124 protein-coding genes and 2 other annotated features (1 of these 126 only partly in view) are annotated in these 115,343 nt (G+C 35.3%); of the genes, 105 read left to right on the forward strand and 19 right to left on the reverse strand.

Annotated features, from left to right (window positions below):
* The first annotated feature begins 199 nt into the window (after positions 1–199).
* From AC3G7N_RS04275 to AC3G7N_RS04425, 31 genes are all read left to right on the forward strand, one after another.
* A complete protein-coding gene (locus AC3G7N_RS04275) occupies positions 200–1,288 on the forward strand; it encodes a hypothetical protein (protein WP_489420908.1) in 1,089 nt (362 codons plus the stop codon).
* A gap of 154 nt (positions 1,289–1,442) precedes the next feature.
* Positions 1,443–2,492: a hypothetical protein gene (locus AC3G7N_RS04280; protein WP_489420909.1), complete on the forward strand. Its 1,050-nt coding sequence runs from the start codon at positions 1,443–1,445 to the stop codon at positions 2,490–2,492.
* A 348-nt stretch (positions 2,493–2,840) separates the two neighbouring features.
* Positions 2,841–3,299 carry a hypothetical protein gene (locus AC3G7N_RS04285; protein ID WP_489420910.1) on the forward strand — a complete coding sequence of 153 codons (459 nt, stop codon included), beginning with the start codon at positions 2,841–2,843 and terminating at the stop codon, positions 3,297–3,299.
* Between the two features lie 4 nt (positions 3,300–3,303).
* Positions 3,304–4,548 (forward strand): hypothetical protein, encoded by a 1,245-nt coding sequence (locus AC3G7N_RS04290; protein WP_489420911.1) that lies wholly within the window; start codon positions 3,304–3,306, stop codon positions 4,546–4,548.
* Between the two features lie 87 nt (positions 4,549–4,635).
* Positions 4,636–5,913, forward strand: a complete 1,278-nt coding sequence (locus AC3G7N_RS04295; protein WP_489420912.1) for a hypothetical protein — start codon at positions 4,636–4,638, stop codon at positions 5,911–5,913.
* A 93-nt stretch (positions 5,914–6,006) separates the two neighbouring features.
* Positions 6,007–6,189, forward strand: coding sequence for a DUF5659 domain-containing protein (locus AC3G7N_RS04300; RefSeq protein WP_489420913.1), 183 nt, complete (start codon positions 6,007–6,009; stop codon positions 6,187–6,189).
* Between the two features lie 128 nt (positions 6,190–6,317).
* Complete coding sequence (locus AC3G7N_RS04305) at positions 6,318–7,127, forward strand: hypothetical protein (RefSeq protein ID WP_489420914.1); 810 nt, start codon at positions 6,318–6,320, stop codon at positions 7,125–7,127.
* An 83-nt stretch (positions 7,128–7,210) separates the two neighbouring features.
* On the forward strand, positions 7,211–7,504 hold the full coding sequence (locus AC3G7N_RS04310) for a hypothetical protein (RefSeq protein WP_489420915.1): 294 nt from the start codon (positions 7,211–7,213) through the stop codon (positions 7,502–7,504).
* Positions 7,505–7,581: 77 nt separating this feature from the next.
* Positions 7,582–7,992, forward strand: a complete 411-nt coding sequence (locus AC3G7N_RS04315; RefSeq protein ID WP_489420916.1) for a terminase small subunit — start codon at positions 7,582–7,584, stop codon at positions 7,990–7,992.
* Positions 7,993–8,227: 235 nt separating this feature from the next.
* A complete protein-coding gene (locus AC3G7N_RS04320) occupies positions 8,228–8,779 on the forward strand; it encodes a recombinase family protein (protein WP_489420917.1) in 552 nt (183 codons plus the stop codon).
* Between the two features lie 232 nt (positions 8,780–9,011).
* Positions 9,012–10,259, forward strand: coding sequence for a PBSX family phage terminase large subunit (locus AC3G7N_RS04325; protein WP_489420918.1), 1,248 nt, complete (start codon positions 9,012–9,014; stop codon positions 10,257–10,259).
* Positions 10,260–10,283: 24 nt separating this feature from the next.
* Positions 10,284–11,612 carry a phage portal protein gene (locus AC3G7N_RS04330; protein ID WP_489420919.1) on the forward strand — a complete coding sequence of 443 codons (1,329 nt, stop codon included), beginning with the start codon at positions 10,284–10,286 and terminating at the stop codon, positions 11,610–11,612.
* A 2-nt stretch (positions 11,613–11,614) separates the two neighbouring features.
* Positions 11,615–12,670, forward strand: coding sequence for a minor capsid protein (locus AC3G7N_RS04335; protein WP_489420920.1), 1,056 nt, complete (start codon positions 11,615–11,617; stop codon positions 12,668–12,670).
* 111 nt (positions 12,671–12,781) lie between these two features.
* Positions 12,782–13,408 carry a DUF4355 domain-containing protein gene (locus AC3G7N_RS04340; RefSeq protein ID WP_489420921.1) on the forward strand — a complete coding sequence of 209 codons (627 nt, stop codon included), beginning with the start codon at positions 12,782–12,784 and terminating at the stop codon, positions 13,406–13,408.
* Positions 13,409–13,497: 89 nt separating this feature from the next.
* Positions 13,498–14,259, forward strand: coding sequence for a phage major capsid protein (locus tag AC3G7N_RS04345; protein WP_489420922.1), 762 nt, complete (start codon positions 13,498–13,500; stop codon positions 14,257–14,259).
* 68 nt (positions 14,260–14,327) lie between these two features.
* On the forward strand, positions 14,328–14,495 hold the full coding sequence (locus AC3G7N_RS04350; protein ID WP_489420923.1) for a hypothetical protein: 168 nt from the start codon (positions 14,328–14,330) through the stop codon (positions 14,493–14,495).
* Positions 14,496–14,505: 10 nt separating this feature from the next.
* Complete coding sequence (locus tag AC3G7N_RS04355; protein ID WP_489420924.1) at positions 14,506–14,817, forward strand: phage head-tail connector protein; 312 nt, start codon at positions 14,506–14,508, stop codon at positions 14,815–14,817.
* A gap of 11 nt (positions 14,818–14,828) precedes the next feature.
* On the forward strand, positions 14,829–15,122 hold the full coding sequence (locus AC3G7N_RS04360) for a hypothetical protein (protein WP_489420925.1): 294 nt from the start codon (positions 14,829–14,831) through the stop codon (positions 15,120–15,122).
* Positions 15,123–15,476: an HK97-gp10 family putative phage morphogenesis protein gene (locus AC3G7N_RS04365; RefSeq protein WP_489420926.1), complete on the forward strand. Its 354-nt coding sequence runs from the start codon at positions 15,123–15,125 to the stop codon at positions 15,474–15,476.
* 1 nt (position 15,477) lies between these two features.
* Complete coding sequence (gene gp17, locus AC3G7N_RS04370) at positions 15,478–15,864, forward strand: tail completion protein gp17 (RefSeq protein WP_489420927.1); 387 nt, start codon at positions 15,478–15,480, stop codon at positions 15,862–15,864.
* A 20-nt stretch (positions 15,865–15,884) separates the two neighbouring features.
* Positions 15,885–16,298, forward strand: a complete 414-nt coding sequence (locus AC3G7N_RS04375) for a phage tail tube protein (protein WP_489420928.1) — start codon at positions 15,885–15,887, stop codon at positions 16,296–16,298.
* Between the two features lie 60 nt (positions 16,299–16,358).
* Positions 16,359–16,670 carry a hypothetical protein gene (locus AC3G7N_RS04380; protein ID WP_489420929.1) on the forward strand — a complete coding sequence of 104 codons (312 nt, stop codon included), beginning with the start codon at positions 16,359–16,361 and terminating at the stop codon, positions 16,668–16,670.
* A gap of 31 nt (positions 16,671–16,701) precedes the next feature.
* Entirely contained in the window at positions 16,702–16,983 is a 282-nt protein-coding gene (locus AC3G7N_RS04385; RefSeq protein WP_489420930.1) for a hypothetical protein, read from the forward strand.
* Positions 16,984–17,036: 53 nt separating this feature from the next.
* On the forward strand, positions 17,037–19,418 hold the full coding sequence (locus tag AC3G7N_RS04390) for a phage tail protein (RefSeq protein WP_489420931.1): 2,382 nt from the start codon (positions 17,037–17,039) through the stop codon (positions 19,416–19,418).
* Entirely contained in the window at positions 19,408–20,880 is a 1,473-nt protein-coding gene (locus tag AC3G7N_RS04395; RefSeq protein WP_489420932.1) for a distal tail protein Dit, read from the forward strand. The genes AC3G7N_RS04390 and AC3G7N_RS04395 overlap by 11 nt, the downstream gene beginning before the upstream one ends.
* Positions 20,846–22,405 carry a phage tail spike protein gene (locus AC3G7N_RS04400; protein ID WP_489420933.1) on the forward strand — a complete coding sequence of 520 codons (1,560 nt, stop codon included), beginning with the start codon at positions 20,846–20,848 and terminating at the stop codon, positions 22,403–22,405. The genes AC3G7N_RS04395 and AC3G7N_RS04400 overlap by 35 nt, the downstream gene beginning before the upstream one ends.
* A gap of 26 nt (positions 22,406–22,431) precedes the next feature.
* A complete protein-coding gene (locus AC3G7N_RS04405; RefSeq protein WP_489420934.1) occupies positions 22,432–22,932 on the forward strand; it encodes a phage holin family protein in 501 nt (166 codons plus the stop codon).
* Positions 22,933–23,083: 151 nt separating this feature from the next.
* Positions 23,084–23,407: a YolD-like family protein gene (locus tag AC3G7N_RS04410; RefSeq protein WP_489420935.1), complete on the forward strand. Its 324-nt coding sequence runs from the start codon at positions 23,084–23,086 to the stop codon at positions 23,405–23,407.
* A gap of 29 nt (positions 23,408–23,436) precedes the next feature.
* Positions 23,437–23,967: a hypothetical protein gene (locus AC3G7N_RS04415; RefSeq protein WP_489420936.1), complete on the forward strand. Its 531-nt coding sequence runs from the start codon at positions 23,437–23,439 to the stop codon at positions 23,965–23,967.
* Positions 23,968–24,070: 103 nt separating this feature from the next.
* Positions 24,071–24,547 carry a GIY-YIG nuclease family protein gene (locus AC3G7N_RS04420; RefSeq protein WP_489420937.1) on the forward strand — a complete coding sequence of 159 codons (477 nt, stop codon included), beginning with the start codon at positions 24,071–24,073 and terminating at the stop codon, positions 24,545–24,547.
* A 40-nt stretch (positions 24,548–24,587) separates the two neighbouring features.
* Positions 24,588–24,815: a hypothetical protein gene (locus AC3G7N_RS04425; RefSeq protein ID WP_489420938.1), complete on the forward strand. Its 228-nt coding sequence runs from the start codon at positions 24,588–24,590 to the stop codon at positions 24,813–24,815.
* 121 nt (positions 24,816–24,936) lie between these two features.
* Here the strand turns inward: AC3G7N_RS04425 and AC3G7N_RS04430 are convergent, their stop codons facing one another.
* Complete coding sequence (locus tag AC3G7N_RS04430; RefSeq protein WP_489421080.1) at positions 24,937–25,326, reverse strand: endonuclease domain-containing protein; 390 nt, start codon at positions 25,324–25,326, stop codon at positions 24,937–24,939.
* Between the two features lie 48 nt (positions 25,327–25,374).
* Positions 25,375–25,617 carry a helix-turn-helix transcriptional regulator gene (locus AC3G7N_RS04435; RefSeq protein WP_489420939.1) on the reverse strand — a complete coding sequence of 81 codons (243 nt, stop codon included), beginning with the start codon at positions 25,615–25,617 and terminating at the stop codon, positions 25,375–25,377.
* A gap of 296 nt (positions 25,618–25,913) precedes the next feature.
* Here AC3G7N_RS04435 and AC3G7N_RS04440 point away from each other — a divergent pair, with 296 nt between their 5' ends.
* The 5 genes from AC3G7N_RS04440 (at position 25,914) to AC3G7N_RS04460 (ending at position 29,177) form a co-directional block, all read left to right on the forward strand.
* Complete coding sequence (locus tag AC3G7N_RS04440) at positions 25,914–26,117, forward strand: hypothetical protein (protein WP_489420940.1); 204 nt, start codon at positions 25,914–25,916, stop codon at positions 26,115–26,117.
* Positions 26,118–26,129: 12 nt separating this feature from the next.
* The gene (locus AC3G7N_RS04445; RefSeq protein ID WP_489420941.1) at positions 26,130–27,275 is read left to right on the forward strand and encodes an FtsK/SpoIIIE domain-containing protein; all 1,146 of its coding nucleotides are present in this window, start codon (positions 26,130–26,132) and stop codon (positions 27,273–27,275) included.
* Positions 27,268–27,804 (forward strand): replication-relaxation family protein, encoded by a 537-nt coding sequence (locus tag AC3G7N_RS04450; RefSeq protein WP_489420942.1) that lies wholly within the window; start codon positions 27,268–27,270, stop codon positions 27,802–27,804. Before AC3G7N_RS04445 ends, AC3G7N_RS04450 begins: the two co-directional genes overlap by 8 nt.
* A gap of 242 nt (positions 27,805–28,046) precedes the next feature.
* Entirely contained in the window at positions 28,047–28,364 is a 318-nt protein-coding gene (locus AC3G7N_RS04455; protein ID WP_489420943.1) for a hypothetical protein, read from the forward strand.
* Between the two features lie 294 nt (positions 28,365–28,658).
* Positions 28,659–29,177 (forward strand): MogA/MoaB family molybdenum cofactor biosynthesis protein, encoded by a 519-nt coding sequence (locus AC3G7N_RS04460; protein WP_489420944.1) that lies wholly within the window; start codon positions 28,659–28,661, stop codon positions 29,175–29,177.
* 26 nt (positions 29,178–29,203) lie between these two features.
* Here AC3G7N_RS04460 and AC3G7N_RS04465 read toward each other — a convergent pair whose 3' ends face one another.
* On the reverse strand, positions 29,204–29,638 hold the full coding sequence (locus tag AC3G7N_RS04465; protein WP_489420945.1) for a universal stress protein: 435 nt from the start codon (positions 29,636–29,638) through the stop codon (positions 29,204–29,206).
* A 166-nt stretch (positions 29,639–29,804) separates the two neighbouring features.
* Between AC3G7N_RS04465 and AC3G7N_RS04470 the strand changes: the two genes are divergently transcribed.
* From AC3G7N_RS04470 to AC3G7N_RS04495, 6 genes are all read left to right on the forward strand, one after another.
* Complete coding sequence (locus AC3G7N_RS04470) at positions 29,805–29,957, forward strand: hypothetical protein (RefSeq protein ID WP_489421084.1); 153 nt, start codon at positions 29,805–29,807, stop codon at positions 29,955–29,957.
* 220 nt (positions 29,958–30,177) lie between these two features.
* On the forward strand, positions 30,178–31,296 hold the full coding sequence (gene ald, locus AC3G7N_RS04475; protein WP_489420946.1) for an alanine dehydrogenase: 1,119 nt from the start codon (positions 30,178–30,180) through the stop codon (positions 31,294–31,296).
* Between the two features lie 334 nt (positions 31,297–31,630).
* A complete protein-coding gene (locus AC3G7N_RS04480) occupies positions 31,631–32,059 on the forward strand; it encodes an RrF2 family transcriptional regulator (RefSeq protein WP_489420947.1) in 429 nt (142 codons plus the stop codon).
* A gap of 246 nt (positions 32,060–32,305) precedes the next feature.
* Positions 32,306–32,605 (forward strand): rhodanese-like domain-containing protein, encoded by a 300-nt coding sequence (locus AC3G7N_RS04485; RefSeq protein WP_489421081.1) that lies wholly within the window; start codon positions 32,306–32,308, stop codon positions 32,603–32,605.
* Positions 32,606–32,666: 61 nt separating this feature from the next.
* Positions 32,667–33,725: an LLM class flavin-dependent oxidoreductase gene (locus tag AC3G7N_RS04490; protein WP_489420948.1), complete on the forward strand. Its 1,059-nt coding sequence runs from the start codon at positions 32,667–32,669 to the stop codon at positions 33,723–33,725.
* Between the two features lie 12 nt (positions 33,726–33,737).
* Positions 33,738–34,304, forward strand: a complete 567-nt coding sequence (locus AC3G7N_RS04495; RefSeq protein ID WP_489420949.1) for an NADPH-dependent FMN reductase — start codon at positions 33,738–33,740, stop codon at positions 34,302–34,304.
* Positions 34,305–34,426: 122 nt separating this feature from the next.
* Here AC3G7N_RS04495 and AC3G7N_RS04500 read toward each other — a convergent pair whose 3' ends face one another.
* Positions 34,427–35,524: a M24 family metallopeptidase gene (locus tag AC3G7N_RS04500; RefSeq protein ID WP_489420950.1), complete on the reverse strand. Its 1,098-nt coding sequence runs from the start codon at positions 35,522–35,524 to the stop codon at positions 34,427–34,429.
* Between the two features lie 175 nt (positions 35,525–35,699).
* Between AC3G7N_RS04500 and AC3G7N_RS04505 the strand changes: the two genes are divergently transcribed.
* The 6 genes from AC3G7N_RS04505 (at position 35,700) to AC3G7N_RS04530 (ending at position 40,695) form a co-directional block, all read left to right on the forward strand.
* Positions 35,700–36,212, forward strand: a complete 513-nt coding sequence (locus tag AC3G7N_RS04505) for a DUF4178 domain-containing protein (protein ID WP_489420951.1) — start codon at positions 35,700–35,702, stop codon at positions 36,210–36,212.
* Positions 36,213–36,225: 13 nt separating this feature from the next.
* Positions 36,226–36,900 (forward strand): PspA/IM30 family protein, encoded by a 675-nt coding sequence (locus AC3G7N_RS04510; protein ID WP_489420952.1) that lies wholly within the window; start codon positions 36,226–36,228, stop codon positions 36,898–36,900.
* 90 nt (positions 36,901–36,990) lie between these two features.
* The gene (locus AC3G7N_RS04515) at positions 36,991–37,641 is read left to right on the forward strand and encodes a DUF4247 domain-containing protein (RefSeq protein ID WP_489420953.1); all 651 of its coding nucleotides are present in this window, start codon (positions 36,991–36,993) and stop codon (positions 37,639–37,641) included.
* 15 nt (positions 37,642–37,656) lie between these two features.
* Positions 37,657–38,052 carry a DUF350 domain-containing protein gene (locus AC3G7N_RS04520; RefSeq protein ID WP_489420954.1) on the forward strand — a complete coding sequence of 132 codons (396 nt, stop codon included), beginning with the start codon at positions 37,657–37,659 and terminating at the stop codon, positions 38,050–38,052.
* A gap of 69 nt (positions 38,053–38,121) precedes the next feature.
* Positions 38,122–39,672: a polyamine aminopropyltransferase gene (locus AC3G7N_RS04525; RefSeq protein ID WP_489420955.1), complete on the forward strand. Its 1,551-nt coding sequence runs from the start codon at positions 38,122–38,124 to the stop codon at positions 39,670–39,672.
* Between the two features lie 342 nt (positions 39,673–40,014).
* The gene (locus tag AC3G7N_RS04530; RefSeq protein ID WP_489420956.1) at positions 40,015–40,695 is read left to right on the forward strand and encodes a metal-dependent hydrolase; all 681 of its coding nucleotides are present in this window, start codon (positions 40,015–40,017) and stop codon (positions 40,693–40,695) included.
* A 31-nt stretch (positions 40,696–40,726) separates the two neighbouring features.
* Here AC3G7N_RS04530 and AC3G7N_RS04535 read toward each other — a convergent pair whose 3' ends face one another.
* Positions 40,727–41,512, reverse strand: coding sequence for a PulJ/GspJ family protein (locus AC3G7N_RS04535; protein WP_489420957.1), 786 nt, complete (start codon positions 41,510–41,512; stop codon positions 40,727–40,729).
* Between the two features lie 62 nt (positions 41,513–41,574).
* On the opposite strand from AC3G7N_RS04535, the gene AC3G7N_RS04540 reads away from it, so the two are divergent.
* From AC3G7N_RS04540 to AC3G7N_RS04585, 10 genes are all read left to right on the forward strand, one after another.
* A complete protein-coding gene (locus AC3G7N_RS04540; RefSeq protein ID WP_489420958.1) occupies positions 41,575–42,012 on the forward strand; it encodes a type II secretion system protein in 438 nt (145 codons plus the stop codon).
* On the forward strand, positions 42,005–42,403 hold the full coding sequence (locus tag AC3G7N_RS04545; protein ID WP_489420959.1) for a hypothetical protein: 399 nt from the start codon (positions 42,005–42,007) through the stop codon (positions 42,401–42,403). The genes AC3G7N_RS04540 and AC3G7N_RS04545 overlap by 8 nt, the downstream gene beginning before the upstream one ends.
* A 19-nt stretch (positions 42,404–42,422) precedes the next feature.
* Positions 42,423–44,051: a GspE/PulE family protein gene (locus AC3G7N_RS04550; RefSeq protein ID WP_489420960.1), complete on the forward strand. Its 1,629-nt coding sequence runs from the start codon at positions 42,423–42,425 to the stop codon at positions 44,049–44,051.
* Positions 44,052–44,063: 12 nt separating this feature from the next.
* Positions 44,064–45,104 (forward strand): type IV pilus twitching motility protein PilT, encoded by a 1,041-nt coding sequence (locus AC3G7N_RS04555; protein WP_489420961.1) that lies wholly within the window; start codon positions 44,064–44,066, stop codon positions 45,102–45,104.
* A 3-nt stretch (positions 45,105–45,107) separates the two neighbouring features.
* Positions 45,108–46,307 (forward strand): type II secretion system F family protein, encoded by a 1,200-nt coding sequence (locus AC3G7N_RS04560; protein WP_489420962.1) that lies wholly within the window; start codon positions 45,108–45,110, stop codon positions 46,305–46,307.
* A gap of 183 nt (positions 46,308–46,490) precedes the next feature.
* A complete protein-coding gene (locus AC3G7N_RS04565; RefSeq protein WP_489420963.1) occupies positions 46,491–46,835 on the forward strand; it encodes a competence type IV pilus major pilin ComGC in 345 nt (114 codons plus the stop codon).
* Between the two features lie 117 nt (positions 46,836–46,952).
* Complete coding sequence (locus tag AC3G7N_RS04570) at positions 46,953–47,708, forward strand: prepilin peptidase (protein ID WP_489420964.1); 756 nt, start codon at positions 46,953–46,955, stop codon at positions 47,706–47,708.
* Positions 47,709–47,720: 12 nt separating this feature from the next.
* Positions 47,721–48,641, forward strand: coding sequence for a type IV pilus biogenesis protein PilM (pilM, locus tag AC3G7N_RS04575; protein ID WP_489420965.1), 921 nt, complete (start codon positions 47,721–47,723; stop codon positions 48,639–48,641).
* 15 nt (positions 48,642–48,656) lie between these two features.
* Complete coding sequence (locus AC3G7N_RS04580) at positions 48,657–49,202, forward strand: hypothetical protein (protein ID WP_489420966.1); 546 nt, start codon at positions 48,657–48,659, stop codon at positions 49,200–49,202.
* Positions 49,195–49,734, forward strand: coding sequence for a hypothetical protein (locus tag AC3G7N_RS04585; RefSeq protein WP_489420967.1), 540 nt, complete (start codon positions 49,195–49,197; stop codon positions 49,732–49,734). The genes AC3G7N_RS04580 and AC3G7N_RS04585 overlap by 8 nt, the downstream gene beginning before the upstream one ends.
* A 63-nt stretch (positions 49,735–49,797) precedes the next feature.
* Here the strand turns inward: AC3G7N_RS04585 and AC3G7N_RS04590 are convergent, their stop codons facing one another.
* Positions 49,798–51,021, reverse strand: a complete 1,224-nt coding sequence (locus tag AC3G7N_RS04590) for an MFS transporter (RefSeq protein ID WP_489420968.1) — start codon at positions 51,019–51,021, stop codon at positions 49,798–49,800.
* 147 nt (positions 51,022–51,168) lie between these two features.
* Here AC3G7N_RS04590 and AC3G7N_RS04595 point away from each other — a divergent pair, with 147 nt between their 5' ends.
* A complete protein-coding gene (locus AC3G7N_RS04595; RefSeq protein WP_489420969.1) occupies positions 51,169–51,390 on the forward strand; it encodes a hypothetical protein in 222 nt (73 codons plus the stop codon).
* A 77-nt stretch (positions 51,391–51,467) separates the two neighbouring features.
* Positions 51,468–52,775: a DRTGG domain-containing protein gene (locus tag AC3G7N_RS04600; protein ID WP_489420970.1), complete on the forward strand. Its 1,308-nt coding sequence runs from the start codon at positions 51,468–51,470 to the stop codon at positions 52,773–52,775.
* Positions 52,776–52,975: 200 nt separating this feature from the next.
* Here the strand turns inward: AC3G7N_RS04600 and AC3G7N_RS04605 are convergent, their stop codons facing one another.
* Positions 52,976–53,269, reverse strand: coding sequence for a YtpI family protein (locus AC3G7N_RS04605; protein ID WP_489421082.1), 294 nt, complete (start codon positions 53,267–53,269; stop codon positions 52,976–52,978).
* Between the two features lie 116 nt (positions 53,270–53,385).
* Here AC3G7N_RS04605 and AC3G7N_RS04610 point away from each other — a divergent pair, with 116 nt between their 5' ends.
* On the forward strand, positions 53,386–54,330 hold the full coding sequence (locus tag AC3G7N_RS04610) for a DHH family phosphoesterase (RefSeq protein ID WP_489420971.1): 945 nt from the start codon (positions 53,386–53,388) through the stop codon (positions 54,328–54,330).
* 536 nt (positions 54,331–54,866) lie between these two features.
* Here AC3G7N_RS04610 and AC3G7N_RS04615 read toward each other — a convergent pair.
* The 3 genes from AC3G7N_RS04615 to ytrH form a co-directional block, all read right to left on the reverse strand.
* Positions 54,867–55,064 carry a YtzJ family protein gene (locus AC3G7N_RS04615; RefSeq protein WP_489420972.1) on the reverse strand — a complete coding sequence of 66 codons (198 nt, stop codon included), beginning with the start codon at positions 55,062–55,064 and terminating at the stop codon, positions 54,867–54,869.
* A 71-nt stretch (positions 55,065–55,135) separates the two neighbouring features.
* Positions 55,136–55,639, reverse strand: a complete 504-nt coding sequence (ytrI, locus tag AC3G7N_RS04620) for a sporulation membrane protein YtrI (RefSeq protein WP_489420973.1) — start codon at positions 55,637–55,639, stop codon at positions 55,136–55,138.
* On the reverse strand, positions 55,639–55,971 hold the full coding sequence (ytrH, locus tag AC3G7N_RS04625) for a sporulation membrane protein YtrH (protein WP_489420974.1): 333 nt from the start codon (positions 55,969–55,971) through the stop codon (positions 55,639–55,641). The genes ytrI and ytrH overlap by 1 nt, the downstream gene beginning before the upstream one ends.
* Before the next feature lie 122 nt (positions 55,972–56,093).
* Between ytrH and dnaE the strand changes: the two genes are divergently transcribed.
* From dnaE to AC3G7N_RS04665, 8 genes are all read left to right on the forward strand, one after another.
* On the forward strand, positions 56,094–59,447 hold the full coding sequence (gene dnaE / locus AC3G7N_RS04630) for a DNA polymerase III subunit alpha (RefSeq protein WP_489420975.1): 3,354 nt from the start codon (positions 56,094–56,096) through the stop codon (positions 59,445–59,447).
* A 118-nt stretch (positions 59,448–59,565) separates the two neighbouring features.
* Entirely contained in the window at positions 59,566–60,804 is a 1,239-nt protein-coding gene (gene ystJ, locus AC3G7N_RS04635) for an NADP-dependent malic enzyme (RefSeq protein ID WP_489420976.1), read from the forward strand.
* A gap of 23 nt (positions 60,805–60,827) precedes the next feature.
* Positions 60,828–61,427 (forward strand): FadR/GntR family transcriptional regulator, encoded by a 600-nt coding sequence (locus AC3G7N_RS04640; RefSeq protein ID WP_489420977.1) that lies wholly within the window; start codon positions 60,828–60,830, stop codon positions 61,425–61,427.
* Positions 61,428–61,506: 79 nt separating this feature from the next.
* Positions 61,507–62,367, forward strand: a complete 861-nt coding sequence (accD, locus tag AC3G7N_RS04645; protein WP_489420978.1) for an acetyl-CoA carboxylase, carboxyltransferase subunit beta — start codon at positions 61,507–61,509, stop codon at positions 62,365–62,367.
* A complete protein-coding gene (gene accA, locus AC3G7N_RS04650) occupies positions 62,364–63,326 on the forward strand; it encodes an acetyl-CoA carboxylase carboxyl transferase subunit alpha (RefSeq protein ID WP_489420979.1) in 963 nt (320 codons plus the stop codon). The genes accD and accA overlap by 4 nt, the downstream gene beginning before the upstream one ends.
* A 147-nt stretch (positions 63,327–63,473) precedes the next feature.
* The gene (pfkA, locus tag AC3G7N_RS04655) at positions 63,474–64,433 is read left to right on the forward strand and encodes a 6-phosphofructokinase (RefSeq protein WP_489420980.1); all 960 of its coding nucleotides are present in this window, start codon (positions 63,474–63,476) and stop codon (positions 64,431–64,433) included.
* Between the two features lie 35 nt (positions 64,434–64,468).
* Complete coding sequence (gene pyk, locus AC3G7N_RS04660; RefSeq protein WP_489420981.1) at positions 64,469–66,229, forward strand: pyruvate kinase; 1,761 nt, start codon at positions 64,469–64,471, stop codon at positions 66,227–66,229.
* A 79-nt stretch (positions 66,230–66,308) separates the two neighbouring features.
* The gene (locus AC3G7N_RS04665; protein ID WP_489420982.1) at positions 66,309–66,695 is read left to right on the forward strand and encodes an FxsA family protein; all 387 of its coding nucleotides are present in this window, start codon (positions 66,309–66,311) and stop codon (positions 66,693–66,695) included.
* 7 nt (positions 66,696–66,702) lie between these two features.
* Here AC3G7N_RS04665 and ytvI read toward each other — a convergent pair whose 3' ends face one another.
* The gene (ytvI, locus tag AC3G7N_RS04670) at positions 66,703–67,809 is read right to left on the reverse strand and encodes a sporulation integral membrane protein YtvI (RefSeq protein WP_489420983.1); all 1,107 of its coding nucleotides are present in this window, start codon (positions 67,807–67,809) and stop codon (positions 66,703–66,705) included.
* A gap of 270 nt (positions 67,810–68,079) precedes the next feature.
* On the opposite strand from ytvI, the gene citZ reads away from it, so the two are divergent.
* The 22 genes from citZ (at position 68,080) to AC3G7N_RS04780 (ending at position 91,057) form a co-directional block, all read left to right on the forward strand.
* Positions 68,080–69,195, forward strand: coding sequence for a citrate synthase (gene citZ, locus AC3G7N_RS04675; RefSeq protein ID WP_489420984.1), 1,116 nt, complete (start codon positions 68,080–68,082; stop codon positions 69,193–69,195).
* 151 nt (positions 69,196–69,346) lie between these two features.
* Positions 69,347–70,618, forward strand: coding sequence for an NADP-dependent isocitrate dehydrogenase (gene icd / locus AC3G7N_RS04680; protein WP_489420985.1), 1,272 nt, complete (start codon positions 69,347–69,349; stop codon positions 70,616–70,618).
* A gap of 20 nt (positions 70,619–70,638) precedes the next feature.
* The gene (gene mdh / locus AC3G7N_RS04685) at positions 70,639–71,577 is read left to right on the forward strand and encodes a malate dehydrogenase (RefSeq protein ID WP_489420986.1); all 939 of its coding nucleotides are present in this window, start codon (positions 70,639–70,641) and stop codon (positions 71,575–71,577) included.
* 184 nt (positions 71,578–71,761) lie between these two features.
* Positions 71,762–72,238, forward strand: coding sequence for a hotdog family protein (locus tag AC3G7N_RS04690; protein ID WP_489420987.1), 477 nt, complete (start codon positions 71,762–71,764; stop codon positions 72,236–72,238).
* Between the two features lie 178 nt (positions 72,239–72,416).
* Positions 72,417–73,109, forward strand: a complete 693-nt coding sequence (locus AC3G7N_RS04695) for a response regulator transcription factor (protein WP_489420988.1) — start codon at positions 72,417–72,419, stop codon at positions 73,107–73,109.
* Positions 73,109–74,482 (forward strand): two-component system histidine kinase PnpS, encoded by a 1,374-nt coding sequence (gene pnpS / locus AC3G7N_RS04700; protein WP_489420989.1) that lies wholly within the window; start codon positions 73,109–73,111, stop codon positions 74,480–74,482. Before AC3G7N_RS04695 ends, pnpS begins: the two co-directional genes overlap by 1 nt.
* Positions 74,483–74,728: 246 nt before the next feature.
* Positions 74,729–77,368 carry a DNA polymerase I gene (gene polA, locus AC3G7N_RS04705; protein WP_489420990.1) on the forward strand — a complete coding sequence of 880 codons (2,640 nt, stop codon included), beginning with the start codon at positions 74,729–74,731 and terminating at the stop codon, positions 77,366–77,368.
* Positions 77,369–77,383: 15 nt separating this feature from the next.
* A complete protein-coding gene (mutM, locus tag AC3G7N_RS04710; RefSeq protein ID WP_489420991.1) occupies positions 77,384–78,208 on the forward strand; it encodes a DNA-formamidopyrimidine glycosylase in 825 nt (274 codons plus the stop codon).
* A gap of 22 nt (positions 78,209–78,230) precedes the next feature.
* On the forward strand, positions 78,231–78,830 hold the full coding sequence (coaE, locus tag AC3G7N_RS04715; RefSeq protein WP_489420992.1) for a dephospho-CoA kinase: 600 nt from the start codon (positions 78,231–78,233) through the stop codon (positions 78,828–78,830).
* 479 nt (positions 78,831–79,309) lie between these two features.
* Positions 79,310–80,341 (forward strand): glyceraldehyde-3-phosphate dehydrogenase, encoded by a 1,032-nt coding sequence (locus AC3G7N_RS04720; RefSeq protein WP_489420993.1) that lies wholly within the window; start codon positions 79,310–79,312, stop codon positions 80,339–80,341.
* A gap of 839 nt (positions 80,342–81,180) precedes the next feature.
* Positions 81,181–81,558 (forward strand): adenosylmethionine decarboxylase, encoded by a 378-nt coding sequence (gene speD, locus AC3G7N_RS04725; protein ID WP_489420994.1) that lies wholly within the window; start codon positions 81,181–81,183, stop codon positions 81,556–81,558.
* A 163-nt stretch (positions 81,559–81,721) separates the two neighbouring features.
* Entirely contained in the window at positions 81,722–82,102 is a 381-nt protein-coding gene (locus AC3G7N_RS04730) for a cytosolic protein (RefSeq protein WP_489420995.1), read from the forward strand.
* A gap of 29 nt (positions 82,103–82,131) precedes the next feature.
* Positions 82,132–82,596, forward strand: a complete 465-nt coding sequence (gene nrdR, locus AC3G7N_RS04735) for a transcriptional regulator NrdR (protein WP_489420996.1) — start codon at positions 82,132–82,134, stop codon at positions 82,594–82,596.
* A gap of 25 nt (positions 82,597–82,621) precedes the next feature.
* Complete coding sequence (locus tag AC3G7N_RS04740; RefSeq protein ID WP_489420997.1) at positions 82,622–83,956, forward strand: replication initiation and membrane attachment family protein; 1,335 nt, start codon at positions 82,622–82,624, stop codon at positions 83,954–83,956.
* A 30-nt stretch (positions 83,957–83,986) separates the two neighbouring features.
* On the forward strand, positions 83,987–84,922 hold the full coding sequence (gene dnaI, locus AC3G7N_RS04745; protein ID WP_489420998.1) for a primosomal protein DnaI: 936 nt from the start codon (positions 83,987–83,989) through the stop codon (positions 84,920–84,922).
* A gap of 130 nt (positions 84,923–85,052) precedes the next feature.
* Entirely contained in the window at positions 85,053–85,904 is an 852-nt protein-coding gene (gene ytxC / locus AC3G7N_RS04750) for a sporulation protein YtxC (protein ID WP_489420999.1), read from the forward strand.
* A gap of 61 nt (positions 85,905–85,965) precedes the next feature.
* Positions 85,966–86,193 (forward strand) — a binding site (T-box leader).
* 52 nt (positions 86,194–86,245) lie between these two features.
* A complete protein-coding gene (gene thrS / locus AC3G7N_RS04755) occupies positions 86,246–88,192 on the forward strand; it encodes a threonine--tRNA ligase (RefSeq protein WP_489421000.1) in 1,947 nt (648 codons plus the stop codon).
* Between the two features lie 143 nt (positions 88,193–88,335).
* Positions 88,336–88,464, forward strand: a sequence feature (ribosomal protein L20 leader region).
* Between the two features lie 62 nt (positions 88,465–88,526).
* Positions 88,527–89,030 (forward strand): translation initiation factor IF-3, encoded by a 504-nt coding sequence (gene infC, locus AC3G7N_RS04760; protein ID WP_489421083.1) that lies wholly within the window; start codon positions 88,527–88,529, stop codon positions 89,028–89,030.
* A 30-nt stretch (positions 89,031–89,060) separates the two neighbouring features.
* Positions 89,061–89,255, forward strand: coding sequence for a 50S ribosomal protein L35 (rpmI, locus tag AC3G7N_RS04765; protein ID WP_404453472.1), 195 nt, complete (start codon positions 89,061–89,063; stop codon positions 89,253–89,255).
* Between the two features lie 78 nt (positions 89,256–89,333).
* Positions 89,334–89,690 (forward strand): 50S ribosomal protein L20, encoded by a 357-nt coding sequence (rplT, locus tag AC3G7N_RS04770; protein ID WP_089531889.1) that lies wholly within the window; start codon positions 89,334–89,336, stop codon positions 89,688–89,690.
* A 275-nt stretch (positions 89,691–89,965) separates the two neighbouring features.
* A complete protein-coding gene (locus AC3G7N_RS04775; RefSeq protein WP_489421001.1) occupies positions 89,966–90,232 on the forward strand; it encodes a DUF1294 domain-containing protein in 267 nt (88 codons plus the stop codon).
* A 252-nt stretch (positions 90,233–90,484) separates the two neighbouring features.
* Positions 90,485–91,057 (forward strand): TVP38/TMEM64 family protein, encoded by a 573-nt coding sequence (locus tag AC3G7N_RS04780; protein WP_489421002.1) that lies wholly within the window; start codon positions 90,485–90,487, stop codon positions 91,055–91,057.
* A gap of 139 nt (positions 91,058–91,196) precedes the next feature.
* Here the strand turns inward: AC3G7N_RS04780 and AC3G7N_RS04785 are convergent, their stop codons facing one another.
* Complete coding sequence (locus tag AC3G7N_RS04785) at positions 91,197–91,589, reverse strand: sigma-w pathway protein ysdB (protein ID WP_489421003.1); 393 nt, start codon at positions 91,587–91,589, stop codon at positions 91,197–91,199.
* Between the two features lie 119 nt (positions 91,590–91,708).
* Here AC3G7N_RS04785 and AC3G7N_RS04790 point away from each other — a divergent pair, with 119 nt between their 5' ends.
* Together AC3G7N_RS04790 and AC3G7N_RS04795 are read left to right on the forward strand one after the other, a co-directional pair.
* The gene (locus tag AC3G7N_RS04790) at positions 91,709–92,194 is read left to right on the forward strand and encodes a dUTP diphosphatase (protein ID WP_489421004.1); all 486 of its coding nucleotides are present in this window, start codon (positions 91,709–91,711) and stop codon (positions 92,192–92,194) included.
* 72 nt (positions 92,195–92,266) lie between these two features.
* A complete protein-coding gene (locus tag AC3G7N_RS04795; RefSeq protein ID WP_489421005.1) occupies positions 92,267–93,352 on the forward strand; it encodes a M42 family metallopeptidase in 1,086 nt (361 codons plus the stop codon).
* 293 nt (positions 93,353–93,645) lie between these two features.
* On the opposite strand, the gene AC3G7N_RS04800 is transcribed toward AC3G7N_RS04795, so the two are convergent.
* From AC3G7N_RS04800 to sspI, 6 genes are all read right to left on the reverse strand, one after another.
* The gene (locus tag AC3G7N_RS04800) at positions 93,646–94,263 is read right to left on the reverse strand and encodes a lytic transglycosylase domain-containing protein (protein ID WP_489421006.1); all 618 of its coding nucleotides are present in this window, start codon (positions 94,261–94,263) and stop codon (positions 93,646–93,648) included.
* Positions 94,264–94,369: 106 nt separating this feature from the next.
* Positions 94,370–95,041, reverse strand: coding sequence for an ABC transporter ATP-binding protein (locus tag AC3G7N_RS04805; protein WP_489421007.1), 672 nt, complete (start codon positions 95,039–95,041; stop codon positions 94,370–94,372).
* Positions 95,034–96,167: an ABC transporter permease gene (locus tag AC3G7N_RS04810; protein WP_489421008.1), complete on the reverse strand. Its 1,134-nt coding sequence runs from the start codon at positions 96,165–96,167 to the stop codon at positions 95,034–95,036. Before AC3G7N_RS04810 ends, AC3G7N_RS04805 begins: the two co-directional genes overlap by 8 nt.
* Positions 96,164–97,387 (reverse strand): ABC transporter permease, encoded by a 1,224-nt coding sequence (locus AC3G7N_RS04815; RefSeq protein ID WP_489421009.1) that lies wholly within the window; start codon positions 97,385–97,387, stop codon positions 96,164–96,166. Before AC3G7N_RS04815 ends, AC3G7N_RS04810 begins: the two co-directional genes overlap by 4 nt.
* Positions 97,388–97,404: 17 nt before the next feature.
* Entirely contained in the window at positions 97,405–99,003 is a 1,599-nt protein-coding gene (locus tag AC3G7N_RS04820) for a hypothetical protein (protein ID WP_489421010.1), read from the reverse strand.
* 341 nt (positions 99,004–99,344) lie between these two features.
* Positions 99,345–99,566 (reverse strand): small acid-soluble spore protein SspI, encoded by a 222-nt coding sequence (gene sspI, locus AC3G7N_RS04825; RefSeq protein ID WP_489421011.1) that lies wholly within the window; start codon positions 99,564–99,566, stop codon positions 99,345–99,347.
* 98 nt (positions 99,567–99,664) lie between these two features.
* Between sspI and AC3G7N_RS04830 the strand changes: the two genes are divergently transcribed.
* From AC3G7N_RS04830 to pheT, 3 genes are all read left to right on the forward strand, one after another.
* The gene (locus tag AC3G7N_RS04830) at positions 99,665–100,402 is read left to right on the forward strand and encodes a TrmH family RNA methyltransferase (protein ID WP_489421012.1); all 738 of its coding nucleotides are present in this window, start codon (positions 99,665–99,667) and stop codon (positions 100,400–100,402) included.
* A 471-nt stretch (positions 100,403–100,873) separates the two neighbouring features.
* Complete coding sequence (gene pheS / locus AC3G7N_RS04835; RefSeq protein ID WP_489421013.1) at positions 100,874–101,908, forward strand: phenylalanine--tRNA ligase subunit alpha; 1,035 nt, start codon at positions 100,874–100,876, stop codon at positions 101,906–101,908.
* 15 nt (positions 101,909–101,923) lie between these two features.
* Positions 101,924–104,350 (forward strand): phenylalanine--tRNA ligase subunit beta, encoded by a 2,427-nt coding sequence (gene pheT, locus AC3G7N_RS04840; protein WP_489421014.1) that lies wholly within the window; start codon positions 101,924–101,926, stop codon positions 104,348–104,350.
* A 128-nt stretch (positions 104,351–104,478) separates the two neighbouring features.
* Here the strand turns inward: pheT and rnhC are convergent, their stop codons facing one another.
* Positions 104,479–105,420: a ribonuclease HIII gene (rnhC, locus tag AC3G7N_RS04845; protein ID WP_489421015.1), complete on the reverse strand. Its 942-nt coding sequence runs from the start codon at positions 105,418–105,420 to the stop codon at positions 104,479–104,481.
* A gap of 138 nt (positions 105,421–105,558) precedes the next feature.
* Here rnhC and zapA point away from each other — a divergent pair, with 138 nt between their 5' ends.
* From zapA to AC3G7N_RS04890, 9 genes are all read left to right on the forward strand, one after another.
* Entirely contained in the window at positions 105,559–105,819 is a 261-nt protein-coding gene (gene zapA, locus AC3G7N_RS04850; RefSeq protein ID WP_489421016.1) for a cell division protein ZapA, read from the forward strand.
* Positions 105,820–105,825: 6 nt separating this feature from the next.
* Positions 105,826–106,377 carry a CvpA family protein gene (locus AC3G7N_RS04855; RefSeq protein WP_489421017.1) on the forward strand — a complete coding sequence of 184 codons (552 nt, stop codon included), beginning with the start codon at positions 105,826–105,828 and terminating at the stop codon, positions 106,375–106,377.
* A gap of 207 nt (positions 106,378–106,584) precedes the next feature.
* The gene (gene polX / locus AC3G7N_RS04860) at positions 106,585–108,303 is read left to right on the forward strand and encodes a DNA polymerase/3'-5' exonuclease PolX (RefSeq protein WP_489421018.1); all 1,719 of its coding nucleotides are present in this window, start codon (positions 106,585–106,587) and stop codon (positions 108,301–108,303) included.
* A gap of 24 nt (positions 108,304–108,327) precedes the next feature.
* Complete coding sequence (locus tag AC3G7N_RS04865; protein WP_489421019.1) at positions 108,328–110,670, forward strand: endonuclease MutS2; 2,343 nt, start codon at positions 108,328–108,330, stop codon at positions 110,668–110,670.
* Positions 110,671–110,696: 26 nt separating this feature from the next.
* Positions 110,697–111,104 carry a DUF350 domain-containing protein gene (locus tag AC3G7N_RS04870; RefSeq protein ID WP_489421020.1) on the forward strand — a complete coding sequence of 136 codons (408 nt, stop codon included), beginning with the start codon at positions 110,697–110,699 and terminating at the stop codon, positions 111,102–111,104.
* A gap of 217 nt (positions 111,105–111,321) precedes the next feature.
* On the forward strand, positions 111,322–113,016 hold the full coding sequence (locus tag AC3G7N_RS04875; RefSeq protein ID WP_489421021.1) for an AMP-binding protein: 1,695 nt from the start codon (positions 111,322–111,324) through the stop codon (positions 113,014–113,016).
* 140 nt (positions 113,017–113,156) lie between these two features.
* A complete protein-coding gene (gene fadR, locus AC3G7N_RS04880) occupies positions 113,157–113,744 on the forward strand; it encodes a fatty acid metabolism transcriptional regulator FadR (protein ID WP_489421022.1) in 588 nt (195 codons plus the stop codon).
* Positions 113,745–113,761: 17 nt separating this feature from the next.
* Positions 113,762–114,535 carry an enoyl-CoA hydratase gene (locus AC3G7N_RS04885; protein WP_489421023.1) on the forward strand — a complete coding sequence of 258 codons (774 nt, stop codon included), beginning with the start codon at positions 113,762–113,764 and terminating at the stop codon, positions 114,533–114,535.
* 115 nt (positions 114,536–114,650) lie between these two features.
* A protein-coding gene (locus tag AC3G7N_RS04890) for an electron transfer flavoprotein subunit beta/FixA family protein (RefSeq protein WP_489421024.1) crosses the window boundary here: on the forward strand, positions 114,651–115,343 show its 5' portion. The gene runs 81 nt beyond the window's last position; the window shows 693 of its 774 coding nt (coding positions 1–693); the start codon lies at positions 114,651–114,653; its stop codon lies beyond the right edge, outside the window.

A 115,343-nucleotide genomic window follows, 5' to 3' on the forward strand; every position in this document is an offset into this window, starting at 1 on the left:
AATAATACACAGTATACAGAATAGACATATACAGAATAAACATACATACAGAGGGGATGCGGTGCTAGCGCACCTAGTAAGTATTTTCGCTTGCGCTTATAAAAGAACAAAACCAAGATCAAAGTCAAAAGAAGCCTTTAACAAAATGAAATTGGTATTAAATTAAACAAACTAAATTAAACAGAGGATTGAAATTAAAATGGTGAAAAGAAATTTTAGTAATGAACAATTTATTAAGGCTTATAATAATTTCTGTAATATTGATAGCGACTTCTATTTAAATGAAGAAGAATTTTATCTTTACTGTACGGTTATAAATAACAAATTGATTGATAACTCAATTATAACAAGTGTGGATTTTATTAGTCAGCTATTGTTAGTGAAATTTAATAATGCTAAACAAAGGAATTTAAAAGCCGTGAAAGATGGTTTCAACTCATTAATAAATAAAAAAGTGTTCGTCTTAGAAGGTGAAACTAACATAAATGAAATTAAAAATGGTGATATTATTTCAATCTCAGTCAATGAAGAACTTGAAAAAGATGGCTTTATGAAAATGCACAATAGAAAGTTCATGGAGTTTAAAACAATGAGAGATACATTTATTTATTATTTAGTTGGGAAGTGGAATAAAGGAGCCAAATATTCATATTCTCAATGGGCAAAAATGTTAGGTATGACAGAAAAGTGGGCAAAAACAACCATTAAAGAAGCAATTGACAACAATATTATTTATGTGCAAGTTGGGAACTACATAGAAAATGAAGATGGAACACAAAAGAAACAAGAAACAAATACATATTACGTGAATGAGATTGATCATTCCAAAAAGACCGCCCAGACAAAGAAAAAAGAAATGATTGATGTAAATGATGAGAGTATTGAATTATTTGAACAACCAAAGTCAAAGAAACAGGAACGGGAATTTAATTTTGATATTGGTCAATGGAAAGACAGTAAAGTATTTTTAGATGACAATGATTGTGAAATTTACCACCATGCAAAAGTTAAAGCGGAAACAAATGATGAATATGCAGAATTTATTATGTTATGTGATGGAAGAATTAAGGCAATATCTAAATCTGAAAAAGGTAAAAAACAAATTGAAAAGTTAATGAAACAAGCTAAAGAAAATATTGATGATAAAGAGTCAAGAAGAAAAATGAATGAAGCAAAAATGAATGCACATTTTGAGTCAATGGATGATAGTTATTTTGAAACGGAATTTCAGCCATCATATAAGAAGAAAAAAGATAAAGATGACATTTCAGCTATCTTAATGGATTAACACTCACCCCACTATTATTTAAACCCAAACAAACACAAAAACATAACCAAAACGCAAAGAGTAGCCATTACACAAAAGGTTATTCTATTTTCATGCGGAATTTTAATAATCGAATTATTACCAATATTATAAAATAAGAGAATGGATGATAAAAATGAAGGATATGAAACAGCAAATTAAGGATTTTCAAACAGGGGAATCCAATGAAATAATAAGTCACGTTTTAGTTTTAGTAAATGAGGATTTAATGCAATATGCATATGAAAAAGAGGCACCAGAAAATGTTGACCCATTAGTCTATATAGCAATAAAAATCCGAGCAATTTTAATGAAGGACTGCTTCAAGGCACGAAACCAAAGAAATATATATGAAGCAAGTGATGAAGATAAAAGAGATTACAAAGATTTATTTCATGAAAAAGAAAACCATGATTTTTATGATGAAAATAGTTGGAATAATGACAATGAAAGTAGTTGGATTGATGATTTAAGTAAGAACCTTTGGCTAGGTGTAGATATAGATGAATTACGTGATTATAATTTTAGATCGATATGGAATAACAGAAAGAAGATAAAGAAATATTATGGTGCACGGGTATGTGAATTGTTTTATCTATGTAAGAAGTTTAGAGGACGTAGCCAGAATAGTTGGGAGTTTGAAGAGGATTTCGAAAGAACGAAAAATGAGTTGTTACCACTTTTAGTGAAGGCTCTGGAACATGGCTTATCAGAAGTTGATGCGTATAGAGAAGATAAGGAGATCGTTTCTTTTATTAACAAAGCAATTCAGTCAAAATATATTGAGTTACAGATGTTAGAAAATGGCACAAAGAGAATTGTAAAAGGTAAAAATAGTTTTTATATAAATCCTAAATTTGATGATGATGCAGAAAATCAAGCATGGATGATTATTTTGGGTAAAAGTTTAAAGAATGTAAATGATGGTTGGTTTGATGATGGATTAACCAAAGGCCAAAGAGAATTTTTGTTGAAGTTACATAGAATTGTTGTTGAAGAAATTGAGAACAAGAATGTGGATTCGTTTTGGTGGAATGTAGATAGTACACCAAGGTTAAATATAAAATACATGGCAGAGTTAATGGAAATGAAAGAAGATAATTTGAGAAAAACGTTGAAAAGAATAAGCGACAAGGTAAATTTGAATTGGCGTGACATATGGAAAGCTTATAAAAACATAGTATAAAAAGTGTCCGTTATTTGAATACATGTATTGTATTATGAAGGGCAAGAAAGCAAGCCTTTCCTTGACTGGAATAAAAGGACGAATACAAGGACTAGAATAAAAGGATAAATATTTTCATGACATTATCGCCCACAGGATGGGTGCCAAATAGCTTTCCAGTGTCAATAAAGAAATGGAATAGCTAAAAAGTTCTAATGACATTTCTTTGTGCATTATGAATTTTTTCTCCTAATAGTTACATGAATTGGGGCGGTGTTTTTACATCGTCCTATTTGTGTATGCAAAAAAATCATTAAATGAAAGTAAATATATAGTTTAAAAGTAATTCTAAATAAAGGAGCAATACAAATGGAAAAGAAAACAGTGCTAATTAGAATGATGGATGGACGACCTGTAGAATTTGAATGGAACGAATTAGAAATGGTTTCATTTTTTATTAACGTTGACAAAGGAAATCATATCAAAGGTGTATCAAGGGACGGTATAAAAATTACCATTGACCCAAATTATATTGAATCTGTAATGGTATTAGATGAAGCAGGAAACATTGAGTTTGATAGTGATGAAGAAGAAGAAATGGATAATGATGTAGATGAAAAAAATGATCCTATCAATAATGAATTTGACAAAAATGAATTTCTAAGTAATGCAGAAATGCTAAAAATTGACATTGATTTAATGAAAACATATGCACAAATGTTAAGTGGAAAATACCCATTCCTTATCATAAAACTGGAATTTGATAAGGATGACCATGAAGTCACAGAATTTGTTAATCAATTTAATAATGTCAAGGATGATGAATAAATCCATGGCAAAATTAAAAACTGAAGATGTGGTGGAGATCAAGCGAAGTTTATTGTTCGGGATTAGACAACAAGAAATTGCTAAAAAGTTTGGAGTTGCAAAAACAGTAATATCAAGAATTAATACAGGTGCAAGATGGGGGCATGTTTGTATTGATGAAAATGGCAACCACATTCAGAATGAAATTGAGATTTTACCAGAGAATTTTCCCGTACCAGTAGTTGAAAAAGAACCAGAACCAATTATAAAAGTGGATGAAGGTAGTACATTATATAAAGTGCGATTCATTGAAGAGTATTTCACAAAAAAAGGAAAAACTTATGATGCTACTACACAAAAATCAAGAAGTTTTATTGGGGCGTTATGGAGTAAAAAAGGTTTTCTTTTTAATAACGAATACGATGATTTTCTAAGTGAAATTTTTTTGTCAATTACTAAGACAGTTATGACATTTGAACCAAATGATAAGGACTTTTCTTGGTCAGAGGTTTCAAATATTAGATCGCATTCTAACTACATATTGCATGACAATATTAACAAAGCCATTAAAACAGACATTAAAAATTATGTTAATCAAATTAAAAATAGTTATGCTGTCAAAAAAAATGGTGAAATTAGATGGGTGAAACCGATAAAACAAAGTATTGATTTTATTCTAGATGGAGAAGACTTTTCATTAATCGAAAAGTTGAGCGATAAAGATAATTTGTTTTATATAAGTGATGGTTACGCTAACTCACACTTCTTGGATTTCTTTTCTAAGGAATATAAAAACATCTTAACTGAGGGGCAAATTAGGTATTTAGGCATCATGAAATTCTTCCAGAGGGAAGATAGAAATTGTCAATATACCACCCCTTATTCTAATTTGCCAAGTGAATGTCAACCTTACACAGAAAGTGCTATACAGAACAACAAAGGAAAAATAAGAGAACGTATTCTTGAAGTTTATGACAAAATTGAGCATCAAACATTGAGAGAAATGATGCACTGCAAAGAGTTGACATTTTGGACTGAGTTTTATGCAGTCATTGATAATGATGAAGATTTAAGTACATGGATAAAAGAAAACATTGACAATGATTTTGTATTCGAAATTCTTTATGAATTGGATGTAGATTCTATTTTAGATATTAGAAATAACGATGTAATTAGTAATAAAGTTTTATATAAGATTGTTGATATGGTTGAGGAAAGAATGAATTACATAAAATTATTGTTGGAGAAATACAAGGAGATGGCGAATTAGCTAACTCCTTTTTTTATGTGCAATTTTAAATTACAGAGTATTAAAAATAATAAAATGAGAAAATGGATGATTAATATGGGGAACAAAATGAAAACTGAAAGTCAATTAAAAGAGGAATATTTTAATAGTATTTTTGAGCAGATGGTGCATAAATACGATTCGTCAACAATTGGAAAAATGATTGATGTAAAAGTGGTTTGTCATAATAAAGTGTTGGATTTATTTTATAAGAAGCTATATAAGAAATACCAAATGAAAAAAAGTTTTAGTGACTTTTATAATGACTGCATAGTTTTGACGTGGAAAGCAATTGAAAGATTTGAAATTAGAGATGATTCTAATTGGCAGGGTGTCATTGATGGAACAAATAAAAAGGTTATTGCTCAAATGATTACAGCAATAAAAATTGCCGTTCACAAGCAAATAACAAGCGTTGTAAATGATGATGCAAAAATGACAACAAAAAGAGAAAATGGCAAGAAAATTCATGTTGCTATGAAGTTCAATTTTACAAGCCTTGACCAATTGTTAATTGATGGTGATGGAAATATAGACGAAATCATTGGTGAAGATCAAAACTTTTTTGCTGTAAAAGACGGCTACCATAAGAATCATTTTGGTCAATGGTATGCAGAAAACAGAGAAAATATATTGTTGAAATCACAAATTGAGTTTTTGGATAAGTTAAGAAGCTGTCAGCATCAAAAGGATGGATATACAAAAAATGATATCGCAGAAGTTACTGGAGTTAGTCAAAATAATATGACTGCATATCTGGAACGCATAAGCAAGCGAGTTTTAAGGAAATGGGAGTTGGAATCAATGATGGGTGAGAAAACACAATTGGAGATGGCAAGAGATAGTGAGTTGAAGTTGTGGAGAGAAATGATGGAAATTGTGGATGGTGACAGTGTGGGAATGAATAAAAGAGTTAGTGATTGGATTGTTGATAATTTAGATAAAAGTAAGGTGATGAATATGGTATATGACAATGTTATGGGTGATGAGATTAAAGGGGTTGTTCAAGTTTATAATAATCGGGCTGTGCAAACTAAGATAACAAATCAAGTGTTGTATAAGATTGTTGGATTGGTAGAAAAGAGAATTGAATATCTGGTTCATATGGACGTAAAAAGTAAGAAGATAGAAAGAAATGAAGAAAAGCATCAAGAAAATAAGGCAAAGAAAAAGAAGCGTAAAGAAATGATCGAAAGTCCATGTTATGTGTACGAGTTAAATGAAGATGGAAGCAATGGTGATTTATTGAGAGTTGAAGAGTGGGTTGAGTTTAAAGAATCAAAGACTGAATTTATTGAAGTTAATGCTTATGGTATGAAAAATAAGACTAAAGAGATTATTGAATAGAAAAAAATTATGAATAAATTGACCAGTATCTATATATAGGAAAGGCATTTTGTGTGTCTTTATAAAGGAACGTTATCAAAAGGAGAAAGAATTATGAAAACAGAATATTTTCGGTGCTTCAGTATTAACTTGTTACGTTTTATAAAGGCACATGGCATTAAACATATATCAAAAAGTGTACATGAAAATAATAAGACGTTTTGGATTTTCGAGGTAACAGATGAATTGAGTAGAGTTTTAAAAATTTGGTCAGCAAATAATAAAGACCATAAATAATACATAGTAGAAGATAAGAGGGGTTGGAAGCTATTGGATATAGCTTTTTTTTAATACCCCCTCCCTAAAAATAATAATTAAATAATTGGATGTTTACAAATGATTGATTACAAATGATAGATTATGGAATGTCAAGGACAAGTTTTATTGAATTACTGGAAAAGAAAGAATATAAGGCAGTAGAAATTATTGGTGAAAGATATTTTGAGTTAGAGAAGTTAGTACAATTTGGTGATGTGGCTAATTTATTTGAAGAATTAGTGGAAAGATTAGAGCGACTTCCCACAATGCAAGAATATATGGATGTTGGAATTATACGGTGCAGGCAGTGGTTCACAAAAGATGGCAAAGAAAAAGGGCGAGTATTTACGATAAGTAAAGTTGATGTAAAACCTATTGTAAGACATTTTTTTGAATGGAATAAACAGTTGAAAATGGCTTGCCTTGGTAGATTAAGAAATACATATGCTAGTAATTTGGTAGAGGTTGGACTGATTATCATATTGAAAGAACAGGGATATCTTGTTGGTTCAAATGATTGGTTGGATATGGCTGGAATTGATTGTGTTGTAGCAAGTGTAGAAGAAGATAAAGTTTTATATTGTCATGTGTTTGTGGATACCAAGAATGCTAGAAAGTATAGAGATGAAAAGAAAGATAGAGATATTGGAATTAGGAAAAATGGAAAGATGTTGAAATACACAAGAGGATTGCAGGGACATGTGGATATTTGTTATGACATGTTTAATTCCAAGTCTACTGAGATCGTGAATGGAAATTATGTCTTAAAGGAAAAGTTTGTTGTAGGGAAGATTAATGTTAGTTTTTTGTTGTTGGATGCAGATAGCTTTGAAAAGAAAGAGCAGTTAGTGCAGTTACATAAGTTTTTGTTGGTAAATGGAATTGATCAGAATGGATTGGGTAGTGTGTGGGTTTAATTTTAGACCGCCTGCTTCTTGGATGTGGATAGTTGTGTTGATTATGAAAGATGGATTATAAAATATAAGATGGAGTGATTAATTTGGATAAGAAAATGGATAAGGATATTAGGGTTTTGGGACAGCAGATTATAGAAGAAAGAGTTCAGTTGATTGTGGAAAAGAAAAAGATTAATAAAGAATCTGATTACAAAAAATATAATGTGGATGATATTGATGAGGATGTTCATAAATTATTTATGTTGATGGATAGATACGATTACGATTATAAGGATTTTGATTGTGGCTGTGAGGATAAGAGATATGGCTGTAGGATTTTTAGTTGCAAGACATGTAAGGTTAGAAGTCCATTTGTGGTTGTTGAGGAAGTTAATTGAGAATGATTCTATATAATTGAGAACGGATTGAGAACAGGTGGTAAAGAATAAAAAATGTTAGTAAAGGAGTTGGTAAAATGGCTAGAATTGGAGAGTTGAATGACAAACAGAAAGCATTTGTTGATAATTATTTAGTTAATGGAAACAATGCAGGAATGGCTTACAAGACAGCATTTGAAGTGGATGGTAAAGAATATAAGATGTCAACTTGTTATACTTTAGGAAGTAAGCTCTTGAAGAATGTGAAGGTCATCGATTATTTAGAGAAGAGACGAGAAGAGTTAGAATTAAACATGCTATTAGAGTCATCGGAAATCATTACTGAGATTGCAAGAATAGCAACTAATCCCTCAGTTAAGCCTAATGATCGGTTAAGAGCATTGGAATTGTTAGGCAAAACCAGAGCAATGTTTACAGATAAAGTTGATATGAATGCTTCATTGGATGTTGAAATTTCTTTGGATGGATTAGAAGAAGACACTGAATAAAAGTTTGATTTTATCTGGTGAAATATCCATTGTCAAGAGAAGTATAATATAACGTACATTATAGACGTAGATAAATGGTTACATAATACTAGTGAATAATGTAATATTTTAACTCAAAACACATTGCTTATGTAGAGCCTTTTGTGTGTTACATAAAACTATTACATAAAATATTACATAATACCCTTTACATAAAGTGTGTCCTTCTGTTACACTTTATCAAAGGAGTGATAACATGCGGATAGCTTATGCAAGGGTTAGTACAAAGGTACAGGAATTACACAGACAGTTAGATGCGCTTAAAGCTGTGGGATACGATAAACTGATACAAGAGAAGTACACTGGTACTAAGAAGGATAGGGAGGGTTTGAATGCCCTTATGGAAGTTGTTAGAGCAGGTGATACAGTGGTTGTTGAATCAATCAGCAGACTAGGTAGAAAGACCATTGACATACTTAATACAGTTGAAGAGTTAGATAAAATGGGTGTTAAGTTTGTATCACTTAAAGAGAATATGGATACAACAACACCAACAGGAAAAGCAATGTTACAAATGATGATGGTGATTTCTGAGTTAGAAAGAAACCTAACAGTGGAGAGAGTGAAGGAAGGTTTAGCTTCAGCACAAACAAGAGGTGTAAAACTTGGTAGACCAAAGATGGATAATGATAAAGTAAATGTTGCATTAAGAATGTATGATTCAAAAGAGTATTCTATAAAAGAAATTTGTAGTCAAGTTGGTATATCACAAGGGAAGTTGTACAAAGAAATAAATAAAAATTATTGAATAAAGTATTCTGACAATTATAAAATAGGGGCATACCCTACTTTTTTTTGTGAAATTATGTAGGTATACCACCAAAATATCCCAGCCTATTTTCACTTTATCCCTTGTCAACAGACTATTCCACACCCCAACACAATCCCAAATAACACAACTAAATAAAATCACCCACAACACCCATCAAATGTGATGAGGTGTTTTTTTGTCGTACAAATTTATAGAAAGGATCACACAAATGGCTAAAAAACTAAAACTAAATATTGATGCATCCTATTTTAATAAAGTTTATATCCCATACCTAAACAGAGATGAGCGTATTCAAGTTTTTTATGGATCAGCAGGCTCAGGAAAATCCCGTTTCATTGCAACCAAATTAGTTATTGATTTATTCAGGAAGAAACAAAAATTATTAGTTGTCAGAGAAACTTTTGCTTCAATCAGAGATTCAGTTCACGCAGAATTTCTAGCAGTATTAGAAAATATGAAACTCATCGAACATGTAAAAGTATCCAAGACCACATTAAATATTACTTTTCCAAATGGCTCAGTAATTATTTTTAAAGGAACAGATGATGAATCAAAACTCTTATCAATAAGTGGAATTGATGCATGTTGGATTGAAGAAGCAAGCGACATATCTTATGAAATTTGGCAACAACTTTTATTACGTTTAAGAGGTGGGGCAACCAAGAAAAAATTCTATCTATCATTTAACCCTGTATCTTCATTGTCGTGGCTGAAAAAAGAGTTTTTTGATAATCCAATGGAGGATTCATTTGTTCTTAAAACTACATACAAAGATAATCGTTTTCTGGATGCTGAATATATTGCATCTCTTGAAGAAATGAGAATCAGAAACCCAATGAAGTATGAAGTATATGGTTTAGGCAATTGGGGAACTCAAGGCAAAAAGGTATATGACAATTGGAGAATAGAAGAATTTAAAGTGCATGAAATTGTACAAAACAATACTGGTATTAAATCAGCATATGGGATGGATTTTGGCTATAAAGCAGATGCTTCCACATTCATAGCTTCACTTGTTGATCTTGAGAATCGGAAACTATACATATTTGATGAAATGTACGAGCACGGGCTACTTAATAACCAAATTGCTGACAAGATAACTGAAATGGGTTATGCAAAAGAAATGATTATTGCAGATTCAGCAGAACAAAAATCTATTGCTGAAATTAAGGGTTATGGTATCTCTAGAATTAAATCGGCCAGAAAAGGTGCAGGAAGTATCATGGCAGGTATCCAGTTTATTGAACAATTTGAGATTATTGTACACCCATCCTGTAAACACACCATTGATGAGTTAGAGAACTACTCATACAAGAAAGATAAATCTACAGGGCTATACACAAACAAACCAATTGATAATTTTAATCACATACTGGATGCGCTTAGATATTCCCTCGAACAATATTCAAAGGGTAAAGGCATTCAATTTCTAGATAAATCATTATTTGGTTTATAGAAACAAAATAAAGGAGTAAAAACTATGGAACAATATAAAGTTAGTTCTGTTGAGGATATCTCACAAGAACTTATTCTTTCATTAATTAATCGCTATAAAATGAAAGAAGTAAAAAGGCTTACACGCTTAAATAATTATTACATAGGTCAATCAGATATTAAAAATAGAGTTATGTCAGACAAATCAAAACCAAATAATAAGGTGGTAACTCCTTATGGCTCATACATAGTTGATATCGTACAGGGATATTTTTTAGGCAAACCTGTAACTTATTCATCTGACAATCAAAATTTAATGGAAAAATTACAGCTTGTTTATGATAGAAATTCTGAGCAATCTCATAATTCAAAGTTAGGTAAACAACTATCCATTACTGGAATTGCTTATGAATTAATGTATATGAATGAACTAAATGAAATCAGATTTGCCATGCTTGATTCAAAAGAAGTATTTATGATCTATGATAATTCAATTGAAACAAAACCATTATGTGCAGTCAGATTTTATGATACTCATAATTACATAACAGAAAAAGCTGTAACAAATATTGAAGTGTATACGGCTACAACTGTTTCTTATTACAATCAGAGTGAAGATGTCTTAAAATTAAATAATGAGCATCCACACTATTTTAAAGAAGTACCTGTAGTTTGTTATAAAAACAACGATGAAATGACAGGTGATTTCGAAAAAGTGTTAGATTTGGTAAATTGTTATGATTTGGCAGTTAGTGATACATCCAATTCATTAGAATACTTTGCAGATGCTTATTTGATTTTGACAGGTATGGATGGCACAGAGCAATCTGACATTGCTCAAATGAAAGAAAACAGAGTCATGTTGTTGAATGAAAAAGGCAAAGCAGATTGGTTAGTAAAAGGCACACAGAACATGGAAGTTGAAGCATTTAAAGACAGATTAAAAAATGATATTCATGCTATGTCAGCTATTCCAGATATCTCAGATTCTACATTTGGGAGTGCAACATCTGGTGAAAGTTTGAAATATAAATTATTTTCCCTCGAAAACTATGTTTCTATTAAAGAAAGAAACTTTAAAAGAAGTAACGAACAAAGAATTAAACTTATCACCAACATCTTAAATGTACAGGGTGGTCAATTCTTGTATACAGATATTGAGCAACACTTCTCAAGAAATTTACCTTCTAACTTAAATCATATTGCTGATACAGTTTCTAAATTGGTTGGGGTAGTCTCGCATGAAACATTATTATCTATGCTTCCAAATGTTGACCCTGCAAAAGAGATGGCAAGAATCGAAGCAGAAAAAGTTGATACGATGTATGAGAATTTCTCTGATGATGTTGAAACTGATATTGTAGAAGCTGAATAAAAATGGCTGACAAACAATATCGTAACTTAAATAATCAAGAATACTGGATTAAACGTGCAGAAGAAAGAACAGATAAACATTGGAAAAAACTTAAAAGTGTTGAAAAGGAATTAGCATCCCAATATAAAATTGCATTAGATGATGTTCGACAAATGGCATCTGATTTATATACACAGTATGCTACTGACAATAAATTGAGTTATCAAGATGCAATGAAGCAACTAACACAATCTGAAATTGATATTTATAAGACTAAATTGGCTAGAATGCTTCCACAAATTAGACAATCCAATGACCCTACATTAATTGCAGAATATGAGAAGTTGCAAAAATTGATTAGAGTAAATCGATTACAAGCATTGATGGGACAAATTGATGGAAGGTTATTGCAGATGGGTTTTGCTCAACAAATGACAATGGAATTGTGGTTGGCAGGACTCTATGAAATGAACTATTACCAATCAATTTATGCTCTACAAGTTGGTTTAGGGGTAGGGGTTTCATTTGAATTATTGAATGACGCTGTAGTTCAACAGGCTATCACAATGCCGTGGAGTGGCGATATGTTTAGTAGTAGGATTTGGGACAATAAAGATAAGCTAGTTAAGGAACTGAGACAAACTATCATCCAAGGCTTGATCAAAGGTGAGTCCGTACAACAAATGGCTAGACGTTTAAGAAATGAAATGGATTCTAATTATAAGAATGCTTTACGTTTAATTCGGACTGAAACAGCCTACACAATAAGCAAATCTACCAATGAAGGATATAAAAAAAGTAAAGTAGTAGACCAGTATTATATTATAGCAACATTAGATATGAAAACTTCAACTATTTGTAGAAAGAAAGACGGAAAAGTTTACAATGTTGAAGATTATGCAGTAGGGGTTACGGCTAGTCCGTTTCATCCAAATTGTCGTACTTGTGAAGCACCATATTTTGATAAAGATGACTTGAAAGGTTCTACAAGAATCGCAAGAGGTGAAGATGGCAAGAATTACAAAATTCCTGCTGATATGAATTATAATGACTGGTTCGACAAATATGTGAAGAAATAAAGTGTCCTTTTGTAAAGGATGCTTTTTTTAATTTGTTTAATAAGAATATCAAAAAACTTGAACTGACAGGGGTTAATTCAACTGTGAGGGCAGAAGTGGAGAGTATTAATTATGGAAAAAAAATTAATTGATGGTAAAGAAGTATGGGTAGATGAGAACGGCAACATTGTTGAGGATTATGTAGAAGAAGACAAAGATAAGCCAAAAACTTTTACTCAAGAAGAAGTAGATAAATTGATTCAAGCAGAAACAGATCGTAAAACTACAAAAGCACTTCAAACAGCACAAGAAAAGTGGAAGTTAGAATATGAAGCTAAACTTGAGCAAGAAAAAGATGAAGCTGAAAAGTTAGGTAAACTATCTGAATCTGAAAGATTACAACTTGAATTTGATAAGCAAAAAGAAACATTTGAAACAGAAAGAAAGCAATTTATCAGAGAAAAACTTGAACTACAAACAGTTAAAGAATTATCTGCATTAGGATTGCCAACAGATTTTAGTGGTTATGTGATGGCAGATACTGCTGACAAGATCAAAGAAAACATTGCATCATTCAAAGGTCAATGGGAATCGGCAATTGAGAAAGCTGTCAATGAGAAATTACAAGGAACTACACCTAAATCCGCAACTACGCAAGGTAAAACGATTACCAAAGAACAATTTGGAAAATTAGGATACAAAGAAAGAATGGAAATTCATGCAGAAGACCCTGCATTGTACGAGCAATTAAAAGGATAAAAAAAGTGTACTATTTAATGCTACCAAATAGATACAACCAAATAAATACACACAAAATAAAAAGGAAAATTTAAAGGAGCAATATTATTATGGCACAAACGAAAAAAGCAAATCTAATTAACCCAGAATTATTTGCAGATGCATTATCAGCAAAATTAGGGGATGCAATTAAATTATATCAATTGTCTTATGTACAAAGTTTTGAAGGTCAAGCAGGTTCAACTATCTCAGTGCCTAGCTATACATATGTTGGTGACGCTTCAGTTATTGGTGAAGGAGTTGCAATTGACCCTAAACTATTAAATCAAGGTTCTGTAGATGTTCAAGTTATCAAAGTTGGAGAAGGTTTCAATCTAACAGACGAAGCAGTTAATTCTGGATTTGGAGACCCAATTGGAGAAGCAGAAAAGCAATTACTAGCAAGTATTGCAGGTGGAATCGAGAAAAAAATGTTCGAAGCTCTAGCAAGCGCAACCCTTGTCAAAGCAGAATCTGGTGCAGTAGTAAATGGTGACGTTTACCTAAATGCTATGGAATTATTTGGTGAAGATCAAGATGGAGAAAGAACACTTCTTGTTAACCCTGCACAAATTGGTAATGTTCGTAAAGACCCTAACTTTGTAAATGGCAAATTATTCGAAGCAGATGTTGTAGTTTCTAATCGAGTACCAGCAGGTCAAGCATACATCGTTAAGCCAGAAGCTGTTGCATTGTATTTGAAGAAAGATGTAGAAGTAGAAACTGACAGAGACATTCTTGCTAAGGCAACTGTTATCACAGCAGATTCACATTTTGCTACTCATTTACGTGATGCTTCAAAAGCTATCAAAATTACTTTGACAATAGTTTAATTTAATAGATTAAGTGGGGTGGTTATTCACTTGAATAACACCCCTATTTTTTATAAGAAGGTGATAGGATGATTTTGCATTACAGATTGAAGCAACTTAAAGCTGAAAAAGAAGCAAAAGAATTAGCAGAACAAGAAGCTGAAAAACAAGCGCAAGCAGAATTGGATGAAGAAAAAGAAGCACAGGTTGAAGAAGAAAAACAAACTACACCTAAAAAAGTAAATAAGAAAAAGTAGGTGAAGGCGCATGTATCCAGATTTAAGAATAAGAATACAAAATATATTAGATGTTACTGGTATGGAAATCTTATTAGATGAACTTATTAAAAATATGGTGAGTGCTGTAAGCACTTATTGTAATGTAGATTTTCTACCACCAGAATTAGAATTTATTGTAGTTGAATGCACAATAAGTCGATTTAATAGATTAGGCTCAGAAGGTTTAAGTCAAGAACAAATATCTTCTCTTGGAACTTCCTTTCAAACAGATATTTTCACACCATACAAACAGTACATGGATGCTTACAAATCCAAAAATAATAAAGTTAAGTTTTTGTAGGTGATAGCACAATGAAATTTAATAAAACAATGGATGTATTAGGTGAAGTACGAGTTGAGGATGGAATGGGTGGATGGACAGTTAGTAATGATGTTGTTGATTCTATCCAAGTATTTTCTACACCTGTAGAAGTTGAAATTATGTTGAAGGAATATGGTGTGGTTTCTACTACAGCCATGAAAATATTTACAAAGGATTATATTCCAAATGAGTTTGTACAACTACAAATGGATGAGATTACATACAAAATATTGCAGTACTCTGACTTTGAAAAAATTAGAATGCTTCTAGTGGAAGTCATTTAAATGGCTAAAATTAGAGGACTCAAAAAGTGGAACAAATGGATGGATAAGATACCAGATAGGGTTGGAAATCAGATAAAAGATGTTGTACAAGAATATGCCTACAAAATCGAAGCTGATGCAAAAAGGAATACACCTGTTGAAACGGGACATTTGAGAAGAAGCATTTCTACAGTATTTGACATATCGGGTAGAGGATACAAAGCCACCATTGGAACTTCAGTTCACTATGCGGTATACGTGGAATTTGGCACATCTGAGCAAGTAGCACAGCCATATTTATTTCCATCTTATCTGAAATATAAGCCAAAGTTTGAAGCAGAATTAAGACGAGTAATAAAAGGAATAGGTGATTAGGATGGCAATTGCTTCATTGGAATTACAAAAAGCTGTCTACACTACATTAAAAAATGGTAGTTATTCAGTTTATGAGATTGTCCCACCTAAGACACCTTTCCCTTATATCGTGATAGGTGATGAGATTCTCACAACTAGCAACACGAAAACAAATATAAGAACCGTACATAACATAACCGTTCACATTTGGTCAAAAGGAGATAGCAGTTCTGAAAGCAAAGTCATGAATGATTTTGTATCTCAAACACTTCTCAATGGCTTAGTGGTGAGTGGTTTTTTTGTGGATATGATTACTCTTGAAATGCAAACAACAATCAAAGAACAAAAGGTTGAGGACACCATTTTTCACGGGATTAATCAGCTTGAAATCACATTAACAAGAAAATAAATGAAAAGAGGTCAATATAGATGACACAAGTAAGAGGAATTGACGTTTTACTGATGGCTAATACAGGCACAGTGGAACTTCCTGTATGGACAAAAGTTGCAGGTCAGCGTGGAGCAAACTTGAATCGTAGTGCTGAGCAAATGGAAACTACTTCTAAGGATTCACAAGGTTGGAAAGAATTTGAAGCAGGATTTAAAGAGTGGAGCATTGAAGCTGAAGGACTGTTAGTTGCTGATGATGTTGCTTATGGCAAATTAGAAGATGCCTATATGAATGACACAAAAATCAAAGCACAAATTGCTATGCCAAATGGTGACAAATATGAAGGATTTTCAATCATTTCGGATTTCCCATTGGAATTTGCATATGACGATATGGCAACATTTAGTGTTAGCTTCACAGGTACAGGCGCACTTACTAAAATAACAGTTTAATAATATTTGGTAGCACTAAATATTACATTTTTAATTATAAAAAATAAGGTGGAATATAAAATGAAGAAAATTGTACAAGTTGAGATGGATAAAATGAGAAATTTAAAATATGGCATGAATGCGATGATCGAATTAGAAAAAGAAATGGGTAAATCATTAGCTTCAATGGATGAAGATGATTTCAGTATGGAAGACCTTAGAACTATGATTTATGTAGGACTGAAGTGGGAAGATAAAGAACTCACATATGAACAAGTTGGAGATTTGATGGACGAAGCTATTGGAAATCATGGTATGGAATACTTGGCTAAGAAAATGAGTGAAGCTATGCAGGGTTCATTTGGCAAGACCGCGATGCCCTCTAAAAAGTAACAACTACATAGATGAAGAGGAAATATTTAAATTGGTTGTAGGCACACTTAAATTATGCTCTGTGGCAGAATATGAATCTGTTATGGACGAAATGCAACCTTTTGAATTAGGACTATTAACTGATAATCATTTTGATGAACAACAACAACACTACGAGATGATTTCTTATGCCTTTAGAGTTGGATATATTTCAGCCAAAAAAGGTAAAGATATTCCACTATTCGATAAAAACAAAGGTGTAAATGTAGGAACGACAACAAAAGAAGAGAAGCAAAAAGGATTTGCAGAATTAGATGAAATATTTGGAGAGTAGCTTAATTGCTACTCTTTTTTTTAGTGAAAATTTAAAGGAAATGAGGTGAATATATGTCGCAACAAGAAATTATGGCTTCACTTGGTGCTGATATTAAAGACTTCAAGTTAGCGATGAAGCAGGTTCAATCTCAAATGAACGATGCAACCAAATCTATTAAAAAACAAATGACCAGTATGGAAAATGATGTTAGAAATAAGACTAATGGAATTGCTGACAACTTTGATGGTATGGGACACAGGATTAATGGTGCTCTGAGAAATATTGGAGGTATTATCAAAGGTACATTGTTGGCTTCCATTCCTGCTATAGTTCCTGCATTAGCAGTAGCAAGCGCAGGTGCTTTAGCTCTAGGTTCAACATTTGCAAGCGCAGGTGCTGGAGTCGTAGGATTTGGTGCAGTAGCTGTTGGCGTTTTAGGCGATGTTTTTACAGTATCAAAAGAATTGTCAGAAATACAAAAAGAGATTGATAGTGCTGAGACACCAGAAGCTAGAGCAATAGCTATGCAAAAACAAGCAGATGCTATGGCAAGTTTAAGCAGTCAACAAAAAATAGCCTTAACAGGATTGCAGGATTTTAAATCATTTTGGGGTGGATTCATTAAGCAATTCGAAGCGCCAGTTGTTAGTATCTTTACCGATTCATTAAAAGTTTTAGAACAAATAATATTAAAGATGCAACCTGCAATATCAGCGACAATGACTGCCGTAGGTGGATTGGTTGAGAAGCTAGGTCAAGGGTTGGAAAGTGAAGGAATGAAGAATTTCTTCACTTGGCTAGGTGAAACAGCAGGTAAAAATGTGACTAGTTTAGGTTTAATATTCGGAAATGTATTCATGGGTATTGCAAATTTATTAATGGCTTTTAGTCCATTGTCGATGCTTATGCAAGACGGTTTAGTTGGACTAACTCAGAGATTTCAAGAGTGGTCAGCAGGGTTAGCTAGTTCACAAGGTTTCCAAAACTTCATTAATTATGTAAAAGAAAATGCTCCACTTGTCTTAGGGATCATTGGTGGACTAGTCACATTTATTGGAAGTTTATTAGTAGCATTAGCACCATTGGGAAGTACTATTTTAAGTGTGGCACAATCATTTTTGTCATGGCTGAATAATTCAACACTTGTTCAAAGTGCATTAAATTTAATCAGTCAAGCAGGTACATACTTATTAAATAATTTAGGATTACTAAAAGGTATTATTATTGGTGTTGTCACTGCATTTGCAGGATTTAGCGTACTATCAGGCATTGTAAGTATGATAATAACAGCAATCACAGTATTCAATAATGTGAAAAAAGCGATTATGGCTGTAAGAACAGTATTTGCTTTACTAAATATTACAATGTTGATGAACCCATTTACATTAATAATCTTGGCAGTAATTGCAGTAGTCGCAATATTTGTAGTTTTATGGAAGAATTGGGATTCAGTTTCTAAATTCTTGGCTAATTCTTGGAAGTGGATAAAAAGTGTTGCTATGTCAGTATTCAATGGCATTAAGAATTTTTTGATATCACTTTTCCAAAGCATAGCATCGGTATCTAAATCAATTTGGAATGGTATTAAGAATTTCTTATCTGCATTATTTCAAGGCATTGCCAGTGTCTGTAAATCGGTATGGACTGGTATTAAGAATTTTCTATCATCTGTGATAAATGGCATAAGAAATATCATATCATCGGTATTCGGGGCAATAAAGAATATCATATCGAGAATCGTAAACGGTATAAAGAATACAATTCAGGATATTTGGAATAGTATAAAGTCAATAACTAGTTCGGTCTTCAATGGCATAAAAAGCGTGATTAGCTCAGTCTTTAACGCTTGCAAAAGCGTCATTAGCTCAGTGGTAGGTAGTATTAAGTCCAAAATTAGCTCTACATGGTCAGCCATCAAGTCTAAGACTAGTTCGGTTTTCGGGGCATTAACTAATTTAATGTCTAAACCAATCAGCAAAGCAAAAGATTTGATAAAGGGCATCATAGACAAGATCAAAGGTTTCTTCAGTGGAATGAAATTGAAGATACCTAAAATTAGTATGCCAAAAATGCCTAAATTTACGTTGACAGGAAAATTAGATTTAGTACCCCCTGGATTAAGTGTACCGAAGCTTGGGGTCAGTTGGCACCAATCTGGAGCAATTGTCAAAGGAACAAATGGTGGAACAATTGTAGGCATGGGTGAGAATGGTGGAGATGAAGCCATTGTGCCTTTGTCTAATAAATCTAGAATGAAACCATTTGCACAAGCAATTGCAGGAATGATGGGTGAAGAAGGCAATAGAAATGGTGGAGGGAACACTATCAATAACAATATTACCATCCATGCAACAATTCGAGAAGAAGCTGACATTAAAAAATTAACTAAAGAAATTAAGCGTGAAGAAAATAATATGAATAGAGCAGGAGGTGTGGTGGATTATGGCAATTAAGTTCAATGGTCAAGATTTACCAACATACATAAAAATAAACAGAGTAGCATTATCCATTATGCCACCTGTTGAACGAACTACTTTAAAGGTAGAAGGTAGAAATGGTGTTTATGATTTTGGTAACGCATTGGAAGAAAGAGAAATAGAAATAGATTTTACTATTATTGCAGAAAGTCAAGCAGATTTAAGAGTTAAGGCTAGAGCATTTGCCGAATATTTATATACAGAAGAAATGGCTAAACTAGTTGTATTAGATGAGCCAGATAAACACTACATGGCAAAAATAACAGGCGACTCAGAATTAGAAGAAATTTTAAGAGTAGGTCAAGGTTCTATCACATTTGTGGCAGAACCTTTTATTTATGGAGAAGAACTTGTTTATGACTTTAATCCAACGACTACAGATGCGCTGTTAATTGGTAACAAAGGTGGAGTTGAAACGTACCCAGAGATCCATCTAGAGTTTACAGAGCCTACAAGCTCATTTGTAATTGCTACAGATAAAGAAATCATGATGTTTGGGCATCCATCAAGTGTAGAAAACATTGTCAAAGATACCAATCCAGTTGTTTTAAATGATGACATGACAGATACATTTGGGTGGACAACTGCTAACACTGTTGATGGTGGAGTTGTTTATGGCACATTTGAAAGTGTTGGACAATCATTTATCCAAAGAAGAAAAGACGTAGATGGAGTACTGACACCAGATTATGGTACAGGTAATCAATGGCACGGTGCTAGTGCAATCAAAGCATTACCTAATCCTATACAAGATTTCAAGATTAAAGCAAGAATCGGCATTGAAGGTACTAATCCTAAACAAGTTGGTAGGGTAGAAGTTTACTTGCTTGATATAAATGGTAAAAAGCTTGGAAAGATTACAATGGTTGATAATTCTGTTAATGGCTATTACAACAAAGCAGAAGCCAGAGTTGGAGATTTTTATGCAGGTGAAGACCATTATTTTGTTAACACATATGGTGAATACGCAGGTGCTTGGCAAGATTTTGGGTATGGGTATATGGAAATGGAAAGAATCGGGAACAAATGGAGGGCACATTTTTCCACCTTAACTGCAAATGGTCAAATCCATCAAAGAGGGTTGACTACTTATTTTGTAGATGTGAATAATATTGCGCCAGAAGAATTAGCACAGGTACAAATACATATAGGTGCTTATGGTACGCACACACCACAGAGTACACTTAAATTTTATGATTTAGAGGTACACTCATTTGACCCATTATTGGAAAACGAAGTTCCATTGATATTCAATACAGGAGATACCTTAGATATATATACCGAAACAGGTATGATTCATAAAAATGGTGAACCATTCTATAAGGATTTTGACCCTTCCAGTGGATTCATCAAATTTGAAAAAGGCATAAATGGAATAGCTGTCATGCCTGCAATTACGGAGCATGGAACAATTAAATTCAAAGAAAGGTGGCTGTAAATTTATGTTAACAATATTAGATACAAAACAAATAGCTGTGGGAATCTTATCAAATGATATGCCAAAAGCGTGTCCCTATTTTGAAGATAACCATTCAGAAGCACTTGAAAATTCTTTGAGTCTATATGAATTTACAGTACCTTCAAATCATCCTTCATCCTCTTTATTAGAGGTTGAGGGATATATTATTTATACAGATTTAGACAAGAAAAAACAATTATTTCAAATCAAAGAAATCATTCAGTCCAAAGAAGGCAAAGCAACTTTCAAAAAATTATACTGTGAAAATTCAGCAGTGTCGGATTTAAATGCTCATATCTCTAGACCTATTATTATGAACTCTTACACAATTGAACAAGCCATCGGATATGTATTGCAAAATACAGATTGGAAACTTGGTAGGGTAGATTTCATCGGAGTTAAGGATTTTATCATTGAAGAATATATAACTTCATTGGAAGCATTACACATGGTAATTAAAGAATATGGTGCTGAATTAGAATATGGAGTCATTTTCAATGGCACACAAATAACTGAAAAATACATCCATGTGTTAGATCAAAGAGGTCAGAACACTGGTAAGATGTTCACATATGAAAAAGATATAACGGGACTCGAAAAAATAGAAGATTCTAGAACACTTGTAACTGCATTAATTGGTGTAGGAAAAGGTGATACAGAAGGTACTTTACTTACTTTTGATTCTTATGTTCCACCAGAAAATAAAAGATACATTAAATCAAATGACTTCATTGCAGATATGGAAGCCTTTCAACAATTTAATAAAAATGGCAGGCATTTATTTGGTGTCTACAAAGATGAAGAAGCGACTACACAAATACAATTGTATAACAATACTCTTAAAAAATTAAAAGAATTATCTAAGCCAAAACTTACCTACAATGTGAATGTAGTATTGCTTGAAAAGATAACTGGATATTCCCATGAATCTGTAAGACTTGGCGACACAATCCGAATACAAGACAAATCATTTACCCCTATGATTGTTTTAGAAGCAAGAATTATGAAACTGGATAGAAGTGAAACTGACCCTTCAAATGATTCAGTAGTGTTGGGTGATTATATACCAATTCAAATTACATCTAATGCTATGATAAAAAAATTGCAAAGCAAAATAAATCAAAAAGAACAGTCTTGGAATCAAGCAATTTTAGATGCAAGACAAGCACAAAATACTGCTGATTCAGCACAGGCAAATATAGATGAAGTTGAAAATAATATAGTTTATAAAATCGAGATTTCATCATCTAAGGGAACAACATTTAGAAATGGCAACATTAATACGGTAATTACTGCAAAGGTATATAGAGGGAAAGACGATATAACAAGTACCATACCAAACTCTGGTTTCATCTGGAAAAAGTATAACAAAGATGGAGTCTTAGATTCAGTATGGACAGATGCAAATGCAGGAATAGGTAAGGCATTTGCTCTAGATAAAGATGATGTAGAACAAAAAGCAATATTTAAATGTGATATTGATATTTTAGAACAAATGCAATAAGTAATTGCATAAAAGGAGAAAAAAATATGAAGGGAAGGAAAAAGATGATGTTGAAGCTAGGAATTGGAACTACTTTAATTGGTGTTCCTTTGACGTTTCTTTTTGGTGCATGGAGTCCACTTTTTGCTGTACTTTTAGTGTTAATTGTATTAGATATCCTAACTGGAATAACCAAAGGATTTTATGATAAAGCGTTAAGAAGCAGAAATATGTCACAGGGTATGATTCGAAAAGCAATGATATTTGTTGTATTAATAATTGCCAATATGATTGATATAGCCATGTTTGCAGGAATGCCTGTAGCTAAATCAGCAGTATTGTCATTTTACATAGGAATGGAAGGCTTATCTATACTTGAAAATTTAGGACAGATGGATGTTCCATTACCATCATTTATTAAAAAATATTTATTAGTGTTAAAGGATAAGGGAAGCGATCTTGAAATTAAAAAAGTTAATGAGATTATTGTTACAAAAGAAAACAAAGAAGAAGTTAAACTTGAAACTCAGAATGATAATTTATTATAGATAGTGTTATGTAATAAATGAAACAAAAAAAGCCTTCCACTAAATAATTATTATTATTTTAATCATTTAGTGGAAGGCTTTTTTATTTGTATACTCTTCATTTTTTTGTGTTATAATACGAACATTAGTTCTAATTGGAGGGTATAAAATTATGAATGATAGAGGAACGAAAAAATGGACATCAATCATGATGCCAGAACAAATCGAGATGCTTAAACAATACTGGAAAGAGCAAGAATATAAAGAAAAGCCAATTCTAGATGAACAAGAAATCAATGATATTGGCATGAAAATTCATTGTGCTTTTCACAATGAATTAACAGTTGATATGAAGTACTTTGCAAACCATGATTTCCATAACGTAAAAGGAAAATTGTTAAAAATCAACCCATTAAATAAAAATGTACATTTGGAAAATGCAGATGAAACTACAACAATCCCATTTGATGATATAATTGAATTAAATGTTTTATAGTTTTTGGTTATTGTAGGGAGTGAAATTATTTGAAAAAGAAAACTACACAAAGTCTTGTTTACTTGTTTGAGATTTCATTATTCTTATTTGTAGTAATGTGTGCATATTCAAAATTTGAATATGGTTCATTCTTTGCATGGCATAATGAAATATTAACTTTTCAATTTATAGCCGACTTAGGAGCAATTTATGTTGGATATCAACTATTAATATATACATTTATTTCATTAAGTGATGCAAGCAAGAATGATGCTCTATTACAGATTAAATCAATGATTAAAATGATAATACATTACTCTTCACATGGACAAACTTTTGAAGAAATTCAGGGTAAACTTAATGAATTATTGTATGTTAAAGAAGGGTACTACATGTTAAATAAGAATGACACTCAACGACTAAAAGAAATGGAAACTCTAATAAGAAAGTATGAAAATAATGAATTGGATCTAGATTCATTTCACTTTTGGCTTGAAAGGCAACTAATTTTAGTGGAACATGATAATGAGTATAATAATTTACTGTGGAGAAATTCAATTCTTCTTAGAATTTTTAAGTAGTTGAGAAGTAGGGCAAAACGTTTATAAAGTGAAAAGAAAGAAAATTATTATTGGCTTTTACAAGGGATAATTGAAATGTACTCAATTGAAAAAGGGGAGTTATATGGAATTTATATTTTTGATACCTATTGTAACATTAATAATTATTAGTTTAAAGTTTTGGCTCGATGCCCACGAAAAGAAAATAATAAGAGAGCAAATAACTGGTTTAGCTAACAATACTCTAGAACTGACACCCGAAGAATATTTTGAAATGAGAAATAGAAGTTTTGGTGGTAGAGGGAAACCTAAATATACGAATAATTATAATTTTGCAGGAGTGTACATATTACATAATAAATCTAAAGATTTGTTTTACATAGGGCAAGGAAAACAAGTTTTAAATCGAGTGAACAGTCATTTTACAGGTAAAGGTAATGGAGATGTATATGCTGATTACAAGTACGGGGATAATTGGACAATTAAGATGATTACCCTCGAAAATAGCGGTTTTAATTCGTTAAATGCACTAGAAAGACATACAATTACAACCTATGATTCTTATAACAACGGTTATAACAGAACAAGGGGAAATAAATAGATTTATCTTTAGTTTTTGAGATGTAAGGGGCTGATAAAATTTGGAATGGGAAATACCTCCACATGCTACTCATAAAAAGTATAAATTAGTGGCAACGGAAAAAATAAATGGGGAAATTTATCTTACTTTTCTTGGTGAAGTTGAGACATATTTTTGCAGTTTAAATGATGTAGAAAATTACAGTAAAGATTTTCAGGAATATGTTTTGGATTTGCTACCCAAAATTTTATCTGGTGTTTATGATATAAGTTTAATTCCTGAATCTTAACAAATAACCTTTATATGATGGCGGTGTGTTTAAATATAAACACCCTCCCCTGCACATTAAAACTGTGTGGGGATTTTTTTGTCTTAGCTTAGATTATCTTTTATTTTTAAAACTACCCCTGCTAAATCCCTGTATATTTTCCTTCCGAAAACCTCAAAACTTTCCAACCTTTACTTTTTAAATACTTATCTTTTTCCCTGTCATGCTTTTTCTGTTCTGGTGTAGAATGATAAGCTTTACCGTCACACTCAATGGCAAGCATAGAACTAGGGAAAGCTAGATCAATACGATACTTCCCCTGTCTATATTGTGGTGTAGCATGTAAGTCATGTTGTAAGAGTCCGTTATATACCCGTTTTTCTATTGGTGATTCGCATTTATTTATATCTGGAATGTATGTTGTTTCTTCTTGAGGGTGCTTGAAACGAACAGCAATTATTACTCCAAACAACAGCAAGCCGAAAAACACCATATACTCAATAATTTTTATGTCGATGGCAATACACCTCACGTATTTCAAGATAGTATTGTCAAAAAAACGAATTTTAATAATTTCAGCTTATTCATCATCAAAAGTATAAAGGTCATCCACTTTACGATTTAATAATTCAGCTAAAATAAAAGCTTTATCAATTGGTATTAAACTATGATCAGTTTCATAATTCCTTAATTGTTTTACACTAACATTTAATTTTAAAGCAACAAACTTCTTTTTTAATCCACTATTTATAATTAATTCTTCAATATTAGACTTCAATTGAATTTCCATGTCATCACCTAGTTTAAATAATTCAACAAACATTATAAATATCCTTCTTGGAAATTAAATTACCTAGTACAGGCAATTTAATTTCTTGTCTACATACAATTATATTACAAGCGCATAGGCAAATGAATATTCACTAGCACATTCTAGCACATTTCAACTTTCAAATTCGCCCACTCATTCCCTTCACTACGCTCTTTCCATTCCTTTATGATACGGAAATAATATACTTGTACACATACTCTTAACTTATGATACTACTAACACTTGAATATTCATATTGCTCTTCATGGCTTGAATAAAAGAATGAATACAGGAAGGAAGGTTACATCATGAGTGGAAGTACATTAATATTTGGGTGGTTTGGATTTATATTTATGACAGTATTTGGAGTTGTTTTAGTAGGTTTGTCTTATCTAGATAAAAAAGAAAAGATTAAGGTGAAAAAACACTATCTGTATATCTTTACGGGGGCAATAATTGCAGGTGGAGCATGGTATTTATTTGATAAAGTGAGTAAATTATTCTTTTTTTAAGGAGTGAAAATAATGATCCTTGAATCAGTTGGAATTTCACTGGGAGTATGTTCATTGTTATTAGCATCGGTTAGGATATCTGGAAAAGAAGAAAGCAAAATAAGTCATACCTTCAACAATATAAACTACAAAGTCAAAGACCACACACCTTCTATCCTCAAAACAATTAAGAAAGAATCGTTTACTGAATATGTTTACAATGTGCCATATGGATTAATTGATGATCCTAAACTACAACCAATATTACAAAAGACATTGGATAAGCCTACACAAGTTTATTTTGACGGTAAATTGCATGTAAGAGTATATAAACACAAATTAGAAAAGAGCTACCCATACAATTTATTTGAGTCTAAGGGTGGATGGACTATTCCAGTTGGTATGAGCCAAGAAGGTGTTATATATCATAATTTTGATAAAATCCCTCACATGACTATTGCAGGTGCTACGACTTGGGGAAAAACCGTATTTATGAAATCACTTATGACACATTTAATTGAGAATAATCCTAATGGGGTGGAGTTTTATATACTTGATTTAAAGGGCGGTTTAGCGTTTCATCGTTATTCCAATCTAAAACAGGTGAAGGTGGTAGCAGGGGATTATAAGGAGTCATCTGATGCATTGTCAATGGTTGAAAAGGCTATTAAGCAAGATATGAAAGACTTTAAAAAGATTTATGCAGAAAATGCAAAAGAAGCCAAGATGCCGACACGTAAATTTATTATCATTGATGAAGCAGGGGAATTAATGACCAATAAAAGTATGTCAGATGATGATAAATTGTACACTAAAAATTGTCAAAGGATACTCAGTTATATTGCAAGAGTATCGGGGCAATTAGGCTATAAATTAATATTTGCTACCCAATATCCAACAGCAGAAATATTAGATAACCAGATTAAAGCTAACTCTTTGGCAAAAGTTTCATTTAAATTAAGTACATCTATTCAGAGTGGAGTGGCAATAGATCAAAGTGGTGCTGAAAAATTAGAATATGCAGGTCAGGCGATATATAAAACGGTTAAGGATACTATTGTTCAAACACCATATATAAGCAATAAAGATATGTGGGAAAGACTAAAGGGGTGGGAAAATGTTAGTGCAACAAGTGAAGAAGAACCAGAGACACGAAAAGATACTGTTACATTTGGATAAGTTTAATTTTGCTACACGCAAACAATTACAAGTGATGGAGAATTTAGCAGGTGATAGAAATGCACATCGAATATTAAATGAGATGGAAAAAGATAAATTGTTATTGAGTTATCGCATGGAACAAAAAATATATTATATGAGTAATAGGGGAAAAGAAAGAATTGGTTCAAATCAAGGTGATTTAAAGAAAGGTCAAATTAAACATACACTAATGAGAAATGACTTATATATTAAATTGGGGATGCCCAATGATTGGAAAAATGAGAAGCCTGTAACTTGGGGAGAAAATAGAATTGTTCCAGATGCAACATATAGAAAGAATGGTGAATTTCATTTTGTTGAGATTGATAATTTGCAAACAATGCGTACAAATATAGATAAAATCAAAAAGTATAAGGAATTAAGCAACGTGATATTTGATCAGTTCAAGCATCATCCTACGATTATTTGGTATACGTTGTCAGATATTCGTAAAAGCAAATTAGAGTCGGAATGTAAAAAACATGGAATTAAATTTAAAATTGGGTAAAGCCTTACACAAAATGTGTAGGGTGTTTTTTTGTTTGGGTGGTTTTAAAGATGTTAAGAAAGTCTCCTTTATAATAGGTAGAAAGTTCAACCAACTTCTATACTACATATAAATAAACAAATCATAACCCCTATGGTATATTTTGCTCATTATAAAAAGTGGTAAAAAATACATAATATAGATATAATTAAGCAGGACTATTTAATTATATGTCAAATTATGTGGAAAAAGGGGATTTAAAAATGGAGGAAGAATTTGTAGACAATAGTAATAATTATTTGGAAAAGAATCTTATCGCTATGACACTTATGACAGTTGGTTGGATAATTGTTATCTGTGGTTTAATATTTGGTTTTATTTTTTCTAGTGTAGATACTGCTTATGGAAAGGAATTAATATTTTCTACATTTTTTATTTGGTTATCAGGTGGACTTGTATCGGGAATATTTTTAGTAGGATTAGGTGAACTCATTAAACAAGTATATTATCTGAATGTCAGAATGAAAAATGAAGGTTATGAATTAATTAAACAACCTGCAAATAATGACAAGGTTTCATAAAGCCGTTTTTAAACTTGTTTAAAAGGTGGAAAAGGAAATAGAGATTGTTTAAAACAGGTTTAAAATATACAGGATTAGGTAGTGTGAAAATCCTTGAGTAACCAAGAGGGATTTGATATAATAAATTTAATTACATAGAATAAACTCAGTTATATCAAGGCATTTCGCCATTTCTCACCCTTGAATTTAGGTAATTGTGATTCCGACCAACGAGGAAGTCATGATTGCTAGAGATACGGTACGATTAACCAAATAGATGGTTAATGAAGTATGTAATACGTAAGGGGTGGAATCATGTCAGTAGATGACCATAAGTCAAAAGAAATAATAGTAAAGTGCATGGTCGTAACTATAAGTGATACGCGTAACGATAGAACAGATAAAAGTGGAAAATTAATCGTTGAATTATTAGAAGAAGCCAATCATCAAGTTGAGATTATGGAAATCATCACCGATGAAAAAACGGCGATTAAACATATGATTGATGCTGGCCGGGAAAATCCGGATATCGATGTTATTTTAACTAATGGGGGAACAGGCATAGCTAATCGTGATATGACAATTGAAACCATTAAACCACTATTCGATAAAGAAATTCCAGGCTTTGGGGAACTGTTTCGTGCGCAAAGTTATGCAGATGATATAGGTTCAGCAGCCATGTTATCAAGAGCTATTGCAGGGGTATCAAATCATACTGCAATATTTTCGATGCCTGGCTCATCTGGAGCAGTGCGTTTAGCAATGGAAAGACTAATTTTACCAGAGCTTTCCCATGTGGTTCACGAAATAAAAAAAGATATTCAACCAAAATAATAACGCCTGATTGGGCGTTATTATTTTTATCTTACGACTAAAACATCACATTGCGCATAGCGTGTAATATTTTCAGATACACTACCGATGAAGAACCGTTCCACTGCATTCATACCAGTGGCACCACAGATAATTAAATCAGCTTGAAAGCTTGGAGCAATCTCCTTAGCAACTTTGACTTTCGGAGATCCATATTCAATGCATCTGACTATATCACTGACTCCGGCCGCCTTCGCTTTCGCCATATAACCATCAACAAGTTCCTGTGCATAATCTTCTGCTCTTTCTGCTAATGTCCTGTCATATGCTTCCGCTGTGGCGAATGTTCTAGAATCTACAACATGAGCTAAGATAAGCCTAGCATTATTTCGTTTAGCAATATCTAACGATTTTTTGAAAGCTATTTCAGAGGCATCTGATCCATCGACAGCGACAACAATATCTTTGTATTCAAAATCCATTTTTCAGTTCCCCCTTTCTTTTACTTATTATGTACCCTAATCTTAAAAAAGATAATCCATGGCTTAATTAATTAAATAAGGTGTTCTAAAACCATCGATTAAATGGAAAAAATTAAGGTACAATTGTAATCACTTTATGGACAAACTAATCATGGAGGTGATACTATTGGGAAAGAAACAAACACAAACATTGCGTGAAGATAAAAAAGGCATTGCGACTGTTCAGAACCAATTATTTGAGAGTTATCAGAGTGGTGTTGTAGAAGATCAATTGCACAATAATAAAGCTATCCATCACTACAATAACCGAAAGAGTTAAAAAGCTCTGATGCTTCCCAGATAGACCCAAAAAATCACTTTCAAGATGAAATATGATCCACCCATATAAAGTGGGTGGGTCAATTTCTGTGTTAATCCTATTTATATGAAAGCGTTTATTTTTTCATGTTCTAATTATTGTATTTTTGATACAATAAGAGTGCTCTTATTTAATCATAATTTATTAAAAAATAAAGAACCAAGCAGGGAGTGTGCACGGAATGAAAATTGGAGTTCCAAGAGAGATTAAAAATAATGAAAATAGAATAGCCATGACACCAGCCGGAGTATTAACGTTAAAAACAGCCGGACATGATGTGTTTGTCGAAACAGGTGCTGGTCTCGGTTCAGGGTTTATTGACGAACAATATCAGGAAGCAGGTGCGTATATTGTTGCAACTGCAAAAGAAGCCTGGGCTCAAGAAATGGTTATGAAAGTTAAAGAACCACTCCAAGAAGAATACGATTATTTTTATGAAGGTCTAATTTTATTTACATATCTACATTTGGCAGCAGAACCAAAATTAACGAAAGCACTTATCGATAAAAAGGTAATTGGTATTGCGTATGAAACAGTCCAACTAGAAAACAGATCACTTCCACTATTAACACCAATGAGTGAGGTTGCGGGACGTATGGCAGCACAAATTGGTGCACAGTTTTTAGAAAAGTCTAAAGGCGGAAAAGGCATACTTCTTGCTGGCATCCCTGGTGTACAGCGTGGAAAAGTAACCGTGATAGGTGGCGGTGTCGTTGGTACTAATGCTGCCAAAATAGCAATCGGCCTAGGAGCAGATGTAACAATTGTTGATCTTAGCCCTGAACGTTTAAGAGAGTTAGACGATATTTTTGGATCATCAATTAATACATTAATGTCTAATCCTTTGAATATAAAAGAAGCAGTTGCTGAATCTGATCTTGTAATAGGTGCAGTTCTAATTCCTGGTGCAAAAGCTCCACGACTGGTTACCGAAGAAATGGTAATGGATATGTCTGAGGGGTCTGTGATTGTGGACGTAGCAATCGATCAAGGTGGAATCTTTGAAACAACTGACCGAATTACGACGCACGATAATCCAACGTATACCAAACATGGTGTTCAACATTATGCAGTAGCAAATATGCCAGGAGCTGTTCCGCGGACATCTACAATTGGATTAACAAACGTAACAGTTCCTTATGCATTGCAGTTAGCAAACAAAGGTTATGTGAAAGCTTGTTTGGAAAATGTGGCTTTACGTAAAGGGATAAATACATTAGATGGATATGTAACTTATAAAGCAGTTGCTGAGTCACATGAACTTCATTATGATGAGGTTCAGGCATTATTACAGAAATAAATGCCAGACTGAAAACAAAGGGTCTAATTCATTAGAATTGGATCCTTTTTGTATATTTTAGGGTGTCAGAATTTTACTATTTGCCCTATGGAACGTATATACCGATGGATTGACAATGAACTTAGCTGGACATCAGGCTTACAGGAAAATAATTCATTTGACACATTATACTGTAACAATTATGATTACAGATGTGTTCCATTGTGTTCCATTGTGTTCCATTGTGTTCCATTTCTCTACTCACAGAAAGAAAGAGTTATTACACATCGGTTTAAGTAAATGGATTTAGAATCGAGTTTGGGACATCGTTCAGTACAATTTAGGAGGACAAATAATGAATAGTGATTTCACACTGGCCGTCCATAGTTTAACGTTCCTTTCACTGCTTCCGGATGGTATGTCATCAAGTAGTGCTATAGCAGAAAGCGCTTCTGTGCATCCAGTTCAAATTCGAAAGGTATTAGGTTTATTGCGTAAATACAACTATATAGAATCAAGAGAAGGGACTGGTGGTGGGTTTATATTTACCTCTAATCCTAGCGAAGTTACTCTTTGGGAAATATATAAGATTACGTCTGAAGGAGCATTACAGCCGAAATGCCCGGAAGTAAATGAGGATTGTGTTGTTGGAGCAAATATGGAAAGTGTGTTATTTTCTATTTTTCTAGGTGCTGAAGAACATCTGGGACAGTTTTTAGGCAAATACAACATTGAAGATATCGTGAATCTTGTAAAACAAAAACAAGAAAAACCTCCTGGTTAACATGGAGTTTGTTTCAAATGTAATATATCGTCTGAGATTATCTTAATATAGATACATTCAGCACCTTTTTCTGTTACAACTGTAACTATTATAGTTACAGTTGTAAATCATTCATTATATAAAAATTCGCTTTTGTAAAAGAATAGGCGAACTGAAAGTGTCAATTAGCAAGGAGGGGACATTTTGGCAACCGTACTACAATTGATTATCATAATTGGTGCATTATTCTTTGCAGTAAGTCGTTTTATGCCTGTTAAAGGGGTTTTGAATATAACCACTCAGGAAACAAAAAATAAGTTTACGGACAAAAGTATACAATTTATCGATGTGAGAACACCATATGATTATAGAATAGATCACCGTAAGCCATTTGAAAATGTTCCTTTGTCCATATTGGGGAACCGGTTGAACGAGCTTGATAAAAGTAAAGAAGTGGTAATTATTTGTCAAATAGGATTGAGAAGTATAAAGGCATCTAAAATCCTTAAGAAACAAGGATTTGAAAAAGTAAGGATTGTTAAAGGTGGCATGAGTACTTGGGTATGAGAAGGTATCTTAACTGTACGTAATAAGAGACTAAAAGTAGTAAAAGAAAGGTGAGAATTAAATGGAGAAATATCGTATTGATCAAAGCAAAGGAATGGAATTTGGTATTTATACACTAGGTGATCACTTACCAAATCCTTTAACGGGAGAGAGAATCTCTGCAGAACAACGCATTCATGAAATCATTGAATATGCTAAGCTAGCTGATCAGGCAGGCATCGACTTTTTTAGTGTAGGTGAAAGTCACCAGGAGTATTTTTCAACACAGGCGCATGCTGTTGTTCTCGCAGCAATTGCTCAGGCCACAGAAAAAATTAAAATTGCAAGTTCTTCTACGATTATTAGCACATCAGACCCTGTACGTGTATATGAGAATTTCGCTACGCTTGATTTGATTTCGAAGGGTCGTGCGGAGATTGTTGCTGGTCGCGCCTCACGAATTGGACTCTTTGATTTACTAGGCTATAATGTACGTGATTATGAAGAGTTGTATGAAGAAAAGTTTGAACTGTTGCAGAAGATTAATGAAGATGAAGTTGTGAACTGGAGTGGAGAATTCCGGGCACCATTAAACAATGCAAAGGTACTTCCGCGTCCACAAAATGGCTCGATGCCAATTTGGCGTGCGGTTGGTGGATCACCTGCTAGTGCAATGAAAGCGGGGAATGCTGGTGTTCCGATGTTTCTTGCTCATTTAGGTGGACCAGCTACTGCTTTTAAGCGGTCTATTGATGCTTATCGTGAGGCGGCGCAAAATAACGGTTTTGATCCTTCGGACCTGCCAATTGCAACTGCCGGATTTTTCTATGCTGCTGAAACATCACAGCAGGCTCTAAAAGACATGTATCCTCACATCAATGAAGGGATGAAGCGAACGAACGGGCAAGGTTTTCCGAAGCAGCACTTCGCACAGGGCGTAGATCCGCATAATGTCATGAATATCGGTAGTCCACAGGAAATTATTGAAAAAATTCTCTATCAGCATGAAGTGTTTGGCCACCAGCGTTATATTGCACAAATTGATTTCGGTGGTGTGCCATTTGATAGGTTAATGAAAAACATTGAACTGATTGGTACAGAAATTTTACCAGCAATAAAAAAATATACGGCAAAAAACTAGGAGGCAGAGAAAATGAAGATTATTGGATTATCTGGTTCAAAAATCGGATCAAAAACAAGAACTGCTATGAACTACACTGTTAAAGCTGTCACTGAAAAACATCCAGATGCACAAGTGACATTGATTGATTTAGCTGAATATGATGTTCAGTTCAGTGATGGACGTAATTTTATGGATTATGAAGGTGATACAAAATATGTTGCACAGAGAATTATGGAAGCTGATGCAATTATTATTGGGACACCTATTTTTCAGGCATCCATACCAGCTACATTGAAAAACATATTTGATTTACTTCCTGTAAACGCATTTCACGATAAAGTTGTTAGTATGTTTGTGACAGCTGGTTCAGCAAAGCATTACTTAATTGTAGAACAACAATTAAAACCTATTTTGGGTTATATGAAAGCACAAATTGTTCAGGCTTATGTATTTATCGAGGAAAAGGATTTCTATCGAAAAGAAATTACAAATGATGATGTCTTTTACCGTATCGATCGTTTAGTTGAAGATACAGTAGTATTAACGGAAACATATACGCAAATACGTGAAGCTAAAGAAGCAGAATACGGTTTTTAATAGAAAAATCGGTTAACAAACTGAGCCTATGGAATATGTCGTATAACTCCCATAATAAAATAAGCACTGCGCAAATACAGTGCTTATTGTCATAATTATATTTGGAAAATGCGGCTTACTGGCTATTCGATAATCCGTAATTCTTTAGGGGATTTTGTTAAAACTTCAGGACCTTTTTCCGTCATGAAAATCATATCCTCAATTCTCACTCCACCGATATTTGGAACATAAATACCTGGTTCGACCGTGTAGCACATACCTTCTTTAAGTGACAATTTATTTTGGTTATGCATAGAAGGATATTCGTGTGTTTCAAGACCTATCCCATGGCCAATTCGATGGGTAAAGTATTCACCATATCCTGCATCCTCAATATGTTTACGTGCTGCTAAATCCACTTGACCAACCGCAGTACCTATTTTTGAAATAGCAATTGCTTTTTGTTCAGCTTCTAATACGGTTTGATAGATCTTTTTTTGTTCATCATCGATGGATTTGTATGCGACAGTTCGTGTGATATCGGAACAATATCCTTCATAAATAACGCCTAAATCAAAGAGAACCATGTCACCTTTTTCAATTTTTTTTGTGTCGGGGTTTCCATGTGGTGAAGCGGTTTTCGCACCTGAAAGAGCCATTGTAGAAAATGACATACCCTGAATTCCCTTTTTCTTTAATTCGTATTCAATGGTTGCAATGATGTCAATCTCTCTTACGCCCTCATTTATCGCATTTATGCCAGTTTCTATACCGAAGTCAGCGAGATCTGCAGCTTGTTTCAGTATGGTGTATTCTTTTTTATTTTTAATTACGCGTAGATTTGCTAATGTTTCTTTTGCATCCTTAATAGCAGTATTGGGAAGAATAGAAGATACTGCGTTATAACGATCAATTGTCATTTGATCATACTCAATAGCAATTGATTGTGGAAACGTATCATTTTTTTGAAGGGCCTTTTTGAATAATTCCCATGGATCTTCATGATCATGGTAGCCAACTAATTCATACGACCATCCTGCAGCAAGAGCATCTTCTTTTTCCATATTTGGTAGAACTAAAATAGGATCATGGTCGGCCGATATATAAATAGCGATTACCCGCTCATGTGGATCTGTTAAGTAGTTACTCAAATAGTAAACATTTGCTTTAGATGTCACAAGCATGCTGTCTAAATTAGACGCTTTCATTTCTGTAAGTAGTGTATCGATTCGATTTGTCATTTCTTCACCTCATAAACATAGAATACCTCTAGTATAACAAAAAACGTATTGCTATTCATAAACTGAAAAAATGTTACAATTATAATTGGGAAATTAAAATTTTGAAACCTTTTCTCGTATGTATTCGTAATACGGAATGTAGGAAGTAATATATAGATGCAAAAGAGGTGAAGCTGTGGGTTTATTTTCAAATTTATTTAAGAAAAAGGAAGCCGATCGACCTGCACCAAAAGAGCGTGATGCATTAACAATTAAAGTTGGTGATATCATTACGTATGATTTACGAGATTTTGAAGTGGTAGGGAAAATCACATATCGTGATGGCAGTTATAAATGGTATGGATATCAATTGTTAGAAGGTCATGATACGATTTGGTTAGCCGCTGAAATGGATGATGAGCTTGAGCTTGGCATCTATGAAAAAGTTCAACTTCCTGTAAATAAACCTTTTCCAAAAGAGTTGGTTTACGATGGTAAGACATATTTCCTTCAGGAAGAAGGAAAAGCTGCCGTTACGGGAGAGGGAAGAAGTTCAAATCTACAGGGTTCAGAAACACATTATGCTGATTATAGCGACAGTGAGGACGAAAATTATCTTAGCGTTGAGTCATGGGGTACAGAGTTTGAGGTAAGCTGTGGTCATCCAATAGAAGCATATGAAATAAAAATATTAGCTGGATCAAATTAGAGGAGGAAATTGTATGTTTAAAATGTTTAAAAGAGTTTCAACGGTAGTAAGTTCCGAGTTAAATACATTATTAGATAAGGCAGAAGATCCTGTAAAAATGTTAGATCAGTTTATGCGTGATATGTCGGAGGATATTCGTGAGGTAGAAGGTGCAGTAGCAAAACAAATTGCAAATGAAAAAATGCTTAAGCGTAAATCAGACGATGCACAGGCAATGGTAGACAAAAGACAAAAACAAGCGGAAAAGGCGCTAAATGCAAATGATGAAGATCTTGCACGCCGCGCATTACAAGATAAAGGCGAACATGAAAAGCAAGCAACGTTACTCAAAGAATCATGGGAACGCGCTAAAAAGGATTCCGACAGTTTACGTGGGAAACTTGATGAAATGAAAAAAGAATATCAAGAAATGAAGCTGAAGCAAGATTCATTGAAAGCACGTGCAGAATCCGCTAAGACTCGCACGAAAATGAATCGAACAATGTCTTCGGTTGGTAATGATGATTCAAAAGCTGGTTTTGAACGTATGGAAGAAAAGGTTATGCGTTTTGAAGCAGAAGCAGAAACTAGTGAAGATCTTTCACAAGAGAGTCGTTCATTGGATGATGAATTCGAAGACTTAGAGGACAACGGTGTTGATGATGAACTTGCAGCCTTGAAAAAGAAAATGAACAAAGATAAAGAGTAACGAAAAGGTAAAGGGGGTAGTCTCTTTAGCAAAAGAGGCTACCCCTAATTTTCACGTTAAAAAGAATAGTAACGAAAGGGGGAATAATGGGTGAAAAAATGGAGTGTGCTTATTGGTTTCGTATTCATCATGATTATAGCTGCAGGATGTTCGTCCCCATTTTCAAATGACAGAGGCATACAAGAAGAAGTTGAAATTACCACAGATGATATTCCAGAAGAACCTAGTAAAGATGAAATTATAGATAAGATTAAAAATAATTCCAGTAATGAAATTGATGATGTTATTGAAGCGAATTTTCCATTAATGGATGTTGTTCAAGCTGATTCTAATAATGCTGAAATCTATGCCACTAAGCGTTTCGAGCTAAGTGAATTGGCTTCCGTTTTATCAGAAGTAATGGAACCAGATGAGAAAAGTGAAGTGAAAAACAATCAACAGATTTTTATTTATCCAGATGAATTTGTCACATTAAAAGTTAGCCCTGACGACAATGATGCTTTAATAATAGAAGTTGCTGACGATGAATTTGTACGCCGAAATTATGCACCAAGTTTTCTGGGTACATATTTTGCATTTAGACTCTTAGATAATGTTCTTGGTGTGAATGATTGGAATAGACGGAGATCACAAGAATGTAGATCAGGAAGTTGTTATGGCGGATATACTGGTGGAGGCTATGGAACACCTAACCGGGGGGATACATCATTTAGAGGTGGCGGACCTGGTTCAGGAAAATAAAAGGAGAGTGGAATAATGGGACCATATATTGCGACATTTGTTTATTTTGCAATTTCAGTTGTAATTGTATTAATCGGGTTATTTATTTTTGAAGTGATGACTAAGAAATATAAGGATCTAGAAGCAGTTCAAGAGGGAAATGTAGCCGTTTCTATGTCAATTGCAGGTAAAATTATTGGGATATGCATTATTTTAGCATTTGCAATTTATCACAGCAATGAAGTTTATGAGACGTTAATTTGGGGGATTTATGGTGTAGTGTTACAGATGATTGCTTATTTATTATTTGATCTATTCACCCGCAAATTCTCAGTGGAAGAACAGCTTTCCAAAAATAATATTGCAGTAGGAATTTTATCAATGGGTGTTTCAATCGGACTAGCATTTGTAATTGGGGCGTCTATATCATAAGTGAGGAAACCAAAAGCGGGCATTTGTCCGCTTTCTTCTGTTTATATAGTAGGGCATGGAGTGGTAAATATGAACGAGTTAGCAATTAGAAAGAGCAAAACAATATACTGGGCATCTGGTATTGTATCTATTTGTGGTATTATATTTGAAGTTTTGTTTGGAGCACTTGGTTCATACATATTAGGAGATGGTGTAAAGCAATATACATTAACCATTTCCTTATTTTTAACTGGAATGGGTATTGGAGCTAGTCTTAGTGAAAAGGTTATGAAAAATCTCATCTTGACCTTTGTTTGGATTGAGTTTGGTGTAGCTATTATTGGTGGATTTTCAAGCTTTACAATGTTTGGAATTACAGCATTTGCACCAGAGGGTACGGATGCCTTTTATTTATACTTTATTACACTTTTAGTTGGTGGATTAACGGGGATTGAACTGCCAATACTTATTCGGAAGGCTAATGAAATTGGCGTCGAACTTAGTAAAAGCACCGCGCGTGTTCTTTTTTCAGATTACGCTGGAGGGCTAGTTGGCGGCCTTTTATTTGTATTTTTATTACGTCCGCAATTTGGAATGGTAAAATCTGCGTTCCTGGTTGGTTGCATTAACCTTGCAGTTGCACTAACGATATTATGGTTATTTCGAAAAGAGATCAAAAACTTCGCAACACATGCGACGTTTGGAATCATCATTGGGTTACTGTTAATTATTGGTGTACTCTTCGGTGAAGCCGTGGCATTTACTTTTGAACAAAAACTCTATCAAGATCCAATCATACACATGGAGCAAAGTGCATATCAAAAGATAATACTGACTTATGATGATGGTGATACCAGACTCTATTTAGATGGATCTTTGCAATTTAGTTCAACTGATGAGTATCGATACCATGAGGTTCTTGTTCACCCAACGATGGCACAAGCAGAATCACACAAGAATGTCTTAATCCTGGGTGGTGGTGATGGTATTGCTGCAAAAGAAGTTTTGCAATATGATGAAGTTGAGGAAATAACCTTGGTTGATTTAGACCCAGCTGTTGTTGAGCTAGCTAGCTCTAATCGGCGGCTTCTAAAATTAAATGAAGGATCTCTCCAAAATGACAAAGTTGACGTCATTCATAAGGATGCTTTTCAGTATTTAGAGAACACAAAAGAATGGTATGATGCCATCATTGTGGATTTACCAGACCCTAACAATGAAAGCTTAAATAAATTGTATACCAAGGAGTTTTATTCGTTAATTCGGAATCATTTAAATCCTGGTGGAGCAACAATGATACAATCCACAAGCCCAGTGTTTGCAACCAAAGTTTATTGGACAATCTCTGAAACAGTAGGAGCTACAGGACTATATACTGAAAACTTACATGTTGATGTTCCAAGCTTTGGAAACTGGGGCTTTGTAATGGCGAGTCGAGAAGAAATTAACATCGAAAACTTATCAATTGACGTAGAAACTGAATTTTTAACAGGCGAAATGTTACTAGGTTTAACAAAGTTTGGAAAAGATGAGGATAGACAAATTGTGAATGAAGCTGGAGAGAATTTCACTTTAGTACCAAACACGTTAATTGATCCAAATTTAATTCGTTTGTATGAGAATGCATGGAAAAATTACTAAACGGGTAAAGCATATAGGTAGATGAAACTTTAGGCTGTTTTCTAAAAGTTTGTTGTTATTAAAAGAAAGAGTGTGACTGTATAGGAAAAAGATACTTATTAGCAGTGGAAATATGCGAGACTCCTGCTTAGAAGAGAAAGCTACGCAAGATCCCGGAAGCGGGGAACGAGTGTCTAGGCTCCTAGCGCCTATCTATTTGCTAGGCGCTGAGCAGTCGCCTTCGCTTTGCGTTAGAGCTGAGGAGGCTTGCGGCTTGCCCGTGGAAAGCGAGTATATTTCAACTGCGGCGTTAAAAACAACAATCTTTACTAAAAGAGCCAAATTTTAAAAGGAGAGATTATGTTGAAACTATCTTATCATGGACATTCAGTTGTCAAACTAGAGACAGATACACATACGATTTTAATTGATCCATTTATCTCAGGAAACGAGGCTTGTGATTTAGATGCTGATACGGTAAAGGCGGATGTGATTTTGCTTACACATGGACATAATGATCATGTTGGGGATACGATCCAAATAGCAAAAAACAACGATTCTTTGGTTGTAGCTCCTAATGAATTAGCTGGCTATTTGGGATCAAAAGGATTATACACTCATCCGATGCACATTGGTGGAGCGCATGAATTTGATTTTGGGAGAGTCAAATTCACACAAGCATTTCACGGGTCTGCATTTACTGAAGAAGACGGTTCAATGGTTTACACCGGAATGCCTGCTGGAATTTTGCTAACAGTTAACGGAAAAACAATCTATCATGTAGGTGACACTGGGTTGTTTTCAGATTTAAAATTAATCGGTGAAATGAATGACATTGATGTAGCATTTGTACCAATTGGTGACAATTTCACGATGGGGCCGGAAGACGCATTAATTGCTGTGGACTGGATAAAATCCAAAGTAGTTGTACCTGTTCATTACAATACATTCCCAGTGATCGAGCAAAATCCGGATGACTTTGCACGAAAGGTCAAGACTGGTGAAGGCAAGGCGATGAAGGTTGGGGAAATAATGGAATTATAAAAAAGGTAAGTGTGGGCGCATATGCTCACACTTATTTTTTTAAAATATAAATGTCATATCCCTCAGGCTTAAAGCAGTCTGACGCATTTTTTTTAATTGTAAAATCTTTAACAGATTCCTCAGTTTTAATAGCATCGCTAACACAAATCATACCTTTTGAACCTTTAAAATTCAACTTACCAAAAACATAAAAGTTTCCTTCCACCGTAATTTTAACTTTATTTTTAACAATCAAATCACCCGTAAAAGCAGCGCTACCATAAATAGTATATTCATTATGGCATTCTTCATGTTTCTTGTTTTTAAGCAAGGTATCAGCGAATTTTGTATTTCCTGTAAATTTACATTCTTCATCCATATCCCCAAGGGTAAAGCTATCTGGATTTTCTTCTAGATTTAAAACATACTCATCGTTTGTTGCTAAGGTTGTTTCGACAGTGAAATGTTGATTTGTAGAATTTGTTGTAGAAAGGTGTATGGATAAAGGTTCTTGTGTGTTCACCCCTATGATACAACTATTATTTATGGGTAAAGAATGGTCCCCATTTACGAAGTCTGAATCACCTTTGTTGATTAACTCTCCATATTCCTGAAAGCAGATCTCTGACTTTCCTTTATAATACTGATCACGAATTTCTGCCATTAATATATTCGTATTTTGTTGTAAGGAAATAGATCCGCTCGTTTTTTCTTCACTATTAACTAATTGAATGATAAATGTTGACAATAATACTATTAAGATAGCGAATATACTTAAAGAAGCCAGCACCTCGATAAGTGTAAGGCCTTTTTCACCTTTAAATTGTCTGAATTTCATCTTTTACACATCCAATTACATGGTATAATAGGTAAAAAGTCATAACATAGGAGTGAACTTTCTTGTATAACGAACACTATAATGTAGAAAGCAACGGGTTTACTCTTATTGAAATTATAGCATCAATTGCAATTCTGGGAATGGTTATTGCTGTTTTTCTTCCAATATTCCCACAAATCATGTCATGGAGTAACAAAACTGAACAGGAATTAGTGGCTGGAAATCTATTAGAACAGGCTATCTATGATATAAAACAGGATAAAACAATAGTTTCTAATTTAGAAGGAAAGCGTATACCAGATTGTCCCTTATCCTATCAAATTGAAACTAATCTGCCGAGATATAGTATAAATGGTGTATCTCATTCCGTAGTGGTTAATGTCTGTCAGACAGATGAAGAATCTAAACTAGGTTTATATCGTACAAAAATACAAATTAGTTCACCGAATGGGAAATCCAGTGAATCTTATACATATCTTCACGGTGATGCTAATGAATAGTTTTAAAAATGAACGTGGTGCAGCACTAGTTGTTACATTAATGGTTATTACGTTATTTCTTTTATTTATCCTCACACAGTTCTATCAGATTACGACTACAACTAAGCAGGTTAATACGGTTGAACATACTATTGATGCACGCTTGGTAGCTGAGATGGGGATAGACTTTTATCGTAGTCAAATAGACCAATACAAGAATCAGGAACCAATCAGGGATTATACTGCTGACTTGTTTACTAGTGTGCCGTTAGATGCCAGTAGAAAATTTTTAATCACGTTAACTGAAATATCATCAACTAATGATGAGATAAAAATTCAAATTGAAAGTACTGGAACAGCCTTTGGCAAGGAAAAAACAATCGAGGACGAATTAATTATCAATTTACCATAAGTAAATGGAGGTGTGGACAATGATTACACGAAAACGGCTTGGCGATTTATTACAGGATTCAAATATTATTACTACCTCACAATTAAATGAAACGTTAGAGAACAAAGACAGTGATCAGAAACTTGGCGACGCTTTACTAGATCGGGGGTATATCACCGAAAGACAATTGATAGAAGTATTGGAGTTTCAACTTGGAATCCCGCATGTTTCTTTATATAATTATCCAGTTAATGAACAAGTATTAGGTTATGTATCAAAAGAAATGGCTCAAAAAAGCTATATCATGCCGTTAAAAGTTCAAGGAAATGAATTAATGATTGCGATGAAGGATCCTATGGATTATTACGTTATTGATGACTTAGAAATGGCTACGGGTTATCGTATTTTACCAGTAATTGCTGCGAAAGATGATATCCTTTATGCGATAAATAAATATTATTTTAAGAATGAGACGGAGGAATTACAAGACAATCCTAACGAGAAGGATGAAGAAGCACCGGTTATCCGAATTCTCGACCAGCTCTTAACGACGGGGGTTCAGTTAAAAGCAAGTGATATTCATATCGATCCCCAAGAGTCAAATATGCTGATACGGTATCGTATTGATGGGAGATTACAAACAGAAAAGGTTTTACAAAAGCATATACAAAATCCATTAGTTGCCAGGATTAAAATTTTAGCTAATTTAAACATTACAGAAACAAGATTACCACAAGATGGAAGAATTAAAACGACAGTGGGGGTAAATCCAGTAGATTTGCGTATATCATGCTTACCAACTGTTTATGGAGAAAAGGTAGTTATCCGTATTCTGGATTTAAAAAATGCATTAATGCAGTTAAGCGAATTGAACTTTTCTGAAGAGAATTACAAGCGGTATTTAAACCTCATTGAACAGCCATCTGGACTCTTATTGTTGACTGGTCCAACCGGTTCTGGTAAGTCTTCTACTTTATATGCTTCTATCAATCATTTAAACAAAGAAAACGTGAACATCTTAACGATTGAAGATCCCGTTGAATTCCAATTGGAAGGGATTAACCAAGTTCAAGTAAATGATAAAGTTGGTTTGAATTTCGGAACTGGACTTAGATCTATGCTCAGACAGGATCCAAATATTATAATGATAGGTGAGATTCGTGATCAGGAAACTGCTGAGATTGCTATTCGTGCATCTATGACAGGCCATCTTGTATTTAGTACATTACACACAAATAGTGCGATTGACACGGTTCCAAGGTTAATTGACATGGGAATTGAGCCATACTTAGTTGTGAATTCTCTAACAGGAATAGTTGCTCAACGTCTCGTAAGAAAAATATGTCGGGATTGCAAAGCAGAACGAGAACCCGCAGATATGGAAAAAGAATTATTTCTGAAAAATGGAATGACAATTGAAAAGCTATACTATGGCAAAGGCTGCAGCAGCTGTCATCATCAAGGATACCGTGGTAGAGTCGCGGTACAGGAGGTTGTAGTTATAGATGATACGGTTAAAGGCATGTTATTAAACAACCAATCGTTATCGAAGGTTCGTTCTTATTTAAAGGATAACAACACAACTGTACTGCTTCAAGATGGATTAGCTAAAATGCAAAGTGGATTAACCACAATGGAAGAGATTATGCAAGTATCGATTAGCATTTAGGGGGCTTATCTTATGAAAGAAAAATTTGATGAATGGTTAACAAATGCATATCATAAAAAAGCTTCGGATGTTCACTTAACCATTGGTAAGCCTCCAATTTTTCGGGTGAATGGAATATTAGAAGAGCAAGAACAAGAGGCTCTTAAACCTTCCAATACCTTTCAAATAGTAAAGGAAATTACTTCCGATGAATCTTGGAAGCAATTAGAAAGTAACCGTGATTTGGATTTCACCTATGGTATAAATGGTGTTTCAAGGTTTCGTATTAATACGTTTTTTCAACGCGGGCAATTGTCATTAGCCATACGGATTGTACCTAGAATAATCCCAACAATTGAGGATTTAGCTTTACCCCAGGTTGTAAAACAGCTTGTCCAATCGCCCCAAGGACTGATTTTAATAACAGGGCCGACTGGCAGTGGTAAGAGTACAACACTTGCTGCGCTGTTAGACTATATGAATAAAACAATGCAAAAGCATATCATTACGCTTGAAGACCCAATTGAATATATGCACACACATAATAAATGTGTGATTGATCAGAGAGAAATTGGGTTTGATACGAATAGTTTTGCGAATGGACTTCGATCAAGTTTACGTCAGGATCCAGATGTTATATTAGTTGGTGAAATGCGCGACATGGAGACTATATCTACTGCTATTACAGCGGCAGAGACAGGACATTTGGTGCTGGGAACTTTACATACTACTGATGCTATCTCTACAATCGAACGAATAATTGATGTGTTTCCCTCCAATCAGCAAACGCAAATCCAGATTCAGTTGTCATCATTATTAAAAGCGGTAATTTCGCAACGACTATTTGTTACAAAGGATCATACAAAACGAGTAGTGGCAACCGAAGTACTTGTGAATAACTCTGCGGTGAAAAACTTAATTCGAAATGAAAAGCTACACCAGGTCCAAAATGTTTTGCAAACATCAATAGACCGAGGCATGCATACATTGGAAATGGATTTGAAGCGTTTGCTACAGGAAGGCCACGTTACATATGAATGTATAGCCCCCTTTTTGCAGGAAAGGAATTTTTAATCGATGAATTATCAATACATAGGGAGAAGAATCTCAGGTCAAAAGATCAATGGGAAAATAGAGGCTGATTCCAAACAGGAGGCTATACAAGTTTTGGAAAAGGAAAGCTATATCATCATTGATATTGTTGAAACAAAGCCCTGGAATAAAGATATTATTTTAAACAAAAAGGTGAAAAATAAAGACTTTGTCATTTTTTTAAGGCAATATTCTACGTTAATCCGGGCTGGAATCTCCATTTCGGATGCAACGAAGACAATGGTAAAACAAACGGGTAATTACGCTTTACAGCATGCATTGTCAGCTATTGATAAACAGCTGGAAAATGGACAATCTTTATCATCTGCAGCTGGTCAACACTCAAAGGTATTCCCGAGTCTCTTAATCAACATGATCTATGCGGGTGAAGCTAGCGGTAAACTGGATGAAATCTTAAATCAAATGGCTGATTACTATGAAAAGGAGTATCGGAATAAACAAAAGGTTGTGTCAGCATTAATCTATCCCAGTGTAGTTGGTGTCATAACACTTTTATTGAGTATGTTCTTACTTGTATTCGTTGTTCCGCAATTTGTTGGTATGTTTCGTACCTTTGATGAGAGTATACCTTCATTCACCCAATTTATTTTAACGTTAAGTAACTTTGTTGCTGCGTATTGGTGGATTTTATTGTTACTAGTTATAGCAATGATTCTGTTGTATAAATATTTTATACAGTTTGATAAACTTGCATATCGAATAGATAGTGTAAAGATGAAATTCCCGTTTCTGGGTATTTTGATTCATAAAGGTGTGTTAGTTCGAATGTTGCAGACGCTTAGCACACTTTTTAATAGCTCTGTTCCAATTATTCAATCGATGGAGATTACAGAAAGAGTAGTGGATAATCGGGTCATGCAGAAGGTATTAACAAAATCTCGTGAATCCTTAGAAATAGGGGAGTCTTTAACAAAGCCAATGAAGGATCACTGGGCATTTCCAGCGCTTGTCGTGCAAATGATCCAAATCGGTGAAAAAACAGGTACATTGGATTATATGTTGATGAAAGCGGCAGAATTTTATGAAGAAGAGGTAGAACAATTATCTAATAGAATCAAAGTTTTAATCGAACCGCTCATGATTATTGTGCTTACAGTTATTGTCGGAAGTATTGTCGCAGCAGTCGTTATACCAATGTTTTCACTTTTCGAAAATATCCAATGAAACTTGAATTTTTTAGTAGAAAAGGTAGATATTAGTTAAATGATAGACTATAATAATAGTGAGACTAAAGTAGGATACGATGAAAGATCACCTATAGTTAGGGCACTTGGGTAATCTGGAGTTAGTAGTGCAACCGACAGACTAGGTCCATGTAATCATTTATCTATTAGGGGTGGGGTTAAGATGTTTGAACGGTTTAAGATAAAGATAAAGAGAGAAGAAGGTTTTACACTTGTGGAGCTTTTAGCAGTTATAGCAATTTTAGGTATTATTGTAGCTATTGCCGTACCGACTATTGGTGGGGTTATTGGAGATGCAGAAGCAGATGCTAAAGAAGCAAATGCTGAGTTGTTTGAGAATGCTGCTAAGTTAGCAGATGTATCCGAGGGTGCCGGAGCAACATCATTCACACTTGAAAAGCTTGTAGAGTTAGGTTATCTGGAAGAGGTTCCTGAGGATTATTCTGGTAGTGAAACTGTAGACAAAGTGGATGACGTGTGGAATTTCGGGACAACTACAACTCAATAGGTGGCTGATCTAAAGAAGCGTATAAATCAATAAAATAAATTCAACGCCTTGCATCAATCTGTTGCAAGGCGTTTTCTTCCATTGCAGAATGTAGTAGTCATATAAGGAGTAACTCTTATGGAAATCGCATTAACTATATTATTTTTTCTTCTAGGACTCATCTTTGGTTCATTCTTCAATGTCGTTGGTTTACGCCTCCCGCAGAATAAACCCTTCGCAAATGATCGGTCGTGTTGTCCTTCCTGTAATCATAGACTTGCTTGGTATGAATTAGTTCCAGTTCTATCTTTTTCAATGCAACTTGGCAAATGTCGACATTGTAAAATTAAAATTTCTCCTATTTACCCAATAGGAGAACTAACGACTGGCTTATTTTTTGCATTATGCTATGTGGAAGTTGGGCTTGAACTTGAATTAATTACAGCATTATTACTCGTTTCTATGTTAATGATTATCTTTGTATCCGATATAATCTATATGGTGATACCGAATAAGGTTCTCCTTTTCTTTTTCCCGTTATTTATTAGTGTGCGTATAATACAACCATTAGATCCATGGCATACCTCGTTAACTGGAGCAATTACAGGAATCGGAATCACAGCTATCATTATCCTTGTCAGTAAGGGTGGTATGGGCGCTGGGGATATGAAGTTGTTCGGTGTACTGGGTATTGTATTGGGGCTCAAACATATTTTACTTGTTTTCTTTCTCTCCACAATGATGGGAGCGGTAGTGGGCAGTATATTACTACTTTCCAAACTAATTGACCGAAAACAACCGATTCCATTTGGTCCGTACATTGTTGTAGCAGGAATTATAGCATATTTTCACGGTGATTCTATCATTGATTGGTACGTTCGATTATACATATAGGCAGGTGTTAGCATGGGGTTAGGAAATAGTGGTAGAGTGAACATTGTCATTACAAATCGGGTACTACGATATTCCTATCACAAAAGTAAATCCGTGGATAGTCTTGTTACTCATGGGGAAATAGAACTGCCTGAAAGAACGATTGAGGATGGCGCAATTACGAATAAACCCGCTCTACTTGAATTAATTAACAAGCTAGTTCAGACACAGAAATGGAAACGAAAAAAGTTATTTTTTTGTGTACCAGATGACACAGTTGTGATACGTCAAATGACTGTTCCTTCTGCTCTCATGGGAAACGAAATAAAAGGGTATGTGGAAACACAAATAGGTAATAGTTTCTATCTTCCATTTAAAAATCCAGCAATTGATATCGAGCTACTAGGTACTGATAAAGATAATCAGAATATCTTGTTATTTGCCTATCCAAAAGACAAGCTTAATGCGTTTATTTCTGTATTTACAGAGGTTGGCTTAAAGCCAGAAGCGGCCGATCTTACTTCATTATCTGTTTATCGATATTATTATTCACAGGAACAAAATAAGGACGATGATGTTCTACTCATACATTGGAACAATGATTTGTTAGTGATAACTGCGTTTAACCAACATAAAGCAATTTTTACAAGATATAGGAAATTAGATACGTTTAATCAGACACTAGATGAGCTCACAGCTAAACAAATTATTGATGAACAAACATTAGAGGTTACCCGAATTATTGATTTTTACCAATATAATATAAGAAACGATAAATCCAGTATTACAAAATTATTGATATCTGGAGACTTCCCTTACTTAAAACAAGTGAAAAATGAACTTCTAAATAAGGTTACCATTACTGTTTCTCTAGTTGACGAAATAAATAAAACCCAAGATACACCTGCAAAATATACAGATGTTCTTGGATTGGCTTTGAAACAAGATACATAGAAAGGGGAGCAAATAATGAATACAGAAATAAACCTTCTAGAAAAACAACCAAATAAATTTGCCCCATTTCTAAAGGTTGGAATTGTTTTTATTATTCTCGCCTTATGTATTTTAGTTTTACTATTAATTCAAAGAAATAATTATCAAGCTCAGATAGAAACGCAGTCAAATAAGCTTGAGCAATTGGAAAGCGCACTCAAGAAACGTCAAGAAAACATAGTGGGTGAACAAAGGCAAAAGCGGTTGAATGCGGACATACAATCAATCAAATTAACAAGTATACCGCACGTAGACGTTTACAAAGCTATTGTTGGATTACTGCCGGAGGCCGAGCACCTGTTTACGTACGAAAGTGCTGATGCAAATCAAATTATCGTTGGAGCTCAATTTAAAACACTTCCCGAAGTTGCTACATATGTTTCTACCCTATTGGAACAGAACTATATTACAGGAACAGAATTAACAAGTGTCAGTCAAATTGAATCTGAATACCAAGCTACTGTAACCGTAAGTATTGATGCTGATATTTTGGTAAAGGAGTTTGATGGCAGTAATGAATAGATCTTTGTCAAAGCAAACTGTGTATCGTATGATTATTCTTATTATCAGTGCAGCCATAATTTATTTCATTTTGTATGCGACATTAATTAAACCAATGAAAACTGAGTTGGAATCAACGAAGAACAGTGTGGCTTTGTTTCAACAACAAGTGGATAAGATCGGCACTCAATCAACTAGTGAAAATAATTCAAGTGATCAAGCAATAGAAACCATTCCAATTGGAGAACGACCTGATGAAATTCTCTTCTCTATTGCGGAAATTGCTTCAAATGCAGGAATTTCTGTAAATCTGATTGAATCGGGTTTAATAAAAGAGAACACGGAATCCATCAAATTACCAGAAGGAATTGAGCAAACTGGATTCACTATTGAAGCCACTTCAACAACCATAGAAAATACAAATGCATTTTTGTCTTCCCTTAAAAATACTAAACGTCTTTTTATTGTGGACAAATTAACAGTAAGCGAATCAGAAAATGAGGTTTCACTTATTGTTTCCTTTCATGCATATCATGCATACCAAACAGATTGAGCAAAAGCGAAGGTGCAGTGACCTTCGCGGTCTGTTTCTAATAGCCCTAGGGAAGTATAAAAATTACTTATTTGTTTCCGGCTTGATGTTTTTAAAAGCTAAATAGGCGGCGATTAGTGCTAATATGGACAGTAAGCTAACTAACCAAGTCATATCCTGTTTCATTAATAATGCGATAGCAGGAGGGCCACCAGCCACACCAACAAAGCGTGCTGAACTGTAGATGGAGGTAATGGTTCCCCTCACTTCTTTTTTGATACTTTCTGTTATCAAAGCATCCATACAAGGTAGTACAGCCCCTATCCCTACCCCACAAATAAGAAAGACAATTATTAAGTAAATAAACTGATCTGAAAAACGCATGGCTACCACCGCACCTCCAGCTACCAAAATTCCAACAAACGTAATCCATTTCATCAAAACTAAATTGTCTTTTATTTTTTTACCAGCTACGAATGAAGCTAAACATAATGCAGCAAGTGGAATAGCAAGATATAATCCTTTTTTAATTCCTTTAAAGTTATAAACCTCTTCCAAAATACTGGAAAGGTAAAAAAGAATTCCAAACAAAATAAACATTAATATAGCACCAATGACAAAAATGGAGAGAAGCCAACGTTTATGCTCCTTAAACACATCTTTCGTATTTTGTTTAAAGTCCTTAAATTTCGGTCCCTTTTGTTCATCTTTCGGTTTTTTAACCAAAAAAAAGATAAGCACTATGGATATCAGACAAAATATAGGAATCGAAAAGAACGGCAAAAACCATATTATACCTGCTAGTACAGCACCAAGAATGGGGCTCAATACTTTTCCAAACGTATTAGAGGTTTCAATGATACCCAACGTAGAACTGATATCTTTATCTTTTTGGAACATATCTCCGACCAGAGGTAACACAATTGGAGCGGTTCCTGAGGCTCCCACGCCCTGAAGAATCCTCCCTATCAGTATATACATAAAAGGATCGCTTGTTTTCCATGAGGCCCATCCAGCTATTAAAGCTCCGAATGCAGCTATAATTAAAGAGGGAATAATGATGTTCTTTCTTCCAAATCGATCGGACAGAAAGCCTGCTATTGGGATAAGAAAAATGCCTACTATCGAATATACGCTAATAATGTAACTGGATTGGAGTTTCGAAATGCCTAGTTCTTGTTCCATAATAGGCAATACAGGAATTAACATAGAATTGCCAAGGGTCATAATTAAAGGTATAGACGCCATTGAAACAATAGCCCACCTTTTTTCATAAACTTCATTGCTTTGTTCAAGCCTATTTTCCATCCATAAGCTTCCTCTCTTATATAGTACATTTTACTATTTACTAAATAGATGTTCTTTATCCTAGGATGGCCAAAAGTGCTATTTCTATGTTCTGGAATAACATGTCTTATCATATGGTTAAGCATAGGAACCAAGGAGGAGATTTAAATGCGTCACTATGCTGTATTACGTTTTTTACTAGCATGTTTTTTCTTATATTTCGCATGGCCAATCATTCCGACTGCAGTAACCTCGGCAGAAGCAATGTTTTGGGGAATGTGGTTGGTTTTATTTTTACTAATCGTTGCATCAAACAGTGCAACAATTTTACAAATTACTGAACCGCCATCTATGGAACAGGAAAGAACGAGGCAACGTCAGAGGCTTTAACATTGAGGTTTGGGCTATTCAACTGTATAATTAACAACAAAATATACACTAGTACAGTTGAAGGTCGGTGGAATAAAGTGGCAACGAAACATGAGCAAATCATTCAACATATAGGAACGTTAACGATTGGCAATAAAATATCAGTTCGGCAAGTGGCGAAAGATCTAAATGTAAGTGAAGGAACCGCATATAGAGCAATTAAAGAAGCAGAAAATCAAGGCTTAGTAAGCACAATTGAGCGTGTTGGAACTATCCGAATTGAACGGAAAAGCAAAGAAAACTTTGAACAATTAACCTTTGCAGAGGTTATTAATATTGTTGATGGACAAGTTTTAGGCGGTGAAACAGGTTTATACAAAACATTGAGTAAATTTGTAATAGGTGCAATGCAGTTGGATGCAATGATGCGCTATACAGAACGGGATTCATTATTAATTGTCGGCAACCGGGTAAAGGCGCATGAACTTGCTTTACAGGAGGGTGCTGCAGTTCTCATTACAGGTGGTTTTGACACTGAAGAACATATTAAACGATTAGCTGATGAAAAAGAGATTCCAATCATGTCAACAAGCTACGATACTTTTACAGTTGCTGCAATGATTAATCGCGCCATTTATGATCAATTGATAAAGAAGGAAATTGTTTTTGTCGATGATATTTTTACAGCCGTTGATGATGCTTATTATTTAGATACCAAAGACAAATTGGAAAAATGGTATACACTTAATGATCAATCCGCGCATTCCAGGTTTCCGGTTGTTGATGGCAAAATGCGAGTTGTGGGGATGGTTACCTCTAAAGATGTCATTGGAAAAGATGGTCAGATCCATGTGGAAAAGGTAATGACGAAAAGTCCTCACGTTGTCCAAACAAAGACCTCATTAGCTTATGTTGCCCATATGATGGTGTGGGAGGGAATCGAGGTTATGCCTGTTGTAGATCAGTCAAATAAATTAAAGGGCGTAGTATCAAGACAAGATGTGTTAAAAGCATTACAACAAATTCAACGGCAGCCACAAGTAGGCGAGACGATAGATGATATAATTGCACGGAATTTAGAGTCGCTTGACGCGGAACAGACCATTTTTCAAACAGACGTAACACCGCAAATGACGAATCAGTTAGGAACATTGTCAAACGGGGTTTTCACTTCATTAATATCAGAGGCAAGCAGTCGACTGTTGTTAAAAGTGAAAAAGGGCGATTTAGTAGTGGAGAATATTACTGTTTATTTTATGCAACCTGTACAAATTGATAGTAAGATCATCATTAAACCAAAACTGCTCGAGGTTGGACGAATCTATGCAAAAATAGATATTGAAGTATTTAATAACAAAAAAATGGTCGGAAAAGGATTACTAATGGCGCAGCTAATTGACCGGTAAACGATAAAGACAAGCTGACTAGTTGTTTGGTCAGCTTGTCTTTTAGTGCTGTAGCGTCTCTCACCGAAGTCATAAGTGAAATCTTCTTTGTGACAAAAAGATCCCATTAGGCTGGTTTTAAGCTTTTATGGGGGTGATCTCTAAGGAACCCTCTTGCGAATAATCACGCAGGATTGTTTGGAAGGCTCATTCGTTTTTCTTTATTCATTATTTAGCCGTTGCCATTCACCTTTATAATGCTTTACTTCTTTGAAGCCACGTGATAGTTGTAGCCCGCTGAGTACTAAAAATAAAATACCTATAAATAAAGAAATCTGTGTTTGATAAAATATGTATTGGTTTATTGCAAAGAAGAAAATGAAACTTCCAAGACAAATTCTGGATTTTGCGTTAAGATATGCTTGGGTTAGGTTATTATCATTTTTCAATATAGCAACTTTATAATACACATAAAGTACAAGTGATAAGGTAATTAGAATTGGAAAAATAATCATGTCATCTACTCCATATGAAGTTTTTTTGGTGAACAATTCCTTTTATTATTGTAGCTTGTTTTATTCAATTTTGCTAGAATAAATGTCCCATACGATAGGAAACGGATGTGAAATATATGAACTTTGAGCAAGTAGTACAAGCAATAGATAAACATGATACGGTCATCATTCATCGCCATGTCCGACCCGATCCTGACGCACTTGGATCTCAAGGTGGATTAATGCATTTGATTAAAGAAACTTATCCTTCCAAAAATGTATACATTGTTGGTTCGGAAGATCCATCTTTAACATTTTTAGTTCAAATGGATACGATTGGTGATGATAGTTACGAGGGAGCCCTTGTCATTGCCTGTGATACGGCTAACGCTGCACGAATCGACGATGATCGGTATGATAAAGGAAAAATGCTAATTAAAATTGATCACCATCCAAATGTGGATAAATATGGTGACATTATGTCTGTTGATACAACAGCGAGTTCAACAAGTGAAATTATTTATGATTTATTTTTATATGCCAAAAAACGTGGATATAAAATGAATGAACAGGCAGCTCGACTTATTTATGGAGGAATCGTTGGTGATACGGGGAGATTTTTATTCCCAAGTACTACAAAAAAGACGTTTCAGTATGCTGCCGAGCTTGTAACCTATAATTTCGATCGTACCACACTATATGATGGTATCTATAATACAAAGGAAACAATAGCCAGGTTGCGTGGATATATCTTGCAGAATTATCAGTTGTCTGAGTCTGGCATGAGTACCATTAAACTAACAAAGTCGATATTAAGTGAGTTTGATGTGAATGTTATGGAGACGGGTCAATTAGTAGGAGTATTAGGAGATGTAGAAGGAATTAAGGCATGGGCATTTTTTATTGAAGAAGATGACATTATCCGTGTTCGCCTCCGCTCTAAAGGACCAGTAATTAATACAATCGCTGCAACGTACAATGGTGGGGGTCATCCAATGGCTGCAGGTGCATCTGTTGATTCATGGAATGAAGTTGAGCAAGTCATTCATGATCTTGATCAGGCGTGTCTTTCATATACTTAATAAAAGGTTCTTTTAATTAGAACCGGGCGTTGCCGCAATATCGTAGTTTATAGATTTTGACACGAAATCTATAAACTGCGACGTAACTAAAAATCATGTTCAGTTCCCTGCGACCGCTGCGGAAAAACACTACGCGCACCTTAGGGCTTGCGCTGAGCCTCCTCGATCGCAAAGATCGCTCTCTGCGGGGTCTCATCGTCTTCGCTTTCCCGCAGGAGTCTCCGTGTTTTTCCTTCGCTAGGGTTGAGCTATAATTCCATAACATTCATCTCTTCACTCTTCAGTGATTGGAGCGAAGGGCAGTCGACTCCTGCGGGAGGAAAGGCATAGGTGAGACCCCGCAGTGCGGAAGCGCGAGGAGACTCACCAGCCGCCCGCGGAAAGCGACTGCCCGCAGCGATAATCACGTTGCTGTTATGTCGCATTTTTTATCAACTTCGGTGGTATGAGAAACAAACTATACGAAAACAGCCTTTAAAAAGCAGCATAATAAAAAAAGAAGTGCTGACACAGCGCTTCTTTCGGTTTATTGAACATTAACTACTTATCCTCTCATGAAGTGGTATAAACCAGCATCCTGAAGGTGTTTCATCACAGTGCACATGTAAGCCATATTTCTGTATATCCCGTTTAATTAATCGGATCAATTCATGTGTTTCAGCAAATGCTGTTCGACCTTCTCTTAACTGGTTAATCTTTTCTTCCTTTATTCGCTTCTGATTCATAATGAACATACGAACCCACTCCTTTCAATTAAAATAGTATATGAATAAAATCATAAATGTGCCTACACTAATTAATTTATTTATCCTTCAATTTCAGCTTCTAATGTTAGTTTTACTGTCTCTGTTATGGAAAGCTTTACTACCGTAAATTTATATGTCATTTCATCAACACGAAAACTTTTATTTTCTACCGTAGACATTAGTAATTGGTCACTTTCCGAGACGATATCTACGTCCTGGCCCACTACATGTGAAATTTCTTCCTTTATGAGTTCCTCGAGCTGGTGTACAATTAATTTGTCCAGTTTTAATTCTTTCTCGTTTATAATACTTATTTGAATGGTTTGAACTGTATTCGATTCCTTTGTTTGTTGATTAAGATCTTCTTTATCCTGGAGTAATGCTTTATTTTGATTTTGTAAGTCAACAACTTCTGATCGGAGGTCTAAATTTTGTTCCAATAATTCTTCATACATGACCCCGTACATGAAAAGAAATATACAGTAAGCTATCACGGCACCAAAAAACATACCAACGAAAAAACGTTGCCAACTCTTACGTTTGTAATAGGAAGGTATATGCATCAGTCTATCTCCTGTTGAATGGCCCAGGAAATCATCAACATAGCTGATTTAACGCCGCCCATGGCAGCTATGATTAATAAGACTTGTTTAAAAATATCGATGGTCGACCCATCAAGCACACCTTTTTCGAAATTTGCAATGGCATCAAACGTACCGCCAATTGCTGCTACGATTGCCCATATCCGTAAGCTTTTTGCAATTCGTGCAATAGACGTAACAGGGGCATCACCTGTCATAAAAGAGCCAATACTACCAATAATAGCGCCTCCAATAATGACTCCGAATGCGATAAAATAACAATGTATGAATGAAGCAAAAAAACGTTCTTCCATAATATACGCTCCCCACAAGGTAGACTACTTTCACTATATGATTAAATTGGACGAGATATGAATTATGCAAGAACAATCAGATTCGTTATAATAAAAAAGAAGGTAATAAAAGGTGGGATGGTATGTCGTTTACGCATTTACAAGTTAAAAGTGGGTATAGTCTAATGGAGAGTACCATTACGATTGATAAGCTTGTAAAAAAAGCTGTTGATCTTAACTTCCATGCGCTAGCATTAACAGATGAACAAGTTTTATATGGCGCTATTCCATTTTATAAAGCATGTAAAAGTCATGGTATAAAACCTATAATAGGAATGAACGTACATGTAATAACAGAAGGTATGGAAGAAACTACGTGTATTTTAATAGCAAAAAATAATCAAGGTTATCAGCAATTAATGAGACTTAGTACGGATATTCAAACGAACGACAACAAGAATATTGAATTTGCTCAACTTAATAAATATACGCAAGACCTTATCGGAATAGTACCAACGAAGAGCCAAGGATTAGTTAGTAGATTTGAAAACCAATCACTTGAGGAAATAAATGATTATCTGGCACATTGGATACAGGTATTTGCAGATGGTGACTTCTATTTAGGAGTTGAAGCGCATGGCAGGGATCAAGATAAAACATTGCATCAAAAAGTTCAAACCTATTCTAATCAAGTGAAAGTTGGGGTAGTTGCAATTAATGATGTTAAATATTTGGATCAAAAAGATGATCAAGCCTATGATTGTTTACAAGCTATTAAAAAGGGGCAACAATGGATCCCTACTACCAATCCTTCTGCTCCCTATCATCACCTAAGATCAACAGAAGAAATGGACACATTATTTGGAGCATTTTGGCCAAAGGTTTTAGAGACAACTAATAAGATTATGGAAAAATGCAATGTAGAGTTAAGTTTCAATGAAAGATTACTCCCGTCCTTTGAAGTGCCGGGAGAAATGGATGCTCATACATATTTAGAGAAACAATGCTGGGACAACTTGGGGGCAAGGTTCACTTGGATTTCAAATGAGATAAAAGATCGGTTAACATATGAATTATCTGTAATCAAGTCCATGGGGTTTAGTGATTATTTTTTAATCGTGTGGGACTTTATCAACTATGCAAAAAGGCAGGATATTGTTGTTGGCCCTGGGCGCGGATCGGCAGCTGGCTCTTTAGTTGCGTATGTCCTGTTAATAACCGATGTGGATCCTATTAAACATCAGTTACTTTTTGAACGTTTTCTCAATCCTGAACGAATCTCGATGCCAGATATAGATATTGATTTTTCAGACAACCGCCGAGATGAAGTTATAGACTATGTACGGGAAAAATACGGAGCTGAACACGTCGCGCAAATTATTACGTTTGGTACATTTGCAGCTCGTTCACTGGTACGCGAGTTAATTAAAACAATAGGAATTGATCAACAAGATGCTTATTTTTTATTGAAAGAAATACCCGTACAGGCTAACAAATCACTGCTTGAGTACATACAAGCTTCAGAAGACTTGAAGAGGTACATTAAACAATCAACGTCCTTAAAAGCATTATTTACGATTGCGTTAAAGTTAGAAGGTTTACCAAGACATGTTTCCACTCATGCTGCTGGAGTAGTAATCGCTGAGAAACAGTTAGTAGAATATGTTCCACTTACTAGGGGGACAAGTCAGACGCTTTTAACGCAATATCCTATGAATGAATTGGAATCTGTAGGGTTATTAAAAATGGATTTCCTGGGTCTGCGAAATCTAACGCTTTTGGAACGTGTCATAAAATCAATTAGACAAACACATAAAAAACAACTGATTCTAGAACAAATACCGGAAAGCGATGAAATGACGTTTAGACTTCTTCAGTTGGGTATGACCGATGGCATATTTCAATTGGAATCGGAAGGAATGAAACAGGTTTTAACAAAACTAAAACCTACATCCTTTGAAGATATCGTTGCGGTGAATGCACTTTATCGCCCAGGTCCAATGGAAAATATACCTGTTTATATAAGCAGAAAACATAATGAGTCACCTATTCACTATCCACATCCAGACTTAGAACCAATACTTAAGAAAACATATGGTGTACTCATTTATCAAGAACAGATTATGCAAATTGCGAGTCGCATTGCTGGTTTCTCACTTGGAAATGCTGACATTCTACGTCGAGCTGTTAGTAAAAAGCAACATGAACTAATGAACAAGCAAAGGGAGGCTTTCCTTGCAGGTTGTTTAAACAATGGTTACGAGGAAGCCGTTGCAATAGAAATTTTCGATTGGATTGTACAATTTTCAAACTATGGATTTAATCGAAGTCATGCTGTAGCATATAGTAAAATTTCGTATCAATTGGCCTATTTAAAAGCACATTACCCAGCCAGTTTTTTTGCTGAGTTACTAAGCGCGAGTGTGAACCAACAAGAAAAAGTGCATCACTATCGAAAAGAAGCAAAAGACTTCAGGCTTGAATTTCTACCGCCAAACATCAATAATAGTTTTGGTAAATATACAGTGGATCATGGACAAATTCGAATGGGACTGCTATCGGTAAAAGGGGTTGGGAATCAGGCAGTTAAAGAAATTATTCGTGCTCGTAAGTCGGGACCATTTAAAAATATTTTTGATTTCTGCTTACGCATTTCTACAAAAATAGTAAACCGTCAGTCGATGGAGCTACTAATAATGGTTGGTGCTTTTGATGATACGTACCGCAACCGAGCAAGCCTTCTAGCCTCAATCGATCATGCAATGGAACAAGGTGAATTATTTCGTGAATTTGCTGATCAACCAAGCTTGTTTCAGGATAAAATGGATTTGGAAGCAACTTATGTAGAAATCGAGGATTTCAGTTTAATGAAAAAACTTGCCGATGAAAAAGAACTAGTCGGAATCTATATTTCAAGTCATCCATTAGCAAGTTATCGCGAGAAACTGAGAATGAATGGCTATCTAACCTTGAATCAGGCCAAAAGGATGGTTGGCAAACGAAACGTAAAAAGCGCTGCTATTATTCAAGCTATGAAAACCATACGAACTAAGCGTGGTGATCCAATGGCATTTATTACTATTGGTGATGAAACAAGTGATATGGAAGGGGTAATCTTTCCAGACGTATTCCGGGATGCAAATAGGTGGCTAGATGAGGAAATCACCGTACTGATCACTGGGAAAATTGAATCACGTAACAATAAAAATCAATGGCTAGTTCAAGAAGTTCATCAATTCAATGAAGAAGACCTTAATGCCAATACAAATCAACAACTTTTTATTAAATTTAATGAACAAAACAGTGAAAATGTATTGGTGACCATGAAAGAAATTGCAATAAAGCATCCTGGGAAAACACCTGTGATCATTCATATGGAAGATAAGAAACAAACGTATCAATTAACAAGTGACTATTTTATGGAACCGAGTAGAGAGTGTTTACGTGAATTAAGAGGATATTTCGGTGAAATGAATGTCGTCTTAAAGAAAGAATAATTGCCTACATCTCAAGACTTTACACAACAATAGCATCTGTTATAATAAAATAACCAAGTGGTCTGACCACTAAATGACAAGCGATACTACTACTATTGCTAAAAGGAGCGAACGAGCCATGTCGAATTTAAGAGACGAAGCACTTCAAATGCATAAATCACATAAAGGTAAATTAACTATACAATCAAAGGTACCTATTCGTAATGCTAGAGATTTGAGCTTAGCTTATTCGCCCGGTGTTGCAGAACCGTGTAAAGAAATACATGATCATAAAGAGAAGGTATATGATTATACAATGAAAGGCAATATGGTTGCGGTTGTCAGTGACGGATCAGCTGTACTCGGCCTTGGAAATATAGGCCCGGAAGCTGCTTTACCGGTTATGGAAGGGAAGTCTGTGTTATTTAAAAGTTTTGCTGGGGTAGATTCCTTTCCAATCTGTCTTGCAACGCATGATATAGAAGAAATCGTACGTACAGTAAAATTAATGGAACCGACATTTGGTGGAGTTAATTTAGAAGATATCGCTGCGCCAAATTGTTTTATTATTGAAGAAAGGCTTAAAAAGGAAACCAATATTCCAATCTTTCACGATGATCAACATGGAACAGCTATTGTTACTGTTGCTGGTTTAATTAATGCCTTAAAGGTTGTTGGCAAATCATTTTCAGATATAAAGGTAGTAGCAAATGGTGCAGGAGCTGCAGGGATAGCTATTATAAAATTACTTCATAGTTTTGGTGTACGCGAAATGATTATGTGTGATTCTAAAGGTGCAATATTTGAGGGGCGACCATATGGAATGAACGACGTAAAAGATGAAGTTGCCAAAATAACGAACAAGGATAATAAAGAAGGTTCTCTTGAAGAAATTCTTGATGGTGCTGATGTCTTTATTGGTGTATCTGTTGGTGGTTTATTATCTAAGAATATGGTTGAGCGTATGAATAAAGATTCAATTATCTTCGCAATGGCTAATCCGGATCCAGAGATAATGCCAGATGATGCAAAAGCAGCTGGTGCTAGAGTGATTGGTACTGGGAGATCCGATTTTCCTAATCAAGTTAATAATGTATTGGCTTTTCCGGGAATTTTCCGTGGGGCGCTCGATGTACGAGCTACACGTATCAATGAAAAAATGAAAATTGCAGCTGCGGAAGCGATTGCATCATTGATAAGTGAAGAAGATCTTAATGAAGATTACGTCATTCCAGCACCATTTGACGGTAGGGTGGCCCCTATTGTAGCAAAAAGTGTTGCACAAGCAGCTATGGAATCTGGCGTTGCAAGAATTGAAGTTGATCCAGAAGCTATTGCGGAAAAAACGAGAAGGTTAACACAAATAGATTCAGAATAGATGGCAAAGGAGGGAGTCACGGTGTGTCCATATCACCTAAACAAAAAGTATACCAAGCCGTATTAAATGAAATTCGCTGGTATATAAGTGAAAATAACTTAAAGCCTGGTGATAAGCTCCCTTCTGAAAGAGATCTAGCAGAGAACTTACAAGCGGGAAGGTCATCTATTAGAGAAGCACTTAGAGCGATGGAGTTACTTGGTTTAATTGAAACACGTAGCGGCCAAGGTACCTTTTTGAGTATTTATAAGCCATACGAAACCGTTGAATTATTGGCTTCCTTTATTTTGCAGGGCAATAAAACGAAGCAGGATTTGACAGTTGCAAAAGTAATAATTGAAAAAGAAATAGCCAAGCTTGCTTTCCATCAACTGACTAAGAATGATATACATGTACTAGAAACGATATTAAAAGACAATCAGAAAGAAAAACATACTCTGTTCTTCCGTTTGTTATTCCAAAGAACAGATAACCATTTATTAACGAAAATTTGGGGCTTAATGGAGGACTTTTCTCTAACGATAAATGAGACTAATTATGATAAAATGTTTTATGAGGATCTTATTGATGTTTATAAAAAACAAAGATATGATGCAATTGAAGCATTATTTAAAAATGTCTAATGTCTGTACATTACTCTAATAAACGAATCCGTATTATGACAATAGAGCCTCATCCGTTTTTTGAAAAGGAGGAGTTACCTTGCTAAAGGATTTTTTCGGCAAGAAAAAGAAGTATGCATCCATTCCAAGTGAACAAGGCAAAATGGATGTACCAGAAGGATTAATGAAAAAGTGTCAAGGATGCCACAAAATATATTATCGTAAAGAAATGAACAAAAATCTAAACGTTTGCCCAAATTGTGGTTTTCACCATCAATTAAATGCTTGGGAGCGAATTGACAGTTTATTTGATGAAGGTTCTTTTCAGGAATGGGATAAAAATTTAATTTCAAATAATCCACTTGGATTTCCTGGTTATGAAGAAAAGTTAGAAAAAGATCGAATTAAAACAGAGCTAAACGAAGCAGTAGTCACCGGAAAAGGTACAATAGATGGACATCCTACAGTTGTTAGTATTATGGATGCCAGATTTCGAATGGGTAGTATGGGATCTGTTGTTGGGGAGAAAATTGCCCGAGCGGTTGAGGAAGCAAGGAAGCAATCATTACCTATTATTATTTTTACTGCTTCTGGCGGAGCTCGGATGCAGGAAGGTGTCCTTAGTTTAATGCAAATGACAAAAACTTCTGTTGCAATCAAACGTTTTAGTGATTCTGGAGGACTACTGTTATCCATCATGACACATCCAACAACTGGTGGTGTCTCTGCAAGTTTTGCATCTATTGGTGATTATAACTTTGCTGAACCTGGTGCGTTAATTGGTTTTGCTGGAAGACGAATTATTGAACAGACCATTCGAGAAAAGTTACCTGACGATTTTCAAACTGCAGAATTTCTTTTAGAACATGGACAACTAGATAAAGTTATTCATAGACAAGATTTGAAGCAAATATTGACCACATTGCTTATCATGCATAAGAAAGGTGGGGATTCCGAGTGAAACAGGTATTAGATTTTGAGAAGCCGATTGTTAATCTTAAAGATAAGATAACAGAATTAAAAAGCTTTACGGAAGATAGTGAGATTGATTTATCTGAGGAAATCAATACACTTGAAAAGCGATTGGAAAAATTAGAAGATGATATTTATACAAATTTAAAACCGTGGAATCGTGTGCAAATGGCACGTCATCAGGAACGTCCAACAACACTAGACTACATTGATGAATTATTTTCAGATTTCATCGAATTTCATGGGGATCGTGCATTTGGTGATGATGCCGCTATTGTAGCTGGAATTGCAAACTATAATGGTAAACCAATTACTGTAATTGGCCACCAACGTGGTAAAGATACGAAGGAGAATATCCATCGTAATTTTGGTATGCCACATCCAGAGGGGTACCGAAAAGCGTTACGCCATATGAAGCAAGCTGATAAGTTCAATCGGCCTATTGTTTGTTTTATCGATACGAAAGGTGCTTTTCCAGGTAAAGCTGCGGAAGAACGTGGGCAAAGTGAAGCAATTGCGCGAAACTTAATGGAAATGGCAGGTCTAAAAGTTCCAATTATTTGTATCGTAATTGGTGAAGGTGGAAGTGGTGGAGCACTTGCTCTTGGTGTTGGAGATCATATTCATATGCTTGAGAACTCTACATATTCAGTGATATCACCTGAAGGAGCAGCCGCACTTTTATGGAAAGATTCCGGACTAGCTCAAAAGGCGGCTGAAACGATGAAAATCACCTCTTATGACTTAAAAGAACTTGGTGTAATTGATGAAATTATTCCAGAAGTAAAAGCTGGGGCTCATCGTGATGTTAAACAACAGGCAGCATATATTCATGATGTTTTGTCAAAGTCCTTATCAGCACTAATTGAAATTGATCAAGAAGAATTACTTGAAAAAAGATGGGAAAAGTATAAACAAATTGGTGACTATGAGGAACTTGAGTTATAGATAAATTAGTTTTCCTGAATGGGGTTGACAGTTGTCAACCTCATCGTTGATTTTTTCACAATATGGATTTTCATGTAAAATATATACGATACATATTCCGAGGAATCATCTAAGTTAAATTCAAAAGCAATTGAGGTGGGTGGTATAATGAGAAAAATAGCCGTTTTAACAAGTGGTGGCGATGCACCTGGGATGAATGCAGCTATTCGAGCTGTTGTAAGAAAATCAATTTACCATGGGGTTGATATATATGGAATAGAAAATGGATTTCAGGGCCTAATGGACGGGAATATTAGGAAAATGGAATTAGGTTCTGTTGGTGATATTATTCAACGTGGTGGAACGATATTATTCTCTGCAAGATGTGAGGAATTTAAAACATCCGAAGGGCAACAAAGAGGAATAGAACAACTAAAAAAACATGGAATTGAAGGGTTAATTGTTATTGGGGGAGATGGCAGCTTCAGAGGCGCACAAAAGTTAACTGAAAGTGGCTTTCCATGTGTAGGAGTCCCAGGAACAATTGATAATGATATTCCTGGTACTGATTTTACTATTGGTTTTGATACGGCACTTAATACAATTATTGAGGCAATTGATAAAATCCGGGATACCGCGACATCACATGAGCGGACATATGTTATCGAAGTGATGGGCCGCGATGCTGGTGATCTTGCTTTATGGGCGGGACTTGCTGATGGTGCAGAAAGTATATTAATTCCTGAGAAGAAAGATGACTTTGAGGCCGTTATTAGTAAATTGAAACGTGGACATGAACGTGGTAAAAAGCATAGCATCATTATTTTAGCTGAGGGAGTTGGTAGTGGGTTTGCCTATGGGAAGCGCATTCAGGAAGCAACAAGTTTAGAAACGCGTGTTACTGTTTTAGGACATATTCAACGTGGAGGTTCACCGACAGCATCTGACCGGGTTTTGGCTAGCCGTCTGGGAGCGAAGGCTGTTGATTTATTACTGGAAGGTAAAGGTGGCAGAGTCGTTGGAATTCAACAAAATCAACTAGTCGACCACGATATCCTAGAAATATTAGATCAAAAACATGCAATAAATTTGGACATGTACAAGTTATCCAATGAGTTGTCGATATAAGATTTTTGCAACACAAAACCAAGGAGGAAATAATAATGAGGAAAACAAAAATCGTCTGTACGATTGGGCCAGCTTCTGAGTCAATTGGAACGTTAGAAAAATTGATCATATCTGGTATGAATGTAGCACGTTTAAATTTTTCACATGGTGATTTCGATGAACACAGACAACGAATTAAAAATATAAAAGAGGCAGCTAAAAAAACAGGGGAAACAGTTGCCATACTTCTCGATACTAAAGGACCGGAAATTAGAACTGGTTCTTTTAAAAATGGTGAAGATGAGATAGTTGAAGGAACTACCGTTAAATTATCGATGAAAGAAATAGAAGGTACAGCCGAACGGTTTTCGATTACCTATCCAGGATTAATCGATGACGTTCATGTGGGGTCTTCCATTTTACTTGATGATGGTTTAATTGAACTTAAAGTTACGGAAATAGACCTTGGCAGCCAGGAAATAATTACTACCGCATTAAACAGTGGAGCAATTAAAAATAAAAAAGGTGTGAACGTACCAAATGTACAGGTGAAATTACCAGGTATAACAGATAAAGATACGAAGGATATTGAGTTTGGAATAGAAGAAGGGGTAGACTTTATTGCAGCTTCCTTTGTTCGCAGGCCTTCTGATGTATTTGAAATTCGGGCATTATTGGAACAACATGATGCAACGCATATTCAAATTATCCCTAAAATTGAAAACAATGAAGGTGTGGAAAATATTGATTCCATTTTAGAAGTTAGTGATGGAATAATGGTTGCACGTGGGGATTTAGGTGTTGAAATCCCTGCAGAAGACGTTCCACTCGTACAAAAACAACTGATTAGTAAATGTAATATTGCAGGCAAACCGGTTATTACAGCTACTCAAATGTTAGATTCTATGCAACGCAATCCAAGACCGACAAGAGCTGAGGCATCAGATGTTGCAAATGCCATTTTTGACGGGACAGATGCTATTATGCTTTCAGGTGAAACAGCAGCCGGGCACTATCCAGTAGAGTCTGTTCAAACGATGAGCAGTATTGCATTAAAAGCAGAAACGGCACTTGATCATAAATTGATTTTGACCAATCGATCTAAAACGGTTGACATGACAATAACGGATGCAATTAGTCAATCTGTTACGCATACAGCGATGAATTTAAATGTAAGTGCAATTATTACCCCTACCGAAAGTGGTCATACTGCACGTATGATTTCTAAATATCGTCCAAAAGCTCCAATTGTGGCTGTTACATTTTCAGATCATGTAAATCGTCAATTGGCATTGGTTTGGGGTGTGCATGCTGCGATGGGTAGCCAGGCTAATTCAACCGATGAAATGCTAGACGTTGCGGTAGAAGAAGGGTTGAAAACAGAATTGTTTGATCGTGGAAGTAGAGTTATCATAACAGCAGGAGTCCCTGTTGGAGAAAGTGGGACAACAAACCTAATGAAAGTACATGTAATAGGAGACGTAATCGCGAAAGCACAGGGAATCGGAAGAAGAAGCGCTTATGGTAGAGCGGTAATTGCTAAAACAGCAGACGATGCTATTTCTAAAGTTTCAGAAGGTGATATCCTAGTAACCTATGGTACAGATCGTGATATGATGTCAGCAATTGAAAAAGCGGGTGGCATTATAACAGAAGAAGGCGGATTAACGTCCCATGCAGCCGTTGTAGGATTGAGCCTTGGAATACCAGTTATTGTTGGTCTCGAAAATGTGTTTGAGCTTATTAATGATGGTGATGATATTACGATTGATTCCACAAAAGGTGATATCTATAAGGGTCATACCAGCGTGTTATAAGATTAAAAGCGAAAGCATACTAGCAATGGGCACTAGATTTGAACGGGCTGACCCAGTTTTATAGAAAGGATGATGACCAATGCGCTGGTTAATAATCGCGCTATTAATTGTCCCAGCAATGGAAATAGGCATTTTCATTTGGGCTGGGGGAATAGTCGGCCCTTGGTGGGTTGTAAGTATTATTATTCTTACTGGAATTGTTGGCGTAATGATAGCTAAAAAACAAGGGGCCGAAACATGGAATCGTGCCAGACTTTCTATGAACAATGGTCAGTTACCAGCTGAAGAAATAATAGATGGTATATGCATTTTCGTTGGAGCGGTATTTCTATTTACGCCCGGATTTATCACGGACACTTTTGGTTTTCTTTTAGTCTTACCAGTAACTCGTAATCCATTTAGAAATTTGATTCGAGCGTTTATTAAGAACCGTTTAAATAACGGTACAATTATCTATCGTAAATAACTCTTGTTTAACCTTTAATAAAGAAAAATAGCTGTTTAAACAAATGTGTTTGGTAACATGCATTCCAGATAATTAAGATAAATGGGCTAATTAATAGGCCCATAACCCCCCACAGATTCAGACCAATGAACATGGTTAGCAGTGTGGCCAGTGGATTCAAACCTATGCTAGCAGATAATAGCTTTGGTTCTATCAGTTGTCTAACAACGATAATTAGCATATATAAAATAGATAATTGAATAGTCATCGAATAATTGGCTGTTATAAACAAATAGCCAATCCATGGAATAAAGATAACTCCTGTTCCAATATAAGGGAGTAAATCTAATAACGCTGCGATAATTGAAATGGTAAGGGCATACTTTACATCTAGTAACGTCAATCCAATATAAATGGATAACGCGGTAATAAATATTAGAATGACTTGGGCCTTAACGAAACCCATTAAGGATGTTTTTATATGTTGTAAAAAGTTCTTGACAGGGGTTCTTTTTAGAAATGGAAAGGTGTTTACCGCCAAGGATTGAAACTTATTCCAGTCTTTTGTGACTAAAAAAGTAGCGAAAAGTGTTACGGTAATTATTGTTAACGAACTAGGCAAAAGGCTTAATGCTTCTGGGATGTTCAATAAAAATCCCTTGATTAAAACTGTTCCTGATGCAGTGATTTGATTTGTGACTTTTTCTATGTTGGTGTTAATCGTTTGTTGCTGGGATGAATTTAATGAATTAAAAAAAGTAGCCAGCTTGTCGTATAATGGCAATATATTAGAATAAAAAAATTCTTCACAAAGTGCCACAAGGTCCTGAAAATGTGCAGGAAGAAGATTAGCTAAGAATGTTGTACCTTGAATAAGTTCATTAACGATGATTGCTATACATAATGCGCTTACTAATAAAAAAATAGAGAGTGCGATAAAAGTAGCTACAAATCTTGGAAACTTTAATTTGTTTTCAAGAAAAGTAACTGATGGATTGAGAATAAAAGCACTTAGAATAGCAATAATAAAAGGATAAAGAAAAAATAATGTGTATTTTACTATCAAAAAAACTGTTACAAGGATTATGACAACAAATAGAAACCGAAGTATACGATCAATATAGTGCAGATACATATATGTCACCCCATGATTATTTTTCACATAAAAGTAGCTTGTCTTATCTTACTTATGATTAAAAAATCAAAAATAGACATTTATTTTATACGTACTTTCTTAAAAAGATTGGTGAAATTAATCGGTTTCAATTCACATTGTTATGATTATACTCTATAATTGTCCATGGGGATGACAATGTTAGTTGTTCGAATATTGTCAAACATAGTCATTATTTGTTAATGTATCCTAATTAAATGTGCAAAACTATAGAAAAAGGAGAGGGATGTTATGACAACAACTAAAGGTCTCGAAGGGGTTGTAGCAACTCAATCATCAATTAGCTCAATTATAGATGATCAACTTACATACGTTGGTTATAGAATTGATGATTTAGCTGAGAATTCGAGTTTTGAGGAAGTAGTTTATCTATTATGGAATCTAAAACTACCAACAAAAACTGAATTAGATTCTTTCAAAGCGGAACTTGCTTCTAATATGGAGCTGCCAGATGCTGTAATTGAACACTTACGTTCCTACAATTTATCAACTGTCCATCCAATGGCTGCATTACGTACAGCAATATCACTACTTGGACTGTATGACGAAGATGCAGATGTAATGGAAGAAGCTGCAAATAAGAAAAAAGCGATACGTTTGCAGGCGAAAATAGCAACAATCGTGACTTCATTTGCTCGTATTCGCCAAGGTAAAGAACCTGTTAAACCTAAAAAAGACTTAGGATTTGCTGCTAACTTCTTATTTATGTTAAATGGTGAAGAAGGGAAAGATATTGAAGTTGAAGCGGTTAACAAAGCGCTTGTTCTTCATGCAGACCATGAGTTAAATGCATCAACATTTACTGCACGTGTATGCGTTGCAACATTATCCGATATTTATTCTGGTGTAACTGCAGCAATCGGTGCTCTAAAAGGCCCGTTGCACGGTGGAGCTAATGAACGTGTTATGAAAATGTTGACTGAAATCGGTGAAGAAGATAACGCCATTCCTTACATTAAAGAAAAAGTAGAACAAAAAGAAAAAATCATGGGTATGGGACATCGTGTTTATGAAAATGGAGATCCTCGTGCGAAACATTTAAAGCACATGTCTAAAGAATTAACTAAAATAACAGGACAGTCGAAATGGTATAACATGTCTGTTAAAATTGAAGATTATATTAAAGAAGAAAAAGGATTACCAGCAAATGTTGATTTCTATTCAGCTTCTGTTTATCACAGCTTAGGAATCGATCACGATTTATTCACACCACTTTTCGCAGTTAGTCGTGTTTCAGGTTGGTTAGCTCACATCTTAGAACAATACTCTAACAACCGCTTGATTCGTCCACGTGCTGAATACATTGGACCAAAAACACAGGACTATGTAGCAATGGAGAACCGCTGAGTAAAGCGAAAGCTTCGTGCTAGAACTTAATTGGTGGCCGGTTTAATAGCCGGCTTTTATCACGTCTTTTATTTAATTAAACGGTTACTTACGCTTTTCTTATATTATGATAAAATAAATAGGTATGAACATAACTAGGAGGTACTTTTTTATGGTACAAGGAGAAAAAATCACAGTTGAAAATGGACAAATGAATGTTCCAGAACGTCCAATCATTCCGTTTATCGAAGGGGATGGAATTGGTCCTGATATTTGGGCTGCAGCAAGCAAAGTAATCGAAGCAGCTGTTGAAAAAGCATATAACGGCACAAAAGGAATTGAGTGGAAAGAAGTTTATGCTGGTCAAAAAGCATTTGACAAAACAGGTGAGTGGTTACCAGCAGACACACTTGATGTAATTCGCGACTACAAAATTGCAATTAAAGGACCGCTAACTACACCAATCGGTGGCGGTATCCGTTCTCTAAACGTAGCACTTCGTCAAGAATTAGACTTGTTCACTTGCTTACGTCCAGTGCGCTATTTTAAGGGTGTTCCCTCACCTGTAAAACGCCCTGAAGATGTTGATATGGTAATTTTCCGTGAAAATACAGAAGATATTTATGCTGGTATTGAATGGCAAAAAGGTACACCTGAAGTAAAAAAGGTTATCGACTTCTTAGAAAATGAAATGGGTGTACATAATATTCGTTTTCCTGAAACATCTGGTATTGGAATTAAGCCAGTATCTGAGGAAGGAACAAAACGCCTAGTTCGCTCCAGTATTGAGTATGCTCTAAATGAAGGTCGTAAAAGTGTTACATTAGTTCATAAAGGTAATATTATGAAATTCACTGAGGGTGCATTTAAAGCATGGGGTTATGAACTTGCTGAAGAAGAATTTGGTGATAAAGTATTCACTTGGGCTGAATATGACCGTATTGTAGAAAAGGATGGAAAAGACGCTGCTAATAAAGCACAAGACGAAGCAATCAAAGCTGGAAAAATTCTAGTGAAAGACTCAATTGCAGATATTTTCCTACAACAAATCTTAACTCGTCCTAATGAGTTTGATGTTGTTGCTACAATGAACTTAAATGGTGATTACGTATCAGATGCTTTGGCAGCACAAGTTGGTGGAATTGGTATTGCACCAGGAGCTAATATTAACTTTGAAACAGGACATGCAATTTTTGAAGCTACACATGGTACTGCACCTAAGTATGCAGGAATGGATAAAGTTAATCCATCATCTGTTATCCTTTCAGCGGTTCTTATGCTTGAACATCTTGAGTGGAGAGAAGCAGCAGATCTAATTTCCAAAGCGATGGATAAAACAATCGCTGCAAAAGTAGTTACGTATGATTTTGCTCGTCTTATGGATGGAGCAACAGAAGTAAAATGTTCAGAGTTCGGTCAAGAACTAATTAAAAACATGAATTAAAAGTAAGGAAGGGGATTTACATGGCTATTAAACGTAATAAAATTTCAGTGATTGGCTCTGGTTTTACTGGAGCCACTACAGCATTAATGATTGCACAAAAAGAACTTGGGGACGTCGTTTTAGTAGATATTCCAAATATGGAAGATCCAACAAAAGGAAAAGCGCTGGATATGCTTGAAGCTAGCCCAATTCAAGGCTTTGACGCAAAAATTACTGGTACAGCTAATTATGAGGATACAAAGGACTCTGATTTAGTTATTATTACAGCAGGTATTGCTCGTAAACCAGGTATGAGTCGTGATGACTTAGTAAATACCAATGCCAAAATCATGAAATCCGTTGCCAAAGAAATTGCTATGTATGCTCCAGAATCTCTTATTGTTGTTTTGTCAAACCCAGTAGATGCAATGACTTATACAGCATTTAAAGAATCTGGATTCCCTAAAGAACGTGTTATTGGTCAATCAGGCGTACTAGATACTGGTCGTTTCCGTACGTTTATTGCACAAGAACTTAATCTTTCTGTGAAAGACATTACAGGATTTGTTCTTGGTGGACATGGAGACGATATGGTTCCGTTAATCCGTTATTCTTATGCTGGTGGTATTCCACTAGAAAAACTTATTTCTAAAGAACGCTTAAATGCAATTGTGGAGCGTACACGTAAAGGTGGCGGCGAGATTGTAGGGCTACTAGGTAATGGTAGTGCATATTACGCGCCTGCAGCTTCCTTAACTGTAATGGCTGAAGCAATCCTTAAAGATCAACGTCGCGTGATCCCAGCAATCGCTTACCTTGAAGGCGAATATGGTTATTCTGACATTTACCTTGGCGTACCAACCGTAATTGGTGGAAAGGGAATTGAAGAAATCATTGAACTAGATTTAGCAGATGATGAAAAAGCTGCTTTGGATAAATCAGCTGAATCCGTTAAGAATGTACTAAACGTTTTACAATAAGTCACGAAAAACTTCTCCTCGCTTTGTAGTGAGGGGGAGTTTTTATATACAACTCTGACCGTGTCGTTTTATATATCTCTCATCCGTCTCTTCTGGCTCGCAAAGTATTTAATTTTTTCAATAGATAATGAGACGTATATTTGATATAATAGTAAACGCTTACATATTTTTGGGGGTGGGAATAGTGCTCGGAAAAAGAAGAAAACTCGGTAAGAAGATAAATGATTTACAGGTTGGGGATTCCTATACTGCAGTGCAAAGTATAGAAGATAAAGATTTACTATTATATTTAGGTCTAACAAATGATGCTAATCCATTATATATCCAACATGATTATGCATCACAGACACCTTATAAACAACCGATAGTTCCATCGGTAATGCTTTTTGGCATGGTATCATCTATTATCTCCATGCATTTGCCAGGACCTGGAAGTCACATTATTTCACAGGAAATAACTTATCCGAGACCAGCTTTTCACAGTTCGGATGTAACATTTACGATTGAAATTACAGCTATTAATAACGATGAACATTACATTTCACTATCAGTTGAAGGCTATAATCTAGATGGAGATTCGGTCATAACTGGGGAAATAAAGGTGTGTCCAGCATATAAATCAAACTCCATTACTGCAAGCTCGTTGGAAAATTTCTTTTAGATTACGATCAGAGAAACTATCACTTTCTGCTATTTAGTGGTAGTTTCTTCTTTTAATCGCACATAATTGTAAATTTTTTTTAACAAGTTTTTGTATTCACTTCTTGCTGAGTTCCATGTACTATATAGGAAACGGATAGTAATGGTATCAATTCATTTGTATGAGGGGACGGGTCGTTATGAAGCAAAAAGTACTTATCGTAGATGATGAAGTTTCAATTGTTACGTTACTTACATATAACATGGAGCAGGCAGGGTACGAGACCGATTATGCTTACGATGGGCTTGAAGCGATTAAAAAAGCAAGAAGTACTCATTTTGATTTAATTATATTGGATTTAATGCTGCCAGAAATGGATGGCATGGAAGTATGTAAATATCTTCGGAAAAATCGACTTGATACACCTATTTTAATGTTAACAGCTAAAGATGAGGAGATTGATAAAATTCTTGGACTTGAGCTCGGCGCTGATGACTATCTAACAAAACCGTTTAGCCCAAAAGAGGTCGTAGCTAGAACAAAAGCTATCATCAGACGGTCTGGTACATCCCGAAAATCAATGCATTCTTCTTATAAAATTGGTGAATTGATTATTTATCCCGAGCGATATGAAGCGGAACTAAAAGGCGAAATTGTAACCTTTACCCGAAAAGAATTTGAATTATTACATTATTTAGCTGATCATTTAGGGAACGTATTATCCAGAGATCAATTGTTAAGTGCTGTGTGGAATTATGATTTTGCTGGAGATACGAGAATTGTTGATGTACATGTTAGTCATTTAAGGGAAAAGATTGAGCCAGATTCAAAACATCCAAGCTATATAAAAACGATTCGAGGATTAGGTTATAAAATGGAGGAGCCGAAATAATGCGTTATATATTTAAGAAACCTCTTTTCACATATGTAATTGGAATTTTAGTATTGGTTTTACTGACGGGGGTAGTAATTAGTCAGTTAACATCTGAATATATTATATTATTTTCTGTGTTGCTTGTTGAATTTGTTATTTTAGTTCTCATATTACTTCATGTCTTTGAAAAATACATGAAACCTATAAAAAAGGCTACAAAAACGGTAGATGAGTTAGTAAGAGGGAATTATCGTGCGCGAATTCATCATACTTCAAATGGAAGCGTTGCTGAGCTAAACAACAAAATCAATATTTTAGCACGAAACCTAAGCGAGCTTACGATCCAAGAAGATATTCATGAAAAGCAATTAGCTACTGTTATTGATAATACGGAAAGTGGTCTAGTATTAATTGATGAAAAAGGATATATACATTTAGTAAACAGAAAGTTCATTTCCATGTTTGGAAACTCTACAAAAGATTACAATGGACATCTATATTATGATGTGTTAGATAATGAGAAAATACATCGTTTAGTCCAACAAACCTTTCTTTATGAAGAAAATATGAAGGAATCGTTTACCCAAATTATTGATTTTAATAAAAAGTATTTACAGATAATTGGAGCTCCAATTTTTAACGAGAAGAATGTACTAAAAGGTGCTGTTCTAGTATTTTATGATATTACTGAATTAAAGAAACTAGAATTGATGCGAAAGGATTTCGTTGCAAATGTCTCCCACGAATTAAAAACACCAATAACTTCTATCAAAGGATTTGCCGAAACACTTCTTGAAAATAAAGAAGATAATCCAGAAATGCTAGACAAATTTCATAAAATTATTTTTGATGAAAGTGAACGCTTGCAATTATTAATTCATGATTTATTAACAATATCCAAATTAGAGAAAAACGAGTTTAAGTTACTAGTTACGGATTTTGAAATAGCTAAGGTTGTGGATGAAGTAGTAGCTGTGATGAGTCAGCAGCTAGAAATGAATATGCTGAATCTGGTAGTGAATGTAGAAGACAATATAACGATAAAGGCTGATTATGAACAAATTAAGCAAGTGTTAATAAATCTGTTTGCTAACGCAGTAAGTTATACACCTGAGAACGGAGAAATTACATTAGTAGTTGAATTAACTGATGAGTATATGCATATATCTGTTACGGATACAGGCATAGGAATCGATAAAGATGCCATTCCAAGGGTGTTTGAACGTTTCTATCGGGTCGATAAAGCGAGGAGCAGGAATACAGGTGGTACTGGTTTAGGTTTAGCTATTGTGAAACATATTGTAGAAGTGCATGATGGTAAAATCAGAGTAGATAGCGAATTAAATGAGGGTTCAACTTTCCATGTATATATACCAACAAATCTAAAGTAAGCTCACTGGTCAACATCATTGACAATGAATGATGTTGACCAGTTTTTTCATTGAAAGAAGAGTATAAACTATTTCAAAGGAATTCAGTAGAGGATAAACTTCGCCATTGGTTATTAAAGATAGGGGAATGACGAGTTTTCTAATGTCTATATTGTTAGTTTGACGGTTTTTGCTTTATACTGTAACTACACATACTATGAAACAGGAAATAGCAATTATTTTGCCGAGAAAGGGAGGCTTACACATATGTCGAAAAAATTGGTATTAATAGATGGGAACAGTATTATTTATCGTGCTTTTTTTGCTCTGCCATTACTGAATAATGATAAAGGTGTTTATACAAACGCGGTATATGGCTTCACTACAATGCTACTTCGAATCTTAGAAGATGAAAAGCCAACCCACATGTTAGTAGCTTTTGACGCTGGGAAGACAACTTTTCGTCATAAAACATACAAAGAATACAAGGGTGGCCGTCAAAAAACTCCACCAGAACTATCTGAGCAGTTCCCATTACTTAAGGAGCTTTTGGATGCATTTGATATACCACATTACCAATTAGACCAATATGAGGCTGATGATATTATTGGGACGCTAGCGAAAAATGGAAATGACGACAAGTGGGATGTCACGGTTATATCAGGAGATAAGGATTTACTACAGCTTGTATCAGAAAATGTTACAGTGAAATTGACTAAAAAAGGCATCAGTGAAGTGGAAGCATATACGCCAACATTTTTAAAAGAAAAAATGGAAATCGATCCAGAACAAGTAATTGAGTTAAAGGCACTAATGGGGGATAGCTCAGATAATATACCAGGTGTTCCTGGTGTCGGACAAAAGACTGCAACCAAACTGTTGAAACAATATACTACACTTGATGGTGTCTATGAAAATTTAGATGAAATAAGTGGAAAGAAGTTAAAAGAAAAGCTCACAGACCATAAAGAAGATGCCTACATGAGTCGAGAGCTCGTTACGATTAATATCAATTCTCCAATCAAAATAGGATTGAAGGATCTATCCTATGAAGGGTATCAATCTAATAAAGTAAGTGTGGTTTTTAAAGATTTAGGCTTTCAATCATTGTTAAGCAAATTGAACGGTGAAGAAGACGAATCAGATGAAACTCAGGAATCAATTCAAGACATAAACTACGAAATAGTAGATAAGGTAACAAAAGATCTATTTACTGGAAATGAAGCAGTAGTAGTCGAAATGGTGACTGATAACTACCACCAAGCAAAGATTGAAGGCTTTGGCATTGCTAATGAAAAACGTGCTTATTTTATTCAGACTGAAGTTGCTTTAAAATCAGAAGAATTCAAAGCATGGGCAAATGATCATACACAGGAAAAGTACCTATTTGATGGTAAGGGTTCTTTAGTGGCATTGTTAAATCATGGCATTGACATGAAAGGAATAACCTTTGATATGCTCCTTGCGTCTTACCTATTAAATCCAGCAGAAAATCATCATGATATTCCAGCAATCAGCCATCGATTAGGAAGGAAAAATGTACTGTTTGATGAGGAAGTGTATGGAAAAGGTGCAAAATTAGCGATTCCTGAACAAGATAAGTTTGTGGAGCATATTGCACGTAAGGCTCGTGTACTTTACGATGTAAAACCTGAAATGGAATCGAATTTGAAAGAAAATCAGTTGTTCGAATTATATAAAGAACTTGAAATGCCTCTAGCATTGATTCTTGGTGATGTTGAACATATAGGTGTACAAATCGATACCGAGCGATTGGAAAAAATGCGTATTGAGTTAAAAGAACGATTAGATGAAATTGAAACAGATGTGTATAAATTAGCGGGGGAAACGTTTAATCTAAATTCACCAAAGCAGTTAGGCCCAATTTTATTTGAAAAACTAAAGCTACCAGTTATTAAGAAAACAAAGACTGGCTATTCGACTGCAGCAGATGTATTGGAGCAACTGCAAGGTGAACATGAAATAATACCCAAATTATTGCTATACCGCCAATTAGGTAAGCTCCAATCGACTTATATTGAAGGCCTGTTAAAAGTGGTTAATAAAGATACAAGGAAAATTCATACACGTTACAATCAAGCTTTGGCCCAAACGGGTAGGTTAAGCTCCGTTGATCCTAACTTACAAAATATTCCTATCCGATTAGAAGAAGGAAGGAAAATTAGACAAGCTTTTATTCCTTCACAAAAAGATTGGATTATGTTTGCAGCAGATTATTCACAAATTGAATTAAGAGTGTTAGCACACATAGCGGAGGATGAGAAGTTAATAGAAGCGTTTCGTAATGACCTAGATATTCATACACAAACTGCTATGGATGTTTTTCATGTAAATGCAGACGAGGTTACCTCTACTATGCGTAGACAAGCAAAGGCAGTTAATTTTGGGATCGTGTATGGAATAAGTGATTATGGATTGTCACAGAGTCTAGGCATCACCCGTAAAGAGGCGAAAAAGTTTATCGACCGCTATTTAGAAAGTTATCCAGGTGTAAAAACATACATGAATACAAGTATTCAAAATGCGAAACATCAAGGGTACGTTTCAACATTGATGAATAGAAGACGATATTTACCTGATATTACAAGTAGAAATTATAATCAACGTAGTTTTGCAGAACGAACAGCTATGAACACTCCAATTCAAGGGAGTGCAGCAGATATTATCAAAAAAGCCATGATTGACTTATATGAAAAGTTAAAGGATGAAAACCTTCAGGCACGGATTCTTTTACAGGTTCACGATGAATTAATATTGGAAGCCCCAAAAGAAGAGTTGGATAAATTAAAAGAGATTGTTCCGGAAATTATGGAGAACACGGTACCTTTAAACGTTCCATTGAAAGTCGATTATGAATTTGGTGATAGCTGGTTCGAAGCAAAGTAGTAAGGAGAAAATTATATGCCAGAATTACCAGAAGTGGAAACAGTAAAACAAACATTAAAACGCCTTGTTCAAAATAAAACCATTCAAGATGTAGAAGTATTTTGGTCGAATATTATAAAACTCCCTGGAGATGTTGAAGAATTTAAAATTAACTTACAACAACAAACCATCCTAGATATACACCGAAAAGGGAAATTTATATTATTCGAATTAAGTGATTATATGTTGATTTCGCATCTTCGCATGGAAGGTAAATATAGTGTACACACAAACGGGGAACCTGTGAAAAAACATACACACGTTATCTTTACTTTTACAGATGGCGCTGAATTAAGGTATAACGATGTGCGTAAGTTTGGAACGATGCATATTGTAAATAAAGGCACGGAGCTTGATCAAAAGCCACTAAATCAACTAGGTCCAGATCCGTTTGATGCAGCATTTACATTTGATTATTTTTATAAAAAGCTCCATAAAACAGATCGCGTTATAAAGGCCGCATTATTGGATCAATCAATTGTTGCAGGACTTGGGAACATTTATGTAGATGAGACGTTATTTCAAGCTAAAGTGAATCCATTGAAAAAGTCGAATAAACTTACCAAAAAAGAAGTGAAGGCAATTCAAGAAGAAGCTAAAACAATTCTTCAGCACGCAATAGAACTAGGTGGTACAACCATAAGATCCTATGTAAACAGTAGTGGTGAAATGGGGATGTTCCAACAAACATTATATGTATATGGACAAGAAAATAATCCATGCAAAAACTGCGGGAGACCAATAGTCAAAATGAAAATTGGCGGTCGCGGAACACACGTGTGTATGAATTGCCAAAAATAGCATTAAAGGAGTTATACGGACTATGGCATTGATAATAGGACTAACCGGAAGTATAGCTAGTGGCAAAAGCACGGTATCTTCCATGTTTCAGGATTATAATATACCTGTTGTGGATGCTGACAAAATTTCACGAGATGTCGTTTGTCCTGGTGAAAAGGCTTATCAACAGATAGTAGAGACTTTCGGTGAAGAAATCTTACTGGTGGATAAAGCAATTGATCGAAAGAAATTAGGTACCATCATTTTTCCTGATAAAGAAAAAAGAACCAGATTAAATGAAATTGTACATCCAGCAGTAAGGGAAAGAATGCTTAAGCAAAAAAGAGATTACATCACTGGCGGTGCAAAATGTGTCGTATTGGATATTCCATTATTATTTGAAAGTAAGCGTCCACAACTTGTTGATAAAACTGTAGTTGTCTATGTAGATAAAGAAACACAGCTAGACCGATTAATGAAGCGAGATAAATCTTCGGAAGCTGATGCTAAATCACGGATAAATTCTCAACTATCCTTAGATGAAAAGGCAGAAATGGCTGATGCAGTTATTGATAATAACGGGACAAAAGAACAAACGAGAGAACAACTAGACGATTTATTAAAAGTTTGGCAAATTATATAACATGGCTCTTTTCGTAAGTTTTGTTGCTATTTCATCCTTTCGAAAATGGTGTCATAACATACTGCTCCGGAAACACACTACGCGCACCTTAGAGCTTGCGCTGAGCTTCCTCGCTCTTCCGAAAGGCGGAGCCGCAGCTAAACATAACATAGAACGCTCACTGTGAGGTTTCATCGCCTTCGCTTTTCCCGCTGGAAGTGTTTTTCTTTTTCAAGGAAGCTGAAGCGTTGCCCGCGGAAAGCGACTGCCCGAAGTGGAGTCGGGCGTTGCCGACTATCGTAGTTTATTGATTTTGTGGCAAAAATAACAATCTTTTAGTAAACAGCCTATAATATAAAACATGGATATGGATGTTAACAACGTCTATATCCATATTTTTGTCATAAAATTATCCTATTTTAAAGCACATTTTTTTTAAAATATGTTATACTATTTATTATTAAAGGCTAAAAAGTATAGCATATTTAGGAGGACTTAATATGAATAAAACCCGAGTTGCCATAAATGGATTTGGTCGAATTGGACGAATGGTCTTTCGCCAAGCGATTAAAGACAGCCAATTAGATGTTGTAGTAATTAATGCAAGCTATCCTCCAGAAACACTTGCGCATTTAATTAAGTATGATAGTGTACATGGAATTTTTGACGGTGAAGTGAAAGCGCTTCAGAACAGTTTAGAAGTCAATGGAAAGACCGTACTACTCGTTAATTCACGCGAGCCACAAAAATTACCGTGGAAAGATCATGCGATAGATATTGTAATTGAAGCTACAGGTAAGTTTAATAGTAAGGAAGGTGCTGGATTGCATTTACAAGCGGGCGCAAAAAAGGTAGTAATTTCAGCTCCAGGTAAAAATGTCGATAACACAATTGTTATGGGTGTAAACCATGAAACATATAATCCTGAGCAGGAACATGTTATTTCGAATGCTTCATGCACTACAAATTGTTTAGCACCAGTTGTGAAAGTACTTGACGACAACTTCAGGATTATTAATGGTCTCATGACAACCGTGCACGCATTTACAAATGATCAAAATAATTTAGATAATCCACATAAAGATTTACGGCGTGCAAGGGGATGTACACAATCTATCATTCCAACCTCAACTGGTGCTGCGAAGGCATTAGGGTTAGTTTTACCACATCTGAATGGAAAACTTCATGGAATGTCTTTACGTGTTCCGACACCCAATGTATCATTAGTAGATCTCGTAGTGGATGTGGAAAAGTCTGTTTCGGTTGAAGATGTAAATAAAGCATTTAAGCAAGCTGGCGCGAGTAATTTAAAAGGAATTGTTAAATATAGTGACGATCCATTAGTATCGATAGACTATACGACTACAGAATATTCTGCAATTATAGATGGACTTTCAACAATAGTGATGCAAGATAGTAAGATCAAAGTATTAGCCTGGTATGATAATGAATGGGGATATTCAAACCGTGTTATTGATCTCACAAAATATGTGGGAAGTTATTTAAACCAAGAACAAGTGAAAATTTCTTAGAAAAAGACCTTGGAAGGATTTTTCCTTTCAAGGTTAGATTTCTAAGAGCACAAAAAGTATAAAACTTTGGCGATTATCTGTCTAGCTCCAGCGCCTCGAGTTTTTAAGTCAAATCTCTTTGTGATAGGCTGTTTTCGTATAGTTTGTTGCTCGGTACCACCGATGCTGATATAAAATGCGACGTAATTTACCGTTACGGAAATAAACTGCGATGTAACAGCAACGTGATTTCCGCTGCGGGCAGTCGCTTTCCGCGGGCGGCTGGTGAACCTCCTCGTGCTGCCGCACTGCGGGGTCTCACCTATGCCTATCCTCCCGCAGGAGTCGACTGCCCTCCGCTCCAATCGACTGCCAAAAATTGCAGGCAGCCTGTATGATATAAGCAAGCAACCAAGTAAATTGAAATTGTTAAGCAGAACCCTAGTGAAGGAAATCCACGGAGACTCCTGCGGGAGGCTCGACACTCGCCCGCGGAAAGCGAAGTGGATTTCCGGAACGGTTGTCCAACCACCAAACAAAGTATTTACGTCGCAGTATATATCTTTTGTGTCAAAAACAACAATCTTTTAGAAAGCAGCCTTGTGATAAAAAACATCACTAAGAGATACGTCTTAACTTGTCGTGGCTGACCAAGGTGTTTGCGCTTTTCTTATATGGTCACTTTTTCTTATCGAAACATATTGCAAAAACAAATAAAACGGTTTATACTTCTTTGTGACCTTCTATTATGCAATACATCTACTTAAAGGGTTAGGACCTCTTTGGACTAACTTTCCCCCGTGGTATGGTGAAAGTAACAAACAGAAGGACTTAACAATACGTTTTGAGGGGGAAATAAATTGGATACAATGGGAAGACACGTAATAGCGGAATTATGGGAATGCAATATAGATAAATTAAATGATATGGCATTAATTGAGCGTACATTTGTTGATGCAGCTTTAAAGGCAGGTGCTGAAATTCGGGAGGTTGCTTTTCATAAATTTGCACCACATGGTGTAAGTGGAGTAGTGATTATCTCCGAATCACATTTGACTATTCATAGCTTTCCAGAGCATGGATATGCTAGCATTGATGTATATACGTGTGGGGATATTATTAATCCGAACGTTGCAGCAGAACATATTGCAAGTTCATTAGAAGCAAAGACATATGAAAAAGTAGAAGTACCACGTGGAATGGGACCAGTAAAGGTAAACCAATTTCAAGTATTATAGAAAAATTGATAAAAAAAACAAAAGTTGATTAGACTTGTCCGCTATCGATCACTTCGAGCAGGATAATGTTAATCAGCTTTTTTTAATTAGTTAAATCTTATAAAACATGTTAAAATATGTTGTAGTATAGATAATTTTATCAAAATTTGATGAGGTGTCCGAGATGTCATTCAAACAAACAGTAACAAAATATTTGAGTAACCATGCAGAGACAAAGGACAACCATTTGGATACATCACTGCAAACTCATTATTATAAGACGACAAAAGATAAAGCACTTGCCAAATTAGAAGAATTATATACAAAATCACAACTCTATTCAATCCACTCCATATCAAAAGAGCACGGTGAAATTAGTTTTTATTATAAAAAGACATTTATCATTTCCACGGTTATTTCTGTTCGGCCGTATAATACTGCAATTGATTTCTCCGTTACAACTGAAACAGCATTACCTTTTGACTTCGGTAACAGTTCACGGATTATTGAACAGTTATATAATCAACTAAATAAAGAATTGCCTTATATTGAAACGAAAAATTAATTTTAGAAAGAGGAACGGGGTGGAGCAAGATGCGATGTTCCAATTGTGACTACAAAAGTACAAAGGTTCTTGATTCACGACCAATTGAAGAAGGTAGATCAATTCGCCGCAGAAGAGAATGTGAGCAATGTGGGTTTCGCTTCACCACGTTTGAACGAATAGAAGCTGTCCCTTTGATTGTTGTTAAAAAAGAGGGTGCAAGACAAGAATTTAGTAGAGAAAAATTAATCCGTGGATTGATAAGATCCTGTGAAAAAAGACCTGTCCCGATTGAAAAGATCGAATCAATTGCATTAGACGTGGAAAAACAATTACGGGGTAATGGAGCGTCTGAAGTAGAAAGTAAAGAAATAGGTGAAATGGTAATGGATCGACTGGCAAAGGTCGATGAAGTAGCATATGTACGTTTTGCCTCAGTATATCGTCAATTCAAGGACATTAGTGTGTTTCTAGATGAATTGAAGGATTTAATAAATACAGATAAGAAGAGGTAATAGCAATGAAAAAGGAGTTAAGGTTATGAATGTTATTGGGAAGGTCTTACCAGTGGATGGCTATTATGTGTCAAAGAGAAAGAGCCTGCCAGTAGACTATGCAAAATCTATGACACATTTATATCAACCATTAATCGGAATGGAAGCTACTACTCTTTTCATGACCTTATTGCACGAGGTGGACTTACAGAATTCACAAGATCTACAAACACATCACACGTTAATGAATTATTTAAACATGCCACTAGATGAGATATATCGAGCACGCCTTAAGTTAGAGGGCATTGGCTTAATGAAAACCTATCAAAGATTGGTAAGCGAACAGTCAGTTTATACGTATGAATTGCAGGCGCCATTTTCTCCAGGTGAATTTTTCATGGATGAAATGCTGGCGCAATTACTTTATTACCATTTAGGCGAAGAAAAGTTTGGTCAGTTAAAACAGCGTTATGAAAGAAAGCAGCAACGTCAATCAGGGGAAAATATTACTGCTGCATTTAACGATGTATTTCAAACGTTTCAGCCATATGACCAAACAATGAATACTACTGTTAAACAAGAGGATGAACCAATTATCAATCCGATAGACTTCTCTTGGATTAAAAGAATGTTAGAGCAACGAATGATTCCAGCAAAAAACGTTCTTACTGTATCTAATAAGCAACTTATTATGCAAATGATGAAGTTATATGAGTTAGACTCTCATGAAATTGAAAAAAGTATGTTGTGGGCTCTTAGTGATGAAAATACATTGCACACGGAAGAGTTTAAGAATGCTTGTCATGATTTATTTAAATCTAAATATAATATTACTTCTATCAAGCTAACAGATAAGGTGAAACCGAAAGAGGTGCCAAAATCAGCACCGCAAACACAGGAAGGACAACTTGTTCAGCACCTAGAAACCATTTCTCCTAAGCAGTTGCTAGAAGATTTGTCCAGTGGAAATCATGCGTCTGACCAAGACATGCGAGTGATACGTGAAGTAATGACATCACAGGGATTGCCTTCGCCTGTAATGAACGTGCTGATTCACTTTGTACTGCTGCAGTCAAACATGAAACTATCAAAAGCTTACTTAGAAAAAATAGCAAGTCATTGGTCACGAGCTAATCTGAAAACGGCTAAAGAAGCAATGGTTTTTGCGAAAAAAGAAAAAAACCGTTATCAAAAATCAACAGCAACTTCAACAGCGCCGAGGCAATCATACTCTAAGAATTATTCAAATGAAGTTGTACCGGACTGGTTTAAAGATCGGAACAAAAATAAGGTGAAAGATACAGCAGATAAGGATAATGGGGAAACAGCTAAAGAAAAGGAAAGAATGGAAGCTATATTGAAAAAGTATTCTACCGAGTAAGAAAAATAATCATTTCCAAGGATGATTGATATGAAACCAGTGCAATCGACATTAAAAAAATGGATGGACGAAAATAAAAGTTTTAAAGAAAACTATAAGAAGATAAGAAATGAAGTGTTAGAGGACCCGGAGATTAAAGAATTCCTTTCGCTTCACCCTGAATTAACAAGGCAGGAAATTGATAAAAATTTAATTAAATTATATGAGTATAAAACACAGTCCAAACAATGTGATAAGTGTAAATCATTCGGTAGTTGTATTAATATGTTGAGTGGGTACTCACCAATCCTTAAAACCGATAATAATGAAATTCATATACAATATGAGAAATGCCATAACCACGTAGCACACGAAAAACAAAAGCATCAACAGCAATTGATACAAAGTCTTTATATGCCAAAAGAAATACTACATGCATCGATGGCGACACTTCAAAGTGATGGACAAAGAATGAAAGCTATTGATTCGATAGATGAATTTCTTGTGAAAGTTAATTCGTCAGGCCTTCCATCTAAAGGAATTTACTTTTATGGCCCATTTGGGGTTGGAAAAACGTTTTTTCTTGGTGCGATAGCAAATGAATTAAGGAAAAGGAATATCGCTTCCATGATCATATATATGCCAGAGTTTGTAAGAGAAATTAAAGCTTCTCTAAAAGATGACTCAATAAATACCAAAATAGAGTATTTCAAAAAAGCAGAAGTATTAATGATCGATGATATAGGAGCTGAATCTCAGTCTGCATGGTTTCGTGATGAAATTCTCGGGTCTATTTTGCAATATCGCATGATGGAAGGACTTCCGGTCTTTTTCACTTCAAATTACAATTTAGATCAATTAGAAGGTCAATTAGCTAAAACAAATCGAGGAGCTGTCGAAACAGTTAAAGCTGGACGAATAATTGAGCGCATTAAACAAGTAAGTAAAGAAGTACAAATATCCGGGGAAAATAGAAGAAACAGCTAGTACGTCTTATATGTCTGGGCTTGACACGAAAACTACCAATTAAAAAATTATGGTAGTTTTTTTCTTTATACATTTTTTACTCATTCTTTCCATATAATGTATCAGCTTGGTTTTGTGAGGGTGAGATGTATTGCTGGATATTTATATGGAGTCAGATAAAGAAGTAATCAGTTTTTGCGAATCATTATTTCAAATTAACAAGAAAATTGAATTGCATTGGAAAACGAGTGAGGAATGGGGGAATCATTTACAAATTGAGATTGAGGAAGTTGATGATGCATCACTTGATTCAATTGCGAGAGCATTAGTTGATGTATTCATGCATCATCGATTGTCTAGTATGATACGATCAGTTATTCAAGATGTATTTTACTACACAAATTATGATGAGATCGATAAGATATTGGATCTAACGCATTGGATCATTACTGGGGGAGATGATGACAATATAGATCTAACAGATACAGAAGATCCTGGTTTATTTTTGGAATCATTATTTATTACCATGATAAGAAGTTCTGGCACGGTTCACTATGATTCATTGGTAAAGTTTCGTATAAAACCATTTAAAGAGCTAATTAAGTGCTTTACTGGACTAGCTATCGATGAGCTAAAACGTGAAGAGGATCATTTATCGTTTGTAAACGCACTTAGGGAATATATTGCGAAAAAGAAGGCAGTTATTCCTACAATTTATATGATTCAAGGAGACCCTTTTACTTTTTTTAATTCAAACGGTAAGCGGATCACCAACATGGAGCTACACATGATCATGCAGCAGGAACCATTGTATATCGTTGGCTTAGATAGTAACGAAAAGAACTTATCACCGCTTATAGCAATGGCACCTGAGACGATAAAAATCTATGGAGATAATCCGGTTGAACCAAAAACGTTAACGGTTATTAATGTATTTCAAGAGAGAGTAAAATTTGAGCCGATGGTAAATTTTCCGTTTCCTCAATACTTAAAAAAACTATAAAACATTACTTGCAAATATAATTTGTAGGCGCTATAATAAAATTTATATATATGTTAATCAATATTTGGTAATGATAAGGACAAGATCGTTTGGGATTAGTCAAGAATAGAGAAGGAAGTCTGACGGCTGAAAACTTCCTCATGTACAACAAATGATTACCACCTTGGAACTCTGCTATTGAAATAATTAGTAAATAGTAGCGTATATTCTGCGTTAAAGATTAATGAAGCCGTGATTAATTTATCGCGGAAATCAGGGTGGAACCACGTGTTAAGCGCTCGTCCCTTTGCAATTGTGCAGAGGGATGGGCGTTTTTTAATTATATCAAGGGAGTGATTTACATGGCAGCAGAAATATCAATCATTTTTCCAGATGGAGCTAGCAAGGAGTTCCCTAATGGGACGACTGGCGAAGAGATAGCATTCTCTATATCACCTGGATTAAAAAAACAAGCGTTAGCAATAAAATTGGATGGTAAGCTAGTTGATTTACGACGTGGTTTAGCTGATGGTGGAAAAATAGAAATTGTCACGTATAAAAATCAGGAAGGCTTAGAGGTTGTGCGACATTCCACAGCACATCTAATGGCCCAAGCAATAAAACGTTTATACAAAAATGTTAAATTTGGTGTTGGGCCTGTAATCGAAGAAGGTTTTTATTATGACATGGATATGGAAGAATCGATTACCCCAGAGGATCTTCCTAAAATTGAAAAAGAAATGCAGCGAATTGTTGATGAAAATCTAGAAATTGAGCGTATAGAGGTTTCTAGGGAAGAAGCAAAGCAGATGTTTCGTGATATTGACGATGACTTGAAGCTTGAACTAATTGATGCAATTCCAAAAGATGAGCAGGTAACAATCTATAAACAAGGTGAATTTTTTGACCTTTGTAGGGGTGTACATGTACCTTCTACTAGCAAAATTAAAGCTTTTAAATTGCTAAGTATTTCTGGTGCTTATTGGCGTGGGGATAGTAATAATCAACAGCTGCAACGCATTTATGGAACAGCATTTGAAAAAACTGGCCAGCTTGAAGAATATTTACGCATCTTAGAGGAACGTAAAGAACGTGATCACCGTAAATTAGGAAAGGAATTAGAGATATTTACAGTATCACAAAAAGTAGGACAAGGTTTACCCTTATGGCTACCTAAGGGTGCAACAATTCGTCGTAACATTGAACGTTACATTGTTGATTTAGAAGAACGTTTAGGCTATGACCATGTTTATACTCCAGTTTTAGGAAGTGTAGAACTATATAAAACTAGTGGTCACTGGGATCATTATAAGGATGATATGTTCCCAACAATGGAAATGGATAATGAGGATTTAGTGTTACGTCCAATGAACTGTCCACATCATATGATGGTTTATAAGAATCAATTATACAGTTATCGTAATTTACCAGTTCGGATCGCAGAATTAGGTACGATGCATCGCCACGAAATGAGCGGGGCGCTCGCGGGCTTGCAGCGTGTTCGAGCAATGACGTTAAATGATGCACATATATTTGCTCGTCCCGATCAATTGAAAGAAGAATTCATTCGTGTGGTTGAGCTAGTACAAAAAGTGTACAAAGACTTTGGCATTGGTGAATATTATTTCCGTCTATCTTACCGTGATCCTGAAGATAACGAAAAATATGTGGATAATGATACTATGTGGGATAAAGCACAAGCAATGCTGAAAGAAACGATGGAAGACATGAACCTTGATTATGTAGAGGCGGAGGGTGAAGCTGCCTTTTACGGGCCTAAGCTTGACGTTATGGTAAGAACTGCACTAGGTAAAGATGAAACATTGTCAACTGTTCAGTTGGATTTCCATTTACCGGAGCGGTTTGACTTAACTTATATCGGTGAGGATGGAAAAGAGCATCGTCCAGTCGTTATCCACCGTGGTGTCGTGTCAACGATGGAACGTTTTGTGGCATTTCTTTTAGAAGAATACAAAGGTGCATTCCCAACATGGCTAGCTCCAGTTCAAGTTAAAGTAATACCAGTATCTCCAACTGTTCATTTAAATTATGCTAAGGATATAGTAGACCAATTGAAGCTGCAAGGTGTCCGTGTAGAAGTGGATGAGCGTGATGAAAAGATAGGCTATAAAATTCGTGAGGCTCAAACACAGAAAGTTCCATTTGGATTAGTTGTTGGGGACAATGAAATTGAACAGAGTGCAGTTAATGTACGTAGATATGGTGAAAAAAACTCCGAGACAATTGGTTACCAAGACTTTGAACAATTGATAACAGAAGAAATTAAGAATAAAACATTACAAAAATAGGCTTGATTTTTGCTATTAAACTTTACCAACAATCTTATATGTGCTATAGTAACTAGAGTTAACAGTTCACTTTTATATTAGGTTTATTTGACATAGGTTCAAAAAAATGATATAGTATGAAAGTTGAATAAAATTAAATGATCTGAGACAAGTAGAGGCACCCGCTTCTCACCTGTTCAACGCGTATATGCAGTTGGCTGGTTTCTAACTTCTTTAAATAAATGATTAAAGTCGTGTGGGTGCATATATTGTGCCCACACTTTTTATGTGCTTGTCAATGAAAGATCAGAATTACTTTACACTATTTTGGAGGTGGCTGGCTATTAGCAAAGATATGAATGTCAATGAAAAAATTCGTGCGAGAGAAGTACGTCTAATCGATTCAAACGGTGATCAACTTGGTGTTAAATCGCGTCAAGAGGCATTAGAAATTGCCCAAACTAGAAACTTAGATTTAGTTTTGGTTGCACCTAATGCAAAACCACCAGTTGGTCGTATCATGGACTATGGAAAACATCGTTATGAGCAACAAAAGAAAGAAAAAGAAGCACGCAAAAATCAAAAAATTATTAACGTGAAAGAAGTTCGTTTCACACCTGGAATTGGCGAACACGACTTTGTTACCAAATTAAAGAACGCAAGAAAGTTTCTTGAAAAAGGTGACAAAGTGAAGGCAGCGGTACGTTTTCGTGGTCGTGCAATAACACACAAAGAGCTTGGACAGCAAGTATTAGACCGATTAGTAGAAGAATGTAAAGACATTTCAACGGTTGAATCAAAACCGAAAATGGAAGGTCGTAATATGTTCATTATGCTTGCACCCATAGTTGAAAAATAATTCTTATATGTTTACAAGGAGGAACTCTACATGCCTAAAATGAAAACCCATAAAGGTTCTCAAAAACGTTTTAAAAGAACCGGATCTGGAAAATTAAAACGTTCACACGCTTACACAAGCCATATGTTTGCAAATAAATCACAAAAACAAAAACGTAAGTTACGTAAATCTACACTTGTATCAGCAGGAGACTACAAACGCATCAAAGCAATGCTGCCAAAGTAAGCTGTTATAATATGCTACTACTAAACTAAAATTAAATGGATATACAATGATATAGATTTGTATTAGGAGGGAATTAATATGCCACGTGTAAAAGGTGGAACAGTTACGCGCGCTCGTCGTAAACGCGTACTAAAACTTGCAAAAGGGTATTATGGTTCAAAACGTACACTATTTAAAACAGCTAAACAACAAGTAATGAAATCAGGTCAGTATGCTTATCGTGACCGTAGACAGAAAAAACGTGATTTCCGTAAACTATGGATCACACGTATTAATGCTGCAGCACGCATACACGATATTTCATACAGCAAATTGATGCACGGATTAAAAGTTGCTGGTATTGAAGTAAACCGTAAAATGTTGTCTGACTTAGCTATTAATGATGAAAAAGCTTTCGGTCAACTTGCAGAAAAAGCAAAATCAGCTATTAAATAAGAAAAGCGGAAGCGCCTGGTTAGGGGTGACACGAATAAGTAAGGAGCCGTAGAGCACACGAACTTTTGTGCTCGGAGTGTCCATTGCTTATGTCGCGAACCCCTAGGCGCTGTAGCTAGACAATAATTTATGGAAAAAGACCAAATTCATTAACTGATTTGGTCTTTTTTTATACTGATAAGAACGATAAACTTTTAGTGGATATCAGTATAAATGCAACTAAGGCTTTCGCCGATGAGTCAAGTTTTCTAATAAACAAGCAGAGGAATAATCTTATGAATATAGAAATGGTAATTATTTGGTATCTTGTCATCATAAATATAATCGCTTTTGTTTTTATGGGAATCGATAAAAAAAGGGCAATAAAGCAAAAATGGCGTGTACCTGAAAAAAGATTTTGGATAATGGCTATCATAGGTGGATCCATAGGTGCAATGATTGGAATGAGTTATTTTAGACATAAAACGAAGCATCGATCATTCAAAATTGGTATGCCTTTCATTTTTATTATACAAATTGTGATTGCATTTATCGCAATTTAAGGGGAGTAACCAGTACCTGCTAAACTCAAAAATGGAAGTTTAGACCGGGGATTAGTGGTGGGGATACCAGCCTGCACAAGCCAAGGTTGGTTCAATTAACAATCAGTGGATAGAACGAAAAAAAGCCATTGAATGAAGTTTCACTTTATTATTCTTTCCATGTCATAAAGGCTCGTCTTATGTCATATACATGTACTAAGTGGTTTTTAACATGCTGCAATGGTTGGCAGAGGCAAACAGAGGAGGCATGGTATGGAGCTGTTTGGTAGTTATCTAATGGCAGCGGTTGAAACAGGAGGTATTTTCGCACCACTATTATTCATCAGTTTTCATTTACTAAGACCATTGTTTTTCCTTCCAGTAGTATTTATCTGTATTTCAGGTGGAATACTGTTTGGTGCAGTGGCAGGAACTGTGTATTCGATTATAGGTATTACGTTATCAAGTGTAGGCTTCTATGGAGTTATTCGCTGGATGCCAAAGACGTTTAAAAAACTTGTTCTTTTAAAAGGAAAACTAATTGGGAAGCATTCGGAGCTAACCACTTCACAAATCGCAATCCTTCGTCTTATACCATTTATTCACTTTCACCTGTTATCGTTATGTTTAATTGAAGTGACGCAAGGATTTAAAGATTATACCCGATCATCATTATTAACGAACATCCCTTTAGCATTTATTTATACATCAATAGGGAAATGGATTTCGAACTTATCCCCTTTTTATATCATCGTGTTTCTGCTTTCATTGTTACCGCTTATTTATATTTTAAGAAGAAAAGAAGTTATTATTAAATGGAATGAGTTTTTTCCAATACGTACGTAAGAAAAGAAGGAATCCTGCACGATGGATTCCTCCTTTCTTACGAGAAAGGAAAGTATAAGCTTTGGCGATTATCTGTCTAGGCGCGAGCAAAGCACTCACACTGAACCGCCCCTGAGCTTTTCTTACGTACGTATTTATTTTAATCAAGAGGGGTTAGTACCAGTTTATTCACAGGATGCTTCCATTCAATCTTGGCATACGGATATCGAATTAGCATTTCCTCTTCCAAAAAGTATAAATCATCCCGTGTAAACCCCTTCAGTTCCATTGGTTCATGAACAAACACATGTATATCTACTACTTCAAAGGCTTGCTCGGTTGTACCCAGATATTTTTCTCCTTCAAACGAACAACCTTTATAAACAAACTGGATATTTTTTTTGTTATTTTCCCGTTCATCCAAAAGGTAGAAGTCATAATTGGTTTTGGCGATGTTCAATCTCCGTTTTGGATTTCGATAATATTGATAAAACGTGTAGACGAGAAGAATAATCGAAACCAATATTAAAACTCGAAATAAAATAATAATCATATTCCACCGTCCCCTTGAAAGTTTATTACTCTTTAATACGATAGAAGCCTAGTTCAGGTTTCACATTTCGAAAGTTTTTCATGATACAATCATACTAAAAGTGAAACGAGGGATAAAGTATGGACTGGGATAAACTATTTTCGATGCAAAAACAGCTTGATCGTCATATCGAAGAGAAGCATGATATCGATAAAAGTAAACTATTTGAATCGAAATATCTTGCATTACTAGTTGAATTAGGAGAGCTTGCAAACGAGACGAGATGCTTCAAATTTTGGAGTACAAAGGCACCAAGCGAAAGGAACATCATTCTTGAAGAATATGTTGATGGTCTTCATTTTATCTTATCACTAGGAATTGAAAAAGGTTATCAATACGTATCACGTAACAATTATTCAACCAAAGGACATGCAACCGATCAATTTAATAATTTGTACCGTCAATGTGTATTGTTTCATGAGAATACAACACACACAAACTATTTGAATATGTTCCATAGTTTTTTGATTTTAGGTGGCATTTTAGGCTTTGATGAGAAGGCAATTATGGATGCATATAAAAAGAAAAATGAAAAGAATTATCTGAGACAAGAGCAAGGGTACTAGTAAATGTTTTGTTATTTTTCTAAATAAAGTTATAATTGATAATGGATTAACTTTAAGGAGGAATAAATACATATGCCAAAATTAGATGAAACACTAACAATGTTTAAAGACTTAACAGATGCAAAAGGTATTCCAGGAAATGAAAAAGAAGCTAGAGATGTTATGGAGAAATATATTAAACCATATGCAGATGAAGTTTTTACGGACAACCTTGGAAGCTTAATTGCTAAGAAAATTGGTGATGAAAAAGGACCTAAAATAATGGTTGCTGGCCACCTTGATGAAGTTGGATTCATGATTACACGAATTGATGACAAAGGTTTTATTTATTTCCAAACAGTTGGTGGATGGTGGAGCCAAGTAATGCTTGCGCAACGCGTTACCATTATGACGAATAAAGGGGACGTGACAGGTATTATTGGATCACAACCTCCACATATTTTATCTCCAGAGGCTCGTAAAAAACCTGTAGATATTAAAGATATGTTTATTGATATTGGTGCATCGAGCAAAGAAGAAGCGCTTGAATTTGGTGTTAAACCTGGTGACTCAGTTGTTCCATATTTTGAATTCACGCAACTAAAGAATGAAAAAATGCTTTTAGCGAAAGCTTGGGATAACCGTATTGGTTGCGCCATTGCTATTGAAGTATTAAAGCAGTTAAAAGGTTCTGATCATCCAAACGTTGTTTATGGTGTTGGTACTATACAAGAAGAAGTAGGATTACGTGGTGCAAAAACTTCTACACACGCAATCAAGCCAGACATCGGTTTCGGTGTTGATGTGGGTATTGCTGGCGATATGCCTGGTGTATCTAATAAAGATGCTGACAGTAAACTTGGCGATGGGCCACAAATCATTTTATATGATGCATCAATGATTTCACATAAAGGTGTACGTGACTTTATCATTGACACTGCTGACGAGCATAATATCCCATACCAATACGCAACAATGGCTGGTGGTGGAACAGACTCAGGTTCCATTCATTTAACAGCAAATGGTGTACCATCGTTATCCATTACAGTCGCTACACGTTACATTCATTCACATGCTGCAATCTTACACAGAGATGACTTTGACAATGCAGTTAAATTGATTGTAGAAGCAATTAAGAAATTAGACAACGACAAAGTAAAAGAAATCGTTTTATCCTAGTAGCATAAAACGATAGGTTGTTTTCTAAGAGTTTGTTGTTATTAAAAGAAAGAGTGTGGCTGTATAGAAAAAAAATGCTTATCAGCAGTGGAAATATGGGAAACTCCTTAGTTAGTCATGATGAAAGTAGGGACAGGTCATCACCTGCTGTTCACATGCCTATCTATTTGTACGCCGTTGAGCCGTAGCTAGACGGAGTATATTTTCATTGTGGCGTTATAAACAACAATTTTTACTATAAGGGCCAAACTATAAAAAGAACAGTAGCGAAAAATTGCTACTGTTCTTTTTGGTTAAGTAAGATAACCATTCATTACCTTCTTGACATAGTTTTGCGTTTCCTCAAACGGTGGTACTCCTTGATACTTATCAACGTTACCTGGTCCTGCATTGTATGCTGCTAATGCTAATTCAATATTTCCATTATAGCGATGTAACATTTGGCTTAGATACTTTGTTCCACCTTCAATGTTCTGAGATGGATCTAACGGATTACCAACACCAAGGCCTCGAGCAGTTGCTGGCATTAATTGCATAAGTCCGAGTGCTCCAACACTGCTTTTCGCATTAGTATGGTAGTTTGACTCCGCTTTAACAACAGAATGAATGAGTTTTTCATCGATACCATATTTATTTGCTTTTTGCGTAATAATCGAATCAAATTGCGTTGGTGAGACGGCACTTCCTGTTGTGTTAGCTGGATTATATGTAGAGATGGAGGGGAAGGGCTTTACACCATTGTATACTGTATTAGTTTGTTGTTTCGTTTCTGCTTGATTTATTCTTTCTTGTAACAGTTGCTTAAAAGCTACATCAATTAAAGGAGAATTATAAGATATTGAGCTATCTGAAGATGACATGATTGACATAGCCTGATATTTAATCATGTTTTGTAAGTTTTGTAATTCCATTAGACTTTCTCCCTTCACTGCTGCTGTCTATATTTTAGCCGTTAGCTAATGCAGATGCAATATAATTTTTTAAGCAGTTTGCTAATGCGGGAAAAGAAAATTAACTTTATAACATTATTGGCTCACTACCAGCCTCAATTAATAGAGTCTGATAGAATGGGTCTGTCCCTATACATAAAATCCGATCACATACATTTATTATTTCATCCATATCATGGGACGTAAAAAGGATCATCGTGTTTTTTTCTTTAGCAAGTTTTCGTAAATAAGCGCTTATTTCATTTTTTGATTTTAAATCAATTCCAACAGTTGGTTCATCTAATAATAAAACTTCAGGATCGTGTATGAGACTAATCGCTAAATTCAACTTTCTTTTCATACCACCAGACAAACGTTTAACTGGTTCTCTCCATTTGTCTAATTTCATATCCACGCACAATTGATGTAGTTCATCGTGTGTTTTTTTTACAGTAGATAACTTTTCAAAAAATACCATGTTTTCTTTAACGGTAAATTCCTCCCAAACGGCAATTTCCTGGGGGACGAATCCTATCTTCCGCCTAATCTTTTTCATGTTTTCATTGAATTTATTACCATGTAGAGATATTGTTCCTTCAGTAGGTTTTGATAACGTTGCTAGAATTCTTAGTAATGTGGATTTGCCAGCACCATTTTCACCAACAAGACCAACGATTTCAGCGGGATTTATCGTGAATGATAGGGAATTTAGTATTCTATGTCTGCCATAAGTTTTGGATAATGATGAAACGTTAAGCATAATGTTCCTCCTTCCGTAAATACCAAATGATAGTTGCGATTAATAAAAAACCTGGCCAAAAGTTTATAATATTACCTGAAAGTATAGGGGCCAATGGATTAACTGCAGTGAACCATGACCACTTCGATAAAATTCCGCTTATTGGTAGGATAGCACCGCTACTTATCATTGTTATTAATGTAATTCCAAAAGAAACCACATAGTAACGGAATGTATTTTTAAATAGAAGTGCTAACAAAAATGCGCCTAGGACAAGGACGATGCGATAACACATCATACCGATAATAAACGAAAGACTAAGTTGTACATCGTGAAGCGAGTAAAAAACAAACAATGTAATACTATCTATTAAAATTAGTAAAAAGCTATAGATACTCAAACTTCTAACTAAATATCCTTTAAAGCTTATGCCCATAAATGCGAACCTCGGTATTACGGCTGACTGATTTCCCCTCACGATCCAGTCAAAGAGAAGCAATGTAGAAAGCATACTGAAGATACTCCAGATACCCCAAATATTCCATAAAGGGATGTCCTCTGTTGTTGATTGTGACGCTACGGGGTTGAAGGCGAAAGAGGTCTGCAGTAAATTTTCCTCTTCTTGTATTTCTTTACTTTTTGAAATGATTTCATCCCATGTCCATTCTGAATCCGATTGATAGGTATCCGCCAGTTCCCTAATAATGTAAGCTGTTTTAGATCGACCTGTTTCTTGCTGAACATAGGACAAAATCATTTCCTTCACAGGTGTATAAGCCAACGATTGATTAGTTTGGTAGCTGGTAATGATTTGATTTCTGTTTCCTTTACGTATCTGATTAGCAAAATCGCTGTGTATGACAAATATACTATCAATTTCGTGCTTTTCTAATTGATATAAAGCAACATCCTTGGTAAGTTCCCTAGCTTTTATAAACGATGTTGAGGAAATTTCATTATATAGTTCCTGTGTAATTTTATTATGGTCTTCAATCACGATGCCTACAGGAATTTTACTGTCATCCTGCACAGCACCTAGAACAGATGTTATACCGAGTGTGGCAATTAAAGGTATGAATAGCCAAAACAGAAGACTTAGCAAATGTTTTTTCATATGTAAAAAACGTGCTTCTATCACACTTTTCATCGCGAAACACGCTCCTTCCAAGTAGATAAACCCAAAAAGATAAGGGAACCACTAAATAAATATAGAGACAAGGGCAGGTAATCTACATACACACGATTACTTAAAATAATTTCCTGCAACCAATGAAATGCTTGATAAGCAAAGCTATAGTGTAGAATATCCTGGAGATAAATCGGAAAATAGATGGTTGGTACGATTGCACCACTTACCAATAGAAGAATTCCTGTATAAATAGACTGTGTCAATAATCGAATTTTTGGTGCTGTTAAAATGATTTCAATAATTGCCAGTCCAAATAAAAAAACAAAACTGTAAATGACTGTTAATATGACAATCTTTCTATAGTCGCTAAAAAAAAGTTGTATATCGCAAAACGTAATTAGTCCATAAAGAGTAAAATTAGTAAATAAGATGGTTGCCATCCATGATACGATTATTTTAGCCACCAATTGATGGGTCTGTGACACACTGTATAATCGCATGCGACTTTTCATGCGTGATTCTTCTTCTCTCGTTAGAATAGAGTAAAAGGTAAACAACCAAACCGTAATGATAATAAATAAACCACCGAGCCCATAGTACTTTACAGGAGAACTTGAAGCATTAATCGTCAGTGCTTCTTCATCTAGAATTTTATCTTTTCCTAATGTATAAAATACAAATTCAGTAAACTGCTTTAATAAAAAGTCATTACGTGTTTCATCGTCCATTTCTAGCTGCCGAGCATAATAATTGATCGTTAGTATGTTAGCCTGAGCTGTTTTGATGTGACGTGAAACACTATTTATTAGTTCCCTTGCTAAGAAGCTCTCAACAGGTTTATTTGGATTTCCAATTATTTCCAAGTTGACGGATATACCATTATACAAGTTGTCAATAAAGTTTTCTGGAAAAGTTACGTACGCGCTTATACTATTATTTTCAATGGATTGTTTTGCTTCTATTGATGACATGGCTTCCAGTTGAATAAAATTGTGTAATTGGGATGATTCTTCTATTAGTTGAATTACCATCGCTGTTTCCTTTGACCGGTCATGGTCAATTAATCCAACCTGAACGGTATTGTTATCTTCTGGTACGAAAAAAGAGATAACTACATAAGCTGACAATCCAACAAGTATAATAGGGAACAGAAAAAGCAGAGAAAGTGACGGCCACTTCCTCTGTAACTGTTTTATATTATTATTAATAAACAGAAATACGTGCTGAAAGAAAAGCATTTACATACACCCGTTTCTTAAAATCCGTTAAGGTTGCCACCCATAACTCCCATTACCCATTGCTGAAATTGTGGTGCTACTTCCACTTGGAAATACTGCATAATTTCGTCTACGCTCATACTCCCTATATCTTTAACTTCTGGGTCTGCCGGAATTTCTACTTGTTTAATCAATTTCGCATCATTTGCTATGTGAAGACTTAATGCATCTTCGGCCATACCTGGAACTTGAACTGCAAAAGTATGTTCTGAATTCATGTTGTCTTCGTTATAAGTCGCATTACCCGACCAATTTAACCCACCTTGATCTGGTCCAGTTTTGAAGGTAAATACACGTTCAAAGTCTCGTTTTCCATCTTCTAAGGTCGAGTTCCCAGCATAAGCCGCTTCAAACTCACCGGCAACTAGTTCAATAGAGTCTTCTGCCTTATTATCCTTCCAAGATAATTCTCCGGTTACCGTCATTGATGAATCTTGGCCATTTTCAACAGCACCTATTGTATAGTCAAATGTTTGCTCTGTTTCTCCTAGCAATTGTGTGCCACTTATTTCAAATGTTACTAGTTCATTTTCAGAAGGGCCCATAGATAGAGAGAAATTTCGCTTGACTATGAGATCATCATTAATCCAAATGGTAGAATTCATTCCATCTGGTATTTGGAATTTTTCCAGTTCTTTTATTGCATTATCTAAGGTTGTTTCGAATTCATTTATCATTTTATCGATATCGTTTTCTATTGATGGAGCTAGGCTTGAAGAAGAAACTCCCGTACCTAGTGATTGTACTGCAAGCTGTTCCCGAATTATTTCTTTTAATCGCTTATCATCTTTCATTTTCTCCATTACAGATGAAAGAAGGTCTTTTACTTGGCTTTCGTTTAAATGGAACGTTATTTTTTCGGCATTGATTGATTCTGAATTTACTTCTACTGTTTCATCGGTTGCTTTAAATGCACTATCTGGCAATTTCTCATAAATCATTTCCAGATATTCTTTTTTTAAATATTTTTGATCATCTTCAGGTAAAACCTTTGATCCGTTAAAAAATGTATCGAAATCAATTTCTTCTTTGCCATTGTACATATTAGGGTCAACTTCGTGTAATAGTTTACCAATATCTCCCTCGTTAACCTGAAGTAATTCTTTGAGGAAAGGTAGTTCTACCAATAGCTTTTTGGAAGTGAGGTAAAGATTTAACCCATCAACTGTAATTCCACCAAATGCGCCACTGATTTCTGTGGCCATTTTTTTTTCTTTAAGGTCCATAGAATTGCTTACTGTTAATGTTGAATTGTTGATAATCTGCGCTGGTCCAAACGGAGAAAGACCTGCAGCTGGATCATTGTACGCAGCGGAAAGTTCAACTGTCGATTCAATAGGGTTTTCTTTTACTTTTTTCTGCCAATTAATCTCTGGTTCAAACCGATTTTCAAATTGCTTCCCAACTACTTCAAAACTATTCTTTTCTGCTAAAAAATATTTTTGTTTATCAGAAAAATTTAAAAGGACAAAAGCAGCAACACTTCCACCAATAATTAATATTGCGGTAATAATGAAAATTAAAAATCTTTTAGACGAGCCTTTTCTACTGTTATTCCGTGATATTGATTCACTCATGTACCAAAACCTCTTCCTTTACTTTTATAGGTGTACTCATATCTATGATGTGACTTCACGATGAATTACAAACTTATATATAAATTCATTTTACATTGCCAATAGAATTATAGTCAATATGTTCCATTTCAAGATATAAATGTTAAGTGACAATGAGGCGTATACTCTATACTAATAAACGATACAAAATATTTTTTCACCTCTCTATCTATATATGGTATTATCTGTAAATAGTTTTTCAGTAAAGCTACTTGTCATAGGTTAAAAGAAAATAGTAGGGATTTTTAATTATATTTGCAAAAAAGAAGGTAGATGCTATATTTTAGCATCTACCTTCTAGTTTAGCCTTTAGTTGTCGTTTTAACACCTTGTTCTAAAGCGTCTATCATTTCTTTCTTCTCAGTCTCATCTGACTGTTTCCAAATTAATTCGAACATAACGCCTAATCCCGGTAGCATTTTCTCTTCACCATTTTGTATGGCGTCTACAATGGTCTCTTCCAACTGTTCCTGATCATTTGTCGCTATATTTGACAGAATCGCTTTACGAAGGTTCAAATCCATTTTCATCACTCCTTAATAATAGTAATAACTGATTATAGTTTGACCTACAATGTTTGAAATATGTATGATGGTTATATAAATTATGAGGATGCGATTTGATGATAACGTCAATACAAAATGCTCAAGTGAAAAATTGGGCAAAATTAAAAATGAAAAAGTTTCGGATGAAAGCTGGATTATTTTTAGTCGAAGGTGAACATTTAGTTGCAGAGGTGCATACCAGTGATTGGAAGATAGAAGAAATTATTATTCAAGATGGTACAAAGGTTCCTGATATTGCGGATAAATATATGATCACTACTGTATCAGAGAATGTTTTCCAACATATAACAGATACGAAAACACCTCAAGGAATTGCAGCTATTGTTAAGATTAACGAACCAGAGTGGTTTGGCGTTCAAACTGCTCTGTTACTTGATTCCATACAAGACCCTGGTAACCTAGGGACCATGATACGAACAGCTGATGCAGTTGGATTTGATGCTGTTATTATCGGAGATCATTCCGTTGATTTGTACAACAGTAAAGTAATTCGTTCCACTCAAGGATCATTATTTCATATTTCAGTATTTCAAAAAAATTTGGCTTTGAAAATTCCATCTCTTCAAGAAGAAGGGTTTACTGTTTGGGCTACGTCACTGGAAAATGCACAATCATATAAGGAAGCAACAGTTGACAACAAAATGGGCTTGCTTGTTGGGAATGAAGGTAATGGCGTTGACCAACTGTTAATTGATTTAGCAGATTATAATGTGAGTATTCCTATTCATGGCAAAGCTGAATCCTTAAATGTTAGTGTTGCAGCTGGAATTCTTATGTACCATATTAACGGATAACACTTGCAACAAGCGTATTAATTATCTATAATAAAGACAAAATTAGTAAAAGTAAGCTATGAAAGAGAACATTACAATTAAGAAAATAGTTCAGGAAGGAAATGTCTTAGATTGGAAGCATTTCTACTATTTTAATTGGTAATCATTCACTCTGGAGCTGGCACTTAGACCTTGTAAGAAAAGCGCAAGCGCCCGTTTAGTGACGTATGGACTGGACTGAACCGCAGGAGATAAAGGAAACACGGTGAGCATAAGCGAACCGATGTTGACTTATCGTACGGAGGTAAAGGAAGTCCACTAGTCGCTGGGTGCTGGAGCTAGTCATCACAAGTAAAGGTGTCCCGGATTATATCCGTTATCAGGTTCAAGTTGGACATACTTTTGTGTGTCAACAAGGGTGGTACCGCGAAATAACAGCCTCGTCCCTTTATGGACGGGGTTTTTTATATGCAAAAAAGGAGGCTGAAAGCTATGAAAGAAGAATTGGAAACACTCCAGCAAGATGCACTAAATAAAATTAAAGATACAGAGCAATTAAAAGAACTTCAAGATATTCGTGTCGCCTATTTAGGGAAAAAAGGATCACTTACAGGGGTCCTGAGAGGTATGGGTAAGTTATCAAAAGAAGAACGTCCTGTAATCGGTGAAATTGCCAATCGTGTCCGTGAAACAATTACAGGTGCAATAGAGAAAAAAAGCGGTGTTTTACAAGAACAGGCATTAGAGCAACAACTAGCAAAAGAAACGATCGATGTGACTTTACCAGGCCGCCCTGTTCGAGTTGGTGGACCTCATTTGCTGACAACGATTATTGAAGATATTGAAGACTTATTTATTGGAATGGGATTTGAAGTTAGAGAAGGTCCTGAGGTTGAAACAGACTATTTTAACTTTGAGGCATTAAACCTACCAAAGGATCATCCAGCTCGTGATATGCAGGATTCGTTTTATATAACGAACGAACTTTTGTTACGCACACATACGTCACCAGTTCAAGCGCGAACCATGCAAGGATTAAAGGGAAGCAAACCTGTTAAAATGATTTGCCCAGGTAAAGTCTACCGTCGTGATACTGACGATGCGACACACTCCCATCAGTTTACTCAAATTGAAGGACTATATGTGGATAAGCATGTGCGCATGAGTGATCTAAAAGGGATCTTAGATGCATTCGCTAAGAAAATGTTTGGTGAAGATAGAAAAATTCGCCTTAGACCTAGCTTTTTCCCATTTACCGAGCCCTCTGTAGAAATGGATATTTCGTGTAAGGTTTGTAATGGAGAAGGATGTTCTGTTTGTAAGCAAACAGGATGGATTGAAATTTTAGGAGCAGGCATGGTTCATCCGAAGGTGTTAGAAATGGCGGGATATGATTCAGCTGTCTATTCAGGGTTTGCATTTGGAATGGGACCAGATCGGATTGCAATGCTGAAATATGGCATTGATGATATACGTCAATTTTACACAAACGATAAACGTTTCTTGAAACAGTATCATCAAGCATAAAGGAGGGAGATTGCAATGTTAGTATCATTAAATTGGTTACAAAATTATATCGATATTGGAGATATTCAACCAGAAGACCTTGCAGAAAAAATTACCAAGTCAGGTATTGAGGTTGAGGGAATTGAATATGTCGCAGAAAAAAGTGAAAATGTTGTTGTTGGATATGTAACAGAATGTGAGCAGCATCCAAATGCAGACAAATTAAATCTTTGTCAAGTAGACGTTGGGGATGAAACATTACAAATTATTTGTGGGGCACCGAATATTAAACAAGGTCTGAAGGTTGCTGTAGCTAAACCTCAGGCTGTATTGCCAGGGAATTTTAAAATAAAAAAAGTTAAACTACGTGGAATTGAATCAAACGGAATGATCTGTTCCTTACAAGAACTTGGGATTGCTGAAAAGTATGTTCCTAAAAATGTCGCTGATGGGATATTTGTCTTTCCTGATGACGCACAAGTTGGCCAGGATGTAACTTCGTTATTAAATTTAGATGATGCAATTCTGGAGCTGGGTCTAACACCAAACAGGGCAGATTGTTTAAGTATGCTTGGTGTTGTATATGAAGTTGGAGCGCTATTAGATAAACCAATTAATCTACCTGACGAATCATATACGACTAGTAATGAAAGTGCTGAGGACTATCTCTCTGTAACTGTAGAAGATAAAGAACTAGCGCCTTATTATGGAGCATTTGTGGTGAGAAATATTACGGTAAAACCTTCCCCATTATGGATGCGTAATTATCTAATGGCAGCTGGAATCCGTCCGATTAATAATGTTGTGGATATAACAAACTATGTTTTACTTGAATATGGTCAACCTCTACATGCATTTGATTATGATCGTCTAAATTCCAAAGAAATAGTTGTAAGAAAAGCGCATGCTAACGAAACGATCGTTACGCTAGATGATCAGGAACGTAGCCTGACGAACGAACATTTGGTCATTACTAATGGAACAGATCTTGTTGCTCTTGCAGGTGTTATGGGTGGTGCGAATACTGAAGTTAATGATGAAACAACAAACCTTTTAGTGGAGGCTGCATATTTCAATCCAACTTCTGTTAGAAGAACCGTAAACGATACAGGGCTTCGGAGCGAATCAAGCACACGATTTGAAAAAGGTGTAGATCCAAATCGGGTGAAACGTGCGGGAATGCGAGCATGTCAACTTCTGGTGAAATATGCTGATGGGGTTGTTCTTCATACACCCGTTGAATTTAATACTTTAGATGCAAAAGAAAAGAAAGTCTCAATTAAAACAGAAGAAATCAATAAAAAATTAGGTACAGAAATTACACATGAAGAGATTAGAAAAATAGTAACGAAACTTCGCTTTTCCCATGTAGAAGAAGATAATCAATTTCATGTCACGGTTCCTACTCGTCGTGGAGACATTACAATTTTTGAAGATATGCTAGAAGAAGTAGCTCGTATTTATGGCTATGATAATCTGCCGTTTACTTTTCCAACTGGCTACGGTCAGGCGGGATCACTATCAAATCGACAACAATTAAAACGGGATATTAAAGGATTTATGCAAAGTGCTGGACTATCGGAAACCATCACGTATTCCTTAACAAATGAAAAGTATGTCACATCATTTGTCAGTCCAGAAATCAACAAAGACGAAGTATTCCCAGTAAAGCTTGCGATGCCAATGAGTGAGGATCATAGTCATTTACGTTTAAGCTGTGTACCGGAGTTACTTCAAACTGTCGCATATAATAATGCCAGAAATCAAACAAATATTGCCTATTATGAGCTTGGTTCTGTCTTTATTTCTGACGAATCAACTTTGAAAAATCAACCAGATGAGCAACTTCGTTTGGCAGGTGCTATTTCTGGATTATGGCATGAACACCAGTGGCAGCAAGAAAAGAAGCCAGTTGATTTTTATGTCATGAAAGGTGTTGTAGAGGGACTATTTGACTATTTGGATATTACGGTCACCTTTGAACAGACGCAATTACCTGATATGCATCCAGGGCGCTGTGCTAAACTATTTATCGGGGATAAAGCCATAGGTTATATTGGTCAAGTTCACCCAAGAATTGAAAAGAAAATGGATTTGAATGAAACGTATGTTTTTGATATAAATTTAGATGGTGTCATGGAAAGTTATACACATATTGCAAGCTATAAACAGCAATCGAAATATCCTTCAGTAGGAAGAGATATCGCTTTTGTACTGGATGAAAAGGTTCATGCTGGTGACGTGAAAGCAGTAATAGAAGATGTTGGCCAACCGTTGGTTAAAAACGTTCATATTTTTGATGTATATACGGGCGAACATTTACCAGATGGTGAAAAGTCAATCGCATATAGCTTACTGTATCAAGATGATACACGAACGTTGAAAGATGATGAGGTAGAGGAATCATATCAAGCTATTATTGAAGCGGTTAAAGAACGTTTCGGAGCATTCGTACGATCTTAAATAATTAGGCAGTCCCAATTGAGGACTGCCTAATTATTTTTGTTGGAAGTGATATCATTTAAAATTCTTGATAAGTACCTCAAAGTTGTTGCTCACAAAGGTTCATTTTGTGTGCTTTCTAACATTAGCTACAAGTATGCCTCAGCTTTCTTCGTATTTACAAAATGTGTTTTCGCACATGAATTTAATGGTTCATGTCCTTTTTCCCTAATGATCTTAGCTATTGCTTTATCAACGTGCTGTGCAGCACCTTTTGGCAACGTCATGCCGATGTCTTCTGAGAGCTTATCCATTTCTTTTAAAAAGCTAGTCCGGGCTATAATGGAAGCAGCAGCAACTGCTATGGAATGACTCTCCGCTTTCGTAATGAAATATGTATTTGGTGCACTTTTTTGTTGTTCACTTGCTATATATTTGTTGTACAAACTTGGTTCGCAAAATTGATCAATGACAATTCCTTCAAATAATCCTTGATCAGTATTTTTAATAACATTTCTAATAGCATGATGATGTGTCATAGCTTTCATCTTTCCTTGTGACCAGCCTTTAGCTTTTAAAGCATTATATTTAGGGTTTCGTAAAACAAGAAGAGAATAGGTGATATCTAACATTAGTATTTCATTAGACAAGCGTTTAATGGTTGTGTCTGTAAGGTTTTTAGAGTCTTGTACACCTATTTCTTTTAATTTAGCTATTTGTTCTTGCCTAACAAACACACTGGCAACAGTCATTGGCCCAAAGTAATCACCAGTACCAGCTTCATCAGAGCCGATATGTGATTTGTTGAAAAGTGTACTTGGTGGAGCTACAGTATGTTTTGATTTAGAAATGGGTCTAATTTGTTTCTGCTCATCAGCAATCTCATCCACCCACTTAATGGACTCAAAATCGGCTGACTTCCCTTGGAACATAACTTTGCCTGAACGATAAGCGGTTATTACCGCGTTAGAAGTTTTTGCTCTGAAAACGGCTCCTTGTGGTATATCAACAATAGATCCTTGATAATAATCTTTCATTTCTTTAATTTTGGCTTTGGAAAATACATGCGTTTGTTGTGACAAAATGAACACTCCAATCAATCAATTCATATACAAACTATAGCAAATTTGAATAAATAAGGGAATGATGTACTTTGTCGAATGCTTTCCTAAATTGGCGTCTTCATGTTAATATAAAGTGTAGTATTTTTAATTAGGGGGGCAATCCGAGTGACCCAGAATAACAAAACACGAACAACAGTGGAAATTCATAATAAATCTTACACAATAATGGGGCATGAAGATGCACAGCATGTACGTTTGGTGGCAAGTCTCGTGGATCAAAAAATGAATGAAATACAAAAAATGAATAGCACTTTAGAAACTACTAGGTTGGCAGTATTGACTGCTGTTAATACAATGAATGATTATTTAAAGTTAAAAGAAGAATATGCAACATTGCTAGGATCAATGAACAAGAAAGAGGATTAATGACATATGGTTGATATTATTTTATTACTTTTATTAATTTTTGGTTTTTTTATAGGGTTAAAGCGCGGTTTTATTTTACAATTGTTTCATTTAATTGGATTCATCGTTGCATTTATTGTTGCGGCTTTGTATTATGATCAATTGTCTTCCAGGCTAGCATTGTGGATTCCATACCCAGAACTACCCGACAACAGCGCTTGGGCCGCGTTTTTGGAGAACCTTCCACTGGAAATAGCGTTCTATAATGCGATTGCATTTGCAATTATATTTTTTGCTGTAAAAATTGTACTACAAATCATCGCATCTATGCTCGACTTTGTTGCAGAATTGCCTGTACTGCATTCAGTGAATAAGCTGCTTGGAGGAGTTCTAGGATTTATTGAGATTTATTTAATACTATTTATTATCTTATATATTCTTGCGTTAACTCCACTACCGAATGTTCAAACATGGGTAAATGATTCAGGTATTGCAATGTTTATCGTAGAACATACACCATTATTTTCTGAGAAATTAAAGGATCTATGGTTTACGCATATTGAAGGTTTAATTCATTAATAGAAAATCAATAAAATGGCTGATTCTAATAGGCGGAATTACAATTGTGACAAATGTACAATATGTAGGACCTAATTAGAATTGGCTTTTTTGCAATGAAGGCAAGAATAAAGTTTCGTAGGTGATCAGCCTAAGAAAATCTTCGTCATTCGTTAAGGACGGGTTTTACTAAGGTTTAGAAACACTTTATAGAAGAAGGTGACGAACATGACTGTGAATAAAAAAGATGTATTAAAATTGTTGGAAAAAGTTGCTGTATATTTAGAATTGAAGGGGGAAAATTCGTTCAAAGTATCTGCTTATCGGAAAGCAGCACAAGCTCTTGAACGGGATGATCGATCCTTATCAGAAATTGATGATTTTATTAAAATAAAAGGCATCGGAAAAGGAACAAGCGCGGTTATAGAAGATTACATAGAAAACGAGAAATCAGAGGCACTGGCCCAGCTTGAAAGAGAAGTACCTCAAGGGTTAGTTCCACTACTGAATTTACCAGGTCTCGGTGGGAAGAAGCTCGCGAAATTGTACCAAGAGCTTGGAGTAACTGATGCGAATACATTACAAAAAGAATGCCAATCAGGTGAAGTGGAAAAGCTTCCAGGGTTTGGTAAAAAGACTGCAGAGAAAATTTTACAGGCACTTGAAGATGCAAACAGTCGTCCAGACCGTTTGCCAATCGCTATGATGCTGCCAATCGCAGAAAGAATCGAATCATACTTAGTTAAAATTAATGAAATTGATAGGTTTTCCCGAGCTGGTAGCTTGAGGCGTATGCGTGAAACCGTGAAGGATATTGATTTTATTATTGCATCAGCTTACCCCTCTGAGGTCCGTGATGCTTTATTAGCAATGGGTAATATAAAAGAAGTAATCGCTAAAGGGGATACAAAGGTATCTGTTACATTAGATGATTTTTATGCGGTTAATGTAGATTTTCGAATTGTTGAACCAAAAGAATTCGCTACTACATTACATCACTTCACAGGTTCAAAAGAACATAATGTTGCCATGCGACAGCTAGCAAAAAAACGTGCTGAAAAAATTAATGAATATGGTATCACCCATAGTGAAAGTGATAAAATCATCACATTTGAAAATGAAACACAATTTTTTCATCATTTTGATCTTCCATTTATCCCTCCAGAAATTAGAGAAAACCAAGGTGAAATGGAATTATTTACAGACAAAATCACCTTACTTGAACCGACTGATATTCGAGGCGATCTCCATATGCATACTACTTGGAGTGATGGAGCGCAGTCATTGGAAGAAATGGTTAATCAAGCAAGAAAAATTGGCTATGATTATATTGCCATCACGGACCACTCAAAGTTTTTGGTTGTGGCTAATGGTTTAAATGAAACCAAACTCCGCAAACAACGTATAGAAATAGAAAGAATTAACAACAAATATGATGATATTCATGTCTTTGCCGGGGTGGAAATGGACATTTTACCAGATGGATCCCTCGATTTTGATAATGAATTTTTACAGGAAATGGATTTTGTGATCGGAGCAATACACTCAAGTTTTAATCAAACACAAGAAAAAATTATGCACCGGTTAGAAAGTGCGATGAAAAATCCGTTTGTAACGTTCATTGCTCATCCATCGGGAAGATTAATTGGCAGACGCTCAGGTTACAATGTTGATATGGAAAAACTTATTGAACTGGCTAAAGAAACAAATACAGCACTGGAAATTAATGCTACTCCGAATCGCTTAGACATATCAGCAGATTGGGCAAGAATAGCACAGGATAATGGTGTGAATATTGTCATCAATACCGATGCGCATAGTTATCAAATGCTCGATCATATGAAGCATGGGGTAGGGATTGCTCGAAAGGGTTGGATGGAAAAAGATAATGTTATCAATACATGGACAAAAGAAAGATTAATAAAATTGATGAATCAGAAAAGGTAGTTTTCGTGTAAAGGAGTGAGTATAATGAATGAACGTATTTTACGCGTATTAGAATTTAATAAGATTATTGACCAACTTAGCTCTCAAGCAGCGTCAAGTCTTGGAAAAAGTCAGGCGCTTCAATTAAAGCCACTTACAATTCTTACTGATGTTTTAGAAATGCAAAAGGAAACCGATGAAGCTGGTCAAATTTTACGATTAAATCTTGCAGTTCCGCTGGGTGGTATTTTTGACATACGGGCGAGTATTAAGCGAAGTGTGATTGGTGGCGTGTTAAGTACAGAAGAATGCTTAGATATTGCTAATACCATCTATGGTGGACGACAGGTTAAAAATTTTATCCAAAAGTTAGAAAATGAATTACCGATACTAAAAAGTCTAACAGAGCGCATTGAACCACTTAGAGAACTGGAACAACATATAAAAAGCAGTATAGATGATCATGGACACGTGATGGATAGCGCATCGGTGAAATTAAGAAGTATTCGGTCGCAGATTCGAACATTTGAAAGCAGGGTGCGTGAAAAATTAGACGGTTACACAAAATCAAAAAGTGCCATGCTTTCTGATCCAATTGTTACGATTCGCAATGATCGTTATGTATTACCTGTTAAGCAAGAATACCGTGGTTCTATTGGTGGTATCGTACATGATCAATCTGCATCTGGAGCGACGTTATTTATGGAACCAAAGACTGTAGTTGATTTAAATAATCAACTACAGGAAGCATTCATTAAAGAGAAACATGAAGTGGATCGAATTCTACGAGAACTAACAGAACATATTGCATCAGAAGAAATCTTTTTAACCGAAAACGTTGAGGTCTTAGGCAAAATTGATTTCATGTTTGCTAGAGCTAAGCTAGGACAATCAATGAAAGCCTCCATGCCCAAGATGAATGATCAAGGTATCATTAAAATGCAACAGGCTAGACATCCGCTAATACCGATGGACGAAGTGGTAGCAAATGACATTGAAATTGGAGAAGAGTTTACTTCTGTTGTTATTACAGGGCCTAATACTGGTGGAAAAACTGTTACATTAAAGATGGTGGGACTTTGCACGTTAATGGCACAATCGGGGCTGCAGGTTCCTGCTCTTGATGGGTGTGACATGGCAGTTTTTGAAAACGTTTATGCCGACATAGGTGATGAACAGTCCATTGAACAAAATCTCAGTACATTTTCCTCCCATATGACAAACATTGTCGACATTATGAAAACCGTTGATTATAAAGCATTGGTTTTATTTGATGAGTTAGGTGCTGGTACTGATCCACAAGAGGGTGCTGCACTTGCAATGTCACTTTTAGATGAAGTTATTGATCGAGGTGCTCGTGTTATCGCAACGACCCATTATCCTGAGCTTAAGGCGTATGGATATAACCGAGAAAATGTGGTGAACGCTTCTGTTGAATTTGATGTAGAATCATTGAAACCAACTTATCGATTATTATTAGGTGTACCAGGTCGAAGTAATGCTTTTGAAATTTCCAAACGTCTGGGGCTAAATGAATCGATTATCAAAAATGCCAAAAGTCATATTGGAGTAGATTCAAAAAGTGTGGAAAATATGATTGCGTCACTTGAAAAGTCGCAGCGTGAATCCAAGAAGGATTATGAAACTGCACATCAAACCATGCTCGAAACGGAAGAGCTGAAACAAGATCTAGAAAAACAGTGGCAAGACTTTGATGAAAAGAGACAAACTTTATATAAAAAGGCAGAAGAAAAAGCGAACAAGGCATTACAGGAGGCCCGAGAAGAAGCAGAACTTATCATCGATGAGATTCGAAAGATGAAAACAAATGCAAATTTGAAAGAACATGAATGGATTGAAGCAAGAAAAATGCTAGAGGATGCCAAGCCAAATTTATCTAATAAACAACATCAAAAGGGAAGTACACCAAAAGATAGCGCAAAGGATTTACATGTTGGTGATACAATTAAGCTATTAACGATAAACCAGCAAGGTAGTGTATTGGAAAAAATAAGTAATAACGAATATCTAGTACAGGTAGGGATAATGAAAGTAAAGGTAAAAAGGAATGACCTTCAATTCATCAGTGAAAAGAAAGAGTTTAATGAAAAACCATTAACTACTGTAAAGGGTTCTAGTTACCATGTGCGACCTGAATTGGATTTACGCGGCGAGCGGTATGAAGATGCTCTTCTACGAGTGGAAAAGTATATTGATGACGTGATATTAGCTGGTTATCAGAAGGTGTCTATTATTCATGGAAAAGGTACGGGTGCTCTCCGAAAGGGTGTTCAGGATTTAGCAAAGAAACACCCGAAAATTGCTACCATTCGTCCTGGTGTTAGTGGTGAAGGTGGAAGCGGTGTATCCATTATAGAACTCAAGTAGAGCGATTTAGGGAGATGGTTTAATAGATGGAAGGCTTTTGGGAAATTACGTATATTGAAATAGCTGCAAGATACAGTGTGGTTATCTTGTGTACAGTGGTCTTTCTTGCTGTATTTGAACTTGTTACTTCTTATAAAAATTGGGAAGAGATTAAAAAAGGTAATTTTGCAGTCGCTATGGCAACAGGTGGTAAGCTGTTTGGAATCGCTACTATTTTTCGTTACTCAATTGAACACAATGATACGATCATTCAAAGTGTCGGGTGGGGTATTTTTGGATTTGTTTTATTGTTACTAAGTTATTTCATCTTTGAGTTTTTAACACCGAAGATAAAAATAGATGAAGAAATCGGAAATGGTAATCATGCTGTAGGGTTTATTTCAATGTTAATTTCAGTGGGAATGGCTTTTGTTATTGGAGCAAGTATTGGTTAGGAGCGAATAAGAGAATGGAAACATTAGCTAAAGTATTGATTGTAGTAGCCATTGTATTTGCTATTGTGGGCGTCGTATACTTAATTAGATGAAATATGGTTATCACCTTGATAAATGGTGATAACCAATTTTTTTGTAAAATTGTAAATAAAATTTCAAAAAATACAAATTAATCGGTATAATGAATATATATATAGAATGAAGGAGGAGAGAAAATATGGATGAACGAATCTGGCATGCACATTATCCAAAAGAGATACCAACAAGTATTAAGTACGATACAAAACCATTGCATCAGTTTTTAGTTGAGAATGCAGAGCATTACAATGAAAAGAAAGCGCTTCACTTTCTGGGAAAAGAAATGTCTTATGCTGAACTTTTCAAAGAAGCAAAGAAATTAGCTTGTTATTTTCAGTCGCTAGGTTTAGAAAAGGGTGATCGAGTAGCTATTATGTTACCAAACTGTCCACAATCAGTAATTGCTTATTACGCAACGCTATTAGCTGGTGGAACGGTTGTACAAACAAATCCTTTATATATGGAAAGGGAGTTAGAATATCAATTAAATGATTCAGGAGCTTCAATAATTGTTTGTTTGGATATTTTGTTGCCACGTGTTACCAATGTTAAAAGCGATACAGCACTAAAGCATACGGTAGTAGCTCAAATTAAAGATTATTTACCCTTCCCTAAAAATCTCATCTATCCATTTATCCAAAAAAAGCAGTATAATATGGTTGTCAAGGTTGAACAAACAGAAGACACTCATGTATGGGATATGATAATGGAACTTGCATCAACTAACTATCAGCCTGTCGAAGTAGACGCTAAAGAAGATTTGGCACTTTTACAATATACAGGTGGGACAACGGGTAACCCAAAAGGTGTCATGCTTACCCACTATAACCTTGTTTCAAATGTTCAGATGAGTAATGCTTGGCTGTATAAAACAAGAGAAGGTGGAGAAATAATTTTAGGTGTCCTGCCATTTTTTCATGTATATGGTATGACAACCGTTATGAATATGTCAATTATGCTTGGCTCCAAAATGGTGTTACTTCCAAAGTTTGATGTAGAAGATGTCTTAAAAACTATTCAAAAACAAAAACCAACACTATTTCCAGGTGCACCAACTATTTATGTAGCTTTACTTAATCATCCTGATCTTAAAAAATATGATTTATCATCAATTGAAGCATGTCTTAGCGGGTCAGCTCCACTACCAGTTGAGATTCAAGAACAATTTGAAAGAGTAACTGGAGGCAAATTAGTAGAAGGATATGGTCTAACGGAAACGTCTCCTGTTACTCATTCTAATTTTGTATGGACGAAGCGTGTAAACGGAAGTGTAGGAGTACCATGGCCAGATACAGACTCCAAAATTTTTCTGTCAGGTACAACGGAAGAAGCTCCTGTTGGGGAAATTGGAGAAATTGTAGTGAAAGGTCCCCAAATAATGAAAGGGTATTGGAATAACCAAGAAGAAACAGATAATGCGCTAAAAGATAGTTGGTTATTCACTGGGGATTTGGGGTACATGGATGAAGATGGTTATTTTTATATAGTAGATCGGAAGAAAGATATGATTATTGCTGGTGGTTATAACATTTATCCGCGAGAGGTAGAAGAAGTACTTTATGAACATGAAGCAATACAGGAAGCTGTTGTGGCGGGTATTCCAGACGCGTATCGCGGAGAAACTGTAAAGGCATATGTAGTTCTTAAATCCGGATATGAGCTAGAGAAAGAAGACTTAAACGCATATTGCAGAGAAAATTTAGCTGCGTATAAAGTCCCTCGTATCTATGAGTTTCGTAATGAACTCCCAAAAACAGCAGTAGGTAAGATATTACGCCGTTCATTAGTAGACGAAGAAAAAGAAAAGATACAAGCGGAGAGTAAAACTATTTGAGCATAGTGCTCTTTTTTTGTACAATAAGTGTACAAGCTATCTATTGATTGACATAAATTAATTGTCTCGGGTACAATGAATATGAATGATTGTTCATTCATTTTTGTGGCTGTGTTATATGCTAAGGGGACTTGACGTTAATGAAAAAAAACAAACCAAAATACAATCAGATCATTGAAGCTGCTGTGGAAGTAATTGCAGAAAACGGTTATCATGCTTCACAGGTTTCCAGGATTGCTAAGAAAGCTGGTGTAGCTGACGGTACCATCTATCTTTATTTTAAAAATAAAGAAGATATACTAGTCTCATTGTTTGAAGTGAAAATGGGGCAGCTTATCGAACAGATTGCTGAAAGTATCAATGAAAAGCAAGATGTGAGTGATAAACTACTTACGTTAATCGAAATGCATTTTCGTCAGTTAGCAGACGATCATTACTTAGCTATCGTTACACAACTGGAACTCAGGCAATCTAATCCAGAATTACGCATAAAAATTAATAAAGTATTGAAGCCCTACCTAGCTGAAATTGATCACATCATTCAAGAAGGTGTAGACAATAAGGACTTTCGTGGTGACTTAAATGTACCATTAGTAAGACAAATGATATTTGGAACTTTAGATGAAGTGGTGACAAATTGGGTAATGAATGAGCAAAGGTATAATTTGCTTGCACAAGCTCCAGCTATACACCAGCTAATCATTAATGGACTTTCTAAAAACGACTAATGAAGGAGGACCTGAATTTGGGAACTATATCTTATGAAAAAAATAATCATGTTGCAATACTTACTATTCAAAAACCACCAGCAAATGCATTGTCAAGTACACTAATCAAAGATATCGATCAAAAGCTAGATGAAATTGAAAATGATGCTGATATTAAGGCGATTCTGTTAAGGGGTGAAGGTAAATTTTTCTCAGCTGGGGCTGATATAAAAGAATTCACATCACTTCAAAACGCTTCTGATTATCAATCATTATCAGAAAATGGACAAAAAGTATTTGACCGCATTGAACAATTTTCTATACCTGTAATTGCAGCAATTCATGGTGCAGCTTTAGGTGGCGGATTAGAACTTGCCATGTCCTGCCATATCCGTTTGGTAACAGAAAATGCTAAACTTGGTTTGCCAGAATTAACACTTGGAATCATTCCAGGATTTGCGGGAACGCAGCGGCTACCACATTATGTTGGTACTGCCAAAGCATATGAAATGTTATTAAGTGGCACACCTATCTCAGGTAGTGAAGCACATAGTTATGGTTTAGCCAATCAGGTTGTTTCCGAAGACAAGATTTTCGATGAAGCTTTTAAACTTGCAGAGAAGATTGCTTCGAAGAGTAAACCAACAATAAATCATGTTATGCGCTTGATTCCTTATACAAAATCAGATAAGTTTAATAATGGGGCACAGGAAGAAGCAAAAGCGTTTGGTGAAATTTTCGGGTCTGATGATGCAAAAGAAGGTGTTCAGGCATTTCTTGAAAAGCGAAAACCAAACTTCCAAGATAGATAGAAAAGCGAAGGCAGCTTCTAGGAGCCGCAGCTAGCCAAGAAAAGCGAAGGCGACTGATCAGAAGCGGACGCGCTAGCCCACGCAGCTAGACAAATAGATTGAAGGAGGAAACCGTATGAACATTTATGTTTTGTTAAAAAAGACATTTGACACAGAAGAGAAAATTACTGTAACAAATGGAAGAATCGAGGAAGATGGAGCAGAATTCATCATAAATCCTTATGATGAGTATGCAGTAGAAGAAGCAATTAAACAGCGTGATGAACATGGTGGTGAAGTTACAGTCGTTACAGTTGGTGATGAAGACTCCGAAAAGCAGTTACGCACTGCCTTGGCAATGGGTGCTGATAAAGCAGTTTTAATTAATACGGAGGATGACCTTGAAGAAGGGGATCAATTCACAACTGCAAAAATACTAGAAGCATATTTTGATGATAAAGATGTTGATCTCATTTTAGCTGGTAATGTTGCAATTGATGAAGCAAGTGGTCAAGTGGGTCCTCGACTTGCTGAACGTTTAGGGATACCATTTGTAACTACTATCACTAGTCTGAAAATTGATGGAGAAACCGTTAACATTGATAAAGACGTGGAAGGTGACATTGAAAAAGTAGAAACAAGCCTACCTCTACTCGTAACATGCCAGCAAGGACTAAATGATCCTAGATACCCATCACTTCCAGGTATAATGAAAGCGAAGAAAAAGCCGCTTGAAGAATTAGAAATTGATGATCTTGACTTAGATGAAGATGAATTAGAAGCAAAAACGAAAACGATCGACATTTATCTTCCTCCAGAAAAAGAGGCT

This window comes from Virgibacillus carmonensis (assembly GCF_057836705.1).

Coding starts and splice junctions, on each gene's coding strand:
- AC3G7N_RS04730 (WP_489420995.1), top strand. CDS start 81,722: ATGTCATTCAAACAAACAGTAACAAAATATTTGAGTAACCATGCAGAG.
- AC3G7N_RS04280 (WP_489420909.1), top strand. CDS start 1,443: ATGAAGGATATGAAACAGCAAATTAAGGATTTTCAAACAGGGGAATCC.
- dnaE (WP_489420975.1), top strand. CDS start 56,094: ATGTCGTTTACGCATTTACAAGTTAAAAGTGGGTATAGTCTAATGGAG.
- AC3G7N_RS04775 (WP_489421001.1), top strand. CDS start 89,966: ATGAATATAGAAATGGTAATTATTTGGTATCTTGTCATCATAAATATA.
- AC3G7N_RS04565 (WP_489420963.1), top strand. CDS start 46,491: ATGTTTGAACGGTTTAAGATAAAGATAAAGAGAGAAGAAGGTTTTACA.
- AC3G7N_RS04405 (WP_489420934.1), top strand. CDS start 22,432: ATGAAGGGAAGGAAAAAGATGATGTTGAAGCTAGGAATTGGAACTACT.
- AC3G7N_RS04580 (WP_489420966.1), top strand. CDS start 48,657: ATGAATACAGAAATAAACCTTCTAGAAAAACAACCAAATAAATTTGCC.
- AC3G7N_RS04305 (WP_489420914.1), top strand. CDS start 6,318: ATGTCAAGGACAAGTTTTATTGAATTACTGGAAAAGAAAGAATATAAG.
- AC3G7N_RS04345 (WP_489420922.1), top strand. CDS start 13,498: ATGGCACAAACGAAAAAAGCAAATCTAATTAACCCAGAATTATTTGCA.
- AC3G7N_RS04380 (WP_489420929.1), top strand. CDS start 16,359: ATGAAGAAAATTGTACAAGTTGAGATGGATAAAATGAGAAATTTAAAA.
- AC3G7N_RS04295 (WP_489420912.1), top strand. CDS start 4,636: ATGAAAACTGAAAGTCAATTAAAAGAGGAATATTTTAATAGTATTTTT.
- AC3G7N_RS04435 (WP_489420939.1), bottom strand. CDS start 25,617: ATGTTTGTTGAATTATTTAAACTAGGTGATGACATGGAAATTCAATTG.
- AC3G7N_RS04740 (WP_489420997.1), top strand. CDS start 82,622: ATGAATGTTATTGGGAAGGTCTTACCAGTGGATGGCTATTATGTGTCA.
- AC3G7N_RS04810 (WP_489421008.1), bottom strand. CDS start 96,167: ATGAAAAGTGTGATAGAAGCACGTTTTTTACATATGAAAAAACATTTG.
- AC3G7N_RS04290 (WP_489420911.1), top strand. CDS start 3,304: ATGGCAAAATTAAAAACTGAAGATGTGGTGGAGATCAAGCGAAGTTTA.
- AC3G7N_RS04790 (WP_489421004.1), top strand. CDS start 91,709: ATGGACTGGGATAAACTATTTTCGATGCAAAAACAGCTTGATCGTCAT.
- AC3G7N_RS04585 (WP_489420967.1), top strand. CDS start 49,195: ATGAATAGATCTTTGTCAAAGCAAACTGTGTATCGTATGATTATTCTT.
- AC3G7N_RS04510 (WP_489420952.1), top strand. CDS start 36,226: ATGTTTAAAATGTTTAAAAGAGTTTCAACGGTAGTAAGTTCCGAGTTA.
- pfkA (WP_489420980.1), top strand. CDS start 63,474: ATGAGAAAAATAGCCGTTTTAACAAGTGGTGGCGATGCACCTGGGATG.
- pheS (WP_489421013.1), top strand. CDS start 100,874: ATGAAAGAAGAATTGGAAACACTCCAGCAAGATGCACTAAATAAAATT.
- AC3G7N_RS04665 (WP_489420982.1), top strand. CDS start 66,309: ATGCGCTGGTTAATAATCGCGCTATTAATTGTCCCAGCAATGGAAATA.
- AC3G7N_RS04805 (WP_489421007.1), bottom strand. CDS start 95,041: ATGCTTAACGTTTCATCATTATCCAAAACTTATGGCAGACATAGAATA.
- AC3G7N_RS04350 (WP_489420923.1), top strand. CDS start 14,328: ATGATTTTGCATTACAGATTGAAGCAACTTAAAGCTGAAAAAGAAGCA.
- AC3G7N_RS04780 (WP_489421002.1), top strand. CDS start 90,485: ATGGAGCTGTTTGGTAGTTATCTAATGGCAGCGGTTGAAACAGGAGGT.
- ytrH (WP_489420974.1), bottom strand. CDS start 55,971: ATGGAAGAACGTTTTTTTGCTTCATTCATACATTGTTATTTTATCGCA.
- mdh (WP_489420986.1), top strand. CDS start 70,639: ATGGCTATTAAACGTAATAAAATTTCAGTGATTGGCTCTGGTTTTACT.
- AC3G7N_RS04335 (WP_489420920.1), top strand. CDS start 11,615: ATGGCTGACAAACAATATCGTAACTTAAATAATCAAGAATACTGGATT.
- AC3G7N_RS04410 (WP_489420935.1), top strand. CDS start 23,084: ATGAATGATAGAGGAACGAAAAAATGGACATCAATCATGATGCCAGAA.
- ytrI (WP_489420973.1), bottom strand. CDS start 55,639: ATGCATATACCTTCCTATTACAAACGTAAGAGTTGGCAACGTTTTTTC.
- AC3G7N_RS04785 (WP_489421003.1), bottom strand. CDS start 91,589: ATGATTATTATTTTATTTCGAGTTTTAATATTGGTTTCGATTATTCTT.
- ald (WP_489420946.1), top strand. CDS start 30,178: ATGAAAATTGGAGTTCCAAGAGAGATTAAAAATAATGAAAATAGAATA.
- pilM (WP_489420965.1), top strand. CDS start 47,721: ATGGGGTTAGGAAATAGTGGTAGAGTGAACATTGTCATTACAAATCGG.
- AC3G7N_RS04490 (WP_489420948.1), top strand. CDS start 32,667: ATGGAGAAATATCGTATTGATCAAAGCAAAGGAATGGAATTTGGTATT.
- AC3G7N_RS04375 (WP_489420928.1), top strand. CDS start 15,885: ATGACACAAGTAAGAGGAATTGACGTTTTACTGATGGCTAATACAGGC.
- AC3G7N_RS04285 (WP_489420910.1), top strand. CDS start 2,841: ATGGAAAAGAAAACAGTGCTAATTAGAATGATGGATGGACGACCTGTA.
- AC3G7N_RS04365 (WP_489420926.1), top strand. CDS start 15,123: ATGGCTAAAATTAGAGGACTCAAAAAGTGGAACAAATGGATGGATAAG.
- polX (WP_489421018.1), top strand. CDS start 106,585: ATGACTGTGAATAAAAAAGATGTATTAAAATTGTTGGAAAAAGTTGCT.
- AC3G7N_RS04870 (WP_489421020.1), top strand. CDS start 110,697: ATGGAAGGCTTTTGGGAAATTACGTATATTGAAATAGCTGCAAGATAC.
- mutM (WP_489420991.1), top strand. CDS start 77,384: ATGCCAGAATTACCAGAAGTGGAAACAGTAAAACAAACATTAAAACGC.
- thrS (WP_489421000.1), top strand. CDS start 86,246: ATGGCAGCAGAAATATCAATCATTTTTCCAGATGGAGCTAGCAAGGAG.
- AC3G7N_RS04560 (WP_489420962.1), top strand. CDS start 45,108: ATGAATTATCAATACATAGGGAGAAGAATCTCAGGTCAAAAGATCAAT.
- AC3G7N_RS04570 (WP_489420964.1), top strand. CDS start 46,953: ATGGAAATCGCATTAACTATATTATTTTTTCTTCTAGGACTCATCTTT.
- AC3G7N_RS04855 (WP_489421017.1), top strand. CDS start 105,826: ATGGTTGATATTATTTTATTACTTTTATTAATTTTTGGTTTTTTTATA.
- icd (WP_489420985.1), top strand. CDS start 69,347: ATGGTACAAGGAGAAAAAATCACAGTTGAAAATGGACAAATGAATGTT.
- pnpS (WP_489420989.1), top strand. CDS start 73,109: ATGCGTTATATATTTAAGAAACCTCTTTTCACATATGTAATTGGAATT.
- AC3G7N_RS04465 (WP_489420945.1), bottom strand. CDS start 29,638: ATGGATTTTGAATACAAAGATATTGTTGTCGCTGTCGATGGATCAGAT.
- AC3G7N_RS04830 (WP_489421012.1), top strand. CDS start 99,665: ATGATAACGTCAATACAAAATGCTCAAGTGAAAAATTGGGCAAAATTA.
- AC3G7N_RS04395 (WP_489420932.1), top strand. CDS start 19,408: ATGGCAATTAAGTTCAATGGTCAAGATTTACCAACATACATAAAAATA.
- AC3G7N_RS04320 (WP_489420917.1), top strand. CDS start 8,228: ATGCGGATAGCTTATGCAAGGGTTAGTACAAAGGTACAGGAATTACAC.
- pyk (WP_489420981.1), top strand. CDS start 64,469: ATGAGGAAAACAAAAATCGTCTGTACGATTGGGCCAGCTTCTGAGTCA.
- pheT (WP_489421014.1), top strand. CDS start 101,924: ATGTTAGTATCATTAAATTGGTTACAAAATTATATCGATATTGGAGAT.
- AC3G7N_RS04865 (WP_489421019.1), top strand. CDS start 108,328: ATGAATGAACGTATTTTACGCGTATTAGAATTTAATAAGATTATTGAC.
- nrdR (WP_489420996.1), top strand. CDS start 82,132: ATGCGATGTTCCAATTGTGACTACAAAAGTACAAAGGTTCTTGATTCA.
- rpmI (WP_404453472.1), top strand. CDS start 89,061: ATGCCTAAAATGAAAACCCATAAAGGTTCTCAAAAACGTTTTAAAAGA.
- gp17 (WP_489420927.1), top strand. CDS start 15,478: ATGGCAATTGCTTCATTGGAATTACAAAAAGCTGTCTACACTACATTA.
- AC3G7N_RS04300 (WP_489420913.1), top strand. CDS start 6,007: ATGAAAACAGAATATTTTCGGTGCTTCAGTATTAACTTGTTACGTTTT.
- rplT (WP_089531889.1), top strand. CDS start 89,334: ATGCCACGTGTAAAAGGTGGAACAGTTACGCGCGCTCGTCGTAAACGC.
- AC3G7N_RS04355 (WP_489420924.1), top strand. CDS start 14,506: ATGTATCCAGATTTAAGAATAAGAATACAAAATATATTAGATGTTACT.
- AC3G7N_RS04590 (WP_489420968.1), bottom strand. CDS start 51,021: ATGGAAAATAGGCTTGAACAAAGCAATGAAGTTTATGAAAAAAGGTGG.
- dnaI (WP_489420998.1), top strand. CDS start 83,987: ATGAAACCAGTGCAATCGACATTAAAAAAATGGATGGACGAAAATAAA.
- AC3G7N_RS04795 (WP_489421005.1), top strand. CDS start 92,267: ATGCCAAAATTAGATGAAACACTAACAATGTTTAAAGACTTAACAGAT.
- AC3G7N_RS04815 (WP_489421009.1), bottom strand. CDS start 97,387: ATGCTTTTCTTTCAGCACGTATTTCTGTTTATTAATAATAATATAAAA.
- AC3G7N_RS04555 (WP_489420961.1), top strand. CDS start 44,064: ATGAAAGAAAAATTTGATGAATGGTTAACAAATGCATATCATAAAAAA.
- AC3G7N_RS04615 (WP_489420972.1), bottom strand. CDS start 55,064: ATGTTCATTATGAATCAGAAGCGAATAAAGGAAGAAAAGATTAACCAG.
- fadR (WP_489421022.1), top strand. CDS start 113,157: ATGAAAAAAAACAAACCAAAATACAATCAGATCATTGAAGCTGCTGTG.
- AC3G7N_RS04325 (WP_489420918.1), top strand. CDS start 9,012: ATGGCTAAAAAACTAAAACTAAATATTGATGCATCCTATTTTAATAAA.
- AC3G7N_RS04525 (WP_489420955.1), top strand. CDS start 38,122: ATGAACGAGTTAGCAATTAGAAAGAGCAAAACAATATACTGGGCATCT.
- AC3G7N_RS04455 (WP_489420943.1), top strand. CDS start 28,047: ATGGAGGAAGAATTTGTAGACAATAGTAATAATTATTTGGAAAAGAAT.
- AC3G7N_RS04820 (WP_489421010.1), bottom strand. CDS start 99,003: ATGAGTGAATCAATATCACGGAATAACAGTAGAAAAGGCTCGTCTAAA.
- AC3G7N_RS04480 (WP_489420947.1), top strand. CDS start 31,631: ATGAATAGTGATTTCACACTGGCCGTCCATAGTTTAACGTTCCTTTCA.
- AC3G7N_RS04360 (WP_489420925.1), top strand. CDS start 14,829: ATGAAATTTAATAAAACAATGGATGTATTAGGTGAAGTACGAGTTGAG.
- AC3G7N_RS04550 (WP_489420960.1), top strand. CDS start 42,423: ATGATTACACGAAAACGGCTTGGCGATTTATTACAGGATTCAAATATT.
- AC3G7N_RS04445 (WP_489420941.1), top strand. CDS start 26,130: ATGATCCTTGAATCAGTTGGAATTTCACTGGGAGTATGTTCATTGTTA.
- AC3G7N_RS04330 (WP_489420919.1), top strand. CDS start 10,284: ATGGAACAATATAAAGTTAGTTCTGTTGAGGATATCTCACAAGAACTT.
- AC3G7N_RS04400 (WP_489420933.1), top strand. CDS start 20,846: ATGGAACAATTAAATTCAAAGAAAGGTGGCTGTAAATTTATGTTAACA.
- AC3G7N_RS04275 (WP_489420908.1), top strand. CDS start 200: ATGGTGAAAAGAAATTTTAGTAATGAACAATTTATTAAGGCTTATAAT.
- coaE (WP_489420992.1), top strand. CDS start 78,231: ATGGCATTGATAATAGGACTAACCGGAAGTATAGCTAGTGGCAAAAGC.
- ytvI (WP_489420983.1), bottom strand. CDS start 67,809: ATGTATCTGCACTATATTGATCGTATACTTCGGTTTCTATTTGTTGTC.
- ystJ (WP_489420976.1), top strand. CDS start 59,566: ATGTCGAATTTAAGAGACGAAGCACTTCAAATGCATAAATCACATAAA.
- AC3G7N_RS04520 (WP_489420954.1), top strand. CDS start 37,657: ATGGGACCATATATTGCGACATTTGTTTATTTTGCAATTTCAGTTGTA.
- AC3G7N_RS04500 (WP_489420950.1), bottom strand. CDS start 35,524: ATGACAAATCGAATCGATACACTACTTACAGAAATGAAAGCGTCTAAT.
- AC3G7N_RS04390 (WP_489420931.1), top strand. CDS start 17,037: ATGTCGCAACAAGAAATTATGGCTTCACTTGGTGCTGATATTAAAGAC.
- AC3G7N_RS04340 (WP_489420921.1), top strand. CDS start 12,782: ATGGAAAAAAAATTAATTGATGGTAAAGAAGTATGGGTAGATGAGAAC.
- AC3G7N_RS04610 (WP_489420971.1), top strand. CDS start 53,386: ATGAACTTTGAGCAAGTAGTACAAGCAATAGATAAACATGATACGGTC.
- AC3G7N_RS04495 (WP_489420949.1), top strand. CDS start 33,738: ATGAAGATTATTGGATTATCTGGTTCAAAAATCGGATCAAAAACAAGA.
- sspI (WP_489421011.1), bottom strand. CDS start 99,566: ATGGATTTGAACCTTCGTAAAGCGATTCTGTCAAATATAGCGACAAAT.
- AC3G7N_RS04605 (WP_489421082.1), bottom strand. CDS start 53,269: ATGATTATTTTTCCAATTCTAATTACCTTATCACTTGTACTTTATGTG.
- AC3G7N_RS04875 (WP_489421021.1), top strand. CDS start 111,322: ATGGATGAACGAATCTGGCATGCACATTATCCAAAAGAGATACCAACA.
- AC3G7N_RS04535 (WP_489420957.1), bottom strand. CDS start 41,512: ATGAAATTCAGACAATTTAAAGGTGAAAAAGGCCTTACACTTATCGAG.
- AC3G7N_RS04460 (WP_489420944.1), top strand. CDS start 28,659: ATGTCAGTAGATGACCATAAGTCAAAAGAAATAATAGTAAAGTGCATG.
- infC (WP_489421083.1), top strand. CDS start 88,527: ATGAATGTCAATGAAAAAATTCGTGCGAGAGAAGTACGTCTAATCGAT.
- AC3G7N_RS04720 (WP_489420993.1), top strand. CDS start 79,310: ATGAATAAAACCCGAGTTGCCATAAATGGATTTGGTCGAATTGGACGA.
- AC3G7N_RS04420 (WP_489420937.1), top strand. CDS start 24,071: ATGGAATTTATATTTTTGATACCTATTGTAACATTAATAATTATTAGT.
- AC3G7N_RS04545 (WP_489420959.1), top strand. CDS start 42,005: ATGAATAGTTTTAAAAATGAACGTGGTGCAGCACTAGTTGTTACATTA.
- citZ (WP_489420984.1), top strand. CDS start 68,080: ATGACAACAACTAAAGGTCTCGAAGGGGTTGTAGCAACTCAATCATCA.
- AC3G7N_RS04800 (WP_489421006.1), bottom strand. CDS start 94,263: ATGGAATTACAAAACTTACAAAACATGATTAAATATCAGGCTATGTCA.
- AC3G7N_RS04695 (WP_489420988.1), top strand. CDS start 72,417: ATGAAGCAAAAAGTACTTATCGTAGATGATGAAGTTTCAATTGTTACG.
- AC3G7N_RS04315 (WP_489420916.1), top strand. CDS start 7,582: ATGGCTAGAATTGGAGAGTTGAATGACAAACAGAAAGCATTTGTTGAT.
- polA (WP_489420990.1), top strand. CDS start 74,729: ATGTCGAAAAAATTGGTATTAATAGATGGGAACAGTATTATTTATCGT.
- AC3G7N_RS04485 (WP_489421081.1), top strand. CDS start 32,306: ATGCCTGTTAAAGGGGTTTTGAATATAACCACTCAGGAAACAAAAAAT.
- AC3G7N_RS04440 (WP_489420940.1), top strand. CDS start 25,914: ATGAGTGGAAGTACATTAATATTTGGGTGGTTTGGATTTATATTTATG.
- AC3G7N_RS04595 (WP_489420969.1), top strand. CDS start 51,169: ATGCGTCACTATGCTGTATTACGTTTTTTACTAGCATGTTTTTTCTTA.